This is a genomic window from Bradyrhizobium sp. 164, from assembly GCF_023073715.1.
Taxonomy (GTDB): Bacteria; Pseudomonadota; Alphaproteobacteria; order Rhizobiales; family Xanthobacteraceae; genus Bradyrhizobium.
Map to the genome: position 1 here is coordinate 114945 of NZ_JADPKA010000097.1, position 110409 is coordinate 225353.

The 110409-nt window shown below is 63.9% G+C and carries 108 protein-coding genes, 1 tRNA gene, 7 pseudogenes and 1 riboswitch (2 of these 117 running past the window's edge); of the genes and pseudogenes, 61 read left to right on the forward strand and 55 right to left on the reverse strand.

Annotation, left to right across the window (positions count from 1 at the left end; genetic code table 11):
- A protein-coding gene (locus IVB01_RS30365; protein ID WP_247279241.1) for a GMC family oxidoreductase crosses the window boundary here: on the reverse strand, nt 1-75 show its 5' end (the start). Its footprint begins 1524 nt before the window's first position; the window shows 75 of its 1599 coding nt (coding positions 1-75); the start codon lies at nt 73-75; the stop codon falls past the left edge of the window.
- 198 nt (nt 76-273) lie between these two features.
- On the opposite strand from IVB01_RS30365, the gene IVB01_RS30370 reads away from it, so the two are divergent.
- On the forward strand, nt 274-1062 hold the full coding sequence (locus IVB01_RS30370; protein WP_247279240.1) for a thermonuclease family protein: 789 nt from the start codon (nt 274-276) through the stop codon (nt 1060-1062).
- Between the two features lie 218 nt (nt 1063-1280).
- Here IVB01_RS30370 and cyoD read toward each other — a convergent pair whose 3' ends face one another.
- The 4 genes from cyoD to IVB01_RS30390 are packed head-to-tail and all read right to left on the reverse strand — an operon-like array spanning nt 1281 to nt 5131.
- Complete coding sequence (gene cyoD / locus IVB01_RS30375; RefSeq protein WP_247279239.1) at nt 1281-1670, reverse strand: cytochrome o ubiquinol oxidase subunit IV; 390 nt, start codon at nt 1668-1670, stop codon at nt 1281-1283.
- Nucleotides 1667-2308, reverse strand: coding sequence for a cytochrome (ubi)quinol oxidase subunit III (locus IVB01_RS30380; RefSeq protein ID WP_247279238.1), 642 nt, complete (start codon nt 2306-2308; stop codon nt 1667-1669). The genes cyoD and IVB01_RS30380 overlap by 4 nt, the downstream gene beginning before the upstream one ends.
- Complete coding sequence (gene cyoB, locus IVB01_RS30385) at nt 2308-4308, reverse strand: cytochrome o ubiquinol oxidase subunit I (protein WP_247279237.1); 2001 nt, start codon at nt 4306-4308, stop codon at nt 2308-2310. The genes IVB01_RS30380 and cyoB overlap by 1 nt, the downstream gene beginning before the upstream one ends.
- Entirely contained in the window at nt 4298-5131 is an 834-nt protein-coding gene (locus tag IVB01_RS30390; RefSeq protein ID WP_247279236.1) for a cytochrome ubiquinol oxidase subunit II, read from the reverse strand. Before IVB01_RS30390 ends, cyoB begins: the two co-directional genes overlap by 11 nt.
- A 255-nt stretch (nt 5132-5386) precedes the next feature.
- Between IVB01_RS30390 and IVB01_RS30395 the strand changes: the two genes are divergently transcribed.
- Nucleotides 5387-6187: an SDR family NAD(P)-dependent oxidoreductase gene (locus tag IVB01_RS30395; RefSeq protein WP_247279235.1), complete on the forward strand. Its 801-nt coding sequence runs from the start codon at nt 5387-5389 to the stop codon at nt 6185-6187.
- Between the two features lie 173 nt (nt 6188-6360).
- Here the strand turns inward: IVB01_RS30395 and IVB01_RS30400 are convergent, their stop codons facing one another.
- Nucleotides 6361-7698, reverse strand: a complete 1338-nt coding sequence (locus IVB01_RS30400) for a sorbosone dehydrogenase family protein (protein WP_247495128.1) — start codon at nt 7696-7698, stop codon at nt 6361-6363.
- Nucleotides 7699-7926: 228 nt separating this feature from the next.
- On the opposite strand from IVB01_RS30400, the gene IVB01_RS30405 reads away from it, so the two are divergent.
- On the forward strand, nt 7927-9129 hold the full coding sequence (locus tag IVB01_RS30405) for a urate hydroxylase PuuD (protein ID WP_247279332.1): 1203 nt from the start codon (nt 7927-7929) through the stop codon (nt 9127-9129).
- Between the two features lie 144 nt (nt 9130-9273).
- Nucleotides 9274-10149 (forward strand): VOC family protein, encoded by an 876-nt coding sequence (locus IVB01_RS30410; RefSeq protein ID WP_247449686.1) that lies wholly within the window; start codon nt 9274-9276, stop codon nt 10147-10149.
- 287 nt (nt 10150-10436) lie between these two features.
- Here the strand turns inward: IVB01_RS30410 and IVB01_RS30415 are convergent, their stop codons facing one another.
- On the reverse strand, nt 10437-11471 hold the full coding sequence (locus IVB01_RS30415) for a L,D-transpeptidase family protein (RefSeq protein WP_247279232.1): 1035 nt from the start codon (nt 11469-11471) through the stop codon (nt 10437-10439).
- A gap of 182 nt (nt 11472-11653) precedes the next feature.
- Between IVB01_RS30415 and IVB01_RS30420 the strand changes: the two genes are divergently transcribed.
- Nucleotides 11654-12616: a lytic transglycosylase domain-containing protein gene (locus tag IVB01_RS30420; protein ID WP_247279231.1), complete on the forward strand. Its 963-nt coding sequence runs from the start codon at nt 11654-11656 to the stop codon at nt 12614-12616.
- Nucleotides 12617-12666: 50 nt separating this feature from the next.
- On the opposite strand, the gene IVB01_RS30425 is transcribed toward IVB01_RS30420, so the two are convergent.
- Nucleotides 12667-13788, reverse strand: coding sequence for a DUF1236 domain-containing protein (locus tag IVB01_RS30425; protein WP_247279230.1), 1122 nt, complete (start codon nt 13786-13788; stop codon nt 12667-12669).
- 104 nt (nt 13789-13892) lie between these two features.
- Here IVB01_RS30425 and IVB01_RS30430 point away from each other — a divergent pair, with 104 nt between their 5' ends.
- Nucleotides 13893-14354, forward strand: a complete 462-nt coding sequence (locus tag IVB01_RS30430; protein WP_247279229.1) for an NUDIX domain-containing protein — start codon at nt 13893-13895, stop codon at nt 14352-14354.
- 177 nt (nt 14355-14531) lie between these two features.
- Here the strand turns inward: IVB01_RS30430 and IVB01_RS30435 are convergent, their stop codons facing one another.
- Nucleotides 14532-15506, reverse strand: coding sequence for a tripartite tricarboxylate transporter substrate binding protein (locus tag IVB01_RS30435; protein WP_247279228.1), 975 nt, complete (start codon nt 15504-15506; stop codon nt 14532-14534).
- A 101-nt stretch (nt 15507-15607) separates the two neighbouring features.
- Here IVB01_RS30435 and IVB01_RS30440 point away from each other — a divergent pair, with 101 nt between their 5' ends.
- From IVB01_RS30440 to IVB01_RS30455, 5 genes are all read left to right on the forward strand, one after another.
- A complete protein-coding gene (locus tag IVB01_RS30440) occupies nt 15608-15871 on the forward strand; it encodes a hypothetical protein (RefSeq protein WP_247279227.1) in 264 nt (87 codons plus the stop codon).
- 81 nt (nt 15872-15952) lie between these two features.
- Complete coding sequence (locus IVB01_RS30445; protein WP_247495129.1) at nt 15953-16600, forward strand: hypothetical protein; 648 nt, start codon at nt 15953-15955, stop codon at nt 16598-16600.
- A 29-nt stretch (nt 16601-16629) separates the two neighbouring features.
- Nucleotides 16630-16866 (forward strand): HGGxSTG domain-containing protein, encoded by a 237-nt coding sequence (locus IVB01_RS35565; RefSeq protein ID WP_275974779.1) that lies wholly within the window; start codon nt 16630-16632, stop codon nt 16864-16866.
- 182 nt (nt 16867-17048) lie between these two features.
- Nucleotides 17049-17489, forward strand: a complete 441-nt coding sequence (locus IVB01_RS30450) for a CBS domain-containing protein (protein ID WP_247279225.1) — start codon at nt 17049-17051, stop codon at nt 17487-17489.
- Between the two features lie 130 nt (nt 17490-17619).
- Nucleotides 17620-18000, forward strand: coding sequence for an avidin/streptavidin family protein (locus IVB01_RS30455; RefSeq protein WP_247417398.1), 381 nt, complete (start codon nt 17620-17622; stop codon nt 17998-18000).
- Between the two features lie 166 nt (nt 18001-18166).
- Here IVB01_RS30455 and IVB01_RS30460 read toward each other — a convergent pair whose 3' ends face one another.
- From IVB01_RS30460 to IVB01_RS30470, 3 genes are all read right to left on the reverse strand, one after another.
- A complete protein-coding gene (locus IVB01_RS30460; protein WP_247279223.1) occupies nt 18167-18346 on the reverse strand; it encodes a hypothetical protein in 180 nt (59 codons plus the stop codon).
- A gap of 176 nt (nt 18347-18522) precedes the next feature.
- Entirely contained in the window at nt 18523-18747 is a 225-nt protein-coding gene (locus IVB01_RS30465) for a hypothetical protein (RefSeq protein ID WP_247279222.1), read from the reverse strand.
- Between the two features lie 157 nt (nt 18748-18904).
- A complete protein-coding gene (locus IVB01_RS30470; RefSeq protein ID WP_247279221.1) occupies nt 18905-20335 on the reverse strand; it encodes a TAXI family TRAP transporter solute-binding subunit in 1431 nt (476 codons plus the stop codon).
- 301 nt (nt 20336-20636) lie between these two features.
- Between IVB01_RS30470 and IVB01_RS30475 the strand changes: the two genes are divergently transcribed.
- From IVB01_RS30475 to IVB01_RS30490, 4 genes are all read left to right on the forward strand, one after another.
- Nucleotides 20637-21875 (forward strand): MFS transporter, encoded by a 1239-nt coding sequence (locus tag IVB01_RS30475; protein ID WP_247279220.1) that lies wholly within the window; start codon nt 20637-20639, stop codon nt 21873-21875.
- 32 nt (nt 21876-21907) lie between these two features.
- Entirely contained in the window at nt 21908-23101 is a 1194-nt protein-coding gene (locus IVB01_RS30480) for a M20/M25/M40 family metallo-hydrolase (protein WP_247495130.1), read from the forward strand.
- Nucleotides 23102-23175: 74 nt separating this feature from the next.
- Entirely contained in the window at nt 23176-24264 is a 1089-nt protein-coding gene (locus tag IVB01_RS30485; protein ID WP_247279218.1) for a mandelate racemase/muconate lactonizing enzyme family protein, read from the forward strand.
- A 122-nt stretch (nt 24265-24386) separates the two neighbouring features.
- The gene (locus IVB01_RS30490; RefSeq protein ID WP_247279217.1) at nt 24387-25535 is read left to right on the forward strand and encodes an amidohydrolase; all 1149 of its coding nucleotides are present in this window, start codon (nt 24387-24389) and stop codon (nt 25533-25535) included.
- 12 nt (nt 25536-25547) lie between these two features.
- Here the strand turns inward: IVB01_RS30490 and IVB01_RS30495 are convergent, their stop codons facing one another.
- On the reverse strand, nt 25548-25766 hold the full coding sequence (locus IVB01_RS30495; RefSeq protein WP_247279216.1) for a hypothetical protein: 219 nt from the start codon (nt 25764-25766) through the stop codon (nt 25548-25550).
- A gap of 91 nt (nt 25767-25857) precedes the next feature.
- On the opposite strand from IVB01_RS30495, the gene IVB01_RS30500 reads away from it, so the two are divergent.
- Nucleotides 25858-26580 (forward strand): DUF72 domain-containing protein, encoded by a 723-nt coding sequence (locus tag IVB01_RS30500; protein ID WP_247279215.1) that lies wholly within the window; start codon nt 25858-25860, stop codon nt 26578-26580.
- Nucleotides 26581-26631: 51 nt separating this feature from the next.
- Here IVB01_RS30500 and IVB01_RS30505 read toward each other — a convergent pair whose 3' ends face one another.
- The 3 genes from IVB01_RS30505 to IVB01_RS30515 all read right to left on the reverse strand — a co-directional run bounded on the left by IVB01_RS30505 (nt 26632) and on the right by IVB01_RS30515 (nt 28503).
- On the reverse strand, nt 26632-26811 hold the full coding sequence (locus tag IVB01_RS30505) for a hypothetical protein (protein ID WP_247279214.1): 180 nt from the start codon (nt 26809-26811) through the stop codon (nt 26632-26634).
- Complete coding sequence (locus IVB01_RS30510; RefSeq protein ID WP_247279331.1) at nt 26808-27032, reverse strand: hypothetical protein; 225 nt, start codon at nt 27030-27032, stop codon at nt 26808-26810. Before IVB01_RS30510 ends, IVB01_RS30505 begins: the two co-directional genes overlap by 4 nt.
- 283 nt (nt 27033-27315) lie before the next feature.
- On the reverse strand, nt 27316-28503 hold the full coding sequence (locus IVB01_RS30515) for a CoA transferase (RefSeq protein ID WP_247279213.1): 1188 nt from the start codon (nt 28501-28503) through the stop codon (nt 27316-27318).
- Between the two features lie 245 nt (nt 28504-28748).
- Between IVB01_RS30515 and IVB01_RS30520 the strand changes: the two genes are divergently transcribed.
- From IVB01_RS30520 to rpoH, 3 genes and pseudogenes are all read left to right on the forward strand, one after another.
- Nucleotides 28749-29024 carry a hypothetical protein gene (locus tag IVB01_RS30520; protein WP_247279212.1) on the forward strand — a complete coding sequence of 92 codons (276 nt, stop codon included), beginning with the start codon at nt 28749-28751 and terminating at the stop codon, nt 29022-29024.
- Nucleotides 29025-29270: 246 nt separating this feature from the next.
- Nucleotides 29271-31111 (forward strand): annotated as a pseudogene (ftsH, locus tag IVB01_RS30525) (ATP-dependent zinc metalloprotease FtsH).
- A 719-nt stretch (nt 31112-31830) separates the two neighbouring features.
- Nucleotides 31831-32721: pseudogene (gene rpoH / locus IVB01_RS30530) on the forward strand (RNA polymerase sigma factor RpoH).
- 337 nt (nt 32722-33058) lie between these two features.
- Here the strand turns inward: rpoH and IVB01_RS30535 are convergent.
- The 3 genes from IVB01_RS30535 to groES all read right to left on the reverse strand — a co-directional run bounded on the left by IVB01_RS30535 (nt 33059) and on the right by groES (nt 35453).
- Entirely contained in the window at nt 33059-33394 is a 336-nt protein-coding gene (locus IVB01_RS30535; protein ID WP_247449674.1) for a hypothetical protein, read from the reverse strand.
- Nucleotides 33395-33482: 88 nt separating this feature from the next.
- On the reverse strand, nt 33483-35102 hold the full coding sequence (gene groL / locus IVB01_RS30540; protein ID WP_247279210.1) for a chaperonin GroEL: 1620 nt from the start codon (nt 35100-35102) through the stop codon (nt 33483-33485).
- A gap of 36 nt (nt 35103-35138) precedes the next feature.
- Nucleotides 35139-35453 carry a co-chaperone GroES gene (groES, locus tag IVB01_RS30545; protein ID WP_247279209.1) on the reverse strand — a complete coding sequence of 105 codons (315 nt, stop codon included), beginning with the start codon at nt 35451-35453 and terminating at the stop codon, nt 35139-35141.
- Nucleotides 35454-35729: 276 nt separating this feature from the next.
- Here groES and IVB01_RS30550 point away from each other — a divergent pair, with 276 nt between their 5' ends.
- Nucleotides 35730-36617, forward strand: a complete 888-nt coding sequence (locus IVB01_RS30550; protein WP_247279208.1) for a hypothetical protein — start codon at nt 35730-35732, stop codon at nt 36615-36617.
- Between the two features lie 186 nt (nt 36618-36803).
- Here the strand turns inward: IVB01_RS30550 and IVB01_RS30555 are convergent, their stop codons facing one another.
- Genes IVB01_RS30555 through IVB01_RS30575 form a run of 5 tightly spaced genes read right to left on the reverse strand, consistent with a single transcriptional unit; the run spans nt 36804 to nt 40865 of the window.
- The gene (locus IVB01_RS30555) at nt 36804-37460 is read right to left on the reverse strand and encodes a hypothetical protein (protein WP_247449668.1); all 657 of its coding nucleotides are present in this window, start codon (nt 37458-37460) and stop codon (nt 36804-36806) included.
- 15 nt (nt 37461-37475) lie between these two features.
- Entirely contained in the window at nt 37476-37970 is a 495-nt protein-coding gene (locus IVB01_RS30560; protein WP_247279206.1) for a type II 3-dehydroquinate dehydratase, read from the reverse strand.
- Between the two features lie 27 nt (nt 37971-37997).
- Nucleotides 37998-39278, reverse strand: coding sequence for a TRAP transporter large permease subunit (locus IVB01_RS30565; RefSeq protein ID WP_247279205.1), 1281 nt, complete (start codon nt 39276-39278; stop codon nt 37998-38000).
- 34 nt (nt 39279-39312) lie between these two features.
- Nucleotides 39313-39828, reverse strand: coding sequence for a TRAP transporter small permease (locus IVB01_RS30570; RefSeq protein ID WP_247279204.1), 516 nt, complete (start codon nt 39826-39828; stop codon nt 39313-39315).
- A 20-nt stretch (nt 39829-39848) separates the two neighbouring features.
- Entirely contained in the window at nt 39849-40865 is a 1017-nt protein-coding gene (locus tag IVB01_RS30575) for a TRAP transporter substrate-binding protein (protein WP_247279203.1), read from the reverse strand.
- A gap of 142 nt (nt 40866-41007) precedes the next feature.
- Between IVB01_RS30575 and IVB01_RS30580 the strand changes: the two genes are divergently transcribed.
- Both IVB01_RS30580 and IVB01_RS30585 read left to right on the forward strand, forming a co-directional pair.
- Complete coding sequence (locus IVB01_RS30580; RefSeq protein ID WP_247449665.1) at nt 41008-41676, forward strand: GntR family transcriptional regulator; 669 nt, start codon at nt 41008-41010, stop codon at nt 41674-41676.
- An 11-nt stretch (nt 41677-41687) separates the two neighbouring features.
- Nucleotides 41688-42581, forward strand: a complete 894-nt coding sequence (locus tag IVB01_RS30585) for an SMP-30/gluconolactonase/LRE family protein (protein WP_247279201.1) — start codon at nt 41688-41690, stop codon at nt 42579-42581.
- A gap of 39 nt (nt 42582-42620) precedes the next feature.
- On the opposite strand, the gene IVB01_RS30590 is transcribed toward IVB01_RS30585, so the two are convergent.
- Nucleotides 42621-42695, reverse strand: a tRNA-Gln gene (locus IVB01_RS30590).
- 274 nt (nt 42696-42969) lie between these two features.
- Between IVB01_RS30590 and IVB01_RS30595 the strand changes: the two genes are divergently transcribed.
- The 10 genes from IVB01_RS30595 (at nt 42970) to IVB01_RS30640 (ending at nt 54591) form a co-directional block, all read left to right on the forward strand.
- On the forward strand, nt 42970-44748 hold the full coding sequence (locus IVB01_RS30595) for an acyl-CoA dehydrogenase (protein ID WP_247279200.1): 1779 nt from the start codon (nt 42970-42972) through the stop codon (nt 44746-44748).
- A 163-nt stretch (nt 44749-44911) separates the two neighbouring features.
- Nucleotides 44912-45094 (forward strand): hypothetical protein, encoded by a 183-nt coding sequence (locus tag IVB01_RS30600; protein WP_247279199.1) that lies wholly within the window; start codon nt 44912-44914, stop codon nt 45092-45094.
- A gap of 185 nt (nt 45095-45279) precedes the next feature.
- Complete coding sequence (locus IVB01_RS30605; RefSeq protein WP_247495131.1) at nt 45280-46038, forward strand: enoyl-CoA hydratase-related protein; 759 nt, start codon at nt 45280-45282, stop codon at nt 46036-46038.
- A 267-nt stretch (nt 46039-46305) separates the two neighbouring features.
- Nucleotides 46306-47961, forward strand: a complete 1656-nt coding sequence (locus IVB01_RS30610; protein ID WP_247279197.1) for a bifunctional metallophosphatase/5'-nucleotidase — start codon at nt 46306-46308, stop codon at nt 47959-47961.
- A 136-nt stretch (nt 47962-48097) separates the two neighbouring features.
- Nucleotides 48098-49027: a histone deacetylase family protein gene (locus tag IVB01_RS30615; protein ID WP_247450155.1), complete on the forward strand. Its 930-nt coding sequence runs from the start codon at nt 48098-48100 to the stop codon at nt 49025-49027.
- 73 nt (nt 49028-49100) lie between these two features.
- Nucleotides 49101-49352, forward strand: coding sequence for an exodeoxyribonuclease VII small subunit (locus IVB01_RS30620; RefSeq protein WP_008551229.1), 252 nt, complete (start codon nt 49101-49103; stop codon nt 49350-49352).
- 581 nt (nt 49353-49933) lie between these two features.
- On the forward strand, nt 49934-51862 hold the full coding sequence (dxs, locus tag IVB01_RS30625) for a 1-deoxy-D-xylulose-5-phosphate synthase (protein WP_247279195.1): 1929 nt from the start codon (nt 49934-49936) through the stop codon (nt 51860-51862).
- 171 nt (nt 51863-52033) lie between these two features.
- On the forward strand, nt 52034-52588 hold the full coding sequence (locus tag IVB01_RS30630) for a nucleoside 2-deoxyribosyltransferase (protein WP_247279194.1): 555 nt from the start codon (nt 52034-52036) through the stop codon (nt 52586-52588).
- A gap of 28 nt (nt 52589-52616) precedes the next feature.
- The gene (locus IVB01_RS30635) at nt 52617-53351 is read left to right on the forward strand and encodes a TlyA family RNA methyltransferase (protein ID WP_247450152.1); all 735 of its coding nucleotides are present in this window, start codon (nt 52617-52619) and stop codon (nt 53349-53351) included.
- The gene (locus IVB01_RS30640) at nt 53344-54591 is read left to right on the forward strand and encodes a methyltransferase (protein WP_247279192.1); all 1248 of its coding nucleotides are present in this window, start codon (nt 53344-53346) and stop codon (nt 54589-54591) included. The genes IVB01_RS30635 and IVB01_RS30640 overlap by 8 nt, the downstream gene beginning before the upstream one ends.
- Nucleotides 54592-54685: 94 nt before the next feature.
- Here IVB01_RS30640 and IVB01_RS30645 read toward each other — a convergent pair.
- The 3 genes and pseudogenes from IVB01_RS30645 to IVB01_RS30655 all read right to left on the reverse strand — a co-directional run bounded on the left by IVB01_RS30645 (nt 54686) and on the right by IVB01_RS30655 (nt 57325).
- A pseudogene (locus tag IVB01_RS30645) lies at nt 54686-55284 on the reverse strand (hypothetical protein).
- 370 nt (nt 55285-55654) lie between these two features.
- Nucleotides 55655-56290, reverse strand: coding sequence for a hypothetical protein (locus IVB01_RS30650; protein ID WP_247279191.1), 636 nt, complete (start codon nt 56288-56290; stop codon nt 55655-55657).
- Between the two features lie 171 nt (nt 56291-56461).
- Nucleotides 56462-57325, reverse strand: coding sequence for a DUF1194 domain-containing protein (locus IVB01_RS30655; RefSeq protein WP_247279190.1), 864 nt, complete (start codon nt 57323-57325; stop codon nt 56462-56464).
- A gap of 327 nt (nt 57326-57652) precedes the next feature.
- Nucleotides 57653-57730, forward strand: a riboswitch (Fluoride riboswitch).
- Between the two features lie 115 nt (nt 57731-57845).
- On the opposite strand from IVB01_RS30655, the gene IVB01_RS30660 reads away from it, so the two are divergent.
- From IVB01_RS30660 to clpS, 5 genes are read left to right on the forward strand one after another with little or no spacing between them, the layout of a single operon-like run.
- Nucleotides 57846-59051, forward strand: coding sequence for an MFS transporter (locus IVB01_RS30660; protein WP_247279189.1), 1206 nt, complete (start codon nt 57846-57848; stop codon nt 59049-59051).
- 19 nt (nt 59052-59070) lie between these two features.
- Complete coding sequence (crcB, locus tag IVB01_RS30665) at nt 59071-59460, forward strand: fluoride efflux transporter CrcB (protein ID WP_247495132.1); 390 nt, start codon at nt 59071-59073, stop codon at nt 59458-59460.
- Between the two features lie 6 nt (nt 59461-59466).
- Nucleotides 59467-59895 carry a fluoride efflux transporter CrcB gene (gene crcB, locus IVB01_RS30670; RefSeq protein WP_247279187.1) on the forward strand — a complete coding sequence of 143 codons (429 nt, stop codon included), beginning with the start codon at nt 59467-59469 and terminating at the stop codon, nt 59893-59895.
- A 2-nt stretch (nt 59896-59897) separates the two neighbouring features.
- Complete coding sequence (locus IVB01_RS30675; protein WP_247279186.1) at nt 59898-60239, forward strand: DUF190 domain-containing protein; 342 nt, start codon at nt 59898-59900, stop codon at nt 60237-60239.
- A 43-nt stretch (nt 60240-60282) separates the two neighbouring features.
- Nucleotides 60283-60588 carry an ATP-dependent Clp protease adapter ClpS gene (clpS, locus tag IVB01_RS30680; RefSeq protein ID WP_247279185.1) on the forward strand — a complete coding sequence of 102 codons (306 nt, stop codon included), beginning with the start codon at nt 60283-60285 and terminating at the stop codon, nt 60586-60588.
- 3 nt (nt 60589-60591) lie between these two features.
- Here the strand turns inward: clpS and IVB01_RS30685 are convergent, their stop codons facing one another.
- The 4 genes from IVB01_RS30685 to fabI form a co-directional block, all read right to left on the reverse strand.
- Entirely contained in the window at nt 60592-61782 is a 1191-nt protein-coding gene (locus tag IVB01_RS30685; RefSeq protein WP_247279184.1) for an adenylate/guanylate cyclase domain-containing protein, read from the reverse strand.
- A gap of 112 nt (nt 61783-61894) precedes the next feature.
- Nucleotides 61895-62983, reverse strand: a complete 1089-nt coding sequence (gene aroC, locus IVB01_RS30690) for a chorismate synthase (protein ID WP_247279183.1) — start codon at nt 62981-62983, stop codon at nt 61895-61897.
- Nucleotides 62984-63160: 177 nt separating this feature from the next.
- The gene (locus IVB01_RS30695) at nt 63161-63760 is read right to left on the reverse strand and encodes a histidine phosphatase family protein (RefSeq protein ID WP_247279182.1); all 600 of its coding nucleotides are present in this window, start codon (nt 63758-63760) and stop codon (nt 63161-63163) included.
- Between the two features lie 12 nt (nt 63761-63772).
- A complete protein-coding gene (fabI, locus tag IVB01_RS30700; protein ID WP_247279181.1) occupies nt 63773-64588 on the reverse strand; it encodes an enoyl-ACP reductase FabI in 816 nt (271 codons plus the stop codon).
- Between the two features lie 170 nt (nt 64589-64758).
- Here fabI and IVB01_RS30705 point away from each other — a divergent pair, with 170 nt between their 5' ends.
- Together IVB01_RS30705 and IVB01_RS30710 are read left to right on the forward strand one after the other, a co-directional pair.
- Nucleotides 64759-65247 carry a sigma-70 family RNA polymerase sigma factor gene (locus tag IVB01_RS30705; RefSeq protein ID WP_247279180.1) on the forward strand — a complete coding sequence of 163 codons (489 nt, stop codon included), beginning with the start codon at nt 64759-64761 and terminating at the stop codon, nt 65245-65247.
- 103 nt (nt 65248-65350) lie between these two features.
- On the forward strand, nt 65351-66121 hold the full coding sequence (locus IVB01_RS30710; protein WP_247279179.1) for an anti-sigma factor: 771 nt from the start codon (nt 65351-65353) through the stop codon (nt 66119-66121).
- Between the two features lie 378 nt (nt 66122-66499).
- Here IVB01_RS30710 and IVB01_RS30715 read toward each other — a convergent pair whose 3' ends face one another.
- Together IVB01_RS30715 and IVB01_RS30720 are read right to left on the reverse strand one after the other, a co-directional pair.
- A complete protein-coding gene (locus IVB01_RS30715) occupies nt 66500-67462 on the reverse strand; it encodes a J domain-containing protein (protein WP_247279178.1) in 963 nt (320 codons plus the stop codon).
- Nucleotides 67463-67649: 187 nt separating this feature from the next.
- Entirely contained in the window at nt 67650-68057 is a 408-nt protein-coding gene (locus IVB01_RS30720; RefSeq protein WP_247279177.1) for an RT0821/Lpp0805 family surface protein, read from the reverse strand.
- 113 nt (nt 68058-68170) lie between these two features.
- Here IVB01_RS30720 and pdxH point away from each other — a divergent pair, with 113 nt between their 5' ends.
- On the forward strand, nt 68171-68812 hold the full coding sequence (pdxH, locus tag IVB01_RS30725; RefSeq protein ID WP_247279176.1) for a pyridoxamine 5'-phosphate oxidase: 642 nt from the start codon (nt 68171-68173) through the stop codon (nt 68810-68812).
- 35 nt (nt 68813-68847) lie between these two features.
- Nucleotides 68848-69600, forward strand: coding sequence for an SDR family oxidoreductase (locus tag IVB01_RS30730; protein ID WP_247279175.1), 753 nt, complete (start codon nt 68848-68850; stop codon nt 69598-69600).
- Nucleotides 69601-69696: 96 nt separating this feature from the next.
- On the opposite strand, the gene IVB01_RS30735 is transcribed toward IVB01_RS30730, so the two are convergent.
- Both IVB01_RS30735 and IVB01_RS30740 read right to left on the reverse strand, forming a co-directional pair.
- Complete coding sequence (locus tag IVB01_RS30735; RefSeq protein ID WP_247279174.1) at nt 69697-69915, reverse strand: hypothetical protein; 219 nt, start codon at nt 69913-69915, stop codon at nt 69697-69699.
- 291 nt (nt 69916-70206) lie between these two features.
- Nucleotides 70207-71184: a magnesium transporter CorA family protein gene (locus IVB01_RS30740; RefSeq protein WP_247450140.1), complete on the reverse strand. Its 978-nt coding sequence runs from the start codon at nt 71182-71184 to the stop codon at nt 70207-70209.
- A gap of 341 nt (nt 71185-71525) precedes the next feature.
- Here IVB01_RS30740 and IVB01_RS30745 point away from each other — a divergent pair, with 341 nt between their 5' ends.
- Complete coding sequence (locus IVB01_RS30745) at nt 71526-72212, forward strand: L,D-transpeptidase (protein ID WP_247279172.1); 687 nt, start codon at nt 71526-71528, stop codon at nt 72210-72212.
- Between the two features lie 35 nt (nt 72213-72247).
- On the opposite strand, the gene IVB01_RS30750 is transcribed toward IVB01_RS30745, so the two are convergent.
- Nucleotides 72248-73330, reverse strand: coding sequence for an extensin family protein (locus IVB01_RS30750; RefSeq protein ID WP_247279171.1), 1083 nt, complete (start codon nt 73328-73330; stop codon nt 72248-72250).
- 65 nt (nt 73331-73395) lie between these two features.
- On the opposite strand from IVB01_RS30750, the gene IVB01_RS30755 reads away from it, so the two are divergent.
- The 3 genes from IVB01_RS30755 to IVB01_RS30765 all read left to right on the forward strand — a co-directional run bounded on the left by IVB01_RS30755 (nt 73396) and on the right by IVB01_RS30765 (nt 77353).
- A complete protein-coding gene (locus IVB01_RS30755; RefSeq protein ID WP_247279170.1) occupies nt 73396-75024 on the forward strand; it encodes a fatty-acid--CoA ligase in 1629 nt (542 codons plus the stop codon).
- Nucleotides 75025-75227: 203 nt separating this feature from the next.
- Complete coding sequence (locus IVB01_RS30760; RefSeq protein ID WP_247279169.1) at nt 75228-76082, forward strand: DUF1499 domain-containing protein; 855 nt, start codon at nt 75228-75230, stop codon at nt 76080-76082.
- A gap of 167 nt (nt 76083-76249) precedes the next feature.
- Nucleotides 76250-77353: a hypothetical protein gene (locus IVB01_RS30765; RefSeq protein ID WP_247279168.1), complete on the forward strand. Its 1104-nt coding sequence runs from the start codon at nt 76250-76252 to the stop codon at nt 77351-77353.
- Nucleotides 77354-77982: 629 nt separating this feature from the next.
- On the opposite strand, the pseudogene IVB01_RS30770 reads toward IVB01_RS30765, so the two are convergent.
- From IVB01_RS30770 to IVB01_RS30790, 5 genes and pseudogenes are all read right to left on the reverse strand, one after another.
- Nucleotides 77983-78221 (reverse strand): annotated as a pseudogene (locus IVB01_RS30770) (transposase); the annotation flags it as partial.
- A 100-nt stretch (nt 78222-78321) separates the two neighbouring features.
- Nucleotides 78322-79242 (reverse strand): MBL fold metallo-hydrolase, encoded by a 921-nt coding sequence (locus tag IVB01_RS30775; RefSeq protein WP_247279167.1) that lies wholly within the window; start codon nt 79240-79242, stop codon nt 78322-78324.
- Nucleotides 79243-79426: 184 nt separating this feature from the next.
- Nucleotides 79427-80641 carry an acyl-CoA dehydrogenase gene (locus IVB01_RS30780; RefSeq protein WP_247279166.1) on the reverse strand — a complete coding sequence of 405 codons (1215 nt, stop codon included), beginning with the start codon at nt 80639-80641 and terminating at the stop codon, nt 79427-79429.
- Between the two features lie 189 nt (nt 80642-80830).
- Nucleotides 80831-81907 (reverse strand): 3,4-dihydroxy-2-butanone-4-phosphate synthase, encoded by a 1077-nt coding sequence (ribB, locus tag IVB01_RS30785; RefSeq protein ID WP_024340298.1) that lies wholly within the window; start codon nt 81905-81907, stop codon nt 80831-80833.
- 171 nt (nt 81908-82078) lie between these two features.
- Nucleotides 82079-83809, reverse strand: a complete 1731-nt coding sequence (locus tag IVB01_RS30790) for a cation:proton antiporter (RefSeq protein ID WP_247279165.1) — start codon at nt 83807-83809, stop codon at nt 82079-82081.
- 67 nt (nt 83810-83876) lie between these two features.
- Here IVB01_RS30790 and IVB01_RS30795 point away from each other — a divergent pair, with 67 nt between their 5' ends.
- The 4 genes from IVB01_RS30795 (at nt 83877) to IVB01_RS30810 (ending at nt 86777) form a co-directional block, all read left to right on the forward strand.
- A complete protein-coding gene (locus IVB01_RS30795) occupies nt 83877-84404 on the forward strand; it encodes a DUF3124 domain-containing protein (RefSeq protein ID WP_247279164.1) in 528 nt (175 codons plus the stop codon).
- A gap of 52 nt (nt 84405-84456) precedes the next feature.
- Nucleotides 84457-85689 (forward strand): PLP-dependent aminotransferase family protein, encoded by a 1233-nt coding sequence (locus IVB01_RS30800; protein WP_247279163.1) that lies wholly within the window; start codon nt 84457-84459, stop codon nt 85687-85689.
- A 315-nt stretch (nt 85690-86004) separates the two neighbouring features.
- Complete coding sequence (locus tag IVB01_RS30805; protein WP_247279162.1) at nt 86005-86457, forward strand: hypothetical protein; 453 nt, start codon at nt 86005-86007, stop codon at nt 86455-86457.
- 86 nt (nt 86458-86543) lie between these two features.
- Nucleotides 86544-86777: a hypothetical protein gene (locus IVB01_RS30810; RefSeq protein ID WP_247279161.1), complete on the forward strand. Its 234-nt coding sequence runs from the start codon at nt 86544-86546 to the stop codon at nt 86775-86777.
- A gap of 67 nt (nt 86778-86844) precedes the next feature.
- Here IVB01_RS30810 and IVB01_RS30815 read toward each other — a convergent pair whose 3' ends face one another.
- The 8 genes and pseudogenes from IVB01_RS30815 to IVB01_RS30850 all read right to left on the reverse strand — a co-directional run bounded on the left by IVB01_RS30815 (nt 86845) and on the right by IVB01_RS30850 (nt 94694).
- A complete protein-coding gene (locus IVB01_RS30815) occupies nt 86845-87663 on the reverse strand; it encodes an aldo/keto reductase (RefSeq protein ID WP_247279160.1) in 819 nt (272 codons plus the stop codon).
- A 133-nt stretch (nt 87664-87796) separates the two neighbouring features.
- On the reverse strand, nt 87797-89371 hold the full coding sequence (locus IVB01_RS30820; protein ID WP_247279159.1) for an alkaline phosphatase D family protein: 1575 nt from the start codon (nt 89369-89371) through the stop codon (nt 87797-87799).
- A 190-nt stretch (nt 89372-89561) separates the two neighbouring features.
- Nucleotides 89562-89981: a hypothetical protein gene (locus IVB01_RS30825; RefSeq protein ID WP_247279158.1), complete on the reverse strand. Its 420-nt coding sequence runs from the start codon at nt 89979-89981 to the stop codon at nt 89562-89564.
- Nucleotides 89982-90085: 104 nt separating this feature from the next.
- A complete protein-coding gene (locus IVB01_RS30830) occupies nt 90086-91087 on the reverse strand; it encodes a nitronate monooxygenase family protein (RefSeq protein WP_247279157.1) in 1002 nt (333 codons plus the stop codon).
- A gap of 98 nt (nt 91088-91185) precedes the next feature.
- Nucleotides 91186-92804 (reverse strand): annotated as a pseudogene (locus IVB01_RS30835) (DHA2 family efflux MFS transporter permease subunit).
- Complete coding sequence (locus IVB01_RS30840) at nt 92801-93955, reverse strand: HlyD family secretion protein (protein WP_247279156.1); 1155 nt, start codon at nt 93953-93955, stop codon at nt 92801-92803. The pseudogene IVB01_RS30835 and the gene IVB01_RS30840 overlap by 4 nt, the downstream one beginning before the upstream one ends.
- A gap of 191 nt (nt 93956-94146) precedes the next feature.
- Nucleotides 94147-94305 (reverse strand): hypothetical protein, encoded by a 159-nt coding sequence (locus tag IVB01_RS30845; protein WP_247279155.1) that lies wholly within the window; start codon nt 94303-94305, stop codon nt 94147-94149.
- A 14-nt stretch (nt 94306-94319) separates the two neighbouring features.
- On the reverse strand, nt 94320-94694 hold the full coding sequence (locus IVB01_RS30850) for a PRC-barrel domain-containing protein (protein ID WP_247279330.1): 375 nt from the start codon (nt 94692-94694) through the stop codon (nt 94320-94322).
- Nucleotides 94695-94838: 144 nt separating this feature from the next.
- Here IVB01_RS30850 and IVB01_RS30855 point away from each other — a divergent pair, with 144 nt between their 5' ends.
- The 8 genes and pseudogenes from IVB01_RS30855 to IVB01_RS30890 all read left to right on the forward strand — a co-directional run bounded on the left by IVB01_RS30855 (nt 94839) and on the right by IVB01_RS30890 (nt 100100).
- A complete protein-coding gene (locus tag IVB01_RS30855; protein ID WP_247279154.1) occupies nt 94839-96626 on the forward strand; it encodes a thiamine pyrophosphate-requiring protein in 1788 nt (595 codons plus the stop codon).
- A gap of 8 nt (nt 96627-96634) precedes the next feature.
- Entirely contained in the window at nt 96635-96862 is a 228-nt protein-coding gene (locus tag IVB01_RS30860) for a hypothetical protein (RefSeq protein ID WP_130212842.1), read from the forward strand.
- 85 nt (nt 96863-96947) lie between these two features.
- The gene (locus IVB01_RS30865) at nt 96948-97499 is read left to right on the forward strand and encodes a DUF4142 domain-containing protein (protein WP_247279153.1); all 552 of its coding nucleotides are present in this window, start codon (nt 96948-96950) and stop codon (nt 97497-97499) included.
- 401 nt (nt 97500-97900) lie between these two features.
- Nucleotides 97901-98071: pseudogene (locus IVB01_RS30870) on the forward strand (NAD(P)-dependent oxidoreductase); the annotation flags it as partial.
- Nucleotides 98072-98167: 96 nt separating this feature from the next.
- Nucleotides 98168-98755: a phosphatase PAP2 family protein gene (locus IVB01_RS30875; protein ID WP_247279152.1), complete on the forward strand. Its 588-nt coding sequence runs from the start codon at nt 98168-98170 to the stop codon at nt 98753-98755.
- Nucleotides 98752-99099, forward strand: coding sequence for a DUF3147 family protein (locus IVB01_RS30880; protein ID WP_247279151.1), 348 nt, complete (start codon nt 98752-98754; stop codon nt 99097-99099). The genes IVB01_RS30875 and IVB01_RS30880 overlap by 4 nt, the downstream gene beginning before the upstream one ends.
- Nucleotides 99099-99617 (forward strand): DUF3147 family protein, encoded by a 519-nt coding sequence (locus IVB01_RS30885; protein WP_247279150.1) that lies wholly within the window; start codon nt 99099-99101, stop codon nt 99615-99617. The genes IVB01_RS30880 and IVB01_RS30885 overlap by 1 nt, the downstream gene beginning before the upstream one ends.
- Nucleotides 99618-99851: 234 nt before the next feature.
- Complete coding sequence (locus tag IVB01_RS30890) at nt 99852-100100, forward strand: hypothetical protein (protein ID WP_247279149.1); 249 nt, start codon at nt 99852-99854, stop codon at nt 100098-100100.
- A 135-nt stretch (nt 100101-100235) separates the two neighbouring features.
- Here the strand turns inward: IVB01_RS30890 and IVB01_RS30895 are convergent, their stop codons facing one another.
- From IVB01_RS30895 to IVB01_RS30900, 3 genes are all read right to left on the reverse strand, one after another.
- Entirely contained in the window at nt 100236-100439 is a 204-nt protein-coding gene (locus IVB01_RS30895; RefSeq protein ID WP_247279148.1) for a hypothetical protein, read from the reverse strand.
- A gap of 79 nt (nt 100440-100518) precedes the next feature.
- Nucleotides 100519-100650, reverse strand: coding sequence for a hypothetical protein (locus IVB01_RS35530; RefSeq protein WP_256464595.1), 132 nt, complete (start codon nt 100648-100650; stop codon nt 100519-100521).
- Nucleotides 100651-100768: 118 nt separating this feature from the next.
- Nucleotides 100769-100963: a hypothetical protein gene (locus IVB01_RS30900; protein ID WP_247279147.1), complete on the reverse strand. Its 195-nt coding sequence runs from the start codon at nt 100961-100963 to the stop codon at nt 100769-100771.
- Nucleotides 100964-101056: 93 nt separating this feature from the next.
- Between IVB01_RS30900 and IVB01_RS30905 the strand changes: the two genes are divergently transcribed.
- A complete protein-coding gene (locus IVB01_RS30905) occupies nt 101057-101569 on the forward strand; it encodes a DUF4142 domain-containing protein (protein WP_247279146.1) in 513 nt (170 codons plus the stop codon).
- Nucleotides 101570-101576: 7 nt separating this feature from the next.
- Here the strand turns inward: IVB01_RS30905 and IVB01_RS30910 are convergent, their stop codons facing one another.
- Complete coding sequence (locus tag IVB01_RS30910; protein ID WP_247279145.1) at nt 101577-101870, reverse strand: hypothetical protein; 294 nt, start codon at nt 101868-101870, stop codon at nt 101577-101579.
- Nucleotides 101871-102152: 282 nt separating this feature from the next.
- Here IVB01_RS30910 and IVB01_RS30915 point away from each other — a divergent pair, with 282 nt between their 5' ends.
- Together IVB01_RS30915 and IVB01_RS30920 are read left to right on the forward strand one after the other, a co-directional pair.
- The gene (locus IVB01_RS30915; protein ID WP_247279144.1) at nt 102153-108449 is read left to right on the forward strand and encodes a HAMP domain-containing protein; all 6297 of its coding nucleotides are present in this window, start codon (nt 102153-102155) and stop codon (nt 108447-108449) included.
- A 13-nt stretch (nt 108450-108462) separates the two neighbouring features.
- A complete protein-coding gene (locus tag IVB01_RS30920) occupies nt 108463-109950 on the forward strand; it encodes an HWE histidine kinase domain-containing protein (RefSeq protein ID WP_247279143.1) in 1488 nt (495 codons plus the stop codon).
- Nucleotides 109951-110042: 92 nt separating this feature from the next.
- Here the strand turns inward: IVB01_RS30920 and IVB01_RS30925 are convergent, their stop codons facing one another.
- Nucleotides 110043-110264 (reverse strand): hypothetical protein, encoded by a 222-nt coding sequence (locus IVB01_RS30925; RefSeq protein WP_247279142.1) that lies wholly within the window; start codon nt 110262-110264, stop codon nt 110043-110045.
- 139 nt (nt 110265-110403) lie between these two features.
- Between IVB01_RS30925 and IVB01_RS35810 the strand changes: the two are divergent.
- Nucleotides 110404-110409: pseudogene (locus tag IVB01_RS35810) on the forward strand (hypothetical protein) (it continues 251 nt past the right edge of the window).

Here is a 110409-nt window from a genome sequence, read left to right on the forward strand (position 1 = left end):
CTCGGCCAGCGACCACGCCACCGCCGCGCCGGAAGCGCCGGCGCCGATGATCAGGACGTCCACGGGGTCTTTCATTGCAACCTTTTCCTCCCCTCGCCGCTTTCCGGGCGATTCGGCCCTGCGGTCCGCGAGGCCGGCGAACGATAGGATCAGAGCAACGGCTGAGTAAAGCCGCGAGGCCGGAATGTCGCACTTCGCAGGGCGCAGACCATTGGTCTCGCCACATCCGGATGCTAGGAACAGGGCCGCACGAGCCATCGATAGCGAGATCGTATGTCCTTCCGAAATTTCTTTGCCCCCGCCCGCGCTTTTGCGCTCGCTTCATTTTTCGCCTTGTCCGGACTTCTGGTCTCGCCCGGACCAGCCTCCGCGCTGACTGCCGCCGCGACAGCCCGCGACGGCAACTCCATCCAGGTCGGCGACGTCACCTATCGGCTCGACGGCGTTGATGCGCCCGAGCTTGATCAGGTCTGCATCGACGAGCACGCCGATTCCTGGAGCTGCGGCATCGAGGCCCGCGACCAGCTGACGAAACTGATCGGAAAACGGACGGTGCGCTGCGACGACGTCGGACCGGAAAAGAGTTTTGGCAAGCGGCACCGCGCCATCTGCACGGCCGAGGGCGACAAGGCCAGCTTGAACGAGCAGTTGATCAAGCTCGGCTTTGCCCTCGCGCGCGAGCCGATCAAGGCCAACGTCAAACCGGCGGCCACCGAGGCCAAGACGGCGGCCGCTGGGATCTGGAAGGGCTGCTTTGTTGCACCGCAAGATTTCCGCGCCGGCAAGAGGGATGGCGCGCTTCTCGGCGCCGCGTGCCGCCCAGACCGGGACAAGGAAATCCGCGCCGTGCTGTTCCCGGAGGAGCTGACGATGCCGCCGAGTTGCAGCATCAAGGGCAAGCTCGCGGTGCGCGCACGCGTCACCGGCAATATCGGCATCTATCATTTGCGGGGCTGTCCGAGCTATCCGGCGACGACTAAGCCCGACCGCTGGTTCTGCTCGGAGGACGACGCCCAGGCCGCCGGCTTCCGCAAGGCCTATAATTGCCGTCGGCCGAAGTGAACAATTCCTTCACACATCCGTGAGTAGTAGTCCAAGACCGTATTGATCCGGAATTGAAGTCTATCGGGAGTTGCGTCATTTGTATGCGTACGCAAGCGCCTTGCGCGAGCGTTTCCTTTGGCAGCAATCCGGCTTCGGTCCGATTGCCTTGCTCGGGCGTTTCCTCCCTAGACTTGGGCCGCTTGCCATCCAAGCGGCTCTTTCTTTTTGGGCGGGTCCTAACTCCGCATCTGCATGATGTGGTCCATCGGTGGCATGTTGGCGTTCAGATGCGCCATGATCCAGACCGTTCCTCCGACCACCAGGAAGACGACCAGAAGCCCGAAGGCGAGCGCCAGCACGTTGTTGGTGTTGTCCGGACCTGTGGTGATGTGCAGGAAGAACACGAGATGCACGCCCATCTGTGCGATCGCGAGCACGATCAGCGCAACAGGAATCGACGGCTGCCAGACCAGATCCGTACCGGCGATGAAGAACGACGTCGCCGTGAGCAGCAGGGCCAAGACAAGACCGACGACGTAACCGAGGATGCGGGTGCCGACACTGTGTTGCTCTTCCTCGCCGGGCGCGAGGTCGTGTTTCACCAACCCATGGGTCTGATCACTCATGGCGCGCTCCCGAGCAGGTAGACCACGGAAAACACCGCGACCCAGATGATGTCGAGCGCGTGCCAGAACAGCGCAAAGCACATCATCCGCCGCAATATGTCGGCGCGAAAGCCTTTGGCGAACACCTGGGCCATCATGGTGAGCAGCCACAGCACTCCGGCCGAGACGTGCAGGCCATGACACCCGACCAGCGAGAAGAACGCGGTCAGGAACGCGCTGCGCGATGGGCCATAGCCACGGGCGACGAGGTCGGCGAATTCGCGGAACTCGATGGCGAGGAATATGAGGCCGAGCACACAGGTCACGGCCATGCCAAGGTAGAACCAGAACCGGTTGCGCACGTCGGCGGCAATGCTGGCCATGCCGCAGGTGAAGCTCGACAGCAACAGGCAGACCGTTTCGATCGCGACGTTCTTCGGCTCGAAGATCTCCGAGCCCTTCGGGCCGCCGGCGGTCTGGCCGGCCAGCACCGCATAGGCCGCAAAGAAGCAGGAGAACATCACGATGTCGGAGAGCAGGAAGATCCAGAAGCCGTAGGCGGTCACGATCCGCTTCGGCGCGGGTCCGGGATGCTCGATGATGAGCCCGATGTGATGGGGATCGGCGTGGGCGCGGCCGGCCGTGGCGGTCATCGACATCAGACTGCCCCCGCCATGCTGACGAGGCTGCGCCGCTCCTCGAGATTGGTGCGGTCGATGCGGGCGACCTCATCGGCCGGGATGACGTATTCGTCATGGTCGCGCCAGGCGAACACGACGAAGGTCGCGAAGGCACCCAGGCCGCCCAGGATCACCATCCACCAGATGTGCCAGATCAGCGCAAAGCCCATGATGGTGGCGAAGAACGCGCAGACGAAGCCGGTGGGAGAATTCCGGGGCATCTCGATGTCCTGATATTCCGGCTCTTCGTGCTCGAGCAGTTGCTGCTTGGCATGCGCCTTCATCTCCCAATAGGCGTCCTCGCCGCGCACGTCGGGATGGAAGGCGAAATTGAACACCGGCGGCGGCGACGAGGTCGCCCATTCCAGCGAGCGGCCGTCCCAGGGATCGCCGGTGCGGTCACGCAAGGCCTCGCGGTTGCGGATGCTGACCACGATCTGCACGATCTGGCAGATCACGCCGATCGTCAGCACCGCCATGCCCACCGCCGCCACCAGCATCCAGGGCCGCCAGGCCGCGACATCGTAATGCTGCATGCGCCGCGTCATGCCGAGCATGCCGGCGACATAGAGCGGCATGAAGGTGATGAAGAAGCCGAGGAAGGTGAACCAGAACGCAGCCTTGCCCCAGCGTTCGTCGAGGCGGAAGCCGAACGCCTTCGGAAACCAATATTCGAAGCCGGCGAAGGCGCCGAATAGCACGCCGCCGATAATGACATTGTGGAAGTGCGCCACCAGGAACATGCTGTTGTGAAGCATGAAGTCGGCCGGCGGCACCGCGAGCAGGACGCCCGTCAATCCGCCGACGATGAACGTCACCATGAAGCCGACCGCCCACAGCATCGGCGTCGCAAAACGGATGCGGCCGCCATACATCGTGAACAGCCAATTGTAGATCTTCACCCCCGTCGGCACCGCGATGATCATGCTAGCGATGCCGAAGATGGCGTTGACGTCGGGGCCGGCACCCATCGTGAAGAAATGATGCAACCACACCATGAAGGAGATGACGCAGATCGCCATGGTGGCGAGCACCATCGAGCGATAGCCGAACAGCGCCTTGCCGGAGAAGGTCGAAACCACCTCGGAGAAGATGCCGAAGGCCGGCAGCACCAGGATGTAGACCTCGGGATGCCCCCAAGCCCAGATCAGGTTCATGAACATCATGACGTTGCCGCCGGCCTCGTTGGTGAAGAAGTGGAAGCCGAGGTAACGGTCGAGCAAGAGCATCGCCAGCGTGGCGGTGAGGATCGGGAACGCGGCGACGATGAGGAGGTTCGAGGCCAGCGTGGTCCAGCAGAACATCGGCATGCGCAGATAGTTCATGCCCTTGGTGCGCAGCTTCAGCACGGTGGTGACGAGATTGATGCCGGCGACCAGCGTGCCGACGCCGGAGATCTGGAGTGACCAGGCGTAGTAATCGACGCCGACCCCGGGCGAGTAGGACAGTTCCGACAGCGGCGGAAAGGCGAGCCAACCGGTGCGCGCGAATTCGCCGACCACGAGCGAGATATTGACCAGCAGTGCGCCGGTCGCGGTCAGCCAGAACCCGACCGAATTGAGCGTCGGGAACGCGACATCGCGCACGCCGAGTTGGAGCGGCACGATCAGGTTCATCAGCCCGATCACGAACGGCATTGCCACGAAGAAGATCATGATGGTGCCGTGCGCGGAAAAAATCTGGTTGTAGTGCTCGGGCGGGAGATAGCCTTGCGATTGGTAGGCGACCGCCTGCTGGATTCGCATCATGATGGCGTCGCTGCCGCCGCGCAGCAGCATCACCGAGGCCAGCAGCACATACATGACGCCAATGCGCTTGTGGTCGACGCTGGTGATCCATTCGCTCCAGAGATAGGGCAGATGCCCCCTCACCACGACCCAGGCCAGCACGCCCAGGATGGCGACCAGCACCACCGCGCCGGCGACGAGCGGAATCGGCTGATCGAACGGAATGGCGGACCAATCGAGCTTACCGAGCATCGTGGCCTCCACTGTGCGACCGGCCGGCTTCGGATGCCAGCTCCGGCCCAGGACCCGGCGGAATGTGCTGGGTTGCGATCAGATCGAACAGGCGCGGATCCTCGAGCCGATAAGTCGGCCGGCTCTTCTCGATTCCCTGCTGCATCAGGGTCCTGTAGCTGTCCTCATTCAGCACGGCATCGGTCTTCGCCGTGCCCGCCACCCAATCCGGAAACGCGAGCGGCGAGATCACGTTGACGTCGAACATCATGTCGGGGAAGCCGTCGCCGGAGAAATGCGCCGACAGGCCCTGGAGCCTGCCCTCGTGGTCGGCGCGCAGGTTCAGCTTCGTCACCATGCCGTTCATGGTGTAGATCATGCTGCCGAGCTGCGGGATAAAGAACGTGTTCATCACGCTCGACGACGTCAGCTGGAAGTTCAGCTCGGCGCCGGCTGGTACCGTTAGCGTGTTGACGGTGGCGATGCGCTGATCCGGATAGATGAATAGCCATTTCCAGTCGAGCGAGACGGCCTGGATGCGCACCGGGCTGCCGGTGCCCGGCACGGGTGCCGCGGGATCGAGCTGATGCGAGCCGATCCAGGCGACGCCGCCGAGCAGGATGACAGTGAGCGCAGGGATCGCCCACACCACCATCTCGACGCGCCCGGAATAGACGAAGTCGGGCTGGTAGCGCGCTTTCGGATTGGACGCGCGAAACCAGAACGCGAAGCCGAGTATCGCAACGATGGTCGGCACCACGATCACGAGCATGATGAAGACGGAATCGATCAGGATGGTGCTGTTGGCCGCAGCCACAGGCCCTTGCGGATCGAGCAGATTCATCGGCAAGCCACTGGCGGTTGGGAAGCCCCGGGACAGAGCCTAGCGCGGGAAAGGCTCCGCAACAAACGCTGCGACCTCAGAACGGTTCCTGAACCGCTGGGGTCAGCCATGCGCGGTCGGCCGGCCGCAACATGCAATCGCATGTGATGTCAATGACATGAAAGCGGGAGCGGCGCCCTTCTCTCCGGTCGAGGCGATTGCTAATCTGCACGAAAATATTGGATCAACAGGATCCGGGCCCGGGAGTAAACCGAGATGCGCTTGAAGGACAAGGTTGCGATCGTCGTCGGCGCGGGGCAGAGCCCGGGCGAGGGCATGGGCAACGGCCGCGCCACTGCGCTCACGTTCGCGCGGGAGGGTGCCAAGGTCTTGTGCGTCGATCATCATCTGGACTCGGCGCAGGAGACGGTCGCGATGATCACGGCGAAGCAGGGCACAGCCGCAGCCTTCAAGGCCGACGTGACCAAAGCCGCCGACATCAAGGCGATGGTCGCGGACGCGCAATCGCGCTGGGGCCGGATTGACGTGCTGCACAACAATGTCGGCGTCAGCCTCGCCGGCGGCGATGCAGAATTGCTGCAACTGACCGAAGAAGCGTTCGACCGCGTCGTCGCCATCAATCTGAAGAGCTGCATTCTCGCCGCGAAAGAGGTGATCCCGATCATGCGCACGCAGAGAGGCGGCGCCATCATCAACATCTCCTCGATGGCGGCGATCACGACCTACCCTTACGTCGCCTACAAGGCGACGAAATCGGCGATGATCGCCTTCACCGAACAGCTCGCCTACCAGAATGCCGAATACGGCATCCGCGCCAATGTCATTTTGCCCGGCCTGATGAACACGCCGATGGCCGTCGATACCCGCGCCCGCGAATGGCACAAGACCCGCGCCGAAGTCGAAGCCGAACGCGACAGCAAGGTGCCGCTGCGCAGGAAGATGGGCACCGGATGGGACGTCGCGAATGCCGCGCTGTTCCTGGCTTCAGATGAAGCGAGCTTCATCACCGGCGTGACGCTGCCGGTGGATGGCGGTGCGAGCGTGAGACGGGGGTAGGGTTCTCTTTCTCCTTCTCCCCTTGTGGGAGAAGGTGGCGCGAAGCGCCGGATGAGGGGTTCTCTCCAATCGCCCAACCGTTCGTGAGGATGGAGACCCCTCACCCGTCACGCCGCTTCGCGGCGAGCCACCCTCTCCCACAAGGGAAGAGGGGGCAGCGTCACGCGGCGCGCTCAGCGCGAATACGTCACCCGCCAGATCGTGCCGTTGCCATCCTCCGACACCAGCAGCGATCCGTCCTTCGCCACGGCAACGCCAACCGGCCGTCCCCACACTTCAGTGTCGCTCACGACGAACCCCGTGACGAGATCCTCGTACTCGCCCGTCGGCTTGCCGTCCTTCATGCGGATGCGGATCACCTTGTAGCCGGTGCGCTTCGATCTGTTCCAGGAGCCGTGCTCGGCGGCGAAGGCGTCGCCCTGGTACTCGGGCGGAAACTGCGTGCCCTGATAGAAGGTCATGCCGAGCGAGGCCGAATGCGGCTGGATCAGCACGTCGGGGACGGTCACCTTGTCCTTGAGGTCCGGCCGCGCGCCGGCGTGGCGCGGGTCTTCATTGTTGCCGATATAGAACCAGGGCCAGCCGTAGAAGCCGCCCTCCTTCACGCTGGTCACGTAATCGGGCACGAGATCGTCGCCGAGGCCGTCGCGCTCGTTGGTCGAGCACCAGGGCAGGCCAGTCTGCGGCTGGATCGCAAGACCAACGCAATTGCGGAGGCCCGTGGCGTAGATCTTCCGCTTCTTGCCATCGGGATTGAAGGCCAGCACGGCGGCGCGCTCCGTCTCGCTGGCCCAGGCAGCGCCAAGCGGTTGCGCTTTCGACCACGCCTCCAATCCACCCGGCGGCGTGCCCATGCCCTCGGCGACGTTGCTGAGTGAGCCAACCGACACCAGCATGCGTTTGTTGTCGGGCGTGAACACGATGTCTCGGGTGGAATGTCCGCCGTCATGCGGCAGGCTTGCCACGATCGTTTCCGCCTTGCCGCGTGCCTTGAGATCGCCGGCCTGGTAGGGAAAGCGAACGACGCTGTCGGTGTTGGCGACATAGACCCATTGCGGGTTGTCACCGTCCGGAAAGAAGGCGATGCCGAACGGCTGCCTCAGGCCGCCGGCAAACACCTCGTTGGTCGCGGCCTTGCCGCCATCGCCCGCGCGCAGCACGCGGATGGTGCCGGCCCGTGTCTCCGCGACAAAGACATCCCCATTCGGCGCGACCCGCACGATGCGCGGCGCGCGCAGGCCTTCGGCGAACAGCTCGATCTTGAATCCGGCCGGGACCCGGAGCGCGGCCTCCGGTGGGCGCGGCACCACACGCGACGAGCTCGCAACGGAGCGCGTCGCGCCGGGCCTGACCAGATCCTGTGGCCGGATCAACCTGACCGTGCCGGGCTTGTCGGCCCGCCAATCGCCGTAGGCATCCTTGCCCTGCAGCACCGGCTCACCTTGTGCGCTGGTGGCAGCCGCGACCAGCAATCCCGCGAACATCGCAACGGACCATATTCTGTCTTTCACGTCTTTCTCCCGGCCTGCGCGTCTCAACGTCAACATGCGACGATCCGCAAACGTTCTGCGGCAGGTCATGCGCCTGCCGAATCCGACATCAGTTCATGCCCGCACGATGGGCATCAGCCGCGGCCCATCGTACTGGAAAATGCGGCTGATCGGTGCGACACATTGGTGGGGCGCGATTGCCGGTTGTTCAAAGCTGCGGCATTGGTGTCGCGACTGATCGGGGTGATCATGTGGGGATCCGTCATATCGGAATGGGCGAGCCTGCTGCTGCGCTGGCTGCACGTGGTGGCGGCGATTGCTTGGATCGGCAGTTCCTTCTACTTCATCGCCCTCGACCTCGGTCTCAGGCCCAAGAGCGACCCGCCGGGCGACCTGCCTGACGGCGTGCAGGGCGAAGCCTGGCAGGTCCATGGCGGCGGCTTCTATCGGATCATGAAATATCTGGTCGCACCGAGCCAGATGCCGGACGAGCTGACCTGGTTCAAATGGGAGGCCTACACCACCTGGCTGTCCGGCTTCGCGCTGATGGTGGTGGTGTATTATCTCGAGGCCGATTTGTTCCTGGTCGACAGATCGATCCTCGACCTTACGCCATTCCAGGCGGGCCTGTTCAGCTTCTTCAGCCTCGCGCTGGCGTGGCTGCTTTATGAGGCTGCCTGTCGCACTGGGCTTGCGCGGCGCGAGCTGCCCTTTGCCATCGGCGGCTATCTGTTCCTGGTCGCGCTGACCTACGCCTTCACGCATGTGCTGAGCGGCCGCGGCGCCTTCAACCAGATCGGCGCGATCATCGGCACCATCATGGTCGCCAACGTCTTCGCGCTGATCATCCCGAACCAGAAGAAGATCGTAGCCAGCCTGATCGCGGGACAGGCGCCTGATCCCAGGCTCGGCAAGGCCAGCAAGGAACGCTCGGTCCACAACAACTATCTGACGCTACCCGTGGTCGTGCTGATGATCAGCAACCACTATCCCCTGCTCTACGCCACGCGCTTCAACTGGATCATCGTCGCGATCATCCTGGCACTCGGCCCCGTGATCCGCCACTTCTTCAACGCGCGGCATGCGGGGCGCAAATCGCCGTGGTGGGTGTGGGGCGTGGCAGCGGTTGGCGTGATCGCGATCCTGTTCCTCTCCGCCGCCGGACCGCGCGACGTCAAGACCAGCGCCCTGCCGGCGCAGCCGACGCTCGCCAATGTCGAGGAGATCGTGATGTCCCGCTGTAGCATGTGCCACGCCGCCGAGCCGGTCTGGGCCGGTATCGTCGCCGCACCGAAAGGGATACTGCTCGACGCGCCCGAGCACATCCATCGCAACATCCGGCTGATCGGCCGCGTCGCGGCTTGGTCCAATGCGATGCCGCCGGGCAACATCACCGAGATGACCAGTGAGGAGCGCGCCATCCTCGCCGCTTACATCGAGCAGGCCCGTTGATGCCGCCGCGCATCGACAGCATTTCGCAGAATGAAATTTCCGCATGTTTCGCTGAATTGAAAATGACTTGACCGTCTATCAGGCGTAGACATGACCGGCAGCCGCCGGAGCGGCCCAATTCAGCTCGCAATCGGGGAAAGAACAGTGGCCCTCAAGAACGTCATCGGTATCGACCACGCCGTGGTCATGGTGAAGGACCTCGACAAGGCCGCCGAGAACTATCGGCAGCTCGGCTTCACCGTCTCCCCGCGCGGCACCCACAGCGTCCATATGGGCACGGGCAACTACACCATCATGTTCGATCCCGACTATATGGAGCTGCTCGGCGTGCTCGCTACGACCGAGCTCAATGCCCCGGCGCGCGCTTTCCTCGACAAGCACGGCGAAGGCATCGAGCGCATCGCCTTCACCGCGGTCGATTCGGCCGCAGGTGCCGAAGAGATCCGTGCACGGGGCCTGGAGCCGATCGGCCCGACCGATTTCGAACGGCCCGTGACGCTGCCGAATGGCACGGTCTCGGCGGCAAAATTCCGCACCTTCATGTGGCCGACCGTGGAGGCGCCGGGCGGCGTCCGCATCTTCGCCTGCCAGCACAAGACCCGCGAGACGGTGTGGATTCCTGAATTGATGAAGCATGCCAATGCAGCCAGGCGGATCAAGCAGACGCTGATCGCAACGCCTGAGCCCGCGAAAGAAGCTGCGCACCTCGGCCAACTGATCGACCGCGAGCCGAAGGCAGAGGCGGACGGCGCGGTCACCGTGCCCTCCGGCGGCGATCGCGCCGACTTCGTCTACCTGACGCTGGACCAGCTCGCCAAACGCTATCCCGGCGTGCCGCTCGCGGGCCTCTCCGAGCGCGGCGGCGCGGCGCTGGTGCTCATCAGCGGCGACCTCGCGGCAACCGAGAAGGCGCTCGGTTCGGCAGCCATGCGCAGCGGGGGCGCCATCTGCGTGCCGCCGGCCAAGGCCAACGGCACCCTGCTCGCCTTCGTTGCCGGCCGATCTGAACCAATTCTTTAGCGTTCAGGGTCCAAGCGCATGTTCAAAGAGGGATCGGCGATCGCCTATGACGCGCCGGCCGAGCCGAAGAAGTGGCCGTCGGCGAAAGGGTAGAGGCAGAAGGACCGAGGCCCGCCCTATCTCGTCTACAGCGGCACGCTCGCCGACTGCGTCCGCGAGTTGAGGGGCAAGCCGATCAAGGCCACCTCGCTCTACGACATCATGACGAGGCCGCAACCGGCCTTCCAGACCGTGCTGCGGCCCGGCGACGCCGCCGAGATCGCGATGCGCAAGGATTTTCCCAAAGATCAGTTCGAGGTCCGCCCGCCGGTCGGTCTGCTCCGCTGCTTGGAGGAGGATTCCGTCGGCGCATCGAGGAAGACGACGGGTGTACCGCGCTTCACGTTCTCGCCGAGCACACGAGCGTCCCAATTGGTGAGCCTGATGCAGCCGTGAGACGCGGACTTGCTGACCCTGTCGGGCTCTGCCGTTCCATGAATGCCGTAGCCCTGCGCCGACAAGCCGATCCAGTACGAACCCACCGGATTGTTCGGCCCCGGCTTGATGTCGAACGGCCTTTTGGATTTGACACTCTTGAACTTGTACTCGGGATTGTAGTGATAGGTCGGCTGCTCGTTGGTGCCGGTTACCTTCAACGTCCCCGTTGGCGTCGGGCGGTCCGGACTGCCGATTGACGCCGGATAGAACGCGATGAGACGACCGGTCTCGTCGAACGCCTTCAGTGTTGCGTTCGTCTTGTCGATCTCGACCCGCGCAATCCGCGGAAGCTCCCGTCGCGCCGGAACATTGGCCACGACAATCGTCTCGCCGGCTTTGTCGAAGGCCTTTCTTGGATTGAGCGCCTTCAACAGCTCCTCGCTCATGTGGAATTTTTCCGCGAGCCCTTCGAGCGGACTGGTGTAGCTCAGCGCCTCCAGCGACTTCATGTCATCGAGCTTGGCCGGCAGCTTTTTGAGGAACGGCCCCTTCACATCTGCTTCGGTGATCTTGTAGTCGACGACGACAGGACCTTCGCTCGCCGTGCTCAGCCTCTCCCAGAGCTCCGGTGCTATGCCCGCGTCGGATGCGATCCCGTTCTGCTCGGCGAATGCCTTCAGCGCCTTCTGCGCGTTCTCGCCGAATTTGCCGTCGATCTGGCCGGGAGAGAATTGGGCACGATCGAGCAGGATCTGAAGCTTCAACACCGAAGCGTTGATCTTGTCGGTCGCCGGCTGCTTTTCAGGACGCGCAGCATCGTTCACCGCTGCTGCGTCGAAATTGCCCGCGAATGCCGGGCAGAGCAACCAGAGCGACATCACCGCGCCAAGCATCCATCGCACCATGATCGCTCTTCCCAGCTCGCAACAGCGATCCGCAAAGCCGCGGAGAGTTTCTCATCAGGAACACCGTAGTAGCACCGACGGAACCCATAAGACCGCAGCTTTGCCGCAATCGCGCGGTTAAGAACTCCTTATCGCCGGCGCATCGCTGGCCGCTCACCCCACAGTTCGAGGTTGCCCCAGTAATGCGATTTGTCGTCGCGGCTTGCGCCGCATTTCTAATTCTGATGTGCGATCTCGATCCGTCGGCGTCCCGGCAAACATCAACATTCGACACCACTGTTCTTCAGAACAATCATGCCTTGCCACTTGTTCCGGTGGTCGAGCTCTTCCTTGCCAGCGTGCAGGCCATCGAGCTCGCCAATGCACGCGCGGCCTATGAGGAGAAGAGCGATCCGCCACGCGCGAGCGAAACCGTCGCCGAGGGGCCCGTTTCACCGACAGACCGGTTCTGCCACGCGCTTCGTGAGGCAGCCGAAACCAGCGGCATTCCGGTGCCGTTCTTCGCGCGCCTCATCTGGCAGGAGAGCCGCTTCAAGTCCAACGAGGTTAGCCACGCCGGCGCGCAGGGCGTCGCGCAATTCATGCCCGAGACCGCCGCCGAAGTCGGGCTCGACGATCCGTTCGATCCCATGAAGGCGCTGCCGGCATCGGCAAAATTCCTGCGCAAGCTCCGTGACGATTTCGGCAATCTGGGCCTCGCAGCCGCCGCCTACAACGCAGGCCCCGGCCGCATCCAGAAGTGGCTTGCGAAGGAGAGCGAGCTGCCGCGAGAGACACGCGACTATGTCCGCATCATCACCGGGACCAGGGCCGACGACTGGACCGAGCGCGCGGAAGCGCTTGCGATTCGGATCGACCTGCCGCGCGAAGCGCCGTGCGAAGGCGTCGGCAGCCTCTCGAAAGCCAGGGATGTCGCCTGGGTTCCGGTCAACCTGACGCCTTCGGTCACGACCATCATTCGCAAGGGCGAACAGCTTGCCGCACGGCTGACCGCGAACCGCGCCCGCAAGCGGTTCGCGACCTTGCTCCGGAAGAACACTTCGGCTCACGGCAACGCGCGCAGCATGATTGCAGCACGCGCGGCCGGAAAGAGCGCGAAGACCCGCGCTATCCGTTTCGCGGCGCGCGAACGGACTTCGGGCTGATGCTCTGATTCGGAAGTCGCTCGACAGAGCGACTTCCGATCGGCGGGAGGCTAGTCGATCTCCTCGATCACGCGACGCTCGCGCGGCTCGATGACGTAGGTGCGCGTGTCACGGTGGATGTAGCGATATTCCCGCAGGTCCGGCGCATCGTGATAGACGGTGCTCGGAAATTCTTCCACCTCGACGCTCTCAGGAACGCGGTCGCCGACACGAATCTCGGTGCGTGCCGTGCTGCCGGTGGTCTGCCGTTCGCTCCGTCCTTCGGTGCGGGTCTTCACATGCTTGCGGATCGCTTCACGATCGCGATCTGAGAACTTGCTGGCGCTACGCTCGCGCGTGGTCGTCGTTGTTGCGGTGGACTGCCCCGAATATGGCAGCACCGTCACGATCTTGTAGGTCGCCGGATCGACCACGACGATCTGATCCTTCACCAGCGCGAAGCTGTAGCCGCGATATTGCGGCACGATCTCGACGACGTCAGGCGGCAATGTCGAGAGATGCACGTCGCGCGGCACCACGGTGCCGACATTCAGCGAGAAATTCACACTGGTCAGCGGCCGCACGTTCAGGCGCGAGATCGAGGTACTGATCTTGGTCTCCTGCTGCTTGTTGAGGTTGACGTCGGTCTGAGCGGCCGCCTGTGAATTGGTGCCGGACCGCTCGCCCTGCGCCTGATTGCTGGCTGGCGCATTCGGCGACTGTTGCGCCTGGTTGGCCCCAGATGCCGCGGGCGCCTGCTGAGCCTGATTGGCCGGCGGCGGATTGGACCGATCCTGCGCCTGGTTCGTGTTCGCCGGTGGCGGGTTGGCGCCCTGCTGCGTCGCAGGCTGGTTGCCGGCCGTGTTCGAGCCTGCCGCGCCGCTCTGCGGCCGCGTGGACGTGTCCGCGCTGTTGGCAGCATTTGAGGTGCCGGAACCGGAGTTCGCAGACCCGGAAGGCGGTGCGCTTGTCTGCGCATTCTGCGCCGAGCTTCCTGTCGGCGGTGATTGCTGCGGTTGCGATGTGGTCGACTGCTTGTCAGCCGCGCCCGATGGCGAGGTGGTGGACGGCGCGGTGGAATTTGATTGGGATTGCGGTGTCTGCTCGGACTTCGTGGTCGTGCTTGGCGATTGCGCAAGAGCGGCGCTCGCCAGCACCAGCCCTAAGGCGGTGGTTGCCAACAGGCGGATCATGGTTCACTCCATTTTATCAAATGAACATTGGCTACTAACTTGCGTTAAAACGCTCTGTTCCACTTTTTCCCGAGAGAAGGACAGACCGCCGCCACGGAACTGCGATGCCATCGAAGAGCGCCGGAATCATCGCCTATCGGAAGGGCCGCAGACTCGAGGTTCTCCTCGTTCATCCCGGAGGCCCGTTCTGGCGCAACAAGGATCTCGGTGCATGGTCGATCCCGAAGGGGGAGTATGCGGGCGAAGAAGATGCGGAAATCGCCGCGCGGCGGGAGTTTGCCGAGGAGCTTGGACTCGAGCTGTCCGTGCCGCTGATCGCGCTTGGAGAGGTCAGGCAGCGCGGCGGCAAGCTCGTCACCGCGTTCGCAGCCGAGTTCGACATCGACACGCGCAGCATGCGTAGCAACACGTTCGAGATTGAATGGCCGCCACGCAGCGGCAAACGGCAGACCTTCCCGGAGGTCGACCGTGCCGAATGGTTCGCGCTCGAAGAGGCGAAGGAGAGGATCAACGCAGGACAACGCCCGCTGCTTGATCGGCTGAAGCGACTGGCCAGCGGCGAATAGGCGCGCCGCTCAGACCGGCTTGTCGTCGCTTGCGGGAGAGGGTTGGGGAGAGGGTGTCTCCGCATTGGGAGTCCCCGAGAGGAAAATGCCCTCACCCGGCGCTACGCGCCGACCTTCCCGCAAGCGGAAGCGGTTAAGGGAGGCCCGCAGCGCGATCATGCGCAAACGCAAGCCTCCCTATTCCGCCTTGATGCTCGCGGCCGCCACGACGTCGGCGAGCTCCTTGGTCTCCTTCGCGATCTTGGCGGCGTACTCAGTCGGGCTGAGCACCGAGACCACGCCCTGCGAGCCGAGCTTATCCTCGACCGACGGATCCTTGGCAGCAGTGATGATCTCCCGGTGCAGCGTCTCAAGGATCGGGGCGGGTGTCGCCTTCGGCATGAAGAAGCCGACCCAGAACGAGATGTCGAAGCCGGGATAGCCGGCTTCCGCGACGGTCGGCACATCAGGCAGCGACGGCAGCCGCTCGGCTGAGGACACCGCGAGGGCGCGCAGCTTGCCGGCCTTCACCAGCGGCACCGCGGAGAGCGGATCAAACACCGCCAGCACCTCCTGAGCGAGCAGGCCGACCTCGGACGCCGAACCTCCGCGATAGGGCACATGGATCATCTTGATGCCGGCCTTCTGGCTGAGCAGCTCCATGGCGAGATGGGCGAGGTTGCCGTTGCCGCCCGAGCCGTAGGCGAGCGCGCCGGGCGCGGCCTTCGCGGCGGCGACGAGATCGGCCACCGATTTGATGTTCGCCGTCTTGGGATTCTCGGGATTGACGACGAGCACGAGCGGCGCCGAGACCACGGTGGTGAGCGGCGCGAAGTCTTTCTCCGGATCGTAGCGGATATCCCTGAACAGCGTCTTGTTGAGCGTGATTGTGGACGAATTGCAAGCGAGGATAGTGTAGCCGTCCGCGTCCGCGCGCGCGACGCCTTCGGCCGCGATCATGCCGTTGGCGCCGGCGCGGTTCTCGACCACGAAGGGCTGTCCGAGCTTGTTGCTTAAGCGATCGCCGATGATGCGCGCGACGACGTCGACCGGGCCGCCGGCGCTGAAGCCGACCATGATCTTGACCGGCCGCGCCGGATATTTCTGCGCGAGCGCCTGTGTCGTCACGCACAATCCGGCGACAATCGCCAGCAGGCGAAGCGTTCGTTGCATTCGTTCCCTCCCCAGACCTCATCGCGCCGCTTGTGCATGCTTGTTGGTGCGACGCGCTCGTAGATCATGATGAGCGGCTCCGCCAAAATTCGCAATCACGTTTGCACACCGGCATTCCGCCGCGCGGCACGAGAGAGCAGCTCTGCAACAAAAAATGCGAAAACAACCCCATGCACAGTAGCCGACCGCTGTCGGAACAAGGGCTTGCGCAGGACGAGCGGAGTTTCTGGTATTACGAAATCGAATTGACTCGTCGGGCAAAACACTGGCAGAATATCATCATCGCAGCAGCCGTGAGCGTCCAGGCCGGTCCAGCCCCCGGGCACATCGAGCTGGCTGCGCGTAAGCCCTTCATCGACATCTGAAAATCGCAATCACCGCGCGCCGAGCGCGACCCGCCGTCGCGCGGCAAGCGCTCGCGCCTCTTCCGGCAAGGAACCCAGGACATGACGACATCTCTCAATTGCACCAGCACGGCACCCACCGCGGCAACAACGGATCGCAGCAGAGCCACGCCTCGCATCAAGCTCACCCGACGGCGCTTGACGAACCAACATCCCGACCCGCAAGCTGGCGAGCGGCTGCTGGCCGAGGCGCTCGGTGCCGTCGATCGCGACGCGCTGCATGGCATTCTCAAGCAATTGCTCAAGGCCAGCGTGATCAACCAAAAGCCGGACGAGGCCAATCTCGCCTTCATGATCTCGATGATGAAGAGCATCGGGCCCAGGGATTCCATCGAAACCATGCTGATGGCGCAGATGGTGTCCGTCCACGTCGCGGCGATGCGCTCCGCCTTTCGCCTCGCTCTCACCGAGAATCTTCAGCAGCAGGAAGGCATCACCCGTGCATTGACCCGGTTGGCCCGCACGTTTGCAGCCCAGACCGAGGCGCTCAGCCGCCACCGCAGCAATGGCGAGCGCGCCATCACGGTGCAGAACGTGTCGGTGCAGGACGGCGGCAGCGCTATTGTGGGCAACGTCACCCAGCATGCGAGCGTGATCGTTGCGCAGCCAGGCGCGGCCGAGGCAGAAGCGGTCCCGGCACGCGAGGGCGGACAAGGCGGACTCGGCGTGGAAAACGACGCGAGCGCATGAGCAGCGAACACGTCCGCAACACGGATGCAATGCAGTCGAGCCTGCGCTGCGGCGCACGGACGCGCAGCGGCACCGTCTGTCGTGCGCCGGCAATGCACGGCAAGGTCCGCTGCCGCATGCACGGCGGCGCACGGAGATCCGGCGCGCCGAAGGGAAATCAGAATGCGCGGAAGCATGGAATGTTCACAAAGGATAGCGCCGCCGAGCGACGGCAGGTTCAGGTCTTGCTGGATGAAGCATGGAAGCTTCTGAATGACCTAAAGTAAGTTGCGTGCGCCCGACGTGTCAGATGGTCCGTGGGAGGTCAGTCAGATGCGCTGTCGCTCCCGAGAATCGTGCCATGGGCACGCCATCGCCACGTCATGAATTCGTCGCCTTCGGCGACCTGCTCCGGAGGAACGACCGCCAGCGATTTTTGTTGGCGGCCTATCAGGGATGGAGGTTTCCAATGAGAGTTAGCGACGCAATGACCCACGACGTGCAGCTTTGCACACCCCAAGACACCATCAGGGAGGCCGCCGAGGCGATGGCGGCGCTCAATGTCGGGCTGTTGCCCGTCACCGACGATGACCGCCTGGTCGGAATGATCTCGGATCGCGATATCGCCACGCGAGGTGTCGCGATGGGCTTGGGACCGGATGCGCCGGTCCGTGACGTCATGACGGCAGATGTCAAATATTGCTTCGAGGACCAGGACATCGACGAGGTCACCCGCAACATGGCCGACATCCAGGTGCGGCGGCTGCCCGTGCTCAATCGAGACAAGCGGCTGGTCGGCATCATCTCGCTCGGCGACATCGCCGTGTGCAAGCCGGGCGACGGTGCCGCGAAGGCGCTGCACGGGATTTCACAGGCAGGCGGACAGCACGCGGGCGCGATCTCCGGCTGAAGCACCGTCGCGCCTCCCGAGGCGTTTGAAGGGGCAGCAAGATCAGCCACAGTCAGGCGGCGTCGCGAAGGAACTGGACAGGCTGCCCGGCTGCGCGCCGAACCAAATCGACGAGCGTAGGAGAACCGGCATGGGAACCGAGATCGCCTGGGTCGGCAATTGGCGAAATCAATTCGGCTCCATCTTGCGCATCACTAATGATGCGAACGGCCGCATCGAGGGGAATTTCGAGACCGCGCTCGAAGACAGCGGCTTTTACGGGCAAGCGGTGCCGATCACCGGGTTTCACAAGGGCAATTGCATCGCCTTTGTCGCGGTGGGCTCGTCTGCGACGGGCGATCGGGCCGTCTCCTATACCGGACTGTTGCGTCACGGAAAGATGGAGACCGCCTGGTTCGTGATTACAGACCAAGCGCTGAGCGCCTCCAGCGAGGGCGAGCCGGCGAAGCTGAAACCGGTGAATTGGTGGCGCGCCGTTACAACGAACGTCGATACGTTCGAACGGAGCTAGCGCTCAGCCCCGGATCCGACGATCCTGGTCGACAAACGACCCGAGGGTGCCCCAAACGGTGCGGCCACATGTCCGATCTCGTGCTGAACGATGCACGGCTGCCCCTCGCCGCCTCAAGCCCGATCTCCATACATCGAGCTAAGTCATGCGCTCGCCAGCGGCAGGGCTAGCGCGGCGTGATCTCATTGACGGCAGCAATCTGCAGCCCAGCCCCGTTCAGCGCTTCAGTGATCTGCTTGGCCAGCAGCTTGGCTTCTTCGGCTCCGATTTGGGCGTCAGGATGTCCCTTGAAGAACGCACAAATCGTCGTGGCTATGATGGTATTCACCTGGTGCGGATCAACCATTTGCTGCACGCGAAATTGCGAACGACTTCACCGGATCGGCGGTGCGTCAGCCTGCAGGACCGAGACGGTCATCGCAAGCCAAAGAACGAAAGAATGGCCGCGATCACAACGATTAGCCCTATGAGGTAAATCAGGCCGTTCATCGCAATTCTCCTTTTCGACGGGATGACTCGAATTTATTCGAGAGTCGTGGGCGCGTTCTTGGCATTACACTGCTGAACGGCCAGCTTCTCGAGCTCCACTTCCTTCTCTATGGCCGTTAGAGAGTTGCCGATCTTGTCGACGATCCTGACCAAATCGGTAGCTGAGATGCGAAGCCGCCTGCGTACAGACTTGACCTGCTCTGCGTTCGCAAGATCGAGCGTTGTGCGAATGGGCCGTGGCGGTTTTGAGGACAGCATGAGTAGGTCTCCTGACCGAGGTAAGAGCGACGATGTCTTTTTGGTTCCTATCGTCCGCCGATCGGAAGGCCACTCAAGAGCTGAGTACGGCAAGGCGGCGAATGGCAGCCGTCGCGGGCGCCGCGGAGCCCGCTACGACAGGTTCAGATGGCTGCCGTTATCCGCGCGGCGTAACGCCATGGCCTGTTGCCGCGCCGCGAACGGTTTCGAAGGTAGCCCGTTGCAGCGCGGCTCGCCTCTCGGCAATGGCATTGCTCAAGAGGTCGAGCACCAGCCCGAATGCCGCGAGCTCCTCTTCCTCGATAGCACCGTCATCGTAGCACTCGAGCGTCTCGGCGATGATGGCATCGGCCTCACGCTGCAGGGCAAGTAGTTCCTGGTTGGATTCCGCGGTCCGCGCGCTGGAAACCATGGCCAGGATTCTCTTGCGATGGCTGGTGTTATCGTCCCTTTCGTCGCGGTTCAAATAGCGGCGCAACCAGGCGGCGGCCGAGCCGATTCCGGAGAGAAGCAGGAGCCCGAACCAGAAGTAATCGCCATAGCGGTCGAGGAAGGTGCGTTCGTTGCCATCAATGACGGCCGCCGCTCCCCGATGTACCTGCAGCTCGGGGTCCTTCTCGAGGTCCGGCTTGGTGATGTGTGCCGCACCGGGGACCTGCCTCGCAATCGCCTGACGAACGGCAAAGAGCTGCCGGAAAAACGCGGCGACCGTCGTTTCGGACAAGGTCTTTCTCGCCACGATGAGGTGGCTGACGCTGACCGTCTCAACTTTGTCATCCGGCCAAGCCGGATCCGCATTGAAGACGCTGGGCGGAATCTCCTCGGTTTCATAGCGGGGGTGCTTCAGGGCGATCGCTTCCGATGTCTCGATGGGGAGAAACTTCGGCTCGCCGCGCACCCGCGCCGTTGCGGCCACGGCATCGGATGTGATCTTGCTGTCGAGGGGCCCGACCGCCATGAATGCATCGAGGGTGAGATCGCGTGCTAGTTCCTCGATTTGGTCAGTGCCAAATTGCGCGACCGCGACCTTGTCCGCCTGTACTCCGGACGCGCTCAGGATGACCCGCAGCAACGCGGCGTTCACCGGGGTCCGCCCGATCACGCCGACACGGCGTCCGGCGAGATCGGCGACTTCCTTGATTTTCGGCGAGGGTTTTCTTTTGGAGCTCTTGCCGGCAAGTCCAGACGGCGCCCATAGCACGACGAAATTCTTACGCACGACTGCAACGGTCTGCGCCTCGGCGGGCATTTCCAGATCGCCGCGGCCGACGGCAAGATCTGCCTTGCCTGCCCCAAGCAGGGCGAGAGACTCCACCGCCCCTTCGGTCTTGATCAGAGCCAGCCTGGTCGTTCGGCTTTCGCTGCCGAAGGCATCGGCCATCGCCTGAATTGTTCTGTAGTCGTCGCTGCCGGGCGGTCCGACGGCGATCCGCAGAATGTCCGGCCGTAACGCGTAATAGAGTGCACCCGCCGCAACGCCAAAAACAAGAAATCCAACGGCGAGGACCAACAGTAAGGAATTGCTCCTTCTCCGCTCTCGGCGGGCCGCGTCGCTGGTCGTCTGACTTGGACTCTCGGACGAAGACATTGCCGCTGCCGCCGCAGATCATGGCGCACCTGCCTGGCAGGATACCACGTTTTTCCTGAGTATAACGTCCTGGCGGCCGTCCTGGTTCACAAACCGTCCGAGGCCTGAACGCCTGCCAAGCGCGTCGTCGTGACGGCCGGCGCTCGGCAAGCGCCATGCTGATTGCCGGCTGTCTGCACCTGGTCATTTCGCGCGGTGATCAAGAAGCCACATTCCGGAATGAGGGGGTCCCGCTGCCGCCATTGGCGTCCGCCCGACGATCATGTACGCCGATCCGAAACCTTCCAGGGACGGGACGCTCATGACGACCGCTGCCACGGGAGATGGCACCCGCGCGCTGATCTTCGCGCTGCTCGCGCTCGCCTGCGGGCACATGCTTTCCACGTTGCTGCGCACGATTCCTGCGGTCAGCCTCGACCTGATGGCGGCGGATTTCCATATCGAGCCGCAGGCGCTCGCCAGCCTCACCTCGGTCTATCCTTTCGCCTTTGCCGCGGCGCAGATCCCGGTCGGGGCGGCGATGGACCGCTTCGGTGTGCGCCCCGTTTCGCTCAGCCTGCTCGCGGGAACCGTCATCGGCGCCATCGCGTCGGGGTTTGCGGCCGGACCTGCGAGCTTTGCCGTCGGGCAGGTGCTGCTCGGCGTTGCCACCTCGGGCATGCTGATGTGCCCGATGACGCTGGCGGCCAAGCAATTGTCGGCAAGTCGCTTCGGCCTATGGTCTGGCGCGATCCTCTCGATCGGCAATATCGGCATGCTGCTGTCGTCGAGCCCGCTCGCCTTCGTGGTCGACACTTGGGGCTGGCGCGCAGGGTTCTGGATCTCCGCGGCTGGCGGCGTCGCGGTGGCGCTCGCCGTGTTCGCGCTGGTGCCGCACCAGGCGGCCGAGCACAAGGACGAGTCCTCGCCACTGTCGCAGATGATCGAGGTGCTCCGGCTCGGACTGTCGCGGCCCCTGCGCGGCCTGATCGCACTGGCGCTGGTGTCGCTGGCGACCTCGCTGGTGCTGCGCGGCCTGTGGGGCGGGCCGTGGCTGATGCAGGTCAAGGACCTGTCGCGGGTCGAAGCCGGCAATCAGCTCGGCGCGTTCACGCTGGCGATGATCGCCGGCCCCTTGTGCATCGGTATGATCGACCGCAGGCTGGGCCGCCGCCGCGCGCTTGTGGCAGGCACGCATATGGCCGGGGCGCTGTTATTGGCGCTGATGGCATTGGGGGCACCGCATCACGCGGTTTCCGTGCTGTTCGGCCTTCCGGTGATGCCGCCGCAATACGACTTCGTGCTGTTCGTGCTCATTGGCCTTGCGACCTCTGCGCAGCCGCTGCTGTTCGGCATGTCCCGGCAGCTGGTCGATGCGCAGACAGCGGGCAAGGCGCTCGCAGCCGTGAACCTCGCGTTCTTTCTCGGCGCGGCCTTGATGCAGTCGGTCACCGGTGCGGTGGCGGCGCTCGCCGGGCTGCCGGCGGTGCTGCTGTTCATGGCTGCCATGCTCGCATTCGGCGTGCTGATCTTCTTGGCTTACACCTCGCCAAGCCCATAGGATGACGCGCCCGCTCGCCAAAGGAATCATTCATGCCTGTCGATACCAAAGCCGCCACCGACCGCCTCATGCGCTTCCTCTCTGTCGAGGGCGTAACGGGACAGGAGGCGGCGATCGGGCGTGAGCTCGCGGCCGCGCTGAAGGAGAGCGGCGTGCCGGCGAAGGCGATCCGGCTCGACGATGCCAACACGCGCATTCCCGTGCCGACCGAGACCGGCAACCTCATCGTCGACCTGCCCGGCCGCGGCGCTCTGCACAACCAGCCGCGTATCATGTTCATGACCCACATGGACACCGTGCCGCTCTGCGCCGGCGCCAAGCCGAAGAAATCGGGGCGCAAGATCGTCAACGACGCCAGGACCGCGCTCGGCGGCGACAATCGCTGCGGCTGCGGCGTGCTGGTGACGCTGGCCGCGGAGCTTGCCAGGCAGAAGCCCGATCATCCGCCGATCACGCTGCTGTTCTGCGTGCGCGAGGAGAGCGGGCTCTACGGCGCGCGCCACGTCAAGCTCGACGAGCTCGGCGCGCCGGAGATGGCGTTCAACTATGACGGCGGCTCGGCCTCCAACGTCGTCATCGGCGCGGTCGGCGCCGACCGCTGGACCGTCGAGATCTTCGGCCGCGCCTCCCATGCTGGCGTCGCGCCGGAGCGCGGCATCTCCTCGACGATGATCATGGCGCTCGCGCTTGCCGAGGTGAAGGCCGGCGGCTGGTTCGGCAAGGTGGTGAAGGGCAAGCGGCAAGGCACCAGCAATGTCGGTCCCGTCACCGGCGGCGAGGGCCGCCCCGCCGGCGATGCCACCAATGTGGTCACCGACTACGTGCATGTGCGCGGCGAGAGCCGCAGCCACGACGGAAAATTCTTCAAAGAGATCACCAGGGCCTACAAGGCCGCGTTCGAGAAGGCCGCCAAGAAGGTCACCAACGCGCAAGGCAAGTCCGGTCGCGTCAAATTCAAGGCGGAGACCGACTATTATCCGTTCCGCATGAAGGAGAACCTGCCCGTGGTCAAACGCGCGATCGCGGCGGTGTCCGCGGTCGGGGGAACCCCGAACGTCCGCGCCGCTAATGGCGGCCTGGATGCCAACTGGATGGTCCGCCACGGCATTCCGACGGTGACCTTCGGCGCCGGCCAGAACGAGGCGCACACCATCGACGAGTGGATCAATCTCGACGAATACGACCGCGCCTGTGCGCTGGCCCTGCAGCTCGCGACGATGCGGTGAGCTGCCTTGCACGGTGCGCGCTTGCGGGGGCCCGCACATCGCCCTAGCCTGCGGGAAAAGCGCAGGAAGGAAACATGGCGCGCATTGCAACGACCGAGACCGGACTCTACCGAATCCCGCTGCCCGTTACGCTCTCCGACTCCATGCATGGCGAGATGGCGGCGTTCGAGCTGATCACCTGCCGCATCCGCGATGCTGACGGTGCCGAAGGCGTGGGCTACACTTACACGGTCGGGCGCAATGGCGGGGCGACTGCGGACATCGTCAAGCGCGAAATTGCACCGCTCGTCGAGGGCCGCGAGGCGGAGGACACCGAGGCGATATGGCATCATGTCTGGTGGGCCCTGCATTATGGCGGCCGCGGCGGGCCGGTGGTGCTGGCGCTCTCCGCGCTCGACATCGCGCTGTGGGATCTGAAGGCGCGGCGCGCGAAGCTGCCGCTGTTCCGTCTGCTCGGCGGTTTTGACGCTGCCGTGCCGTGCTATGCCGGCGGCATCGATCTCGATCTTTCGGTCGAGGCGCTGCTCAAGCAGACCGACGGCAATCTCGCCAAGGGATTTCGCGCCATCAAGATGAAGGTCGGCCGGCCCGACCTGAAATCCGACATCGGGCGTGTCTCCGCGATGCGACAGCATCTCGGCGACGGTTTTCCGCTGATGGCGGACGCCAACATGAAATGGACCGTCGAGGAGGCCATCCGCGCCGCCCGCGCGCTTCAGCCCTTCGACCTCACCTGGCTCGAGGAGCCGATCATCCCCGATGACGTCGCAGGCCATGCGCGGATCATGCAGGAGGGCTGTGTGCCGATCGCAGCGGGCGAGAATCTGCGTTCGCTGTGGGAGTTCAAGAACTACATCGCCAATGCCGCGGTGTCCTATCCCGAGCCCGACGTCACCAATTGCGGCGGCGTGAGTGCGTTCATGAAGATCGCGCGGCTGGCGGAGGCCTTCAACCTGCCCGTCACCAGCCACGGCGCGCACGACATCACCGTGCATCTGCTCGCGGCGTGCCCGAACCGCTCCTATCTGGAAGCGCATGGCTTCGGGCTCGACACCTATATCGAGCATCCGCTGGTGCTGAAGGACGGCATGGCACTGGCGCCGGACCGTCCCGGCCACGGCGTCGGTTTTGACTGGAAGGGGCTGGCGAAGCTGGCGGCGTAGAGTGCTCCGTCAAGCCCGGCCATGACGATGCGGCTGCAAGTGAGGCATTCCATGGCGCTTGATGCAGGGCACGGATATTCCGCTATGGTGCCGCCGCCAATCCCCTGCGAAAGACCCCCATCTTGACACCCGAGCTGCACCAGAAATTGACCGCGTGGCGCCGCCATCTGCATGCGCATCCCGAATTGTCCCTGCAGGAGAAGGAGACCTCTGCGTTCGTGCAGGACAGGCTCACCGAGCTCGGCATCTCCTTCGTCTCAGGCTTTGGCGGCCACGGCATCGTCGCGACCTTGATGCGCGGGCATGCGCAGAGGCGCGTCGGCCTGCGCGCCGACATGGATGCGCTGCCGATCACCGAGGACAGCGGCCTGCCCTACGCCTCAAAAACTCCCGGCGTGATGCATGCCTGCGGCCATGACGGGCATACCGCCTCGCTGCTCGGCGCGGCAGCACTGCTCGCCGCCGACACCGATTGGAGCGGCACGGTGGACTTCATCTTCCAGCCGGCCGAAGAAGGCTTTGGCGGCTCGCGCGCGATGGTCGCGGCCGGGCTGTTCGACCGCTTTCCGATGGAGCGGGTGTTCGGCTTTCACAACTGGCCGGGCCTTGCGGCCGGCACCATCGCGGTGCATGACGGCGTCGTCATGGCCTCGGGCGGGCGCATCACCATCACCATCGAGGGCCATGCCGGACATGCCGGCATGCCACATCTGACGCGCGATCCGGTGGTGGCGGCCGGCCACCTGATCGTGGCGCTGCAATCGATCACCTCGCGCAGCGTCGATCCGCTCGACACCGCAGTGCTCTCGCTCTGCACCATCGAAGGCGGCACCGCGCCGAACCAGATCGCCGGACGCGTCGTGGTCCGCGGCACGCTGCGGTACCATCGCGACGCGGTCAAGGATACCATCCTCGACGGGATCGAGCGCACCTGCGCCGGGATTGCGACGAGCTTCGGCGTCACGGTCACGCCAGAGATCATCTGGGGTGTGGGTGTGGTGATCAACACGCCGGCCGAAGCGGAGCTTGCCCGCATCGCCGCGGAGAAGGTGCAGGCTCCCGTGCGGCGCGATCTCGCGCCCAGCATGGCCGGCGAGGACTTTGCATTCTATCTCCAGCAGCGGCCGGGCGCCTTCGTCTGGATCGGCAACGGGGACTTGCGCGATGGCGCGGAGCTGCACGGCCCGCGCTACGATTTCAACGACGCGATCCTCCCCGTCGCATCGGGCTGGATGGCCGAGGTCGCCAAGATGGCGCTGGCGTCGAATTAGGCGCAGGCCTATTCAGGAGATCTCGCGCGGCAGCTTCCAGTCCGGCCGCGGCTCGCAAACCTCTTCCACCCGCTCGACATGATAGCCGGCAGGCAGCAGCCGGCCGCCGCCCTCCTCGTCGGCGACCGGGACGTCGGTCACCAATCCCTCGATCAAGGCGGCCTCCCACACTTCTTTCTCGGTCGGAAAGGGGTCCCCGATCTGCTTGTTGCCTTCGAACAGCGCGTACATCGGTTCAGTCCTGCGTTGATCAAGCTCACGAGCAACGTATCGGCCGCGCGGACGTTCCCTCCGGCAAATGGCAACGGATGGCACGTGAAACATGGCGCGCATTCTGATCGGCACCTCCGGCTGGCACTACGATTCCTGGCGAGGACCGTTCTTTCCCGAAGGCCTGCCGCTGAAGCAGCAGCTTGGCTACTACGCCGGACAGTTCGATACCACCGAGCTGAACGGCGTGTTTTACCGCACGCCGACGCCGGAAGCGGTGAAAGGGTGGCGCGAGCAGACCGGCCGCGATTTCGTCTTCGCCTGGAAGGCGTCGAAATTCATCACGCATTGGAAGCGCCTGTCGGACCGCTCCGTCAACAGCCTCGAGCTGCTGGAGGATCGTATTTCAACGCTGGGCGGCAAGGCGGGGCCGATCCTGTTCCAGCTCCCGCCGCAATTCGAGGCCAACGCGGACCGCCTCGCCGCCTTCTTCAAGCTATTGTCGAGGAAACGGCGCTATAGCTTCGAATTCCGTCATCCGAGCTGGTACCAGCCGCGCATCCTGCGCATGCTGGCCGACGAGAACATCTCGCTGTGCCTGTCGGATCATCACGATGCGCCGGCGCCATGGAAGCGCACGGCGGATTTCGTCTATGTGCGCGGACACGGGCCGAGCGGGCGCTATCACGGGCACTATACCAAGACCATGCTGGCGCAATGGGCGCGGCGTATCAAGTCATGGAAGCGGCAGGGCTGCGACGTCTATGTTTATTTCGACAACGACCAGAAGAGCGCGGCGCCGGCCGATGCCCGGACGTTGAAGCAATTGCTGTAGCGCCCGGCCACACTGCGCTGCACCTGATTGTCGCTACACCAGGGTGGGACCTCATGCCGCCGATCGCTGCGGGACGCCGTCTTGCAGCGTCTCGAGCAGGCGCTGCTCTCGCTCGATCCGGCTCCGATAGAGCTGGCGCTCGCTTTCGGTCTTCGCGCTGGCCAGCAGCAGGCGATAGTGCTGGATCACCTTCTCGCTGCCGCGGATGAGGAGGTTGCGGACGTCGCTCATCGTTCCGCTCCCATCGCGGCGGAAGCCGATTGCATATTCGGGAGCGTGAACGTGGCGGGAAAGACATCGGCGGCGAGCGCCTCGAGCGCGGCCTGCTCTTCGGCGAGCCGTCGGTCGATGAACTGGCGTTCGATATCTGAGAGCTTCGTCTTCAGCAGGCGCCGATATCGCTGGAGGTTGCTTCGGTGCGCACGAATGCGGGCCAGATCCTGGTCAAGCATCATCGTCACTCCTGACGGTCTCTCCACGGTCCTCTTGATTTCGATATATCGAAAGATAGTTCTTCCGGCGTGAAAAATATTCCGGCTTGTTACGGTGTCAAGATGCTCCTTCGCCGCTCCCCGCCTCGTTCCGTTTGTCCGCCGGACGCGAGCGTCCGCGATCGATTATTTTCGCTTCCCCCTTGCAAGACCTTTGCGCCGCTCTAATTCGTTCTTCGCCGCGGGGTGTTCGGAGGGGGGCGTACTCGCAGCCGTTCGGATTGGCTGCGCCTCGTGTCATGGTCTAGATGACGCCATCTCGCCGAAGCGCCGCGATCGCGGCCTCGTCGTAGCCGAGCTCGGTGAGGACGAGATCGGTGTGCTCGCCCAGCGTCGGCGGGCGCGTTGCGATTTCGCCCGGCGTCTTCGACAGCCGCACGGCCGCGCGGGCGGTCGGTGCGGGCTTCGGCAGGCCCGGATAGTCGACGTCCTGCATGAAGCCGGCGGCGCGAATGTGCGGATGGTTCAGCGCCTGTTGCGGGCTGAGGACAGGTCCGGTCGGAATCATGGCCTTGCCCAGGGTGTCGACAGCCTCCTGCGTGGTGCGCTCGGCGCACCAGCGCGCCATCCGCTCGCTGATGACAGGGCCGTTGTTGCCGCGGCTGATGTCGTCGGCAAAGCGCGGGTCGTTCAGCCACAGCTCCTCCTCGCCCATCAGCCTCGCCCAGCGCTTGAACAGCGGCTGACCCGTGACCTGGCACAGCACCCAACCGTCCTTGGTGCGGTAGATGTCGGCCGGCGCCGCGGTCTGGCCGAGGTTGCCGGTCGGCACGCGATTGACGTTGATGACGGCCTGCTCGATCAAGGTGGCATTGGTGAAGGACAAAGCGGTTGCGAGCAGCGCGCCCTCGACGATCTGCCCGCGCCCGGATTTGCCGCGCTCGATCAGCGCGGCAAGCGTTCCGAACGCGCAGTGCAGCGCCGTGCCGAAATCGACCCAATTCACCGCGGCCCGATACGGCGGATCGCCTGCGCCGGTCATGTACACCGCCCCCGACATCACCTGCCCCACGCCATCGAAGCCGACCCGGTCGGACCAGGGCCCCGGCCCGCCGAACGCGGTCGCCGTGGTCAGAATGATGTCGGGCTTGATCGTCTGCAACGACGCGTAGTCGAGCTTCATCGCGCGCAGGGTCTGCGGCGGCAGATTGGCGACGACAACGTCCGCGGTGGCAATCAGGCGGCGCATCACCTCCTGCCCCTCCTCCTTCATCGGATCGAGCGTAATGCATTTCTTGTTGCGGTTGACCTGGAGAAACAGCGCGCCTTCGCCATCGTCGCCGACCGGTGCCACGAAGCGATCCTCGCTGCCGTCGCGCTTTTCCACCCGAATGACCTCGGCGCCGAATTCGGCCAGCAATGTCGCGCAATAGGGCCCCGCGATATAGCGCCCGAAATCGAGCACGCGGACGCCTTCCAGAACTCCTCCCATCGATCGCTTCCCCCCTGATGTTTGCGCTCCAAATTACAGGGGCTGGCGGCCACGGCAAGGGAGGCCGGGCACGTTCGCCAGTGCGACCAAACGTCGGATCCGCAAAGGAGCCGAAGCACGAGACTTGAACTCGCCGCGGCCATTCCTAAGTTTTGATGCTGCCGGGCCGCGTGTTCGGCAAAACGGAACTCATGCAGAGGATTGGGAAGCCCGCGCTTCGCGGGCGCGTATTCGAGGGAAGTCACATGAGAAAGCTTGCTCTTGCAATCGCCGCGGCAGCAACGCTCCTCATCGGAACGGTTGCGCCGGCTTCGGCCCACTGGCGAGGCCACCATCACTGGGGTGGTCCAGGCATCGGTCCCGCCGTCGCGCTCGGCCTGTTCACCGGAGCATTGGCCGCCGCGACTGCACCGCCGGTCTACTATGAGCCGGTCTATGGTCCGCCGGTCTATTATGGACCCCGATACTATCGGACCGTCCGCTATTATCCAGCGGCATATCCCTATTGGTATCCCTGGTGAGCTGAGATAAGGCCCGGCCTGCAACCGGGCCTTATCGCTATCTTGCGTCGCCATCGCCTGAACGCACCCCTGCGGATGCGAGTACCTCTCACTGAGGGCGCAGTTGGTCTGCCAGGAACAGATGGCGGCGGGAAAAGTTCTGTCGGTACGATGCAGGTCCGGATGCGTACCGGGCCCAAACGAGCGCGCTAAAAAACGCGCCTCGAGGCTACCCGGCTGCGCAACGATATCGGACCTGGCTTTCGCATGAACAAGAATGTCCGCTTCAATCTTGGGTATGCTGTCGCCGCAATCTTCGCGGTCTTCTTGATCCAGCACCTGATCTCCGCGGCCCACCAGATAGCCGTGATCCCCTTTAGCGAATACCAGCAGCTCTTGCGTCAGGGGAAAGTCGATAGCGTGGGCATCTCCGACCGCACCCTGCAGGGCACGCTGAAGGAGCCGCTGCCGGGCGGCCAGAAGCAATTCGTCACCACGCGTGTCGACCAGGACGTTGCGCAGGAGCTGGAGAAATACAACGTCCGTTTCACCGGGCAGATCGAGAGCACGTTCCTGCGCGACCTTTTGTCGTGGGTCATGCCCGTGCTCCTGTTCTTCGGCCTGTGGTGGTACATCGGCCGCCGCATGGCGGAAGGCGGCGGGATCGGCGGCGGATTGATGGCCATCGGCAAGAGCAAGGCCAAGGTCTATGTCGAGTCCAATACCGGCGTCACCTTTGCCGACGTCGCCGGGGTCGACGAAGCCAAGGACGAGCTTCGCGAGGTCGTCGATTTCCTGAAGAACCCGACCGATTATGGCCGCCTCGGCGGCCGCATGCCGAAAGGCGTGCTTCTGGTCGGCCCGCCGGGCACAGGCAAGACCCTGCTGGCCAAGGCCGTCGCCGGCGAGGCCAGAGTGCCGTTCTTCTCGATCTCGGGTTCGGAGTTCGTCGAGATGTTCGTCGGCGTCGGCGCCGCACGCGTGCGGGACCTGTTCCAGCAGGCGCATGAAAAGGCGCCGGCCATCATCTTCATCGACGAGCTCGATGCGCTTGGCCGGGCCCGTGGCATCGGCCCTTTCGCCGGCGGCCACGATGAGAAGGAGCAAACGCTCAACCAGCTGCTCGTCGAGCTCGACGGCTTCGATTCGCGCTCCGGGCTCGTCATCCTCGCCGCCACCAACCGGCCCGAAATCCTCGATCCCGCCTTGCTCCGCGCCGGACGCTTCGACCGGCAGGTGCTGGTCGACCGGCCCGACAAAAAGGGCCGCATAGAGATCCTCAAGGTGCACATGAAGAAAGTGCGCCTGGCGGCAGGCGTCGATGCGGACGCCGTTGCCGCGCTCACCCCGGGTTTCACGGGTGCGGACCTCGCCAATCTCGTCAATGAAGCCGCGCTGCTGGCGACGCGCCGCGCGGCTGACGCGGTGAGCATGAGCGACTTCAACAATGCGGTCGAGCGCATGGTCGCGGGCCTCGAAAAGCGCAATCGCCTGCTCAACGCCAAGGAGCGCGAGATCGTCGCCTACCACGAGATGGGGCACGCCCTCGTCGCGCTCTCCCTGCCGGGCACGGATCCCGTGCACAAGGTCTCGATCATCCCGCGCGGTGTGGGCGCGCTCGGCTACACCATTCAGCGACCGATCGAAGACCGCTTCCTGATGACCAAGGAGGAGCTGGAGAACAAGATGGCGGTGCTGCTCGGCGGCCGCGCCGCGGAGCTGATCGTGTTCGGACACCTGTCCACCGGTGCGGCCGACGATCTGCGGCGCGTAACCGACATCGCCCGCAGCATGGTGACGCGTTACGGCATGTCCGAGAGACTGGGCAGCGTCGCCTATGAACGCGATCCCGGCAACTTCCTTGCCGGCGCCGACCGTCCCTATCCGGTTCGCGAGCGCGACTATGCGGAAGAAACTGCGGCCGCAGTCGACCGCGAGGTGAAAGCCATTGTCGATCAGGTCTTCCAGCGCACCCAGGCATCCTGAACACGCGGCGGCCGATCCTGGACCGCGCCGCGAAGAAGCTTTTGGAACGGGAGACACTGGAGCAGAGCGATATCGATGCGCTGATCCACGAAATGCCCAAGGAGGGGCTGCGTGCGATTTGAGCTTCATGACGCAAGACAGCTTTAAGTAGGCCGCTTCCGCCTGACCTCCGTTGAGAGTTCGATCATCTTCCTATTTGGCGGCGAGCCGTTTGAGAGGAGCGGCGAAGGCGAGCCTCCGCTCTTCGGCGCCTCGACCTCTATGCCGGGCTCGGCATGCCTGGCGTGCCATTCGATCAAGAGGTGGCCGGCCACCAAGATCACGCCGGCGCAGAACAGCGCAAGAGCCGCGCTGACAAGATCACGATAATCATCCATCCCACTAACCAGACATGCGCACCAGGCGAAGGGGGCCGACCAACCTGCCGGGCACGCGAATGGCATTCGAAGAACTCCACCGCGCGCGTGGACCAAATTGGAACGAAGGCTTCAGGTTTCAAGAGGCTGTCTGCATCGGAGAAAGGGGCGGGCCTCTCCTTGCCAATTTCAGCATCCAACATTCAAGTCGGAACCTTCCGCCGATTTTCAAATTCTAAATGCGTCCACCGGCCTGAGAGCGTCTGGGTGCCAAGTTCGGGCTCAGCGAGTGAGGCTGGTGGTGATTCTGACCATCTTGCTCGATTGAGGATTTGGACATGAAACCTGCCTGCGCTACGACCGCGCGGCCCGCCAAAATCGCCGCGCTCCCAGCTGTGCCGCTTTCGGCGCTTCTTCGCCACTCCCACATTGATCAGCAGCGCGCCCCCGATCGGCGCGAACGATGTTCGTGAGGGGGGTGCGCGATGTTAGTTGCCTCATCACTTCCCGCGATCCATTCCGAAGGCGGGCTATCCCGCTACCTGAAGGAGATCCATCGATTTCCGCTGCTCGAGCCGTCGGAAGAAGCCGAATATGCCCGGCGCTTGCGCGATTGCGGCGATCGTGACGCGGCCTATCGGCTGGTGACGAGCCACCTGCGGCTGGCGGCCAAGATTGCGCTCCAGCATCGCCGCTACGGCCTGGCAATCGCCGACCTCATCTCGGAGGCTAACGTCGGACTGATGCTCGCCGTCAAGCGGTTCGATCCGGAGAAAGGCTTCCGGCTTGCGACTTATGCCTCCTAGTGGATCAGGGCATCAGTGCAGGAATTCATCCTGAGATCATGGTCGCTGGTCAAGCTGGGCACCACCGCGGCGCAGAAGAAGCTTTTCTTCAATCTCCGCAAGCTGAAGCGCAGGCTTGGCGTGGCCGAGGATGGCGATCTGCGCGCCGATCAGCTCAGATATATCGCCGATAGTCTCGAGGTGAAGGAGGATGACGTGGTCGAGATGAATGGCAGGCTGCGCGGCGACATCTCGCTCAACGTGCCGCTCAGCGTCGAGACAGAAGGCGATGAATGGCAGGATCGTCTCGTGGATCCCTCCCCCGATCCTGAAAGTCTGCTGCTGGAAGCCGCCGATCGTGAACGAAAGAAAGCTGCCCTCACGGACGCCATTGCTGCGCTGTCGCCACGGGAGCGCAGCATCATCGAAGCACGATATTTGGACGAGCCGCACAAGACATTGGACTCGCTCGCCGGCAAGTTCGGCATCTCGCGCGAGCGAATCCGCCAAATCGAGCAGCGCGCGTTGCAACGGATCAAGGCGAAGGTCTGCGCGGGCCTGGCCGATCCGAACCTCGCGACAATACATTAGATGAGCGCGAAACGGATGCTGATCGGCCAAGGCCGATCAGCATCCTCTGCAGATGTCGGGGACGATACGTTCGGCCGAAAAGTCAGCGCTTCTGCGCCCATTCTGGCGCACTTTTTCAGCATTGCTGCGAGACGTTGCAACGGAACTGGTAGCGAGCTGCCGGGCGGGCTCGGCCGAAATCCGCGCCTCTGCGCGCGGAGAGTCCGCCTCTTTGGCCTGAAGCGCATTGACCATCCCCAACAAGGCAATGGCAGCGATAACGCCTCTCATCTCTGATCATCCTCCTTTCGGTTCGCGGCCTCGTTACGTCCGGAGCGGCCGGCCGGCCGCTCCGCTGTCAGCTCATGGCAGGCTGTGGTCGGACCCGATCCGACGGCGCGAGATCGAGCCGGATACCTGATGGCCCCAGGACCGGCGACAGCAACGTATCCACCTTCATGGTTGCACTGGCCCGCTCCCAATTCTGCCAGGGCATCGTGTCCAGGTATGGGATCGGCGGCAACGCGAGCTGTTCGAAACTGTCTGCCGCGTTCCTGATAGAACCGGGACTTTCGGCGCCGTAGGCCGCAAAGGGCACGAGGGAAAGGCCGGCACCAACGGCCAACGCGGCGAGGTGCCGCAACATTATTCGGGCGTTCTCCGCGCGAGCGGAGAACGTACGATCCTTGATCATCTCATCCTCCTATCGTTCGAAAACAGATGCAATTGATCGTGACAGCTCATGGAGAACGAGCCCGGCCGCTGGGCCGGGCTCGCTCGTCTCAGAAGTCCATCGCGGGAGCGCTTGCCGCTTCCGTCTTCTTCGGCTTGTCGGCCACCAGCGCTTCGGTCGTGATGAGCAGCGAAGCAACCGAGGCCGCGTCCTGCAAGGCCGTGCGCACCACCTTGGCAGGATCGATCACGCCGGCCTGCACCATGTCCTGGTACTCGCCGCTCGCCGCGTTGAAGCCCCAAGTGTAGGTCTGGTTCTCGAGGAGCTTGCCGACGACGACGGAGCCGTCCTCGCCTGCATTCTGCACGATCTGTCGAGCCGGCACCTGGATTGCGCGGCGCACGATGTCCACGCCGGCCTTCTGGTCGGCATTGGCGGTCTTGACGCCCTCGAGCGCCTTGAGGGAGCGCAGCAGTGCCACGCCGCCGCCAGGCAGGATGCCCTCCTCGACCGCAGCCCGGGTCGCATGCAGCGCGTCGTCGACGCGGTCCTTGCGTTCCTTCACCTCGACCTCGGTCGCGCCGCCGACCCGGATCACCGCGACGCCACCGGCGAGCTTGGCCAGCCGCTCCTGGAGCTTCTCGCGGTCGTAATCCGAGGTGGTTTCCTCGATCTGGGTTCTGATCTGCTGGCTTCTCGCCTCGATGTCCTTCTTGGCGCCGGCCCCGTCGACGATCGTGGTGTTCTCCTTGTCAATGACGACCTTCTTGGCGCGGCCCAGCATCTTCACCGAGACGTTCTCGAGCTTGATGCCGAGATCTTCGGAGATCACGGTGCCGCCGGTGAGGATCGCGATGTCCTCCAGCATTGCCTTGCGGCGGTCGCCGAAGCCCGGCGCCTTGACGGCGGCAACCTTCAGGCCGCCACGCAGACGGTTGACGACCAATGTCGCCAGCGCCTCGCCCTCGACCTCCTCTGCGATGATCAGCAGCGGCTTGCCCGATTGCACGACCTGTTCGAGCAGCGGCAGCATCGTCTGCAGGCCCGACAGCTTCTTCTCGTGGATCAGCACATAGGGGTCTTCGAGCTCGACCCGCATCTTCTCCGGATTGGTGACAAAGTAGGGGGAGACGTAGCCGCGATCGAACTGCGTGCCCTCGACCACCTCGAGCTCGGTGTGGAGGCTCTTGGCTTCTTCGACCGTGATCACGCCCTCATTGCCGACCTTCTGCATGGCCTCGGCCAGGAAGCGCCCGATCTCGGTATCGCCATTGGCGGAAATGGTGCCGACCTGGGCAATCTCGTCGTTCGAGGTAACCTTCTTGGCGTGCGATTTGAGGTCGGTCACGATGGCGTCCACGGCAAGGTCGATGCCGCGCTTGAGATCCATCGGGTTCATCCCGGCGGCGACTGCCTTGGCACCCTCCTTGACGATGGCCTGCGCCAGCACGGTCGCCGTCGTGGTGCCGTCTCCGGCAAGATCATTGGTCTTTGACGCGACCTCGCGCACCATCTGTGCGCCCATATTCTCGAACTTGTCCTCCAGTTCGATCTCTTTGGCGACGGTGACGCCATCCTTGGTGATGCGCGGCGCGCCGAACGATTTTTCGATGACGACGTTGCGTCCCTTTGGACCGAGCGTGACCTTCACCGCATTCGCCAGTGTGTCGACGCCCCGCAGCATGCGCTCGCGGGCCTCGGTCGCGAACTTCACGTCCTTGGCAGCCATTTTTGCAAACTCCTTTCCGTTCGATGACTGTCAGTGTTACGCCGCCTTCTTCAGCGTGCCGGCCTGCTCGACCACGCCGAGAAGATCGCTTTCCTTCATGATCAAGAGCTCCTCGCCGTCGATCTTGACCTCGGTGCCCGACCACTTGCCGAACAGCACCCGGTCACCGACCTTGACGTCGAGCGGCACGAGCTGGCCTTGCTCGTTACGCGCCCCCGGCCCAGCGGCGATGATCTCGCCCTGCTGCGGCTTCTCCTTGGCGGTGTCGGGAATGATGATGCCGCCGGCGGTCTTCTCCTCGGCATCGATTCGGCGCACGAGCACACGGTCGTGCAACGGGCGGAAATGCATGCACATCCTCCTTGCTAGGTTCAGCGATGTCCAAAATCCGGGTCCGGAACCGGCCCCCGGGCGGCAAACGACCTAGGAACAAGTCGATCTTTGTTCAAGGGGGCTGCGCGAAAATTTTCCCCTCACACGCCGGCCCCTGCTCGCGCGGTGCGACTTGCAGGGACTGGCGATCCCAGCAAGGCTGGCGGTGGACATGATGCCCCTGCGCGAACAATTTCGACCGGCGGAGAAGTTTGCTTTAATATGAACTCCGTGCCCCAGCCAGTGCCCCCATCCATGCCGCAGCCATTCGATCGCTCCAAGGAAGATCTCGGCAACGCGATCCATTTCGAGCACGTCAACATCCAGGTCCCCGATCAGCGCCTCGCCACCCTGTTCTACGTGGCAGGACTCGGGCTGACCCGCGATCCCTATCTGATGGTGTCCGACACCAATATGTGGATCAACGCCGGACGGAGCCAGTTTCATTTGCCGAGCGGCAGGCCGCAGGTGCTGCGCGGCCATGTCGGGCTGGTCATCGCCGGCCGCGAGGCACTGCTCGCGCGGCTGGCTTCGGTCGCCAAAAAGCTCGATGGCACCGCGTTCACCTTCGCCGAGCGCAACGACCATGTCGAGGCGGTTTGTCCATGGGGCAACCGCTTGCGCTGCTACGAGCCCGACGCCGCGCGCTTCGGGCGCATCGCGCTCGGGATTCCCTATGTCGAGTTCAACGTGCCGGCGGGATCGGCAACCGGCATCTGCGCGTTCTATCCTGAAGTCATGGGCATGCCCGCCGACTTGCGAAACGGCGGCGGCAAGGTGGCCGCGGTGAAGACGGGCCGCGACCAGCACCTGTTGTTCCGCGAGACCGATCGGCCGCAGCCGGACTATGACGGCCACCATGTGCAGATCTACATCACCGACTTCTCCGGCCCCTATCGCAAGCTCCTGGCGCGCGACCTGATTTCCCGCGAGGACAATCAATACCAGTACCGGTTTTGCGACATCGTCGACCTCGATAGCGGCAAGCACCTCTTCACTGTCGAGCACGAGGTGCGCAGCGCGACCCACCCGATGTTCATGCGGCCGATGGTCAATCGCAACCCGGCGCTGACCAACCGGAACTATGCGTACGGGCATGACGAGGCGGCCTGGGCGATGGGGCCGGATCAGTATGAGGGATAGGCTAAGCCTGCCGCATCATTGCCCACGGCGTAGAGCCTGCGCAGCGGCGTACCGTTGCGCGCAAGGACACAATCACGCCGCTGCGCGCGCCTATCGCCAACTCTCCTGAAGGAGACACTACGCGCGCGTCATCGCTATCCATCCTGGTGTCAGGCCCGTCGGGTTGCGAACGCCCGCTCGACCGCATCAGTTGAAATCCGCGATACGCGCATCGAGGGCGAAAATGCCTTGGTAAATTTCCGGATCCCCAAGGCGGCCACCGACATCAGGCGCCAGTTCGGCGGCCTTGTGCCAAGCGGCTTGGAGCGCCGTCTCGTCGAGAGCCTCGACCATCAGCAGGCCGGCAAACAGGCCTTCGCTCGTCCGCATGCCTTTTTCGACCGTCGGAACTGACGTGCGATCCTGATCCGTCGCACCGATCTGAACGGCGACCACGCCGTCGCAACCGGCAATGGCATTGGCAAACCCTGCCGGATCGTCCAGAGGCCGGTCGATCCGCAGCACTATCGCGGTGGCGCCCTCGCCGCGCCCGGCGCGAACTGTCACATTGCCCCCGCCGCGAACGAAATTGCCCAGCCGGGGCATGATGCGCTGCGACCAGAGCGTCGGTGAATTGAGGCGCGCCAGATAGGCCGGGCCGTCCAGGACGTCAGGCGTTTCGAGCTCGTACAAGATGAAGAAGCGGTTCATATCGGCGCGCAACGCGCGGAAGACACGGCAGGCGAGAAAGCCCCGCGTCGTCACACGTTCCATCGTGTGCTCGCGGGTGAGCCAATGCCGATAGTCTGTCAGGTCCTCAGACGCGATATCGCTCCAGATTGCCAGAAATCCCGCACCGCGCATCCGCTCCTCCCTGCTCTACGCCTTGCTCCTCGGCTTCAAGCCGTGCAATGCAGCCGGAACGCCATCGGGCAATCGTCCGAGCCGCTGAACGGCCGCCAGAATGGCGGCGATATAGCCGTAAGGACCAAGCCCGCAGATCACGGCCGTCGAGGCGCTGGACGTGATCGAATGCCGGTGCAGCTCATCGCGGGCGTGAATGTTGGAGATGTGCACTTCGATCGTGGGGCCATCGAAGATCTTCAAGGCATCGATCAAAGCAATCGAAGTGAACGAGAACGCCGCCGGGTTCATGATGATCGCATCCGCGTTGCCACGAGCCGATTGGATCAGGCCGACGAGCTCACCTTCGATATTCGATTGATGAAACGACAGCGAGACGTCAAGAAGCTTGGCGAGTTCCAGGCAGCTTGCCTCTATTTCGCCAAGGGTCGTTGAGCCATAGATGTGTGGCTCCCTGATGCCGAGGAAATTGAGATTGGGGCCGTTCAGGATCATGATCCGCGTGGCCATGGGGCCGCTCCTTTCGACAGGACGTGACTAGCCACCGAACCATTTTGCCGGCTCCGTGACCAATTGGGGGAAAAGCACCATCAGAAGCAACACGGCGAGTTGCGCGATCAGGAAGGGCCAGACGCCCTTGATGACGTCCTCCATGCTGATCCGCGAGACGCCGCAGACGACGTTCAGCACGACGCCCACTGGCGGCGTTATCAGGCCGATCGCATTGTTGATGATGAACAGCACGCCAAAATAGACTGGATCGATCCCGGCCTGCTTGACGATGGGCATGAGGATCGGCGTCAGGATCAGGATAGTCGGCGCCATATCGAGCGCGGTGCCGACGATGACGACGAGGATCATGATCGCGAGCATCAAGAGCGTCGGGCTGCCCATGAACGGGCGCACGAGATCGACGACCTGGGTCGCGATCTCGGCTACCGTGATGAGCCAGGACGAGACCAGCGCTGCGGCGACCAGAAACATCACGATGCTTGTGCTGAGCGCCGCCGAGACCATCACCTCGTAGAGTTGCGAGAGCTTCAGCTCCCGGTAGATGCAGGTGGCGACGAACAACGCATAGACGGCCACCACGACTGCCGCTTCGGTCGGCGTGAAGATGCCGAAACGCAGACCGACGACGATGATGACCGGCAGCATCAGCGCCCAAAATCCGTCGGTCACCGCTTTCGCTATCTCACGCAAGGACTTGCGGGGCGGGCTTTCGATGTTCTCGTCACGGGCGACCCACCACCACGCAACACAAAGGCCGAGGCCGAGCAGCAGCCCGGGCACGATGCCGGCGAGAAACAGCTTCGAGATCGAGACGCCGCCGGCGACACCGAACAAGACGAAGCCGATGCTCGGTGGGATGACAGGTGCGATGATCCCTCCCGCCGCGACCAGCCCGGCCGCGTACATCTTCTTGTGGCCTGCCGCGACCATCATTGGGACCAGCAGGGCGGCCAGCGCCGCAGCATCCGCCGCCGCCGATCCGGACAGCGAGGCGAGCGCGCAGGATGCCAGGATCGCGACATAGCCGAGCCCGCCCCGCACGTGGCCGACGACCGCGAACGCGATGTCCACGATTCGCCTGGCAAGCCCGCCCTTGTTCATGATTTCGCCGGCAAGCATGAAGAACGGTACCGCCATCAGCGGGAAACTGTCAGCGCCGTTGATGATGTTCTGCGCGACGATCTGGGAGTCGAATATGTCGAGGAAGTGCATCAAGGCGATGCCGCAGACGATCAGGGCAAACGCGATCGGCATGCCCAGCGCCATGGCGCCGAGGAGCGAGACTGTGAAGACGACAATCGTCATGGTGCAATCCGGCCGAGAACAGGGCTTGCGGAGCTCAGCTGTGCCCGTCGCTTTCCTTCACAGCAATAAGGTCCTCGCCGCTCGCCGCGCCGATGACGACCTGGAAGAGGTCGTAAGCGAGGATGGCGGCCGCCGAGACGCCGAAGACGAGCCCGGATGAGTAGAAGAAAAGCCCGACCGAGATACCCGACGCCGGCGCGGTGTCGCCGAAGGTCAGAACGGCTTGCTTCCAGCTTCCGAGCGTCAGCAGCCAATCGGCATAGAGCATCAGGAGGTAGCTGACCACGAAGCAGAGCATCCTGCCTCGCGGCGGCAGCGCACGCACGAGCGTATCGACGCCGAGATGTGCGTGCTGGCGCAGTGCAACGATGGCCCCGAGAAAGGTCAGCCAGACCAGGAGCCAGCGCGACAGCTCCTCGGATACCGCGATACCCGAATTGAAGATGTAGCGCAGCACCACGTTGCTGAACACGAGCACCACCATCGCAGCAAGGCAAACGGCGACCGCCGCCTTCAACACGTCGCAATAAGCGTTGAGGATCTTTGCCATTCGCCTTATCTACCGTCCCGTCACTTGATGGTGCTGCGAATGCGCGCGAGCTCGGCGTTGAAGAGCTTCACCTTGTCGGGATCGTATTCGCTGGAGAACTTCTCGATGACGGGCTTCACCGCCTCCTGCATCCGCGCATATTCCGCCGGCGCGATCTCGTTGAACTGCATGCCCTTGGCCTTCAGCTCGCCGAGCGCCCGATCGGCGGCGAGTTTGGTCTGCTCGCGCTGATACTGGACCGTCTCCGCGTAGGTGTCGCGGAACATCTTCTGCTCCTCGGGCGACAGCTTGTCCCAGAACTTCTTGCTCACGATGATGATGTTCTGGGTGAAGGTGTGGTTGGTCGCCGAGACGTATTTCTGCACCTCGTAGAATTTGTTGGACAGGATGACGCTGTAGGGATTTTCCTGGCCGTCGACCGTCTTGTTCTCGAGGGCGGTGTAGAGCTCGCCGAACGCCATCGGCACCGGGTTGGCCTTGAAGGCCTTGAAGGTCTCCAAATAGACCGGGTTCGGAATCACACGCAGCTTCAGGCCGGCGAGATCTTCGAGCTTCGCCACCGGCCCTCTGCTGTTGGTGACGTTGCGGAAGCCCAGGCCCCAATAGCCGAGCGCGATCAGGTCCTTCCCTGGCAGGAGGTCCATCATCGTCTTGCCGAACGGTCCATCGGCAAGCGCGGTCGCCTGGTCGAAGTTGGCGACGCTGAAGGGGAAATCGAACAGGCCAAGATCCTTGACGACGCTGGCGAGCGAGGTGGTCGACGCCGAGAAGATTTCCTGGGTGCCGCCCCGGACCGCCGATTGCTGCTGCAATTCGTTTCCGAGTTGGGACGCGGCAAATTCGCGGATCTTCAGCTTGCCCCCGCTCTTGGCGGCCAGGACCTCGGCAAATTTCTGCACGCTGAGGCTGACGGGGTGGTCGGTGTTGTTGAGGTGCCCCCAGCGGATCGTCCGCTCCTGCACCTGCGCAGCCGCAGGTAGCACGGCGAGAACTGCCCCCACCGCGATGACGGCCCAGCCCAGCATTTTCCTCTGCATGCCCACCTCCCTCGATCACGCCGCGGTCTGAGGCCGCGCCTTTTGGCGAGCATAAACATAGGGTATTATCGGAGTCAAAGGAGGAAATCGTTTTCATCATATGAATTTTAGATTATCATATACTACGACGGGAGACCAGACGATGCCCTTGATTGACAAAGAGGAATCGGCGATCGGCGAGGACTGCTATCGCAGAATCCGAGCTGACATCGTTTTCGGACGGCTCAAGCCAGCCCATCGGCTCAGGCTCGAAGCGTTGCGCGAGAGCTATGGCGTGAGCGTCAGCACGCTGCGCGAGATCCTGAGCCGGCTGGCGGCGGAAGGCTTCGTGGCCGCAGAAGGCAAGCGCGGCTTCGAAGTTGCCGGGGTGTCCGCCGATAATCTGCGCGAGCTCGCCGGCTTGCGGCTGCTGCTGGAGTCGCACGCCATGGCGGTCTCTTTCGCCAGCGCCGACGTCGAATGGGAGGGGCGCGTCGTCTCGGCCCATCACAAGCTCGCCTCGACGGAGCGGCTGATGGACTCGGGGATCGGCGAGCCGGAGCAATGGAAGCGCTATGATGGCGAGTTTCACCAGGCGCTGATCTCGAATTGCGGGTCGCGCCTGCTGATGGAAACGCATAGCCTCGTCTTCGACAAATACTTCCGCTACCAGATGGTGGCTTTCCGCTATCGTGGCGCCGAGCCGGCCGAGCAGCACAGGGCACTGCTCGAATGCGCGCTGAGGCGCGACGCCGAGACGGCGCAGAAGGTGCTCTGCGCGCATGTCAACAACTGCGTTGCCGATGCGCTCGCCAACAGCTCGCTGCGCTGAAGGAGTGCGCGGTGACGGCGAGGATCATCGCTGCCGACAAGGTTCAAACCGCAGTGCCGGCAGGCGACGTGCTGGGCGAGACGCCCTTGTGGTGCAGCCGCTTAAACAAGCTGTGGTGGATCGATATCGACCGCCGGCTTCATCAATCGTTCGATCCGTCGACTGGCGCTCACCGGACAACTCGCCACGATTGCCGGTTTCTCGGAAGCCAGGCGCTGGTGTCGGACGGCTCACACATCCTCGCGCAGGATCTGGGGCTGTTTCGCTACGATGCTGCAAGCCGGGAATCGAGCCGCTTCTGCGAAATCGAGACGGGGCGCGACAATCGGCTCAACGACGGACGGGTCGATGCGCGGGGCCGCCTGTGGATCGGGACGATGGACAATGATCTGCACCGGCCGAACGGCTCGCTTTATCGCGTCGACGGCAGTACAGCCACGCCGATGTTCGCGGAGGTCATCGTCAGCAACGGAATTGCGTTTTCGCCCGACAATCGCACGCTCTACTTCACCGATACGCGGCGATACTGCACCTGGCAGTTCGACTTCGACCTCGATGATGGCGTGATCGGCAACAGAAGACTGTTCGCAGACTATACCGCCTCGAAAGAGCGACCGGACGGCGCCTGCGTCGACGTCGATGGCGGGGTCTGGACCGCGTTCTTCTCCGGCGGCCGGATCGTGCGCTATCGGCCGGACGGCCGGATCGACACGATCATTCCCCTCCCCGTGACCAATCCGACATGCGTCTGCTTCGGCGGCCGTGACCTGACGACCATGTTCGTCACCACCGCAAGAAAATTCCTCGATCCCATGCAATTGGACCGAGAGTCCGAAGCCGGCCATCTGCTCGCCATTCACGGCATCGCGCAGGGACTTGCCGAACACCGGTTCGCCGCTGGTTGATTCAGCGCAGCGGGGCAGGATCGAATCAAGCGGAGCTTCTGGCTGGGGCGGGAGGGATCGAACCTCCGAATGGCGGAATCAAAATCCGCTGCCTTACCGCTTGGCTACGCCCCAACTGGCGACCGGGGGCGGGCGGAAGAACTGGCTACCGCAGATTCCCTCGGGTCGCAGCCGGTCTATAGGGAGCGGGGCGGCATTTCAACCGCCTGGAGGGGCAAAATACCGCGGCCTGGGAAGACCGGCCGAAGGATCCGCGTCTCGCTCTACTCTATTATGAGGCCCGACAACCGCCGGGCCCCCCCGCCGGCCAGCGCCATCCGTTCCCGCCATTGAGACCGCCCCCGTTTCATGGGAATACGGCACCAATATTTGTCCACGGGAGTGAGCCATGACCTACCGCGCGCCGATCTCTGACATGCTGCTGTCGCTCAACCACGGCGCGGGGCTCAAGGCCGCCGTGGCGGCCGGCCATTACGGCGATTTCGACGCCGACATTGTCGCGGCCGTGCTGGAGGAAGCGGGGAAGTTCGCGTCCGACGTGCTGGCGCCGCTCAACCGCGTCGGCGACGAGCACGGCATCAAGCTGAGCGACGGCAAGGTCACGACCGCGCCGGGCTGGCCGGATGCCTACAAGCGTTGGACCGAGGGCGGCTGGAACGCCGTCTCGGGGCCGGAAGGCTTTGGCGGCCAGGGCCTGCCACTCGCGATCAACGCCGCCTGCACCGAGATCTGGAGCGCAGCCAATGTCGCCTTCGGGCTCTGCCCGCTGCTGACGGCCTCCGCGATCGAGGCGCTGGAGGCACATGGCAGCGACGAGCTGAAAAAGATCTATCTTGAGAAGCTCGTCTCCGGCGTATGGACCGGCACGATGCAGCTCACCGAGCCGCAGGCCGGCTCCGACGTCGGCGCGCTGCGCACCCGCGCCGAGCGGCAGGCCGACGGCACCTATCGCATCAAAGGGACGAAGATCTTCATCACCTATGGCGAGCACGACATGACCGACAACATCGTGCATTTCGTGCTGGCGCGCCTGCCTGACGCGCCCGCCGGCACCAAGGGGATCTCGCTGTTCCTCGTGCCGAAGTTCATGGTCAACGAAGATGGCTCACTGGGGCAGCGCAACGACATCTATGCGAGCGGCGTCGAGCACAAGCTCGGCATCCATGCTTCGCCGACCTGCACCATGACCATGGGCGATCACGGCGGGGCGGTCGGTTTCCTGATCGGCGAAGAGAACCAGGGCATGCGCTGCATGTTCACGATGATGAACCAGGCCCGCCTCGGCGTCGGCCTGGAGGGCGTCGGGGTCGCCGATCGCGCCTACCAGCAGGCGCTGTCCTACGCCCAGGAGCGCAAGCAGGGCCGCGCCGTCGGCAGCAAGGGCGACGGCGCGGATGCGATCTTCGTCCATCCCGACGTCAAGCGCATGCTGATGCGGATGCGGGCGCAGACCGCCGCGGCGCGCACCATCTGCTATGCGACCGCCGTCGCGATCGACGTTTCCATCCGCGCCAAGGACGCGAAGGTGCGGGCCGATGCGGCCGCACGCGCGGCGCTGCTGACGCCGATCGCCAAGGGTTATTCCACCGACATCGGCAACGAGGTCGCCTATCTCGGCGTGCAGGTCCATGGCGGCATGGGCTTCATCGAGGAGACCGGCGCGGCGCAGCATTATCGCGATGCCCGCATCACCGCGATCTACGAAGGCACCAACGGCATCCAGGCGATCGACCTCGTCACGCGCAAGCTCGCGGCCAATGGCGGCGCGTCGGTATGGGCGCTGCTCGACGAGCTCTCGGCCACCGTCAGCCAGGTCGAGGCTTCCAACGATCCCGCCTTCGGCACCACGGCCACCAAGCTGCGCGAGGCGCTGGACGCGCTGACGCGCACCAGCAAATGGCTTTTGGAGCGGGTTGCCTCCGCACCGAACGAGGCGCTCGCGGGAGCTACGCCTTATTTGCAGCAGTTCGGCGCCACGCTCGGCGGCTGCATGCTGGCCTCCGAAGCGCTCGCCGCCAAGGCCGACGGCATCACGGACGCCGCACGCTACGTCTCGCTCGCCCGCTTCTTCGCCGAGAACATCACCGTGCAGGCGCCTTCGCTCGAGCGCACGGTGACGGAGAGCGCGGAATCGGTTGCGGCGGCGGATGCGGTGCTGCTGGGATAAGGCGGCGGCTGCCTGCCCCACAACCAATGTGTCCCGGCCTCCGTCGGGACGGCACCGCGTTTTTGACGAGGACCTTCCCTTAGTTCGCGAGTGGCTCGGTGCGGCCGCATCGTCACCGGACGGATGTCCCGCCGATGCCAGCGAGGTCCCGGCGGGCCGACCGATGAACGTCACGACCACCCGCAACACCAGCCCCATTATCGCGAGCGTGGCGGTCAGCATCGCGGAACGGAAGCCGATGCTGCCGGTCAGCGACAGCCGCTGCGGCAATCATCGATCGAGCAATCAGTCAAAGGAAACGGCACCAGGCGCGATCATGCCCCACAACCAGCAGTTTTTCAAGTGAACCATTGTAGCCCAATGTTGCAACGCGCGACAGCGCGTGACGATGCGGCCGGCGGCCTGTGCTGACGACACAAGATCGGGATCGAAAAGCTTGAGCAGCGCATTGGCACGCCTGCAAGATGATGTAGGCTGACCTTTCGTGAGACACGCCAAAGGCAAGCGCCGTGGCGACCGCAGGGGGCTCTCATGCCGAATGGCAATATCGTCGTCACCGAAGAGCGTGGAACGCGCGTGATCACCCTGCGTCGTCCGAGCAAGAAGAACGCGATCACGCAGGACATGTATCAGGAGATGAGCCGCGCGATCGACACCGCGCAGAACAACCCTGATATCCGCTGCATGATCATCACCGGTGGCTCCGGCGTGTTCACTGCCGGCGACGACATCGAGGATTTCCTGAAGGCCGACGCCTCGCACCCCGAAATGCTGTCGAACGGGGCCAAGTTTCTCTATTCGCTCGCCCTCAATGCCAAGCCGATCATCGCGGCCGTGGATGGCGTCTCGATCGGCATGGGCACCGTGATGCTGTTCCACTGCGACTATGTGCTCGCCTCGAACGCTGCGACCTTCTCCGCGCCCTACATCCATCTCGGGCTCGTTCCGGTCGGCGCGGCCAGCCTGCTGGTGCCGAACACGATGGGCTACCAGCGCGCCTTCGCGATGCTGGTGATGGGACGGACTTTTTCCGCCGCGGAGGCGCATGCCGCAGGCTTCGTCAACACCGTGGTCTCGCCCGGACACACCGAGGTCGAGGCGCGCAAGGTGGCGCGCGAGATCTGCCGGCTGCCGGCCGAGGCGGTCGCGACCTCGCGCAGACTGCTGCGCGCCCTGCCGGAGGAGTTGACCCGCCGCATCGACCAGGAAGCCCATTTGTTCGGCGAGCGGCTCAAGTCGGAAGAGGCGATTGCTGCGTTCAACGCGTTTGCGAATAGGAAGAAGCGGTAGGGCGAGCACTCGGCTGTCACCCTCCCCTGGTGGGGGAGGGTCGCTCGCGCGAAGCGCGAGCGGGGTGGGGTGAGCCGCACGAAGACTCTCGCCGGGATACGAACCTTGCCAGCACCTGCTCACAGGATGGTCTGTCGCCCCGCCCCGGTTCGCATTTCATGCGAACCGACCCGCCCCCTCAAGGGGCGGGCGGGAGCGTGCGGCACGCGCGGTGCTTCAACAAAAGAGTTTCGTGAAATCTTTGCGCGGACCGACTAATCTTGTTCCATGCGATATCGATCCATCCTTGCTGCCCTCGCTCTCGCCAGCACCCTCCCCGCCTCAGCCGAGACCGCAGCCCCGGTCGAGCTGCGCATCCTCGCGATCAACGATTTCCACGGCAATCTGCGGCCTTCGCCAGGGGGCATTCGCATCAATGATCCCGAGGACAAGGCCAGGAAGGTGATGGTGGCGGCCGGCGGCGCCGAATACATGGCGACGCTGGTGAGGCAGCTGCGCGATGGACACAGGAACACGATCTTCGTCGCCGCAGGCGATCTGATCGGCGCGAGCCCGTTCCTGTCGGCGATGTTTCACGACGAGCCTTCAATCGAGTCGCTCTCGAAGATGGGTCTTGCGATTAGTTCGATCGGCAATCACGAATTCGACGAGGGCAAGGCCGAGCTCTTGCGGATGCAGAACGGCGGCTGCCATCCGGTCGACGGCTGCCAGGGGCCGCATCCCTTCACGGGCGCCAAATTCCACTATCTCGCGGCCTCGACCATCGAGACCGCGACCGGCAACAGCGTGCTGCCGCCGTACGAGATCAGGGAGTTCGACGGCGTTCCCGTCGGCTTCATCGGACTGACGCTGAAGGGCACCGCCGGCATCGTCTCGCCCGCCGGCATCGCCGGTCTCGAATTTCGCGACGAAGCCGAGACAGTCAATGCGCTCGTGCCGCAATTGAAGGGGCGTGGGGTGGAAGCGATCGTCGTGCTGATCCACGAAGGCGGCGAGCCCACCGGCGACTACAACGAATGTCCCGGCATCTCGGGTCCGATCGTCGACATCGTGAAGAAATTCGACCGGGCCGTCGACATCGTCGTCAGCGGCCACACCCACCGCGCCTATGTCTGCGATATCGATGGACGCCTCGTCACCAGCGGCGACAAATACGGCACGCTGGTCACCGCGATCGACGTCAAGCTCGATCCCGCAAGCCGCGACATCGTCAGCGCCAGGGCCGAGAACGTCATCGTCGCCAATGCCTCGCTTGCGAAAGATCCGGACCAGACCGCGCTGATCGAGGCGTACGACAAGCTGTCGGCGCCGATCGCCAACCGGCCGGCCGGATCGGTGACGCAGACGCTGTCGCGCATTCCGAACGAGGCCGGCGAAAGCGCGCTCGGCGACGTCATTGCCGATGCGCAATTGCTTGCAACCCGCGATGCCAAGGAGGGCGGCGCCGTGATCGCGCTCACCAATCCCGGCGGCATCCGCACCGACATCGTTCCCAAGGAGAACGGCGCGATCACATTCGGCGATGTCTTCGCCAGCCAGCCGTTTCGCAACCGCCTCGTCACCATGACGCTCACGGGCCGCCAGCTCAAGGACTTGCTCGAGCAGCAATGGTCGGACCCGAAGCGGCCACGGATCCTCCAAGTGTCGAACGGGTTCAGCTATGCCTGGGATGCGGCGAAGCCATTCGGCGAGCGCGTGATCGCCGACAGGATGAGTCTCGGCGGCAGGCCGATCGAAGCTGGAAGCGGCTACCGCGTCACCCTCAATGATTACCTCGCCGTCGGCGGCGACGGCTTTACCGTCGCCAAACAGGGTACCGCGCCACAATATGGCGGTTACGACGCGGACGCGCTGTTCGCGTTCTTCCGAGCGCATGGGCCGATTGGACCGCTGCCGCCTACCCGCATCCTGCGCGTGAATTGATCCGGATCGAACGGGCGGGCCCGGGACGGCCCTTTGCCATTGCCGCCCAAACGCCTAGATTTGGGTTTTGCATTTGCGTTTTGGCGCCGGATGCGCCAAGCGACGGCAAGAGCCCGCATCCCATGAGGCCGACCTGATGAGCACGCTTCTCCTCTCCCACAAGGCCTGCCTCGACCACGTCACTCCGCCGGGACATCCTGAAAGGCCGGATCGCCTGCGCGCGGTGGAGGAAGCGCTGTCGCACGAGCGTTTCCAGTTTCTGGTGCGCGACCAGGCTCCGGAGGGCGATCTCGATCTGGTCACGCTGTGCCACAACGAGCATTACGTCACCGAGTTGCGCCACATCGCGCCGACCAGCGGCCAGGTCTACATCGACGGCGACACCTCGATGTCGCCGGGCACCTGGGAAGCGGTGATGCGCGGCGTCGGCGGCGCGGTCGCGGCAACCGAAGCGGTGATGACGGGCCAGCATCGCAACGCCTTCGTCGCGGTGCGCCCGCCCGGACATCACGCCGAGATCGGCAAGCCGATGGGCTTCTGCTTCTTCGACAATGTCGCTATCGCGGCGCGCCATGCGCAGCGCAAATACGGCATCGAGCGCGCGGCGATCGTCGATTTCGACGTGCATCACGGCAACGGCACGCAGGACATCTTCTGGTCGGACCCGACCGTGATGTACTGCTCGACGCACCAGATGCCGCTGTTCCCGGGTACCGGCGCCAAGAGCGAGCGCGGCGACCACGACACCATCGTCAATGCGCCGCTCGCGTCGGAGGACGGCGGGCCGGAATTCCGTTCCGCGTTCGAGCATCTGATCCTGCCGCAGCTCGAAAAATTCAGCCCCAAGCTGCTCGTCATCTCAGCAGGTTTCGACGCGCATTACCGCGACCCGCTCGCCTCGCTGAACCTACGCGCCGAGGACTTTGCCTGGGTGACCCGCAAGCTGATGGACCTCGCCGACAAGACCGCAGGAGGCCGCATTGTTTCGGTGCTCGAGGGCGGCTATGACCTGCAAGGACTGAAAGAATCTGTTACGGCGCATGTCGGCGCCCTGATGGGCGCGTGACGCACCCGCCACATTAAGCCCGCAAAATTCTGCTTTTTCTCATGTGAAGCGAACCGGGCAATCGGAAACGGATATGGCCGAAAATACCCAAATCGACGTCTCCAGGCTCACCTTCGAGCGCGCGATCGAGGAACTCGAAACGATCGTGAAGCGGCTCGAAGACGGCAAGGTGCCGCTCGAGGAATCCGTGACGATCTATGAGCGCGGCGAGGCCCTGAAGCGCCGCTGCGAGGATCTACTGCGGCAGGCCGAGGCGCGGGTCGACAAGATCACCACCGATGCCAGCGGCCAGGCCACCGGCACCGCGCCGCTCGACGTCCAGTAAGCTAAAGGCCTCCCCTCGGTTTCTGACCGCTGTAATAGGGCAGGTTTGGAGCGTAGCTGCACCTTTCGTGATCGCACCCTCGCCGTCCATGAACGTGGGCTCCAGCCGGTGCGGCCGGTACCGGAATCCGGGTCCTGAGAGACCAAAAAAGACCCGATTCTGGCCAAAAAAGCCCGCGAAGGATCCGGCAGGCCCGGAACCCTGCGTCACGGGCCGCAGTTAACCACTCCGGCCCGCCGGTTGCACCTGCATACCCCCAATCGGCCCAGCGGGTTGGCTTTGGCCCAAGGTTTGGTGTAAAGCTGCGCGGAGTGTGGCTTTTTGTAAGCCTTGCGTGGGCATCGATTACCGACGACAAGGGCTTCAAACTGCTAAAGAATTGGCTGGGACGGGCGAAGCCGATCTAAGTGACAGGGATCACAGAGACTGAACCGGAGCGCACTTAAGCTTACCTAAGCTGAAGACGGGGCCTTGCCCCATGCAGGTGGCTCCGACGGTTTGAGGACTCGCGCTGCGCCGATATTGAGCAAACCCATCGCGCACCGGAATGACCTTCCGGCGCTGACAAATTGGAAATCGCCGTGAACGCATACAGTAAAACGCCGCTTCTCGACACCATCCGGACGCCGGAAGACCTGCGCAAGCTGAAGATCGAGCAGGTTCGCCAGGTCGCCGACGAGCTGCGGCAGGAGACGATCGATGCCGTCTCGGTGACCGGGGGTCACTTCGGCGCGGGTCTCGGCGTCGTCGAACTCACGACCGCGATCCATTACGTCTTCGACACGCCGCGCGACCGGCTGATCTGGGACGTCGGCCATCAGGCCTATCCGCACAAGATCCTCACCGGCCGGCGCGACCGCATCCGCACGCTGCGCACCGGCGGCGGCCTGTCCGGCTTCACCAAGCGCAGCGAGAGCGATTACGATCCGTTCGGCGCGGCGCATTCCTCGACCTCGATCTCGGCCGGCCTCGGCATGGCCGTGGCGCGCGATCTCTCCGGCGGCAAGAACAACGTGATCGCCGTGATCGGTGACGGCGCGATGTCGGCGGGCATGGCCTACGAGGCCATGAACAATGCCGGTGCGATGAACTCGCGCCTGATCGTCATCCTCAACGACAACGACATGTCGATCGCGCCGCCGGTCGGCGCCATGAGCGCCTATCTGTCGCGCCTCTACTCCGGCAAGACCTATCGCACGCTGCGCGATGCGGCCAAGCAGATCAACAAGCGCCTGCCCAAGATCATTGCCAACCGCGCCAACCGTGTCGAGGAGTACTCCCGCGGCTTCATGATGGATGGCGGCACGCTGTTCGAGGAGCTCGGCTTCTATTACGTCGGTCCGATCGACGGTCACAATCTCGATCACCTTCTGCCCGTGCTGAAGAACGTGCGCGACATGGAGGAAGGACCGATCCTGGTCCACGTCGTGACGCAGAAGGGCAAGGGCTATGGCCCGGCGGAAGCGTCCGCCGACAAGTACCACGCCGTCGTCAAGTTCGACGTCGCGACCGGCACGCAGGCCAAAGCCAAGCCGAACGCGCCGGCCTACCAGAACGTGTTCGGCCAGAGCCTCGTCAAGGAAGCGCAGAAGGACGACAAGATTGTCGCCATCACGGCGGCCATGCCGTCGGGCACTGGCGTCGACATCTTCAACAAGGCGTTCCCCGACCGCACCTTCGACGTCGGCATCGCCGAGCAGCATGCGGTGACGTTCGCCGCCGGTCTTGCGACCGAAGGCTACAAGCCGTTCTGCGCGATCTACTCGACCTTCCTCCAGCGCGGCTACGACCAGATCGTGCATGACGTCGCAATCCAGAGCCTGCCCGTCCGCTTCGCCATCGACCGCGCAGGCCTGGTCGGCGCCGACGGCGCGACGCATGCCGGCTCGTTCGACAACGCCTATCTCGGCTGCCTGCCGAACATGGTGATCATGGCGGCGGCGGACGAGGCCGAGCTCGTGCATATGGTGGCGACGCAGGTCGCGATCGACGACCGTCCGAGCTCGCTGCGCTATCCGCGCGGCGAAGGCCGCGGCATCGAGATGCCCGAAGTCGGCATCCCGCTCGAAATCGGCAAGGGCCGCATGATCCGCCAGGGCAGCAAGATCGCCCTGCTCTCGTTCGGCACGCGCCTCGCCGAATGCGAGAAGGCGGCCGACGAGCTCGCAGCCCACGGCCTGTCGACCTCGATTGCGGATGCGCGCTTCATGAAGCCGCTCGACACCGAGCTGGTGCTCAAGCTCGCCCGCGACCATGAGATCCTGATCACGATCGAAGAAGGCTCGATCGGCGGCTTCGGCTCGCATGTCGCCCAGTTCCTGACCGATCAGGGCGTGCTGGACACCGGCATGGTCAAGTTCCGCTCGATGGTGCTGCCCGACGTGTTCCTGGATCACGATACGCCCGCCGCGATGTACGCCCGCGCCGGTCTCGACGCCAAGGGCATCGTCGCCAAGGTGTTCGAAGCGCTCGGCAAGGACGTCAAGGCCGAGACGGTCAAGCTGGCTTGATGCTCACCTCTCCCGCTTGCGGGAGAGGTGACGCGTCGGGTGAGGGCTCTTTCCTCTCGGGGGTTCTCGATCGAAGACATCCTCTCCCCAACCCTCCCCGCAAGCGGGGGAGGGAGCAGAGCACGCCCCGCGGCTCGGGTCTCGATCCACGATTTTCGGGCTTTATCTCCCATGAAAATCTATCTTGCAGGCCCCGACGTATTCCTGCCGGACGCGATCGAGATCGGCCGCCGCAAGATCGATATCTGCACGGCTCACGGTCTCACCGGCCTCTATCCGCTCGACAACGCGATCGACCTCACCGCGCCCGACGCTTCGCGGCAGATCTTTTGTGGCAACGAGGCGATGATGAACGAGGCCGACGCCATCATCGCCAATCTCACGCCGTTCCGCGGCGCAGGCGCCGATCCCGGCACCGTCTACGAGCTCGGCTACATGGCCGGGCGGCGTAAACTCTGCCTCGCCTATTCCAATGACGGCGCCGCCTATGCCGACCGCGTCGGCCGTTTCATGGACGTTACCTCCGAGGACGGACGGCTGGTCGATGCGCAGGGACTGACGGTCGAGGATTTCGGCCTCGTCGACAACCTCATGATGATCCATGCGCTGGAGCGGCATGGCTGCCCGCTGGTGACGCCGGCCGAGATGCCGATCGATGTCTGGCACGATCTCGCCGCTTTCGAGGCTTGCGTCCGGATGGCGGCTGCGCGATTGATCGCTACATAAGCAGCTCAGTCGTGCCCATGAGAGCGTAATGTCCACTCCCCGCAAGCGCGCGGACGTATTGCTGGTCGAGCGCGGCTTGTTCGAAAGCCGGGCGCGGGCGCGCGCGGCGATCGAGGCCGGGCTGGTCACGGCCGACGACAAGCAGGTGACCAAACCATCGGAGACGATCGCCGAGGACGCGGTGATCCAGGCCGAGCCGGCCCACCCCTATGTTTCCCGCGGCGGCGTCAAGCTCGCCGGCGCGCTGGAGCATTACCCGATTGAAATCGAGGACCATGTCTGCCTCGATGTCGGCGCCTCCACCGGCGGCTTCACCGAGGTGCTGCTGGCGAACGGGGCAAGCCTGGTGTTCGCCATCGACGTCGGCACCAGCCAGTTGCATCCCTCGCTGCGCGATCATCCAAAGATCGTGTCGATGGAGGAGACCGACATTCGGTCCTACGAAGGCAAGCGCCTGCCGGCGCGGCCCGATATCGTCGTCGTCGACGTCAGCTTCATTTCGCTCAAGGCGGTGCTGCCGGTGGCGCTGTCGCTGGCAGCGGCGCCCATGAGCCTGCTGGCGCTGATCAAGCCCCAATTCGAGGCCGACCGGAAGCACAACAAGAAAGGCATCATCCGCGACACCGCCGTGCACCGGGAGATCTGTGACGACATCGCAGCGTTTGCGGCCTCGCTCGGCTGCATCGACATCGAGGTGTTTCCGTCATCGATCACGGGCGGTGACGGCAACATCGAATTCTTCCTGGGCGCGCGGCGTGGTTGAGCGCCTGACAATCGATCATGTCGGCCATCGCGGCGACGGCGTCTCGCTGGCGACGGGCGAAGCGATCTATGTGCCCTATACGCTTCGAGGCGAGACCGTCGAGGTCGATCATGCCGCAGGCCATCATCCCGATCGCCGCAAGCTGCTCGCGGTGGACGTCGCAAGCCCCGAGCGCATCGAGCCGTTCTGTCCGCATTTCGGCGTCTGCGGCGGTTGCGCCATCCAGCATTGGGCGGCTGAGCCCTATCGCGCCTGGAAGCGCGGCATCGTGGTCGAGACGTTGGCGCAGGCCGGCGTGGATTGCGAAGTGACGCCGCTGGTCGATGCGCACGGCGCCGGCCGCAGACGCATCACGCTGCACGGCCGGTTCGGCACGCATGACATCCTCAAGGTCGGCTTCTCCGCGACGAGCTCGCACGACGTCATTCCGATCCATCGCTGCCCCATCCTCGATCCCGCGCTCGCCGGCGCGCTCGATGCCGCCTGGGCGCTCGCCGAGCCGCTGACGTCCAAGGTGCCCGTGACGAAACCGCTCGACATCCAGGTCACCGCCACGGCCAACGGCCTCGACGTCGACGTGCGCGGCTCCGGCCCGCTGCCGACGCCGCTGGTCACGGCGCTGTCGCGCGTCGCCGATCAGCACCGCTTGGCACGACTGACCCGGCATGGCGAGCTGGTGCTGCAACGCCTGCCGCCCACGGTGAAGATGGGCCGCGCGGAGGTGACGCTGCCGCCGGGCTCGTTCCTGCAGGCGACGGTGGTGGGCGAAGAGACGCTGGCCGCGCTCGTCGCCGAGCGCGTCGGCAAGGCCAAGGAGGTTCTCGACCTCTTCTGCGGCGTCGGGCCGTTCGCGTTGAGGCTGGCCGAGAAGGCGCGCGTCACCGCCTATGACAGCGACGCCGGCGCGATCGCCGCGCTCGCGAAAGCGGCGCGCACGCCCGGCCTGAAGCCAATCAAAGCCCAGCCACGCGACCTGTTCCGCCGCGCCCTAGTACCGCAGGAGCTGCGCGACTTCGACGCGGTGGTGTTCGATCCACCGCGCCAGGGCGCGCAGGCCCAGGCGCTGAAGCTCGCCGCAAGCAAGGTGCCCATCGTGATCGCCGTGTCCTGCAACGTCGCGACCTTTGCCCGCGATGCGCGACTGCTGATCGACGGCGGCTACCGGCTGGACGCGGTGGTGCCGGTCGACCAATTCCGGCACACGCCGCATGTGGAGCTGGTTGCGCGGTTTACGCGCTAAAGCGCAATGAGAGCAGGATAAATCGCCGCGCTTTAGGTCTTGTTTTGAGCATGATCTTTTCGGAAAACCGCTGCGCACTTTTCCGGATCATGCTCTAGCGCCGCAGGCCGCCCAATGCGGGCGACTCGCCGGGGAGCATCGAGGAGTTGATGTCGCTGTCCATGCGTCCCGATTGCTGCTGGCTGAAACCGGCGCCGAACGACAGGCTGAGATTGGGGGTCGGCTTGAACTCGACACCCGCGAACGCACCATAACCGGGTGCGGCGTTGGAGGTGAGCGGCGCCAGCGAGCTGCCGATGCCGTTGCCGTACTTCAAGGTGTCGAAACCGGCGAAGAACGTGACAGGCAAACCACCTGCCGCTTTGGTGGCGTAGCCGAACTGCGTGCTGTCATAGGACAGCGCGCTGAAATTGCCGGCCGAGCCGGCCTGGTTGAGCCGCTCAAACCAAAATTGCCGCGCTCGCTGCCAACAAAGAAACCATTCGCATAGCTGGTGCGCCACCCCGCATCGCCGGCATTGAAGCTTGAGAAGCCGCCGTAAGTATCGGAGCTCTGGCCGGCACCTCCACTGAGGCCGAAAGGCCCGCCGGGGATCCAATATCTCAGCGGCGCAACTTGCGCATGAGCCGGTGCGCCGGTCAGGCAGAGCACTGCGAGAGTTGCAAGTGCACATGAAGCTGCGAGGTTGAACATTCAGATGACCGTCAAGAGTTTTGCAAATTATACTCGTCGAACATGACCAATGCCAGCGGAGCGATCCGGCCGACGTCACGGCGCGGGGCTCCCGGAGAGTTGCACCTGATGTTCCCCGATCCCTTGCTCACCCCGCCTGACACCCATTCTTGCGGAGGTACCGGGCGTTCAGGCCGTGGTGCTCGGCGGCTCACGCGCGTGGGGTAACGTGCATCCCTCCTCCGACTACGACGTCGGGCTATGCCGAGCTCGCGGCCGCACGTACGCACGTAACGAGCGGACCCACGTCGCGGGATGCCTCTACAGGATGAGGCGCAAGGGGGCTTGAGGACGTTCGTGGAGCGGCCACCGAAATGGTGAGAGGCAGCTTTCAGGCGGTCTTGTCGACCGAAGACGAGGAGTCCGCCGGCGGATATTTCGTCACCGGCACCATGAAAGATTTTGTGCCGACCTGATAGATGACCTTGCCATTCTGTCCGTCGTCGGTTGCGATCTGCGCCTGCCCGAACATGATGACGTTCTTGTAGACGGTGCCGGTGCCCTGGCGGGTGACGCCGTCGGTGGTGACGCTGACCTGGGCTTCTTTGCCGTTGACCGAGAGCACCTTGAAGCTCGCGCTCTTGCCGTTATCGCTGGAATAGCCGCCCCAGCTTCCCATGAGGCGGCTGTCGGAAGCCGGCGGTTCCTGCTTCTCGAGATTGGCGGTCTGCTTGCCAGCGCCGCCCGCCGAGAACAACAGCACCATGCTCTTACCGTCCTTGGTGCCCACCGTGACCCCGCCAAAGGTGATCAGCGAGCCATTGACCTCGGCAAAGCCCCGCTCGGTTTGCCCGTTATGGGTGTACTCGACCTGCGCCCGGGCACCGCGGATGTTCACGACCTTGAAGCCGACGGGCTGGTTGTTGCCGACCCAATTGCCCTTCCATTCACCGAGCAACTTGCTCTGGTGAAAGACTCGCTCATTGGCGGGCGAAATCTGGCTGCTGCTCGACGTGACGATGGCCATAGTCTGCTCGGTGGACGGGTTCGACGAACCCGCTCTCGATCGCGCCCGACAGCAGGGTCAAAACAGCAATCGGGAACGAACTGAAACAATCGGATTAGGGCCATGTGCCGGTTAACGAGCGGTTAAATTCGACCGTCGGGTGGGATGAGGCGAAAGGTCCCAATCGCGCTATTAGCGGCCCCAGCGGTCCGACCAGATCTTCTCGCCGATCATGCAATTGACGCGCGGCTCCTTGTCCGCAACCCGCATCACGGGGCGCTCCGGCCTGCGGCCGGCGACCTCCATCAGCAGCTTGGTGCGGATCGCTTCCTTGAACTTGTCGCGGTCCTTGATCGTGATGACGAAAGAGCCGGGACCGCCGATGACGCAGTCCTCGTAGTAGAAATCGAGATTGTCGATATCCATGGTCGAATAGGACGGCTCCTTGACCATGATCGGCAGACCGTTGATGACGATGCCCTTCTCCAGCGCGGCATCGCGCGCCACCGTGACCGGGCCGCCATTGTTGTTGGGGCCGTCGCCGGAAATGTCGATCACGCGACGCAAGCCCCGGTAGGGATCCTCGTCGAACAGCGGCATCGCGAATGTGATCGCGCCGGAGATCGAGGTGCGCGAGGCGCGCCGGATCGGCGTCTTCATGATCTCGGCGGCGACCGCATCCGCGGTCTCGGGGCCGTCGACCAGCCGCCAGGGGATGATGATCTTCTGGTCGCTGGAAGCGGCCCACTCGAAATAGGTCACGGCGATGCGGCCGTTCGGACCGAGCTTCAGTGCCTGGAGGAATTCCTTCGACTGGATTGCCTGCGCGTAGCCTTCGCGCTGGATCGCGAGCTCGTCCATGTCCATGGAGTAGGACACGTCGACGGCGAGGATCAGTTCGACGTCGACCGCCTGCGCATCCTTGTCGGCAACCGGCCGCTGCGCCTGGTTCTCGGGCAGCTCGAATTTTGGTCCTGGCGCCGCGATGCCCGCGACGTCCCCTCCGGCAAGCACGCCGGCCACCAGTACAGCCCCGATCGAGAACAGCAAGCGCATCGCACCAGTCTCCCGTCGTATGACGCGATGGTGACATGCAATCGCCTTGCCGCAAAGTGCGAAGATCGCTTGCGCTTCACATTCGAGTTAGGATCGGCCCAACGCAAAGCTGCCGCGCTGTTGCCGCGCTCGCGCCGCCGGAACACCAGCGATCACATACGCACCGTCACTCCGGGGCGCCTCGCAGAGCCGAGCCCGGAATGTCGAGATTCCGGGGTCTCGCTCGCGAGCCTTGGTTCGCGATCCTTGGAATGACAGGTGTAATGATGTGGTGTGTAGGGACACTTCCCGCCCACTTGTCCGGCGCAATTTCCATGCTAGGCTGGACGCACAGATGGGGATGGAGTCCCCCGACAACCGCCCGGCGGTCGATGATCGTAGTGGGCTGATGACTCCTGCTTGAGGTGGGGCAATCTTTAGGCCTCCGCCTTTGGTGGGAGCATGGACCAACCCGCCGATGGCGGGTTTTTTGTTGCCTGGTGACGAAGGCCAGCAAGCCAGGGCAGGAGAAGGCGAAGACGTGACGACGACGACACCGAATGCTGAGCGCGCCTCACTGCCCAGGGGAATCTGGGTGCTCGGCTTCGTCTCGATGCTAATGGACATCTCCTCCGAGATGATCCATGCGCTGCTGCCGGTCTATCTCGTCACCGTGCTCGGCGCCTCCACGCTCACGGTCGGTTTCATCGAGGGCATTGCCGAGGCGACCGCCTCGATCACGAAAATCTTCTCCGGCGCCCTGTCGGACTGGCTTGGTCGACGCAAGCTGCTCGCCGCGCTCGGCTACGGGCTAGCCGCCTTCACCAAGCCGCTGTTTCCGCTCGCGTCGAGCGTCGGGTGGCTGGTGGCGGCGCGCTTCATCGATCGCGTCGGCAAGGGCATTCGCGGCGCGCCGCGCGATGCCCTGATCGCCGACATCGCTCCTAACGGGCTGCGCGGCGCGAGCTTTGGCCTGCGACAATCGCTCGACACGATCGGTGCCTTCGTCGGGCCGCTCGCGGCCATCGGCCTGATGTGGTGGACGGCGGATAATTTTACGATCGTGTTCTGGGTTGCGGTGCTGCCGGCCTTCCTGTCCTTTGGACTGATCGCACTTGCCGTGCACGAGCCGGCGGATCCGAGCCGGGAGCCTGCGAAGAACCCGCTCAATCTTGCCGCGATGCGGCAGCTCGGATCCGTCTACTGGCGCGTCGTCGCGGTCGGCATCGTCTTCACGCTCGCGCGCTTCAGCGAGGCCTTCCTGATCCTGCGCGCACAGAACATCGGGCTCAATGCGATGTGGGTGCCGGCGGTGCTGGTGCTGATGAACGTCGCTTATGCGCTTTCGGCCTATCCGGCCGGCGTGCTGTCGGACCGGATCAACCGGACCGGCCTGCTCGCGCTCGGCCTGGTCTTCCTTGCCGGCGCCGACCTCGCGCTGGCACTGCTCCCGAGCCTTGCAGGCCTCGCGCTCGGCGTCGTGCTGTGGGGGCTGCATATGGGATTGACGCAAGGTCTGCTCTCGGCCCTGGTCGCCGACGCCGCGCCGCCGAGCCTGCGCGGCACCGCGTTCGGCTATTTCAACCTGTTCACGGGTCTGGCACTGCTGGCCGCGAGCGTGATCGCCGGCGCGTTGTGGGATGCCTATGGTCCGGCAGGCACGTTTCTGGCAGGGCTCGGCTTTGCGCTGATCTCGCTCATAGGACTGCTTGCCGTCGGCAACGGTCTGGCAGCGGAGCAGAAATGATGACGGGGAGCTTTTCGTCGTGCTGAGTGGAGCGCTTGCGATCATGATCGGGAGCGTGCTCGGCGGCTGCGCGCGCTATTTCGTGTCCGGCGCGATCGCGCGGCGGCTGGACGAGACGTTTCCGTGGGGTACCATGACGATCAACGTCACCGGCGCCTTCCTGATCGGCATTTTTGGCGCGCTCGCGGCCCATCCCGGCTCGGTGTTCGCCACGCCCAACCCTTGGCTGTTCGCGGTGACCGGCTTTCTCGGCTGCTACACCACAGTGTCCTCGTTCAGCCTGCAAACCCTGACGCTGGCGCGGTGCGGCGAGCCAATGCACGCACTCGGCAATGTCGTGTTCTCGGTCGGGCTGTGCCTCGCCGCCGTTAGTTGCGGCTTTCTCCTTGCGGACAGTCTTGGAGGATAGCAGCACATGACCGTCCCCTCCTCCGCCGATCGCTGGCGTAGCGCGATACTCTACGCCTGGGTTGCCGCCGGCAGCATCGTCGGCGGGCTGACCCGCTATCTCGTCGGTCTCGCGCTCGACACCGGGCCGGGCTTTCCCTTCGCCACGCTGTTCATCAACGCGACGGGATCGCTGATCATCGGCTTCTACGCGACGCTGACCGGCCCCGACGGCCGCGTGCTGGCGCGCCCAGAGCACCGACAGTTCGTCATGACCGGGTTCTGCGGCGGCTACACCACGTTCTCCACCTTCAGCCTGGAGACCTTCCGCCTGCTCCACGGCGGCATGAAGTACACGGCACTTGCCTATGTCACGGCGTCCGTCGTCTGCTGGCTGGTGTCGGCATGGCTCGGGCATATGATGGCGAGCCGCACCAACCGCTTGACAAGGAGCTGACCATGCAAGTCCCCGCTCAGGCAGTTTCGCTCCGGATCTTCATCGGCGAGAGCGACCATTTCGACGGCAAGCCGCTCTATGAAGCAATCGTGATGACGGCGCGCGAGCGGCACCTCGCCGGCGCCACCGTGCTGCGCGGTCCGATGGGCTTCGGCAGGTCGAGCCGGCTGCACACGTCGAAGATCCTGCGACTTTCCGAAGACCTGCCGCTGCTGATCGAGATCGTCGACAGCGAGGACAACATCAACGCATTCCTGCCCATCCTCGATGGCATGATGTCGAGCGGCCTGATCACCTTGGAGAAGGTGCAGGTCCTGCAATATGGTGCGAAGGTCGCGAGCTGATCGCTCCAGCAGGAACCCGAGCCCGCCGTGTCCGGGAGGCGGAATGAACGACACCGTTACCACACCGAAAACCAGGACGAAGACCAAGGTCGAGCGACCACGGCTGCACAAGGTCATCCTGATCAACGATGACTACACGCCGCGCGAATTCGTCACGATGGTGCTCAAGGCCGAATTCCGCATGACCGAGGATCAGGCCTACAAGGTGATGATCACCGCGCACAAGCTGGGCGCCTGCGTCGTCGCCGTGTTCACCAAGGACGTCGCCGAGACCAAGGCCACGCGCGCCACCGACGCCGGCCGCGCCAAGGGCTATCCGCTGCTGTTCACGACCGAGCCGGAGGAATAAGGCTCAGCTCACCAGCGCATGCGTTTCTTCCGCCAGCCCGTACACGCGCTGCGCCTTTGAAAATCCTGCGATTGGAAATTCTCCGAGCTCGTGCCAGTCGTGGTGGCAGACATTGGCAAAACCCTCCGAGGCGACGACAGTCCGCCCCAGCCGGCCCGTGATCTTCTCCAGCCGGGCCGCGAGATTGACGGCGGGGCCAATGCAGGTGAAGTCCAGCCGGTTGCCCCCGCCGATATTGCCGTAGAGGATGTTGCCGACGTGCAGCGCGACGCCGAAACGGAAGCGCTCGACGGCGTCGCCGACCGGAAACGCGAGCGACTCCACGCTGGCGCGCGCTTCGCGCGCGGCCTCCAGCACGCGCGCGCAGACATGGGCAGCATCGCCGACATATTCATCGATCGGAAACACCGCGAGCAGGCCGTCGCCCATGAATTTCAGCACCTCGCCGCCATGGCCCCGGATCGCGGTGACCTGGCAGTCGAAATAATGGTTGAGGATCGCGACCACCGTCTCGGCCGGCAGCCGGTCCGACAGCGCGGTGAAGCCGCGCAGGTCCGAGAGCCAGATCACCGCCTGCATGATGTCGGTGTGGCCACGGCGGATCTGGCCCCCGAGAATGCGCGCGCCGGCGCGGTTGCCGACATAGGTATCGAGCAGCATCTCGGCGGTGCGGCGCAGGCTGATGATCTCGCTGACGCGCGCCAGCGGCGCTATGATGGTTCGGATCGCCGCGATGTCGTCGTCGCTGAAGCCGCCGGGATGCTGCGTGACCCAGCTCGTCGCGTGGATGGAGCCATCGAGAAACGGCACCGGCACCGCGATGTAGTCGGTCGCGCCTTCGGCACGCATGTCGTCGAGGAACGGAAATCGCTTGCTGTCGGGATCGCTCGCGCGTCCCCTGACCTCCAGCCCCTGCTCGAAGACGATGCGGAGCGGGCTGCGGGCGAATTCGGGCGTGTCCAGAATATCGAAATCGACGCTGCCGATTTCGACCTCCTCGCCCTGCCGCCATATGAAGTTGCGACCGAAGATTTCCGGATGCAACGTGCGGATGAAGATACCGAAGCGCCACAGCGGCAGGCCGGCCGCGACCAGACGTTCGCAGAAATCGGCGATCATCTCGGCCGGCTCTTGCGACGACCAAGCGCCGTCGATCAGCCAGTTGGTAATGCGCTGGAGCTCGGAGCTGTTCATGTCCGCATTTGCGGACGAAGTTGTGGGCCCGTCAAGCTGCGCGGAGAGCTAGTGCTGCGACACCAACGCCGGCGGCGGCGTTCACCTCTACCCGTCGGGGAGAGGTAAAAAACTAGCGTCCCACCTGCCCGCGATCGCGCAAAAAGTGATCGGCCAGCACGCAGGCCATCATGGCCTCGCCGACGGGAACGGCACGGATGCCGACGCAGGGGTCATGGCGGCCCTTCGTGAAGATCTCGGTATCAGCGCCCTTGCGATCGACCGTGAGACGCGGCTGGAGGATCGACGAGGTCGGCTTCACTGCGAAGCGCACCACCACCGGCTGTCCGGTGGAGATGCCGCCCAGAACGCCGCCGGCATGGTTGGAGAGAAAGCGCGTGCCGTCGTTGCCGGTGCGCATCTCGTCGGCGTTCTCCTCGCCGGTCAATTCGGCCGCGCCAAAGCCGGCGCCGATCTCGACACCCTTCACGGCGTTGATGGTCATCATCGCGGCCGCCAAATCGGAGTCGAGCTTGGCATAGATGGGCGCGCCAAGGCCCGCCGGCACGCCTTCGGCGACAACCTCGATCACCGCGCCGATCGAGGAGCCGCTCTTGCGGATGCCGTCAAGATAGGTCTCGAAGAAGGCGGCCTTGTCCTTGTCGGGACAGAAGAACGGATTTTTCCCGATCTCGTCCCAGTCCCATTTGGTGCGGTCGATCTTGTGCGGGCCCATCTGCACCAGCGCGCCGCGTACCCTGACGTCGGGCAGCACTTTTCGTGCGATCGCACCGGCGGCAACGCGCGTCGCGGTCTCGCGCGCCGAGGAGCGCCCGCCGCCGCGATAGTCGCGCAGGCCGTACTTCGCCTCATAGGTGAAGTCGGCATGACCGGGTCGAAACTTGTCCTTGATCTCGGAATAGTCCTTCGAGCGCTGGTCGGTGTTCTCGATCAGGAGCCCGATCGGGGTGCCCGTCGTCACCTGCACGCCGGTCTCCGGATGCGCCATCACGCCGGACAGGATTTTCACCTGGTCCGGCTCCTGGCGCTGGGTGGTGAAGCGCGACTGGCCCGGCCGGCGGCGGTCGAGGTCGCTCTGGATGTCGCTCTCGCTGAGCGGGATCATGGGAGGACAGCCGTCGACCACGCAGCCGATCGCCACCCCGTGGCTCTCGCCGAAGGTGGTGACACGGAACATGTGGCCGAATGTGTTGAAGGACATGCTTGGCTGTCGCCTGTGCTTAGTTTTTATATAAACGTTGTATGTCAACGTCGTAGCCCCGAGGGCCACGGCATTCAACCCTAGTTCCGTCATTCCGGGGCGATGCAGAGCATCGAACCCGGAATCTCGAGATTCCGGGTTCGCCCTTCGGGCGCCCCGGAATGACGAAAATCTCGCCTAACTGAACTTCTCCAGCCGGCCGTCGCGGAACACGTAGACGGCGCCCTGCTGGATATAGAGGTCGGCAGCGCTGGCGGGGGTCTCGATGCCCAAAGCCACCATCAGGGCCCGGCAGGTGCCGCCATGGGCGACCGCGACGGTATCGACCAGAAGCGACTCGTACCAATCGAGGACGCGCAGCTGTACGGCCGCATAGGTCTCGCCGCCAGCGGGCGCGACCGTCCATTTGTCGGCGAGGCGCCTTGCATAGACATCAGGATCGGAGGCCTCGCTTTCGGCCAATGTCAGCCCCTCCCACGTGCCATAGCCGATCTCCCGCAGGCGGTCGTCGAGCGAGTAATCGGCAAGCGGCAATTCAAGCTTGCGGCGGACCAGTTCCATGGTCTGGCGCGCACGTCCCAGCGGGCTCGAGACATAGGGCAGCGCCGCCTTGTCCTTGCCGTCGCGCCTGAACAGACCGGCCAGAACGTCAGCCGCGTGCGCGGCCTGGCTGCGGCCACGTGCGTTCAGCGGGATGTCCTGAGTGCCCTGAAGCCGCCCGAGCGCGTTCCACTCGGTCTCGCCGTGGCGCAGAAAGTAGATCGTAGGCACGGGCATTGCCGCTGAAAGTTAGTCCTTGCCACCCAGCGAGATATCAGGCGCGTCCGGGCGCTTCATGCCGAGCACGTGATAGCCGGAGTCGACGTGGTGAACCTCGCCGGTCACGCCGCGCGACAAGTCGGAGAGGAAATACAGCGCGCTGCCACCGACGTCTTCGGTCGAAACGTTGCGCCGCATCGGCGCGTTGTACTCGTTCCACTTCAGGATATAGCGGAAATCGCCGATGCCGGACGCGGCGAGCGTCTTGATGGGACCTGCCGAGATCGCGTTGACGCGGATGTTCTTCTCGCCGAGATCGGCGGCGAGATAGCGCACGCTGGCTTCCAGCGCGGCCTTGGCCACGCCCATGACGTTGTAATGCGGCATCCATTTCTCGGCACCGTAATAGCTGAGCGTGATGAGCGAGCCGCCGTCCGTCATCAGCTTCTCGGCGCGCTGCGCCACCGCGGTGAACGAGTAGCAGGAGATCAGCATCGACTTCGAAAAATTCTCCTGCGTGGTGTCGATATAGCGGCCGTCGAGCTGCTCGCCATAGGCGATCGCGTGCACCAGGAAGTCGATCTTGCCCCATTTCTCCTTCAGCACCGCGAAGGCGGCGTCGATGGTGGCAGCGTCGGTGACGTCGCAATGGCCGAGCACGAGACCGCCGACCTCCGCGGCGAGCGGCTCGACGCGCTTCTTCAGCGCATCGCCCTGATAGGTGAAGGCGAGCTCGGCACCGGCCGCGCGGCATGCCTTGGCGATGCCCCAGGCGATCGAGCGGTTGTTGGCAACGCCGAGGATCACGCCCCGTTTGCCCTGCATCAGACCTGAATTCTGCGCCATTTCTCAACGTCCCATCGAGCGGGTTAAGGTCTGGAGGTACACCAGCCCTCCTTCGCGGTACAGTCCTAATACACGGCGTTTACGCTGTTTCGAGCGCCGGAATAGCCGTTTCATTCGGGTGTTATGATCGTTGAGGCGCTCGCGCCGGACACCGGGACGTGAAAACCGCAATGAATGCGTTTCGCCAGAGCGTGGAAGCCATGATCCCGGCGTTGCGCCGCTATGCCCGCGCGCTCACGCGCGATGGGGATGCGGCCGACGATCTGGTGCAGGATACGTTGGTGCGCGCGCTGCGCTCCGAGCGCTTGTTCCTCGGAGGCGACGTCAGGAGCTGGCTCTACACGATCCTGACCAACCTCAACAAGAACCGGCGGCGCTCACTGGCGAGGCGTCCGCAATTGATGCCGCTGACGGAAAACAACCCGGACGCCAGCGGGACCGAGGCCGAAGGGCGCGATATCGAGAAGGCGCTGGCCACCCTCGTCGAGGAGCAGCGTTCGGTGCTGCTGCTGGTGATGCTGGAGGGCATGAGCTATCGCGAGGTCGCCGACATCCAGGGCGTGCCGATCGGCACCGTGATGTCGCGCCTGGCGCGCGCCCGCGCCCACGTCAAAGCCTCGCTGAGCGGCGAGCGCCCGGCGCTCAGGCGGGTGAAATGATGGCAGAGTTGATGCATCGCGTGTTGTCCGCCCACATGCCGATGGAGCGAGCGACTTTGAGCCACGAAGAACATTTTGGGCCCCAGAGCCAGAGACAACCGATATGAACGATCGCAAGATCCCGGTGACCGAAGACGAGCTGCACGCCTATGTCGACGGCGAGCTGCCGGCCGAACGTCGCGCCGATGTCGAGGCCTGGCTTGCCGCCAACCCTGACGAGGCCGAGCGCGTGCAGTCGTGGCGCGCCATGGCCGAGATGCTGCACGCCCGCTACGATTCCGTCGCCCACGAGCCGGTGCCGGCACGGCTGGAGCTTGAGCGGCTGGAGCGCCGCCCCCGGCAATGGCTCTATGGCGCCGCCGCGGCTGTGCTGGTTGCCTTCGTTGCCGGGGGCACGGCCGGGTGGGTGGCGCATGGCGCCGCCAACGCGCCCTCGACTTTCCAGAGCTTCACGGCCGACGCGCTCGACGCCCACCGCCTCTACGTCGTCGAGGTCCGCCACCCTGTCGAGGTCGGCGGCAACGAGCGTGACCACCTCCAGGCTTGGCTGACACGGCGCTGCGGCTGGACTGTGTTCGCTCCGAACCTGGAGGCGAGCGGGCTGAAGCTCGTCGGCGGCCGGCTCTTGCCGGGCCCGAACGGTCCGGCGTCGTTCCTGATGTATGAAGGCGCCTCGGGCGAGCGGTACACGATCTACGCCGCCAAGACCGAGAACGGCGCGACGCAGATGCGCTATGCCAAGACGGATAAGGACGGTGCGCTGTTCTGGGCCGAACGTGGGGTTGGCTACGTCGTCAGCGGCGGTACCGACCGTGACCGGCTGACCAAGGTGGCCCAGGCCGTGTACGACCAAGCCGAGAAGAACGGCAGGTAGACAACCCGAGCAAACGGGTGCCTCGATTCCGTCATTGAAAATTTGGAATCACGACATCGGCGCGTCTCATTATCGCACCGGATGATCACGCGAAAATGCGCAGCGTTCGATCCGCCGATCGACGCGGGCGGCCTCGATTGGGGTTTTTGGTACCGCGCTGGTCCCCCTCTCGAGGCCGCACCTTTTTGTCGGCTGCCCCGCCGGACAGCTGACACGTCTCAAACATCTGCGTCGAAGCGCGACTACGCTTCAGGCGTCTGTTGAGCATCATCCTTTCGGGAAGAGAATGCTCCGATCGTCGAGGCGGGCTCGGATAGCGCCCTGTCGTTCGCGCATGACCTTTTCAGAAAACCGCTGCGCAGTTTTCCGGATCATGCGTTAGCCGAGTCCGCTCCGTGGATTGTAGGGGTGTTGGTCTCGCCACTTTTCCATCAATGCTTCAAGCTCAGCGTCGTTCCCGTCCGGTAGCATAATCCTGATTGTCACCAAGAGATCCCCGGTTCCACCCGCCTTCGGCAGTCCTTTGCCCTTGAGGCGGAAGGTCCGGCCGCTGGAGGTGTTTTTCGGCACAGAGAGCTCCACGGCGTTGCCGAGCGTGGGCACGCGGACCTTGGCGCCGAGCACCGCCTCGTACAGCGTGACCGGCAGATCGATGCGCAAGTCGGCGCCTTCGACCTTGAAGTAGGGGTGGGGCGCGATGTTGATGGTGATTAGGAGATCGCCGGGCGGATGGCCTTGCGCGCTTTCGCCCTGCCCCCGCAGCCGGATCTGCTGGCCTTCGGTGACGCCAGCCGGAATCTTGACATTAAGCTCCTTGCCCGTGGGCAGCCGGACGCGCTTCTCGCCGCCCTTGACCGCCTCTTCCAGCGAGACGGACATGGCAACGTTCACGTCGAGATCGAGCCCGATCCCGCCGGTGTCGAAGTCGAACTGGGCGGCCCCAGCCCCAGGGCGCGCGCCACGCATCCCGCCGCCGAACATGCTGTTGAGGATATCCTCGAACGCACCGCCGCCCGGGGCGCCACCCGCACCGCCGCTCCGGAATGTATAGCTCTCGAAACCGCCGGGCCCTGCGCGGCCGCGCGGCCCGCCGCCACCCGGAAAGCCCTGGAAGCGCGGCTTGCCCTCGGCGTCGATCTCGCCGCGGTCGAACTGCTTGCGCTTGTCCTCGTCGCCCAGAATCTCGTTGGCCGAATTGATCTCGGCGAAGCGCTCGGCAGCCTTCGGGTCACCCTTGTTGCTGTCGGGATGATGCTTCTTGGCAAGCTTGCGATAGGCGCTCTTGATGGCGGCAGCGTTGGCGCTCCGCGGCACCCCCAAGACCTCATAGGGGTCGCGCATCCGTCACGTCTCCTTCAAGAAATCGAATTGTTCAAAGGGCTCCCTGCCCCATCTGGCAGTCATGTGGGGAGAGAGTGGCATTTTTGCAACTAGGGGCGTGTGCCGACCCTAGATGATTCGAGCATGATCTTAGCGGAAGACCGGTTCCCACATTTCGCGAGCGCGGCCCTTCGGGTCCCGATCATGCTCAGCTCCGCCACGGCTTTAGCGTATGAATCTCCCAACGGCCACGGCTGCTTTGGCAGCCGGCGCCCTGGAGCCAGCTTTCGGTATTGCCGTTGACATAGCTCGCCAGAAAGTCGCGGCACTTGCGGCCGTCTTCGGCGGCATAGGATTGCGCGATCGGGGTGACCGAGCCGCGCGCGCCGGTCTCCGGGTTCTCCCAGTGCTGGCTCGAATCCTTGTCGCCCTTGCTGAGGACGTCCGAGGCGGCGTTGCGGGCGAAGGCGAGATCAGTCTCGGTCGGCGGGGCGTCCTTCGCTGGCCGCGCGATCGATCCAGTCAGGTCGCTGTCGTCCGCCTTGGCATAGGCGCTGCTGTCGTTGCGCGAAAAGCTGCAGCCGCCGGCACCAAGCCCGATCAGAAGCAGCGTCATGACGAAGCCAGACGGTCGGATCGTCGATAGGCCAACGCGTCGCCATGCCCTATATAGGGCGGTAGCGGACAACAGCGCGTTTTGGGCCGCGGGACGCAACTCGGACTCCAGACATGACCGACACGACCTCGATGAAACACCAGACACCCTTAACATCCGGTGATTTCACCACCGCCGACGAGCCATTTGCGTTGTTCGAGGCCTGGCTGAACGAGGCGATCAAGAGCGAGCCGAACGATCCGAACGCGATGGCGCTCGCGACCGTGGACGCGGACGGGCTTCCGGATGTGCGCATGGTGTTGATGAAGGGCTTCGATACCGAGGGTTTCGTCTTCTACAGCCACATCGCAAGCCAGAAGGGCCGCGAACTCGCCGCAAATCCTAAGGCAGCGTTACTTTTCCACTGGAAGTCGCTGCGCCGTCAGGTCCGCATCCGCGGCAACGTGACGCCGGTGACCGACGCCGAGGCCGATGCCTATTTCGCCACCCGCCCCAAGCAGGCGCAGATCGGCGCCTGGGCGAGCAAGCAGTCCGAGCCGCTGGAGAGCCGCTTCGCGTTCGAACAGGCCATCGCAAAAGTCGCGGCCAAATACGTCATCGGCGAGGTGCCGCGGCCGCCGGGCTGGAGCGGCTGGCGCATCGCGCCGATGCGGATCGAGTTTTGGCACGACCGCCCATTCCGCCTGCACGACCGCATCGAATTTCGCCGTGACGCAGCCGGCCGACCGTGGTCCAAGATGCGGATGTATCCTTGAGCCTTGTCTTCAGCTTTCCGACCTGAAAGATGTCCATGCCGCATTCATCCAATGTGCCGCGTCGTACGCTGCTCCTGACCGGAGCCAGCCGCGGCATCGGTCACGCCACCGTGATCCGGTTCTCCTCGGCCGGCTGGCGCGTCATCACCTGCTCACGGCATCCTTTCCCGGAAGACTGCCCGTGGGACGCAGGCCCCGAGGACCACATCCAAGTCGACCTCGGCGATCCCGAGGATACCGCGCGCGCGATCACCGAGATCCGGCGCCGGCTCGAGGACGGCACGCTGCATGCGCTGGTCAACAACGCCGCGATCTCGCCGAAGGGCCCGGGTGGCGCGCGGCTCGGCTCGGTCGACACCGACCTCGATACCTGGACGCACGTCTTCAACGTCAACTTTTTCGCGCCGATCATGATGGCGCGTGGACTGATCGAAGAGCTGAAGGCGGCAAAGGGATCAGTCGTCAACGTCACCTCGATCGCGGGCTCGCGCGTCCATCCTTTCGCCGGCGCCGCCTACGCGACGTCCAAGGCCGCGCTCGCGTCTCTGACGCGCGAGATGGCTTCCGACTTCGGCCGCATCGGCGTGCGCGTCAACGCGATCGCGCCGGGTGAGATCGACACCTCGATTCTGTCACCCGGCACCGAGAAGATCGTCGAGCAGCAGATCCCGATGCACCGGCTCGGCACGCCTGACGAGGTTGCCAAGATCATCTACGTGCTGTGCACGGAGACCAGTTCCTACGTCAACGGCGCCGAGATCCACATCAACGGCGGCCAGCACGTGTGATTGCTTTTGCCAATGATTGGGCTGTTAGCTGCTTAGGGAAGCAAGGCGATCCAGACAACGCCGCCGCAAGACCTGGATCGCCCTTCCTTCCGTTCCTCAATCGAGTCGAATCCGACGCGACCTCTCGCGCGGCCGCGGAGCGGCCGCGTTGAATGCTGTCGAGCAGTCGTCGTCGTTCTCGCCGTCGAGCAGCGGAGCACCACAGTGCCGGCACATGCGTGCCGACAACGACGGCGCCTTGCCGCTCGTCACGACCTGTCGATAGTTCGCCAGATCGATGACGTTGCGGGGCGTCGTTATGTGTTTTTCAACCATGGCTGTTCCTCGCGGCTAACACGCTGCTTATCGCAGACAAGTTTCGCGCAAACGTTCAGCCCACCGCTCAAATTTTACCGGAGGAATTGGGGCACAGAGCACAGGTCACCGCACCGCCTCAATCCCGCTCTATTCTGCGACACGATCGACCATGTCTGTGCGACTGGCGTAAGGTCTCAGTAGGGATCTTTGCTTGAGCATGATCTCCGCGCAAACGCGTTCGCGTTTGTCGCGAGGGAAAACCGCCGCACAGTTTGCGCTAACGCGGCCCTCCGGGTCCGGATCATGCTCCTACAGCCACTTCTTCCACTTGAAGATCCAGTACGGGACGATCGCCGCGATCAACATCATCACCAGCGCCATCGGATAGCCGTGGACCCATTCGAGTTCCGGCATGATCTTGAAATTCATGCCGTAGATCGAGGCGATCAGCGTCGGCGGCATCAGGACGACGGCCATGACCGAGAACAGCTTGATGATGTTGTTCTGCTCGAGATTGACGACGCCGAGCATGGCGTCGAGCACGAAAGTGATCTTGTTGGAGAGATAGGATGCGTGATCGGTCAGCGAGGCCACGTCGCGCTGCATGGTCTTGAGCTGCTCGCGCATGTCCTTCGACCATTTCACGCCTTCGACCACTGCGGACAAGAAGGTCACGACGCGGCCGATCGACACCAGGCTCTCGCGAACCTTCGAGGTCAGATCGCCCTTGCGGCCGATCGAGATCAGGATCTGGGAATATCGCTTGGCCTGGCCGTGGCGCTCGCTCTCGGGCTCGAAGATGTCGTGCGAGACCTGGTCGATCTCGGCGCCGCAGCGCTCCAGAATGTCGGCGCAGCGGTCGATCACCGCGTCCAGGAGTTCCATCAGCACCATCTCGCCGGTGATCGCCGGCGTGCAGGAGCGGGCGAGCTTGGCCTCGACCAGGGCGAACGGCTTCGGCAAGTCATAGCGCACCGTCACCAAGCGGTGGTCGCCGAGGATGAAGGTCACTGCCGTGGTCCGGGGCATGTCGGTATCGGAGTGGCACATCAGCGTCGCGGTCATGTAGCGCGCGCCGTTCTCGATATAGAGCCGGCTGGAGATCTCGATCTCCTGCATGTCTTCGCGGGTCGGGATCGCGATGCCCGCCAGCCGCTCCACCGCCTTGTCCTCGGCCGCACTCGGGTTGACGAGGTCGATCCAGACCGCGCTCTCCGGCAGCGCAGTGAGATCCTCGATGACGGCCTTCTTGAGGGAGGCCTCGGAGGGAACAAACACCGAAAACATGACAACTCCAGAGAACCTGCGACAGAATGACAGCCACGCCCTTAGCGCGATTCTGACAAGTTCACGATGACAGTCGGATTAACGGAGCGTTGGTATGTGGGGCGGGGCCGTGGCTCAACTGTGGCACGGAATCGACAGTCCCGGCGGCCTTTGCCGCAAAACTCACACAGCACCGTAAAACTTGCGGCAGAAAAGCCACAGCTTGGCTCTTGCAGCGCGGGATAAGGGCTTCTGTGCTGGAATTGTGGCAGATTTCAACCATAATGGGATTAGCGGAGTCGAGGAATTTGGGCGCCAAGCTCAGGCCTTCCGCACGGTATTGTTTTGATTGGAACCAAACCATGTCGTCGCTGAAAGTAAAATTTGGGATTTTGGCCGTTGGCCTGATGCTGTCGGGCTGCATGCAGGCCACGCATTTCGAGGCGACGGACACCAAGGCCTTCAAACCGAAGGACAAGGAACTCCTCGCCAAGGTCAAATACGAGAACACCCCGGTTGCAGAGCCGTTCCGCCGCGCCATTGTCGAGTATCACCGTAAGGAATCGCCGGGCTCGATCGTGGTCGATTCCGACAATCACTACCTCTACTACGTGCTGGAGGGCGGCAAGGCGATCCGCTACGGCATCACCGTCGGTGAAGAGGCCATGGCTTGGTCGGGCATCGCCAAGGTCGGCAGCATGACCGAGTGGCCGGCCTGGCATCCGACCCCGGGCGAGATTTCGCGCCTGGGCGTGCCGACCTATGTCGCGCCGGGTCCGGACAATCCGATGGGCTCCCGCGCCATGTATCTCTATTCGGGCGGCAAGGACACGCTGTTCCGCATCCACGGCACCAACCAGCCGGAATATATCGGCGCCTCGATTTCATCGGGCTGCATCCGCCTGACCAATGAGGACGCGATCGATCTCTACAACCGCGTCAAGGTCGGCACCATCGTCGTGGTCCTCGAGCCGAAGCATGGCGACTCGCCGTATAATTCGCGGCTGGCGCTCGGCAGCAGCCAAACTGGCCAGGCTGGCAGCTACTGATCGGCTTCGATCTCTGACATTCAAAAGCGCCGGTTTCACCGGCGTTTTTTTGTTGCCGGCTTGTGCGAGCGGGCTTTGTTGCCAGCAGCCGTCGGTTTGTCCGCGGGCGCACCGGGTTTCTCCGCCCCGTCGCCCGCGTCCTCGTTCGCTTCGGGCTTGGCCGCGACCTCGCGCGGCGGCGCCTCCTCGGGACGTTCCGCCGGCAGCAGCGGGGCGACTTGCGGCAAGGGATCCCAGACGTTCCACTGGCAGATCCGATAGTCATTGCGCCGCTGCGCCAAATCGAGATGGATGTGGTCCTCGTGGTACCAGTCCGAGCCCGGGCCGAGCACGGTGGAAAAGCGCGCGCATACGGACTGCAGCACGCGCTCGCGCACCTCGCGCGACATGGTCCGGTCGGTGAGGCCGATCGACTGCCCGTTGGCGAGCTTGATCGCGCGGACGTCGAGCGCATTGGCCTTGCCGTGCTCGGACAGCATCGCGCCGACGACGCGGTTACGGCCGCGGCACTCGAAGCTGTCGAAATTGTCGAGGTCGCTGATGGCAGAGCCGAGGCTCGCGGCCAGTGGCGCCATGTCCTTGCGCACCCAATCGGCCACTGCCGACGCCATGGTGCAACGGAGGATCGCCGCCGGCTTGACCGCCACCTTGCGCTTGTCCGGCAGCACGATGGCTTCCAACCGCACCAGATCCTCGCCGCCGCAGGCGCCGGGGCCGCGGATATCCGGAATGGAGGGCGCGACCGCGATCTCCTCGGTCAGCGCTAGCCGGCAGGCCGAGGCCTGCTTCTCGGGCGGCGGCGCAGCTTCGGCCGGCTTGTCGGCGCTTGGCTTGTCGGCAGAGGCCTTGTCTTCCGGCTCCGACGCCCCCTCGTCGGCTGCCTTCGGGGCCTCCTCAGGGCGGCGTCGCGGCAATGGAATCTTGGCGGGACGAGCGGCTGCGCGCGGCCGTGGCGTACCAAGGCCGAAGATATCCAGCGGCGCAGGATATTTCCGCGCCTCTGCCCTCTCGGCGAGCACAAGCGACAGCCCGATCGCAGCGGTAACCATTGCTGCGCCGGCGGACATATAGCCGCGACAAGACCATTTGCGGCGAAAGTCCGGCAGGCTAAAACTCATGACAATTCTTTGGCCCAACGCTGAGAGCGATAACGCGCCCAGCGACTTCTCGGAGGAACGTCAGAATGCTCGGTTTGATGCAAGATTGGCCCCTGCTCTGCCACCGGATCATCGAACACGCTGCCAGGATTCATGGCAAGCAAGAGGTGGTGACGCGCTCGGTCGAAGGACCGATCCATCGCACCAACTACGCCCAAATCCACAAGCGCGCGCTCAAGGTCTCGCAGATGCTGGAGCGCGACGGCATCAAGCTCGGTGACCGCGTCGCCACGATCGCCTGGAACACCTGGCGCCATCTCGAGGTGTGGTACGGCATCATGGGAATCGGCGCCATCTGCCATACCGTCAATCCTCGCCTTTTCCCCGAGCAGATCGCCTGGATCATCAACCATGCGCAGGACCGCATCGTGGTGACCGACATCACCTTCGTTCCGATCCTGGAGAAGATCGCCGACAAACTTCCCAGCGTGGAACGCTACGTCGTGCTCACCGACAACGCGCATATGCCGGAAACCACGCTGAAGAATGTGGTCGCCTACGAGGACTGGATTGCGCAGGCCGACGGCAAATTCAAATGGAAGGACTTTGACGAGAACACGGCAGCCGCGATGTGCTACACGTCGGGCACGACGGGCGACCCGAAGGGTGTGCTGTATTCGCATCGCTCCAACGTGCTGCACGCGCTGATGGCCAACAATGTCGACGCGCTCGGCACCAGCGCGTCCGAGACGATGCTGCCGGTGGTGCCGCTGTTCCACGCCAACAGCTGGGGCATCGCCTTCTCCGCGCCCTCGCAGGGCACCAAGCTGGTGATGCCCGGCGCCAAGCTCGACGGTGCCTCCGTCTACGAGCTGCTCTCGACCGAGAAGGTGACGCACACGGCGGGCGTGCCCACTGTGTGGCTGATGCTGCTCCAGCACATGAGCGCCAACAACCTGAAGCTGCCGGACCTGAAGACGGTGATCTGCGGCGGCTCGGCGATGCCGCGCTCGATGATCAAGGCCTTCCTCGACATGGGCTCGAACGTCCGCCACGCCTGGGGCATGACCGAGATGAGCCCGATCGGCAGCGTCGCGGCGCTGAAGCCGCCCTTCCAGAACGCGACCGGCGAGGCGCGGCTCGACGTGCTCCAAATGCAGGGCTACGCGCCATTTGGGGTGCAGATGAAGATCACCGACGATGCCGGCAGGGAACTGCCCTGGGACGGCAAGACCTTCGGCCGCCTGAAGGTCGCCGGCCCGGCCGTTGCCAAGGCCTATTACCGGGTCGACGCCAACATCCTCGACGAGGACGGCTTCTTCGACACCGGCGACGTCTCGACCATCGACGAGGACGGCTACATGCGCATCACCGACCGCTCTAAGGACGTGATCAAGTCCGGCGGCGAATGGATCTCCTCGATCGAGCTCGAAAACCTCGCGGTCGGCCATCCGGCCGTGGCCGAAGCCGCAGTGATCGGCGTGTTCCACCCGAAATGGGACGAGCGGCCGCTCCTGATCGTGCAGCTCAAGCACGGCCAGCAGGCCACGCGCGAGGACATCCTGAAGTTCATGGACGGCAAGATCGCCAAATGGTGGATGCCCGACGACGTCGCCTTCGTCGACGGCATCCCGCATACCGCGACGGGCAAGATCCTCAAGACGGCGTTGCGCGACCAATTCAAGGATTACCGCTTCCCGAACGCGGCGGCGTAGGACATCACGCGCGTCGGTCCGGGCGGCTCAAGGAGCCGACCCGGAATCTGGAGATTCCGGGTTCGATGCTCCGCATCGCCCCGGAATGACGGGCCGTAACAGTCCGGTCTCCCTTGAATTTGCCCCCGGGCCATGGTCTCAACGGCGCATCGTCGCGCCAGATCCGGCCGGCATCGCCTTAAAACCCCGGCAGAGCTCACCCGATGGCCCGCAGGTTTTCAGCTCCCTATCAGTCGGAGCCCGTGTCCAGCCTCGCAAGCTGGGCGCGTAATCTGGCCGTGTTCGCGGTGGTGGCGGTGGTGGTCTCGATCATCATCGTCCGCTTCGACTTCCTGGAGATGAAGCCCGCGCTGATGGCCTTCTTCGGCGGGCTCGCGATCGCCGTCCTCTCGATCCTGTTCGGGCTCGCCGGCTTTGCCGCGATCTGGCAGAACGGCTCGCGCGGCATGGCGCGCATCCTGCTCGCTTTCCTGATCGACGGCGCGATCCTCGCCTATCCGGCCTATCTCGGCCTGCAATACCGCAAGCTGCCGGCGATCCACGACATCACCACCAACCCAATCGACCCGCCGCGCTTCGACGCGCTGGCGCCCGTACGCACCGGCGATGGCACCAACACCGCGGTCTATGCCGGTCTCTATTCGGCCGAGCAGCAGCGCCAGTTTTATCCCGATATCGAGCCGATCGAGCTGGAGATCCCGGTGGACCGCGCCTATGCGATCGCGCGTCAGCTCGTCAATAAGCGCAAATGGCTCGTCATCGACGAGCGCGCGCCGCAGCCGCCGCGCCGTATCGGCCGCATCGAGGCAGTCGCGCGCACGCCGATCATGGGGTTCCGCGAGGACGTCTCGATACGGGTCGTGCCTGATGGCGATGATTCGCGTGTCGATATCCGCTCCGCCTCGCGTTATTTCGAGAGCGACCTTGGCAGTAACGCTGCCCGCGTCAAGAAATTCATTGATGATCTCAACACCGCCGCCGATGCCGATGCGCTCAAGCCGGTGAAGAAGGCCCCGGTCGCGCCGCCAAAGACGCCGGCGAAGACGGTGAAGAAGTGACGCGCTAGCGTTATCCCGGCGCGCCGGAAAGCGACGAACCCGGGATCTTGAGATGGCGATTTACATAATTGACATCACAGACCCTACAGTTAGTTCGCTCTAACTCACGATTTACATTGCGATGGGGCCATTCCACGGGTAGAAGGACCCACGGAACAGGTCGAATCATGAGCGACAAGCCCGGCGAGCCCGGCCCCAACATCTACGAGACGATGGCAGAGCGGAGAGCGCGGCTCTTGGCCGAGGCCGCTGCCGTGGAACGGGACATGGAAGACCTCGCCCGGATCGCGGCGAAATACAACTTGGCGGTATCAGGACTGCACCTTCCCTCACCGAGTATTGGGGCTCCTGCCTTGGGGGTTCTCACTTCGACCCCCGCGACACCGGATGGCCCGGCAACAATGTTGGCCCTAATCGATCTGTATAAGTCGCACCCCGACTCTCCCTACAAAAATCTCACCCATGCGTCGCGCAAGCACTATGACGCGCTGCTCAGCATGATCACTAGGGATCATGGGGATGAGCGTTTGGCTGGCATTCAGCAGGTGCACTTCATCGACTGGCACACGGATTGGAGCAAGGGCGGCACTCTTGCCATTGCTCACGCTAAGATCGGCATGGTTCGCAACCTGTTTGGCTTCGGCACAGAGGTGCTTAAGGACAGCAACTGCGAACGCCTGTTTGGCATCTTATGCAAACTGAAATACAAGCCGCCCCCGGCCCGTACTGAGCGCCTGACGGAGCAGCAGGCCCACGACATCCGGGCTATGGCGCGAAAGATGGGCCGACCGTCGATTGCACTTGCACAGGCCTTTCAGTCCAGCTCCCGCCTTCTGCAGAAGGACATAATTGGGGAATGGGTGCCCGTCTCAGAACCGGGCATGTCCGACATCACGTCGGGCGCGCTGAAATGGATGCGCGGTATTCGCTGGAATGAAATCGACGAGAACTTGGTGCTGCATCATTCAAGCCCGAGTTGGCTGGGCGACGCCGAGATCAATCTTCTCGATTTCCCGATGATCGTTGATGAGCTTCGAATCCAGTTTGGCCTCGACGCAAGCAAACCCGCTCGCAATAAGCTGCCGAGTGTTGGAGCGATTGTGCGCTCGGAATGGGACGGGCTGCCGTGGACGCCGGTTGAGTTTCGTCGGTGGTGGCGAAAGGTCGCGAATGCTTGTGGCGTGCCGCCCACGGTCAAGAATATGGATGGCCGCACCCGCGCCAAGGACGGCGACGACTCCGAAGAAAAGGAGCGGCGACATGCAAGATAGAAACGGCGGGCCTAAGCCCGCCGCATGAGATGGACAGTGGTGTAAGAAACACGGCTTGGTTTTCGTAGGGCCCCCTCTTCAAAGTAGGCCGCCAAGTTGATGCCGGTATCAAATCCGGTCTGTCCTCCACACCCTCTTGCTTTGGGCCGTGTGCACCGTTGCAGGGGGCAGCCACCGCGAGGGTGGCAGGATGGGTTGCGAAGCCCGTTCAGCAACTAACCTCAGGGGGAGCCACGGAGAACCCTGAGGGACTTAAAGGAGGTGGGAGCAATGCAACCACCATAGAGTAGGCGCGGCGCGGTACTGGTCTCACCCCGGTATCGCGTCGCGCCCGTTCTACTAAATCATTGGCGGACATGCAAGAATCCCGTTTTCGTTATGCGGTTGAGTTAAGGCGAATGAGCAAACGAACCGATACGACACATTCGAGGCAGAAGCTCAGCAACGCTTCGAAGTTGCACTTCGCGGCGCGCTCAAAAGCCCTCCTAAGTCATTGAAAGAAAAACAAAAAAGTGCAGAAAACCAAGAAGACAAAGACTAAGAAGGCCCGCTAGGCTTTCGTTTGGCAGCGCGCTTGCGCAGTAGGCGACGGTCAGCGCGCGTCCGATCCGGCTCAATGAGATTGACTTCAGACGCTTGCCAGCCGCGCCCTTGACGGCAAGGTCTGCACGTTCTCCGTCCTCAACGCCGATTGCCGAGCGGTTGGAGTAGCGGAAGTCGAACCTCCGCCAGATAGCGGTGCAGGTGCTTGATAGACGCCCTTCATGCGCGCTTGAAGATGCTGTAGTAGCCCTCAACCGTGTTGGTCGAGATGATCTTGTCGGCCTCCCTGCGCACATTCGTCCTTACTGTGGATGACGGTCGAATGGTCGAGGCCATCGGCTTCGGCAAAGTACTTGCAGGTGTAGTGCTCGTGGCGCGAAATGCCGGGGTCGATGCTGCGCATCGTCCCGGTTGACGAGGCCAGTCTAGCTCGCCATCCGGTACGTGCCGCCGATCACGGGATCGCCGTCCGTCGCAACCACGCCCCGCGCGACCAGGTCCTCCAGGTGCGCCAGCACGGAGTAGCCGGCGGCGGTCGTCAGCCTGGGGTCGATCCCGATATAGATCGCACGCACCATGGTCGGGATGTCGGTCTCGCCCTTGGCGAGGCGATGCAGGATCGAGGCCTCGCGCGCCTTGCGATGACGGATCAGGAAGCGCACGAAGCGCGGGCCGTCCGGAATCTCCGGGCCGTGGCCGGAGAAGTAGAGATCCTCCTCGCGGGACGCGAGACGGTCCAGCGAGTCCATATAGTCGATCATCGAGCCGTCGGGCGGCGCCACGATCGATGTCGACCATCCCATGACGTGATCGCCGACGAAGTTGAATTTCCGCTCGGGCCAGGCAAAGGCGAGATGGTTTGCGGTGTGGCCGGGCGTCGCCACCGCCTCGAGCCGCCAACCGGCGCCTTCGACGACGTCGCCATGGGCGATCCTGACATCAGGCGTGAAATCGCGATCGGCGCCAGATTCCGGAGTGTGCTTCTCGCTCTCGAAGCGCGGGCGCGAGGCACGGTGCGGGCCTTCGGCATAAACGGGCGCGCTCGTTACCTGCTTGATCCGCGCGGTGTTCGGCGAGTGATCGCGGTGGGTGTGGGTGACGAAGATATGGCTCACCGTCTCGCCGCGCACGGCCTCCAGCAGCGCCGCAGCATGTGCCTCGTCGTCCGGGCCGGGGTCGATGATGGCGACGTTGCCCTTGCCCACGATGTAGCTGACGGTGCCGGTGAAGGTGAACGGGCTCGGATTGTTACAGAGCACGCGCCGCACCCCGGGGCGGACCTCCTCGACGATTCCGGGCGTCAGCGGAAAGTTGCGGTTGAACGGGACGTCGTCATTGTCGGACATGGGACTTCCTGTGCACTGCCGAACCCTCGCCGTCATAACCCCGCGAAGGTGGGGTATCCAGTACGCCGCGGCGTCTGTGGCGAAAGGCGCGGTCTCTGGAATACTGGTTTGCCCGCCCCAGTGCGCAACTGCGCACAAGGCGGGCGATGACAGCTGAGCAAGATAATAGCCACGGAAGACGTGGCTAGAAAAACGCCTGAATGCCCGTGATCGCGCGGCCGAGGATCAGGGCGTGGACGTCGTGGGTACCCTCGTAGGTGTTGACCGTCTCGAGGTTCTGGACGTGGCGCATCACGTGGTACTCGATCGAGATGCCGTTGCCGCCGTGCATGTCGCGGGCGGTGCGGGCGATGTCGAGCGCCTTGCCGCAATTGTTGCGCTTCATGATCGAGATCATCTCGGGCGCGAACTTGCCCTCGTCCATCAGGCGGCCGACGCGAAGCGAGCCCTGAAGGCCGAGCGCGATCTCGGTCTCCATGTCGGCGAGCTTCTTCTGCACCAGCTGGGTCGCGGCAAGCGGCTTGCCGAACTGCTTGCGGTCGAGCGTGTACTGGCGGGCGCGGTGCATGCAGTCTTCGGCGGCGCCTAGCGCACCCCAGGAGATGCCGTAACGGGCGCGGTTGAGACAGCCGAACGGGCCCTTCAGGCCGGAGACGTTGGGCAGCAGCGCGTCCTCGGGAACCACGACCCCGTCCATCACGACCTCGCCGGTAATTGAGGCGCGAAGCGACAGCTTGCCGCCGATCTTCGGCGCGGAGAGGCCCTTCATGCCCTTCTCCAGCACGAAGCCGCGGATCTGGTTGTCGTGCGCCGCCGACTTGGCCCACACCACGAATACATCGGCGATCGGCGCGTTCGAGATCCACATCTTGCTGCCGGTGAGGCGATAGCCGTCCGAAACCTTCTCGGCACGGGTCTTCATGCCGGCGGGGTCGGAGCCGGCGTCGGGCTCGGTCAGGCCGAAGCAGCCGACCCACTCGCCGCTGGCGAGCTTCGGCAGGTATTTCTTGCGCTGGTTCTCGTCGCCATAGGCGTAGATCGGGTACATCACCAGCGAGGACTGCACCGAGTTCATCGAGCGATAGCCGGAATCGACCCGCTCGATCTCGCGCGCGACGAGGCCATAGGCGACGTAGCTCGCATTGGCGCAGCCATATTCCTCCGGCAGGGTGATGCCGATCAGGCCGAGTTCACCCATTTCGTTGAAGATCTCGCGGTCCGTCTTCTCTTCGAGATAGGCCTCGGAGACGCGTGGCAGCAGCTTGTCCTGAGCATAGGCGCGCGCGGTGTCGCGCACCATGCGCTCGTCTTCGGTGAGTTGCTCGTCGAGCAGGAACGGATCGTCCCACTGGAAAGAAGCCGCAGCCGGCTTGTCCTTGGCCTGAGGGCGCGCGCTCATGAAACGTCCTTTCGATTCTGGTTCCGTCATAAATTGCCGGACAAATTAAAGCGCCGCGGCAACAAGTGCAATTGCATCCTGGTTTCGATCGATGCGAGGCGAAGCGTCGTACCCGGAATCTCCTCGCTTCTACGACATCGAGATTCGGGATCTGGCGCTTTCAGCGCAATCCCGGAATGACACTGCGTGTCAGCTTTCGAGCTGCTCGTTGGCGACGATCTCGATGCCGAAGCCCGACAGGCCTTTGTAGTCGTGCACCGAGGACGTGAGGTGCCGGATCGAAGTGACGCCGAGATCGCGCAGGATCTGCGCGCCGACGCCGACCTCACGCCACTGGCGGTTGCGGTCGGCTTCCGTGGACGACTCGTCCGGCAGCGGCGCGACGGGCACACCGGCTGCGCCGTCGCGCAGGTAAACCAGCACGCCACGGCCGGATTTCTTGAAATGCTCGAGCACTGCCGCCATGCGCTTATGCCCCGTGAAAGTGTCCTTGACGATGTTCGGCTTGTGGAAGCGCGTCAGCACGTTCTTGCCGTCGCCAACGCCATTGTAGACGAAGGCGACGTGGGCGATGGAATCGAACGGCGAGCGGTAGGCATAGCCCTGCAAGGGTCCGATCGGGCTCTCGGTGACGAAGGTCGAGACCCGCTCGATCAGCTTCTCGCGCGCCTGGCGGTAGGCGATCATATCCGCGATGGTGACGTGCTTGAGCTTGTGCTCGGCGGCGAAGCGGGCGACTTGCTCACCCTTCATCACGCTGCCGTCGTCGTTCATGAGCTCGCTGATGACACCCACCGGCGGCAGGCCGGAGAGCTTGCAGAGGTCAACCGCGGCTTCAGTGTGGCCGGAGCGCAGCAGCACGCCGCCGTCCTTGGCAATCAGCGGGAAGATGTGGCCAGGCCGGGCGAAGTCGTTAGCGCCGACATTGGGATTGGCCAGCGCGCGACAGCACGAGGCACGTTCCTCGGCCGAGATGCCGGTGCCGCCATCGGGCTTGTAGTCGATCGAGACCGTGAACGCGGTGGTGTGCGCCGAATCGTTGTGGGCGACCATCGGATCGAGCCGCAGACGGCGCGCGTCCTCGGTGGTCACGGGCGCGCAGACGATGCCGGAGGTGTGGCGGATGATGAACGCCATCTTCTCGGCGGTGCAGAGCGAGGCGGCGACGATCAGATCGCCCTCGCCCTCGCGATCCTCATCATCGGTGACGACGACGAGCTCGCCTCGGGCAAAGGCCTGCAAGACTTCTTGAACGCTGTCGGGCATTTCCCAATCTCTATCGGTTATGGCCGGGAGGCTTAGCCGGACTTGGCCCGGGGCGCTAGTCTCCCCAGCGCAACCACATATGCCGGGCGGCAGGCCTGCCAGGGTAATTCAGGCTTGCAGCGAAGATATCAAGGATATAGGCCGCGAGCGCCGGAGAGGAAGGCCGGCCGGTCAGGGCAGCACTTCGCGCCGCTCGCCGAGCCGTTGATCGAGCTCGGCGCGCTTGTCGGCCAGAAGGCCGGCCTGGGCGGCTTCGATCACCGTGAACAGCTCGTGGGCGTCGCTGAGCCGGGTCACCGTGACATAGCTGGCGCCGGCCTCGTAGAGCTCGCCGACGTCAGCCAGGAGGTCGGCCGTGGCCACGATCAGGGCGGTGGGGTTGAGCGCGCGGACGTGGCGGACCAGCTTCTCGTTGGTGGCGCCTTTCAGCAGCGAATCCGGCACACTGAGGATGATGATCTCCGACTTGCCGATGCCGGCATGAAGGAGCGTGTCGACATTGCTGATGTCGCCATAGATCACGTGCAGCCCCCGCGAGAGCAGGGTCTGGTACACATTCGGGTTGAAATCGACCACCGTGATCTGCTCCAGCAGCACCGGAGCCTGCCGCTCGATCTCGGCTAGCAGCGCGCTCGCCGCACGAAAAAAGCCGAGAATGACGATGCGGCGGGCCTCGCCGTGCCCGCCCTCATGGGCCTCCTCGGCATGGCCACTGCCATGATCGAGGTCGCGCAGGCCAATCCGCTTCAGGGGCCCGATCATCCAGCGGGTGATCTCGTCACTGCGCGTCATCACGAAGGTCGAGAGCACGGCCAGAACCACGAAGGCAAAGGAGGCCGCGTTCGCCGTCTCGGCTGCGATGTGGTGGTCGGCGATGCCGGTCTGGATCACCACCAGCGAGAACTCGGAGATCTGGGCGAGGTTGAGGGCCGGCAACAGGCTGGCGCGCAGCCCCTGTTTCATCAGATAAAGCGGGGTAAAGGTGGTGACGAGCCGGCTCACCACGGTAAACGCCGCGATCATCAAAGCGAGCCCGATCACGGAGAGGCCGGGCACGGGGATGGTCATACCGAGTGCGACGAAGAACAGGGTGATGAAGAAGTCGCGAAGCGTGGTGACCTTGGCCGTGACGTCGAGCGCATAGGGAAAGGTCGAAAGCGAGACGCCGGCGATCAGGGCGCCCATCTCGCGCGACAGCGACAGCCGCTCCGCCATCTCGGCGACAAGAAAGCACCAGGCCAGCGCGCCGAGCAGGATCAGCTCGGGCCGCCGGGCGATCTGGTGAAACAGGCGCGGCAGCACATAGCGGCTGACCAACAGCGCGGCAGCGACCAGCACCGCGACGCGGCCGATCGAGAGCAGGATGACGCTGACTTGCAGATTAGCCAGGCTCGGCTGCACCGCCAGGAACAGGATGGCGAAGATATCCTGGAGCACCAGCACGCCGAGGGTGATGCGGCCCGGCAGCGTGTCGAGCTCGCGCTTCTCGTAGAGCACCTTGACGATGATGACGGTGCTCGACAACGCGCAAGCGACGCAGAGATAGACCGCATCGAAATGCCCGCCGCCGAGGGACAAGCCAATGCCGACGAAGAACAGAACCCCGAGCAGGCAGCCCCCGAGCAGCTGGCCGCCTGCCGCGAACAGGATCACCTTTCCCGCCCGCACGATCTTCTTCAGGTCGATCTCCAGCCCGATCATGAACAGCATGAAGATCAGGCCGAGCTCCGAGATGACGCTGATCGATTCCTGCGATTTGACCCAGCCGGCGCCGAATGGACCTATGCAGAAGCCGGCGATAAGGTAGGCCAGGATCAGGGGCTGCCGGGAGAAATGGGCGAGCAGGCCCAGCATCCAGGCAAACAGAATACAGAGAGTGATGTCGCGAATGAGCTCGTGCATGCCAAATTGGTCCGTTTTGCCGCACCCTAGAGATGGGTCGCGGTGCGGCAAGCGAGCAATTCGTCACATGCGCGAAGGGCTCTTCGCAGCAATGCTGCTATGCCCCCTCGCCTATGCCGTGCCCGCCGCCGCGCAATCGAAAATCAGTATCGAACAAAGCTTTGCCGATTCGCTCACCGCGCTGCCGAAGGACGAACTCGCCGTATCCGGCGGGTTCTACGTGCCCGCCTATTCCAGCGTCGCGATGAGCCAGGGCAAGCTGCGTGTCGACTTCTCGGTGACGCTGAGCGTGCACAACGCCTCCGAGACCCAGCCGCTGGTGGTCAAACGCATCGCCTATTTCGACACCGCAGGCAAGCAGGTCGAGAGCTATCTGAAGGCGCCGGTCGCCTTGAGACCGCTCGCCACCGTCTCGATCTTCATTCCGACCGACGACGTACGCGGCGGGACCGGAGCCAATTTTCTCGTCGACTGGGCCGCAACAAGCGAGATCGCCGAGCCCGTGGTCGAAGCCTTGATGGTTGGCGGCGTCGCCAATGCGCATTACGCTTTCATCAGCCAGGGACGTCCGACCCGGACGGCCGGCAAGAAGTAAGACAGGCCGGTGCAACGCCGGCCGCCCAACAAGAACAAGACGAGGAACGCCCATGACGTCCAGCTTCGACTTCGCACCCCTGTTTCCCGCGGGGCTGCCTGCCCCCTCCGCGCGCTGGACGGGCCTTGCCAAATACAGCTTCGTCGGCGGCAACAACGACTCCGAACAGGTGCCGCTCGAGGGCCTGATCGAGGCGACAAACCTGGCACTACAGCGCGAGGGCCGCTCGCTCGCCACCTATGGGCTGGCGCATGGACCTCAGGGGTATTTGCCCTTGCGCGAATTCCTGGTGACAAAGCTCAAGCGCGATGCCGGCATCACCTGCACGGTCGACGACCTCCTGATCGTCTCCGGCTCGCTTCAGGCGCTCGATCTCGTCAACGCCACGCTGCTAGCGCGCGGCGACACCGTCATTTTCGAGCAGGAGAGCTATCAGGGCTCGCTGACCCGCCTGGCGCGGCTCGGCGTGAACGTGGTGGGCATCCCCCTCGACAAGGACGGCATGCGCATGGACGTGCTGGCCTCCACGCTCGCCGATCTGAAGAGCCGCGGCATCCGGCCGAAATACATCTACACGATTCCGACCGTGCAGAACCCGACCGGCAGTATCATGCCGGAGAGCCGACGCGCCGAGCTGCTGCGCCTGTCATCCGAATACGGCGTGCCGATCTTCGAAGACGATTGCTATGCCGACCTCGTCTGGTCCGGGCAGCGGCCGCCGGCGATCCATGCCATGAGCCGAAACGGCGGCGTGATCCATATCGGCTCGTTCTCGAAATCGATCGCGCCGGCGCTGCGCGTCGGCTTCGTCGTAGCGCCCTGGGATGTGATGTCGCGGATGCTGGCGCTGAAGACCGATGCCGGCTCGGGCGCGCTGGAGCAGATGGTGCTCGCGACCTATTGCAAGCCGCATTTCGCGAGCCATGTGCCGGCACTGACGAAAGCGTTGCGCACCAAGCTCGATACGTTGATGGAGGCCCTCAACGAGCAGTTCGGGACGGCGGCCGAGTTCGAGGAGCCCAAGGGCGGCATCTTCCTCTGGGTGAAACTGCCCGACCAGGTCGATACGCTCAAACTGTATCAAGCCGCGCTTGCCGCCGGCGTCTCGATCAATCCGGGGCCGGAATGGTCGACCAACAAGAACCATTCCAGCTCGCGACTGAGGCTCTGCTTTGCGAGCCCCACGCATCAGCAGATCCGTGAGGGCGTCGCCGTACTGGCCGAGGTTTGCCGCAAGGAATTTGGCGTACCGGCCCGCAGTGCCAACGTCGAGAAGAGGGCCTGATACCGAGCCACCTGGGGCTGGCTGCCGCGGATGCGGAGGCTAGCCGCAGCAAGAGGCAGCAAGAGGAAGACCGAGACGCTGCCCTTACCGGCCTCGATCTGGGCGACGTAGCGCTCGAAAATCCCTTCGCCCCGCAAGATTGACGACTTGATTCAGCATTGGTCTATCCACGTTCGCCTTCGGAAAGTGCATGCTACCCGGAAACGGCCGGCCTCATTGACCCGGATCCGATTCGCGCGCGATCGGCAGCCAGCGTGGGCGGCCGTGAGGGATGCTCTTCTTTGGAATTCTACGAGGCGGAGGGCTTGCCAGGACATGACGCGTTGCTTGAGCCGCTGGATCGCGGCTGCGCTGCCGTGGGTCGCACTCGTGTCCGCGGCGCGTGCCGAGACGCTTGCGGTAAGGGTCGAACAATGGGGCCTGCTCGGCTCTTGGGCCGTCGACTGCGCGGCTCGGCCCGACCGCGACAAGGGCGCGCTATTGACTTACGAGATCAGGAAGGACGGCCGGGTGATGTACCGGCGCAACTTCGGCGAAGCCAAGGACGAGAGCGAGGTCGTCTCCGCCACGGTCGATGCCGAAGGCCTGCTCGGTGTGATGATGTTCTTCCCCTCGCTCCATCAGACGCGCGAATTCGGACTCCTCTTGCAGAAGGATGGCAGCCTGCGCGCGACCTACAATCGCAGCGAGCGCGGCGAGTACACGATCAGAGACGGCAAATACGTCGCGACCGGCGCGCCAACACCGGCACAGCAACGCTGCGATTAACAGGCGTTCAGAATTCTCCCGCCGTTCCTCCGGAACGTTCGCGTGCATGCACGGTTTAGATGTGCATTCGATTGGAGGAGGACATCATGAAGAAGCTTGGTTATGTGGTTGCAGCTCTCGGCGCGATCGTGATCGCAGCGCCGACGCTGGCGAGCGCCGAGACGGTGGTGATCAAGCGCGGTCATCATCATCACGGCCCGTACGCTGCCCACGCCGAATACGGCATGCATCGTGACCATGGCTGGCATCGCGGCTGGCACCATCGCGGCGACAAGGTCGTCGTCATCAAGCGCAGTCATCGCCACCATCACTGGGACTAAAGCGCAACGCAGCATGGAGATGGCCCCTGGCGGGGCCATTTTCTGCGCGTTCGAAAGCACTCCAGGGCTAATCCCACGCCGGCGCGAAGCCGGGATTGACGCAGCGCCTGTCCTTCGGCAGTGCGGCGATCTTGTCGCGGTCGGCATCATCGAGCGTGATCTTCAGGGCATCGAGATTGGCCTGCTGGCTCTCGCGCCGCGACGCCTTCGGGATCGCCACGACGCCGTCTTGATCGAGCAACCATTTCAGCGCCACTTGAGCCGCGGTCGCGTTGTGCTTAACGCCGATCTCGCTCAGCACCGGATCCATTGCGAAGCGCCCCTGCGCCAGCGGGCAATAGGCGACCAGCGGGATGCTCCTGGCATTGAGATAGGTCAGCACCTTCGATTGATCGAGCATGGCGTGATATTCGACCTGGTTGCAGGCGATTGGCGCCTTGATGTCCTCGACGGCAATCTTGAGCAGCGCGGTGGTAAAGTTCGCAACGCCGATCGCCCGCGTCCGCCCCTCCTCCTTGAGCTTCATCAGGGTCTCGAACACCGCGCCCCAATTGGCGAATTTCGACGGCCAGTGCACGAGATAGAGGTCGACATGGTCGAGCCTGAGCTTCTTCAGGCTGGCGTCGAAAGCGCGACGGATCGCCTCCGGTACCAGATTCTCGTGCCAGACTTTTGTGGTGACGTGCAGTTCGCCGCGCGGCAGGCGGGAAGCGGCGATGGCCGAACCGATCGACTCCTCATTGGCGTACATCTCGGCGGTGTCGATGTGGCGATAGCCAATCGACAGCGCGCTCTCGACCGCGGCGCGGCAGGCATCGCCCTGCATGCGGAAGGTGCCGAGGCCGAGCTTGGGCATGCTGATGCCCTGTGTCTGCAGATGGTGCATGAAACAGACTCCTGACGTAGTTCATCGCGCCAGACGCGCGGTGACAGACTCTTCGCTGATGGAAAGGAAGTGGCGGGAGTAGCGACCATAGCGCGGGAGACGCCGGGCGGCCAATCAAGATCGAGTTAATGGCCTACGAATGCTGCGCCACGACGGCCGGTCGTGGCTGCTGCTGCGGCTGGATATCGACTGACCAGAGATCGCGATTCTCGACGTCCTTCAAGGTCACTCTCATCACACCGCTGCGGCCGTCGATGTCGACCCGGCCGAAGAACTGCAAGCCGAAGCACGGCGCCAGATTCTCGCCCTGCGCAGCGCTACAGCCGTGCTGGTACATTGCGACCGGACCAAAGGTGTCATCGAGTTCGCCCGGGCCCCAGGTGCCGGCATGCAGCGGGCCGGAGACGAACTCCCAGAACGGATCGAAGTCCTGGAATTGCGCCTTGTTAGGATCGTAGTAGTGCGCGGCGGTGTAGTGCATATCGGCAGTGAGCCAGACGATGTTGCGGATTCCGGCGCGCTTGATGAACGCCAGCAGATTGGCGATCTCGTGCTCACGCCGGTCGGGCGGCCCACTGCCGAGCGCAACGGCGTCCAGGCTGATCAGGCCGATCGGCAAATCGGCCGCAATCACCTTCCAGATCGCGCGTGAGGCAGCGAGCTCGCGCTTCAACCAGGCGAGCTGCTCGGTGCCGAGGATCCAGCCGCGATGGTCGCTTCCCTTATTCCAGGTGCCATCGCGATAACTCCGCATGTCGATCATGAAAACGTCGAGCAGCGGGCCGTAAGCGATCTTGCGACAGACCCGACCCTGCCGCGCGCCAACGTCGCGGATCGGCATGAAATCGAAGAACGCGCGGCGGGCGCGCGCGACCAAGAGCGGCGTGCCGTCGTGCTCGTAACCGGCGGCGTCGTAGCTGCCGGTCGGCGACCAGTCGTTGGTGACCTCGTGATCGTCCCACTGCGCGAACATCGGCACCTCGGCATGGAAGGCGCGAAAGTGTTCGTCGAGGTGGTTGTATTTGTAATTGCCGCGGAACTGCGCCAGCGTGTGCGCGACCTCGGATTTTTCCTCGGTGACGATGTTGCGCCAAATTTCGCCGTTCGGCAGGTTTTGTTCGGCAGGAATGGTGCAGTCCGCATAGATGTGGTCGCCGGAGTGGATGAAGAAATCCGGGCGGTTGTCGAGCATGGTGCGATAGCTGCGATATCCGCCACGCGAGACGTCGATGCCCCAGCCCTGCCCCGCGGTGTCGCCGGACCACAGGAACGAGATCGACTGGCCCGCGGCCGGCGCGGTGCGAAAATGGCCGACGCGGCTTTCGCCGGCAATCCCGGTCGCGATGTCGTCGAAGCGGACGCGATAGAAGATGTCCTGCCCGGGAGGCAGATCCTTCAGCAGCAGTTTTGAGGTGAAATCGGCCTCGGGCAGCGCATCGCCGGAGGCCAACGCGACGATCGCCTTGAAGCTCTCGAGGGTCGAGCACTCCACCTGCATCCGCGCCGCTCGGTCGGCGCGCGCCCAGATCACGGCGGAGCCGCCAGAGACATCGCCGGACTGGATGCCGCTCGTGATCTGCGGACGGTCGGCAGCGCGACTGAGATGCGGCTTTGCGAGCGTCCCAAGCGAGGCGACGGCGAGACTGGAGGTTGAATGGACCAAAAATTGCCGCCGGGTCCAGGCCCGCGCGGCGCGGAGCGTTGCCATTCAGGAAACCTTCGTCGAATCGCAACGAAAGGTGCCTGCGCTCCTTGACTCTATCCTGACGGTTTCTTGACTTCGCGCCTACGATTTTGCGACGCGCGCATGACGGTTTCGACTGGCAAGCGTAACCACGGTGCAGATGCGCTTCCTCGCCCGCTTGCGGAGGCGAGGTGAAGAGGCAGCAGCGCTGCGGCTAACGCTTCCAGTTGCAGATGCCGCCGGAGCGGCACGGCCAGGTCTGGATGCGCGTGTCCCTTGCCTGCGCGTCCAGCGGATTGCCGTGGCGATGTGAGAGTTTGGTGCGCGCCGTACCGCGCGGCTGGGCGCTCCGGGCATGCCCGACCTTGGGCTCGGCCACGTGCACGCGTTCGGCGGCAACCTTCTTCGGCACGTCCATCGGCTCGGCGCGCGCCTGCGCCTCGTTGCCGCCGCGTGCCTCCAAAGCGACCGGCGCGAACTGCGTCTCCGGGCCAAGCCGCTTCGGCGACAGTACGGCCTTGGACAGATCGAGACCCAGATATTCGTCAGGCTTGTAGCCGTCAGCATGCGCGAGGTCCGCCCCTGCGAGCACGAGCGCCACGGCAATTGCAAAGGGAACGCTTTTCAGGACCACGAGCACCTCCTGAAATTGATGAAGGGGTAATTTAGCCCTATTTAGGAGGCGCCACGCGCAATTCCAGCGGCCAATTGCCGCCGTGGTTAAGAAGTTTGGCGGAGTCAGGCGACTTTTCGCGTCGTCTCCGTCCCATCCAGGAACCCCATCAGGCGGCTGCGGATGATGGTTTCCGCCTCACTCATGATGCGGTCGACGAGCTCCTTGCAGGAGGGAATGTCGTGGATGAGGCCTGCGACCATGCCGCAGCTCCAGGCGCCCGCGTCCATCTGACCATCCAGCATGATCCTGGGATAGACACCCGCGACCTGGTCGTGAATGTCGTCGATGGTGAGCTTGGTGCCCTTCTCGCGCTCGATCTCGAGCAGGCGATCGACATTGGCGTTCTTCAGGACGCGCTCGGTATTGCGCAGCGCCCGCATGATCAGGCGGGTGTCGAGTTCGGTGGCGGCGACCAGCGCGTTCTTGACGTTCTGATGCACCGGCGCTTCCTTGGTGGCGATGAAGCGCGTGCCCATGTTCATGCCGGCTGCGCCGAGTGATAACGCCGCGACCAGGCTGCGCCCGTCGGCCATGCCGCCAGAGGCGACGAAGGGAATCTTCAACTCTTCCGCCGCGCGCGGCAGCAGGATCATGTTGGGAATGTCGTCCTCGCCGGGATGGCCGCCGCATTCAAAGCCGTCGACGCTGACGGCGTCGCAGCCGATCCGCTCCGCCTTCAGGGAGTGGCGCACCGAGGTGCATTTGTGGATGACCTTGATGCCGGCCGCCTTCAGCGCCGGCATGTATGCTTCCGGGCTGCGGCCCGCGGTCTCCACTGCTTTGATGCCACCTTCGACGATGGCCGCGATGTATTCCGGATAAGGCGGCGCCGAGAAGGTCGGCAGGAAGGTGAGATTCACACCGAACGGCTTGTCCGTCATGTCGCGGCAGCGCGCGATCTCCTTGGCCAGCAGCTCGGGCGTCTTCTGCGTGAGCCCGGTGATGATGCCGAGCCCGCCGGCATTGGAGACGGCGGCGGCCAGCTCGGCAAAGCCGACGAAATGCATGCCGCCCTGGATGATCGGGTGCTCGATGCCGAACAGTTCGGTGATCGCGGTCTTCACGTCAGTTTCCTCCCAGGGCTTTGCTTGATGTCAGGTTCAGTCTAGCCGCAGTCTCGTGCCGCGGTCACCCTTTCTCTCTGAACGGGGCGGAGAGCCCGTCAGTGCCCCCGCGCCGGCGCGCGCAAATCGATCCTGCGGAGCACGGCTGCGGTGGGGATCATCAGCAGGGCGACAATGGCAAGCGTCCAGAACACGTCGATATAGGCGAGGAGGTCGATCTGCTGCTGCAAGGTTTTGCCGACCCATGCGACCGCCTGCGACGCGGCATCGCTTGCATTGGAGCCCTGCGCTTGGAAGTAACGCGTCATGGCGTCGATGGTCTGCTGGTAGCCGAGATCGGACGGCGCGGCATGCTCGATCAGGCGGCTCTGGTGGAATTGCTGGCGCTGCGCCAGAATGGTCTGCGCCAGCGCGACACCCATGGAGCCGCCGATATTGCGGGCGACATTGATCAGCGCCGAGGCCTGGTTGGTCCTGTCCGGCGGGATGCCGTCATAGGAGGCGGTCGTCACCGGCAGGAACAGGAAGGGGAGACCGAGCGCAAGGAAGATGCGCGACAGCGCAGCGTAGCCGTAGGTGATGTCGCCGGTCAGCCCGGTGAGATGCCACATCGAGAACGCGACGATGGCGGCACCACACATGATGAGATATTTCGGCTGCACGATGCCGACGAGGCGGCCGACCACCGGCATCAGCACCAGCGTCGCGACGCCACCGGGCGACAACGCGAGACCGGCCAGCATCGCGGTGTAGTTCAGCTCGGTCTGGAGCAGCTGCGGCAGGAGCTGCGTCGTCGAGATCAGCACCGCGCCGGTGCCGAGCATGACGAGGAAGCAGGCGGCGAACTGACGCCGGCCAAGCAGGCGAAGGTCGACGATGGGCTGCTCCCGCGTCAGCTCCCAGGGAATGAGCGAGAGCAGCGAGACAGTCGCGAGCACCGCGAAGACGACGATCATGTTCGATCCGAACCAGTCATTGCGTTGGCCTTCGTCGAGCACGAATTCGAGCGAGCCGAGCCCGATCGCGACGAGGGCGAAACCGACATAGTCGACACGCAGACCCTTGCTGAGCAGCTTCTCCCTCTCCTCCTCTGCGCCCGACGGCTCTTTGACCAGCGTGCCGACCAGGAACAACGACAGCAATCCCATGGGAACGTTGATCAGGAACACCCAGTGCCAAGTATACGTATCGGTAATCCAGCCGCCGAGCGTCGGCCCGATCACTGGCGCGACCACGACGGCGACGCCGTAGATGGCAAAGGCCTGACCACGCTTATGCGGTGGGAAGGAATCGGCGAGGATCGCCTGCTCGCTGGTCGCCATGCCGCCGCCACCAAGGCCTTGCAAGATCCGGAACAGTACAGCGATTGCAAATTCCAGGCGAAGCCGCACAGGAGCGACGCGATCGAGAACGTCGCGACGCACATCATGTAGAAGCGCTTGCGGCCGATCACGGTCGACAGCCAGCCCGAGATCGACAGCACGATGGCGTTGGCGACGAGATAGCTGGTGATGACGTAGGTGCTCTCGTCGATGCCGACCGCGAGCCCGCCGGCAATGTGGCGCAATGCGACGTTGGCGATGGTGGTGTCGAGCACCTCCATGAAGGTCGCGATCGAGACCACGAAGGCGATCAGATAGGGATTGTGCCCGCCCGCCGCCGACCGCTCCGGCGACCAACCGCCGGCGGCCGCGCCGCCTTGCGCGACGTCCGTCATCGCACCCTGGTCCAGGGCACGACCGACATGCCCGGTCCGACCGGCAGATCGGGCGGCCAGTTGTCGACCACGATCTTTACCGGCACACGCTGCACCACCTTGACGTAGTTGCCGGTGGCATTCTCCGCCGGCAGCAGGCTGAACGCGGTGCCCGAACCCGGTTGCACCGAATCGACGTGGCCGGTCAGCTTGCGGCCGGGATAGGCATCGATGCGTATCTCTACCGGCTGGCCCGGCCGCATGTCGTTGAGCTGGGTCTCTTTATAGTTGGCCACGATCCACACCTGGTCGGGCACGAACATCATCAGGCTCTGCCCGGCGGTGACGAATGTGCCCTTCGCGCCGGAGAGCTTGACGACGCGACCGGACTGCGCCGCAACGACGCTGGTATATTGCAGGTTCAGCTTGGCCTGATCGAGCTGCGCCTGCGATTGCCCGAGCTGCGCCTTGGCGCCTTCGAGCTGCGCTTGTAGCGATTTGATGCTCAGTTGCGCGGCCGTCACCGCGGTCTTGGCGCGCTCGGTGTTGGCCTGCTGCGCCTGAAGGTCGGAACGGGTCTGTTGCTGGCGCTGCACGGTTCCGGCTCCCTTTTCGGCCAGATCCTGGGCGCGCGCGAATTCTTCCTGCGAGAACTGGAGTTGCGCCTGAGCCTGTTCGAGCTGCGCCTGGGCCTGCTTGATCTGCTCCTGCTGGGAGTCGATTTGCGCCCCGACATTGGCGATGTTCGCTTTGGCCGCCGCGACCTGCGCATTGGTTTGATCGATGGCGATGCGATAGTCGCGCTCGTCGAGCTTGGCGAGAAGGTCGCCGGCATTGACGTGCTGGTTGTCTGTGACCGGGATGTCGGTCACGTAACCGCCGACCTTCGAAGCCACCGAAAAACTGCGCGAGGCGACGAAAGCGTCGTCGGTGGACTCGTAATGGCGGACCTCAAGCCAGCAGAGCAGACCGCCGACGAGCGCCGCGATCAGCACGATGGCGCCGACAGTTGCTAACAGCCAATGCTGGCGAAGCCTCGGGCGCAACGGCGGCGCCGGTTCGCCCGACTGCTCTTTGACGTCGCGGGATCGATCAGGATTCGTTCTCGGAGCTTCTTTCGTCCGCTGCGGCTGCTCCGCGGACGGCCGACGCTCCCGGGTTTGAGCATCCACGCTGACCACCTTTTGTCGGGACTACCGGCCGCAAGCCAATTGAGCCAAGCTTGCGCGCCGGCAGCCCAACCGCAGCGCCGAAGCATGGTTCCGACTTGCTGGAGCACCGCTGTCATTCGTGAATGCGGTGCTCAGAAAAAGCGCAGCACCGCCGCGCTGCGCTTCTCGATCGCTCTTACGGAAAGTGGACGTTAGTGCGTCTTGGTCTCGTGCCATTTCTCGAGGTCGGGCTTTACTTTGTCCGATCCCTGCTCTTTTTCCGGATTGCCCTTCCAAGGCTTGTCCGTCTGCCTGTGCGAACCCCAGTCGTTCTGAGTCCGGGGATCATCGGTCGGCCGTTCCTTACTCATCGCATCGTCCTTTGTTACGCGAAGGGGACGCCGTAATAGGCATTGATACCGCGTACGGCAGCGTCATCACCCCAGTTCCACTCAGCCTTCTCACCATATTTCGGAGCGCCTTCCAGATCCTTCGCGGTAATCGCGGTAACATAGCCGCCAAGCTCGGTGTCGTATTTCAGGGACTGCCAGGGCAACGGGTAATGATCATTGCCGAGGCCGAGAAATCCGCCGAAGCCAAGCACTGCGTAAGAGACCTTGCCGCTGATCTTGTCGATCATGACGCGTTCGATTGAACCGATCCGGTTTCGATCGGCCCCATAGACCGATGTTCCTTCGACCTTGTCGCTTCCGATCAGCCGGCCCATCTCGTTTTGGTCCAGTTCACCCTGATTCAGCATCGTAATTCTCCACTCAGCCATTTGTGAATCAACGGCGCGAGGTCAGCGATCGTTCCGACGCGGTTCCGCAAGAGCCAAGGAACATCGCCGAAAACAACAGGTTCTCTGAGTCTAACCAGGTCCGAACCGAGAGAGCCGCCCCTAATGTCTCAGACCGTCTCAGACTTCATCGTTCAGCGCCTGCATCAATGGGGCGTGCGTCACATCTTCGGTTACCCCGGAGACGGCATTAACGGCGTGTTCGGCGCCATGAACCGGGCTGAAGGCAGGATCGGCTTCGTGCAGGCGCGGCACGAGGAGATGGCGGCATTCATGGCGACCGCCTACGCGAAATTCTCGGGCCAGCTCGGCGTCTGTATCGCGACCTCGGGGCCCGGCGCTTCGCACCTCGTCACTGGCCTCTACGATGCACTGCTGGATCACCAGCCGGTGCTCGCCATCGTCGGCCAGCAGGCGCGCAATGCGCTGGGTGGGAGCTACCAGCAGGAACTTGACCTGGTGTCGATGTTCAAGGACGTCGCCGGCGCCTATGTCGCACAAGCCTCTTCGCCCGCGCAGGTCCGGCACTTGATCGATCGCGGCGTGCGGATCGCCCTGGCGAGACGAGTCCCGACCGCGATCATCCTGCCAAACGACATCCAGGAGGAGCCTTACGAGGACCCGCCCCGTGCGCACGGCACGTTGCATTCCGGCATCGGCTACAGCGCGCCCAGCATCACGCCGCGTGACGCTGATCTCGACCGCGCGGCGGACATCCTCAATGCCGGCAATAAGGTTGCGATGCTCGTCGGGGCCGGCGCGCTTGGCGCCACCGATGAAGTCATCGCGGTCGCCGACCGGCTATCGGCCGGCTGCGCCAAGGCGCTGCTCGGCAAGGCCGCACTCCCCGACGACCTGCCATGGGTCACCGGCTCGATCGGCCTGCTCGGCACCGAGCCCAGCTACAACATGATGATGGAATGCGACACGCTGCTGATGATAGGCTCCGCCTTTCCTTACGCCGAATTCCTGCCCAAGGAAGGTGCGGCGCGCGGCGTGCAGATCGATATCGATGCGAGCATGATGTCGATCCGCTTTCCGATGGAGGTCGGTCTCGTCGGCGATGCCGCCGACACATTGCGCGCGTTGCTGCCGCGGCTCGCGCCAAAGAGCGACGGCGCCTGGCGCAAGGCCATCGAGCAGGATGTCGCGACATGGTGGAAAACGCTGGACGACCGCGCGCATCAGCCCGCCGCGCCCGTCAATCCGCAGCTCGTTGCCTGGGAATTGTCTCCGCGCCTGCCCGACCGCGCCATCATCACCAGCGATTCCGGCTCCTGTGCCAACTGGTTTGCGCGCGACCTGAAGATGCGCCGCGGCATGACCGCCTCGCTTTCCGGCGGCCTCGCCTCGATGGGTGCTGCGGTGCCTTACGCGCTCGCCGCCAAATATGCCCATCCGGACCGACCTGTGATCGCATTGGTCGGCGACGGCGCCATGCAGATGAACAACATGGCCGAGTTGATCACGGCCGCGAAATACTGGCGGTCTTGGCGAGATCCGCACTTCATCGTCTGCGTCTTCAATAACGAAGACCTCAACCAGGTCACTTGGGAGCAGCGCATCATCAACGGCGATCCCAAGTTCGAAGCCTCGCAGCGCATTCCTGACGTCTCCTATTCACGCTTCGCTGAGCTGATCGGCCTGCGCGGCATCTTCGTCGACTGTCCCCAGCTGCTCGGCTCGGCCTGGGAGCAGGCGCTGGCGAGCGATATGCCTGTCGTCCTGGAAGTGAAAACCGATCCCGAGGTGCCGCCGCTGCCGCCGCACATCACCTTGCAGCAGGCGAAGAATTTCTCGCTCACCCTGATGAAGGGCGATCCGAACGAAAGCGGAATGATCAAGGGAGCTGCGCGGCAGGTGTTGGAATCGATTCTGCCCGGAAAGCAATGAGGTGAACCATGAGTGACTTCCGCGATATTCAGCACGGCGTCAACGACCCGGTCGACGGCGTCGACGTGAAGTGGCATTTCAACGACAACCGGACACCGCATGAGCGGGCACAGCGTCATGCCGACGTGCGCGCCGACGCCACCGCCGCGCCGGCCGAGCCGTTTCTGCCCGAGCGGCTTCGGCGCAAGCCGACCGACCCCATCAACCCGCGCACCGGGCGTAATCCCACGGACTAGTCGTTAGGAACCTCGGCCCTCGCGGCGTGTTGATCGGCGCAACACGGCGCGGCAGGTGGCCGCGCGACAATTGGAGAGACGGACCATGAAACGAACCATCGTCGCCATTGCTTGCGTGCTTCTCGCAGGTCCCGCATTGGCCCAATCGCTGGGCGAGAAGACCGGCGTCAATTCGGCACTCGGCGTCGCGCCGGCAACCGCCGACTTCGTCAAGGAGGTCGCCATCAGCGACATGTTCGAGATCGAGTCGGGCAAGCTCGCTGAGCAGAAGGGCAATGCGCAGGAGAAATCGTTCGCCCAGCAGATGGTGACCGATCACACCAAGACCAGCAGCGAACTGAAGGGACTGGTCGGCAACGGCAAGGTCCAGGCGACGCTGCCGACGGCGCTCGACAGTTCGCACCAAAGCAAGCTCGACAAGCTCAAGAGCGCGACCGGCAAGGACTTCAGTTCCGACTACAATTCCTACCAGGTCAGCGCCCATGAGGACGCCGTCTCCCTGTTCGAGCGGTATGCTAAGGGCGGCGATAATGCCGCGTTGAAGGATTGGGCCGGCAAGACGCTGCCGGCGCTCAAGCACCATCTCGACATGGCCAAGGAGCTCGGTAAGGCGCCGAGCGTCGGTCAGTCCAAGTAGGCAGCGGCCGAGGACGGCGGCTCCGCCGGCGTCCTCCTCGTCTGAGCCACGATGCCATTCTCCGCACCTTGGGTCGCAAATGCGGAGATCCTCAGGGCGCAGCAAGACAACACTTCGATATCGCGCCGGCACATTGCCACGCCGCGAGCGGAACGCTCGCGGCGGCTTCGCTGGCTTCCGCAACGGCGGAAGGACGTACGTCCACAGCAACGGCGGAAGGACGTACGTCCACAGCTGAGCACGACTTGATCAATCCCGTCAGCCGCTATCCGAAGCCGCCGTTCAAGAAGCACTCGCAGCCCTGCCCGGCCCTGCCGGCAACATGGAGCCGCGGCCGGATCATGGCGAGACCAGCTACTAAGGCTCCGGCCGGCTCGCCCGCCACACGTCGCGCCGGAGCGATCTGGATGCCGCTCCAGGTGTCCGGCGGCGCCATCATGGAGAAGCTGGAAAAGTTCGGCGGCACGACATCCCTCGGTCGTCCCGGTCAGCCGGGCGAGCTAGCCTCGATCTACGTGCAGCTTGCCGCGGCAGACGCAAGCTATGCGACAGGCGATGTCTACGGCGCCGCGAGGGGGCTCGGGACAGCCCTCGCAACGGCGCCCGCTGGAACCTTCATTGTCATACAGAATTTACAAAACAGTCATGAAGGATAGCTCGCCAGACCGATGGCCCTCGTAGAAGTAAAACCCACTCGGATCGATCAGGCGCTCGCACACGAGATTGCGGACAACACCAATTCGGGCATCGAGCAAACCGCGCAGACTTTGACGTGGGCTGCGGACGAGCACGTGATGCTTGCGCTCGCCGCGGCTGGATGGCTCTACGCGCAGCTTCGACGGCCCGAGGCGCGATCTGCTGCAAATCACGTATTGGCAGTTTCCGTGGCCACTGCAGTGCTCCCGCACCTGCTAAAGTCCGTGTTCGATCAGACAAGACCCGATCGCCTGACGCTGCGCGGCCATTTGCACGGTATCCCTATCTCCGGAAAGCCACGTGATGCGTTTCCGTCCGGCCACGCTCTGCACATGGGCGCGCTCGCCTCGGCGGCTGGGCTGCTGGCCCCCGCTCCCCGCCGGCTGGTGCGCTCCCTTGCCGTGGCGCTGTCGTTGACGCGCGTCGCGGTGCTTGCACATTGGGCCAGCGACGTGGTGGCGGGGTTCACCCTCGGAATCGTCGTCGAGCGACTGTTCAGGCCATTTACGTTCGGAAAATCGCAGCGGCAGCGGCATCAAGCCTCGCGAGTAGGGCCATGACGGAATATCTCCTGCGCTTCGTCGCGGGCGGCCTCATCGTCTCCGCCTTCGCGATCTTCGGAGACATGCTCAAGCCGAAGAGCTTTGCCGGGCTTCTCGGCGCGGCGCCGTCGGTCGCACTCGCGACGCTTGGCATCGCGGTCGTTCAGCACGGCCCGCAATATGCCGCGGCCGAGAGCTGGACGATGATCTACGGCGCTGTCGCCCTCGGCTGCTACAGCCTCGCCGTCTGCCACCTGCTGATGAGATTTCGTCTCGCGGCGCTGCCGGCCACCATCCTCGCATTTTTGGTTTGGCTCGTGGTCGCCTTCGGCCTGCTCGCGGGTTTCGGAGGCGCCGCCTGATGCTGGTCAAGCTGTCATCATCCGCGCTGAAGCAGACGCATTGGTACGAATACGTGGTGCGCTTCGTGCTGGGCGGCCTCGCGACGGTAGCGGCAGGCCTCATCGGCAGCCATTTTGGCCTCGCGATCGGCGGACTGTTTCTCGCGCTTCCCGCCATCTTCTGTGCCAGCGCGACGCTGATCGAACGCCATGAGCGCCGCGCCAAGGAAAAAGCCGGATTCAGCGGGCGAAGACGCGGGCAGCAGGCCGCAGCGTTGGACGCTGCGGGCGCCGGCCTCGGAAGTATCGGCCTCGCAGCGTTCGCAGCGGCTTTCTACGCCGTGGTGTCGGCAAGCATCACCGGGGCATTCGCGGCCGCCATCCTAGCCTGGGTAATGGTGGCCGTGTCAGCATGGTGGTTGAGGCGGAAGCTGCGCACCACCTCAAATCGCCCGCAGCCCGAGCGCGGGCACGATCAACGAGCGGCTGGAGCTTCTTGCCGTAGCATCAGGAAACGGGGTGCTCACGTCCTTAAATAACCTCTGGGGGCTCGGACGCACCGGCTTCTGTGCTTCTGTCTCTACAGAAAGCTCGCGGGACAACCTGACTTCGTCCGTCAGGAAATGCGCCAGCGCACAACTGGTCTCAATATCAAATTATTGATTTTGCTGATGTTTATAGCTTCAGGGATGATTTTTCTGACTCTTATGGAACTCCTACTTAGTTCGTCCATTGAGTAAACTACTCAACTTGCTCAATTTGCATGATCGACCATGAACGACCTTCGCGCCGAACGCCTTCAGGTCATGCTCTCGCCGGAAGAGTTGACCGCTGTTGACGATTTCCGGTTCAAACATCGCATGCCGACCCGAGCGGCAGCGGTCCGCGAACTCCTCAAGTTCGGGCTGGCCGCAGCGGATGTCGATCCGGCAGCCGGCGTGAAGTCGAGCAATTTCGGCGTATTCGGCCGCGGACCCGGCGGACATGTTCAGGGCGAGCCGGACGGCGAGACTAACCCATAGGACGGTCCACAAAACAAACGACCCCGGCACGGGGGTGCCAGGGCCGTCCTTGGAGATTGCTTCCGGCGCACCGGGGGCATGACAACCGGAAGCAATCCGTCGACTCTTCCCGCGGAGATTCGTTCCTCCCGAGAACTAGCCTGTTGCATCTCCTGAATCGTCAGGCATCGCGCCGGCGCCCGGTGTTTTGCCATTGTCGTTCAGCTTGGGATCGCGTGTCGCTTCCCGCGACGGTGAGCCTTTGGGATCGCTCTTGTGCACGGATTGCGCACGCTGCTTGTCACGCGGCTGCTCCTCCGCCCGCTTGTCCTTGACGATTCCGTGGTCGGAATGGGCCATGATCTGCTCTCGCCTCTCTTGATGTTTCGCAGCGGTTACGCGCGGGCACGTCGATTGTTCCGGGCGGGAGCCCCCGACGCTAACTGCGCGCCGAGTGGACCGCAGCCGATGCATTTTCCAGATGCACCTGCCGCACGGTCGTGACCGTCGCGAAGGCGACCGAAACGCCAAAAGCGAGAATCAGTGAAAGAAGAACCAGACGTGGAGCCATTGCGAAACCTCCTTCTGGAATCGAAAAGCAACGCGATCGACTACTCACGGATGATCCTGGATTGGTCTCTTGCATTCCGTGCGCGGTCTCACACGCGGCTTCACCAGGACGAGAGCGTCTACCTATCCAGCTTTTGAGGGATATGGACCCTCACGGGCGGGATTTCTCCATCGAGCCAATCCTGCTCCCTCGCAAGTGCAGTCCAGGCATCCGCCATGCGCGAATAGCGCTTATAAGCGGGTTGCCCTTCCGCGCGCTCGGCGAGCTGAAGACAATTGTCGGCGTTGTCCCTGAAAATGTCAGACTGTTTCATACCGAAGACGTGGGGGCGGAACTCTCGGGTCGCAATGCCCTTACCGGATCGTAACGTTCGGGGAACTTCGCACGTCATCCGTCATTGATATCGATGCGAGTTCTCGTCGCGATAGTCCTGGTGTGCGTCAGCACCGCAGCGCCTGCCGATAGCACTGGCGAGCGACAGCTTGGTGAGCCCACGCCGAGCGCAATCGACGTCATCAGCGGCCTCTACGCCTTCAGCCGCTTCCAGCAGGGTCTGCTTGAGAGCACCGACCTGAAGGGCAACACGGAGGTCAAGAACCTTGCCGCGCTACGCGCCGAAGAAGCGGCCAAGCGCGACAAGGCGCTGAAACAGATCCAAGAGACCATCGGTGCGGAGCCGCGCGTCAGCAAGACCGCCTCGGCGAGCGCGAGCCTCGTCGAACCCGAAACTTCGGACGGACCAACTTACGTCCGAAGCTTTTATGCCTCGCAGATTCCCGAATATGAAGCGGCCATCAACCTGCTCGAACGCTATCTGAAGGCGCCCGACAATCCTGCGCTTGCAGCGCTGGCGCGCGAGCAGCTCCCGACGCTGCGTGCGCAGGTCAAGGCGGCCGAGCGCACTATGGCGGACAAGTAGCCGTCTTTTATTTGTCGTTCGGATGATGTTGCTGACTCTCCGGCCGCACAGTCCGGTTGCTCTCCGGCATCCTGTCCCGGCCCGCATCGCCATTGTCATCCCTGCCGCCCGAGGTGGACGTGCCGCTCCCGCTCGGGTTGGATCGGGTCGCCGTCCCCGTGGTCGGCGTATCCGCCTGAGGCGTGGCCGAGCTGGCGGCGGGATCGCCCGTCACGGCCCCTCGGCCGCTGGGCGCCCCGCCCTGGGCGAAGGCCGATCCGGCAAGCAACATGACGACCACCACGGCCAATCCAGCTTTCATCTGCGCTCTCCCTATCTTTGCGGGCTAACCGCAGGGGTGCCGCTCCGTTCCGAAAGGCGTGGTGCGCGAGGCGCTAATCCATGGTGTCCGCCGAGGGCCGAATTCTCGGAATTTTCGTGGAACCGATCCGACTGTTCGCAGTTAATGCTATTGGGCTGAGCAAAGCAGGTTCCATTTTCGGTGCGCCGCAACCTTGGCGCTTGATTTCGAATTTGGCTGACGCTCTATTTTGACCAAACGCGTCTTGCCATAGATTCGGCCGGCGCCTGCGGGGGAATCAGTATGAGCGACCTCGATCCCGGAACTGCATCACGCTCCGGTCGTCGCGTCCCAAAGCCAAAGACCAACGGTACGTCGGATCCGGATTCCCGGGCGGAATTGCTGCTCGCTTTGCAGGCAATGCGCAGCGGCGATTTCTCCGTGCGGATGAGCGGCGATTATCTCGGCATCGACGGTAAGATCGCCGACACCTTTAACGAAATCATCGCCGCCAATCAGCGCATGGCGCAGCAGCTCGAGCTGGTCGGCCAGGTGGTCGGCCGCGAGGGCAAGACCCGCCAGCGCGTGAAATTCGGCCTCGCATCTGGCTCTTGGGCCGACATGGAAGGGTCCGTCAACACGCTGATCGATGACCTGTTGTGGCCGACCCGTGAGGTGACGCGTGCAGTCGCGGCGGTGGCGCAAGGCGATCTGCTCCAGACCGTCAAGCTCGACGTCGACGGCCGCCCCCTGCGCGGCGAGTTCTTGCAGTCGGCGACCATCGTTAACACCATGATCAAGCAGCTCGGCGTGTTCACCTCCGAGGTGACGCGCGTGGCGCGCGAGGTCGGCACCGAAGGCAAGCTCGGCGGCCAGGCTCAGGTGCCCGAGGTGACCGGCGTCTGGAAGGACCTCACCGAGAGCGTCAACTCGATGGCGAACAACCTGACCAACCAGGTTCGCAACATCGCCGAGGTGACGATCGCGGTCGCCAATGGCGACCTGTCGAAGAAGATCACCGTCGACGTCCGCGGCGAAATCCTCCAGCTCAAGGAAGCCATCAACACGATGGTGGATCAGCTCCGCTCCTTCGCCTCCGAAGTGACGCGCGTGGCGCGCGAGGTCGGCACCGACGGCAAGCTCGGCGGCCAGGCGATCGTGCCCGGCGTCGCCGGCACCTGGAAGGACCTCACCGATAGCGTCAACGCGATGTGCGGTAATCTGACCGCCCAGGTGCGCAACATCGCCAACGTGACGACTGCCGTGGCGCGCGGCGACCTGTCGCGCAAGATCACCGTGGATGTGCGCGGCGAGATCCTGGAGCTGAAAGACACCATCAACACCATGGTGGACCAGCTCAATTCGTTCGCCTCCGAAGTGACACGCGTCGCACGCGAGGTCGGTACCGAAGGCAAGCTCGGCGGCCAGGCCCAGGTGCCCGGCGTCGCCGGCACCTGGAAGGACCTCACCGACAACGTCAACTTCATGGCGTCGAACCTGACCGCACAGGTCCGCAACATCGCCGATGTCGCCACCGCGATCGCGAGCGGCGATCTGTCGAAGAAGATCACCGTCAACGTCTCGGGCGAGATCCTTCAGCTGAAGGAGACGCTCAACACGATGGTCGATCAGCTCAACGCCTTCGCCGGCGAAGTGACGCGCGTCGCCCGCGAGGTCGGCACCGAAGGGCGGCTCGGCGGTCAGGCCAACGTGCTCGGCGTCGCCGGCACCTGGAAGGACCTGACCGAGAGCGTCAACTCGATGGCCTCGAACCTGACTGCGCAGGTCCGCAACATCGCGGAGGTGACAACGGCGGTCGCCGGCGGCGACCTGTCGAAGAAGATCACCGTGGACGTGCGCGGCGAGATCCTGGAGCTGAAGGACACCATCAACACCATGGTGGACCAGCTCAACGCCTTCGCCGGTGAGGTGACGCGCGTGGCGCGCGAGGTCGGCACCGAAGGCAAGCTCGGCGGCCAGGCCGTCGTGCGCGGCGTCGGCGGCACCTGGAAAGACCTCACCGATAGCGTCAATTCGATGGCCTCGAACCTGACCGGACAGGTCCGCAACATCGCCGAAGTCGCGACCGCGGTGGCGAAGGGCGATTTGTCGAAGAAGATCACCGTGAACGTATCGGGCGAAATCCTTCAGCTGAAGGAAACGCTCAACACCATGGTGGACCAGCTCAACGCCTTCGCCGGCGAAGTGACGCGCGTCGCCCGCGAGGTCGGCACCGACGGCAAGCTCGGCGGCCAGGCCGGCGTGCCCGGCGTCGCCGGCACCTGGAAGGATCTGACCGATTCCGTGAACTCGATGGCGGGCAATTTGACCGCCCAGGTGCGCAACATCGCCGAAGTCGCGACCGCGATCGCCGGCGGCGATCTCTCGCGCAAGATCACCGTGGACGTGCGCGGCGAGATCCTACAGCTCAAGGACACCCTGAACACGATGGTCGACCAGCTCAACCGCTTCGCGGGCGAGGTGACGCGCGTGGCGCGCGAGGTCGGCACCGAAGGCCGCCTGGGTGGTCAAGCCAACGTGCCCGGCGTCGCCGGCACCTGGAAGGACCTCACCGACAGCGTGAACTCGATGGCGGGCAACCTCACGGCCCAGGTCCGCAACATCGCCGAAGTCACCACCGCCGTGGCGCGAGGCGACTTGTCGCGCAAGATCACGGTGGACGTGAAGGGCGAAATCCTCGAGCTGAAGAACACCATCAATACCATGGTGGACCAGCTCAATGGCTTTGCGGGCGAGGTCACGCGCGTGGCGCGCGAGGTCGGCACCGAAGGCAAGCTCGGCGGTCAGGCCGAAGTGCCCGGCGTCGCCGGCACCTGGAAGGACCTCACCGACAACGTCAACTTCATGGCCTCCAACCTGACGGCCCAGGTCCGCAACATCGCCGAGGTCGCGACCGCGATCGCCGGCGGCGACCTCTCGAAGAAGATCACGGTGGATGTGCGCGGCGAAATCCTTCTCTTGAAGGACACGCTGAATACCATGGTCGAGCAGCTCCGCTCCTTCGCCGCCGAAGTCACGCGCGTGGCGCGCGAGGTCGGCACCGAAGGCCGGCTCGGCGGTCAGGCCGTCGTGCCCGGCGTCGGCGGCACCTGGAAGGACCTCACCGACAACGTCAACCTGCTCGCCGCGAACCTCACCACGCAAGTCCGCAACATCGCCGAAGTCACCACGGCGGTCGCGCGCGGCGACCTCTCGCGCAAGATCACGGTCGACGTGAAGGGCGAAATCCTCGAGCTGAAGAACACCATCAACACCATGGTGGACCAGCTCAATGCCTTCGCCGGCGAAGTCACGCGCGTGGCGCGCGAGGTCGGCACCGAAGGCAAGCTCGGCGGACAGGCGCAGGTGCCCGGCGTCGCCGGCACCTGGAAGGATCTCACCGACACGGTGAACTTCATGGCGGCAAACCTGACCGAACAGGTCCGCGGCATCGTCAAGGTCGTCACAGCCGTCGCCAACGGCGATCTGAAGCAGAACCTCACCGTGAAATCGAAGGGCGAGGTCGCGGCGCTCGCCGACACCATCAACAACATGACCGAGACGCTTGCTACCTTCGCCGATCAGGTGACGTCGGTGGCGCGCGAGGTCGGCGTCGAGGGCCGCCTCGGCGGCCAGGCCAACGTGCCCGGCGCCGCCGGCACTTGGAAGGACCTGACCGGCAACGTCAACCTGCTCGCGGCCAACCTGACCTCACAGGTGCGCGCGATCGCGGAAGTCGCGACTGCCGTGACCAAAGGCGACCTGACGCGCTCGATCCAGGTCGACGCCCGCGGCGAAGTCGCTGAGCTGAAAGACAACATCAACACGATGATCACGAATCTCCGTCTGACGACGGACGTGAACACCGAGCAGGACTGGCTGAAGACCAACCTCGCGAAATTCACCAACATGCTCCAGGGCCAGCGTGACCTCACCACCGTCGGCCGGCTGCTGCTCACCGAATTGTCGCCACTGGTGAACGCCCATACCGGCGTGATCTACCAGGTCGAGAACGAGAACGATCCGCAGCTCCTGCTGCTCGCTTCTTACGCCAGCGACGGCATCTATCCCTATCAGCGCGTGCTTCAGTTCGGCGAAGGCCTGATCGGCCAGTGCGCCCTCGACAAGCGGCCGCGCGTGGTCGCCGACATTCCGCCTGACGTGGTGCCGATCAACTCGGCGCTGCTTCGTGTCGCGCCGAAGAACCTGGTGGTGCTGCCGGTGCTGTTCGAGAGCCAGGTCAAGGCCGTGATCGAACTTGCTTCGCTGACATCGTTCACGACATCGCAGATGACGTTCCTGGAGCAGCTCACCGACTCCATCGGCATCGTGCTCAACTCGATCGAGGCGACGATGCAGACCGAAGGCCTGCTCAAGCAGTCGCAGCAGCTCGCCGGCGAGCTGCAGACGCAGCAGCGCGAATTGCAGCAAACCAACGACCAGCTCGAACAGAAGGCGCAGCAGCTCGCCGAGCGCAACGTCGAGGTCGAGCGCAAGAACCAGGAGATCGAGCAGGCCCGCCGCGCGCTGGAGGAAAAGGCGACCGAGCTCGCGCTAACTTCGAAGTACAAGTCCGAATTCCTGGCCAATATGAGCCACGAGCTGCGCACGCCGCTGAACTCGATCCTGATCCTCGGACAGCAGCTCACCGACAATCCGGACGGCAACCTCTCGGCCAAGCAGGTCGAATTCGCCCGCACCATCCACGGCGCCGGCACCGACCTGCTCAATCTCATCAGCGACATTCTCGATCTGTCCAAAATCGAGTCCGGCACGGTCACGGTCGACGCCGAGGAAATCCTGACCGCGAATCTGCTCGAGACCGTGGGCCGGCCGTTCCGGCACGAGGCGGAAAACCGCAATCTGTCGTTCAAGATCGACATCGATCCGAACCTGCCCCGCAGCATCGTCACCGACTCCAAGCGCCTGCAACAGGTGCTGAAGAACCTGCTCTCCAATGCCTTCAAGTTCACCGCCGAAGGCGAGGTGCGCCTGAAGGTCGCCAGCGCGGTCGGCGGCTGGGGGACGGATCATCCGGTACTGAACTCCGCACCAGCCGTGATCGCGTTCGAGGTGTCCGATACCGGCATCGGCATTCCCCTGGAGAAGCAGAAACTGATCTTCGAAGCGTTCCAACAAGCTGACGCCGGCACCAGCCGCAAATATGGCGGCACGGGCCTCGGGCTTGCGATCAGCCGCGAGCTCGCAAGCCTACTGGGCGGCGAAATCCACCTGCGCAGTTCGCCGGGCAAGGGCTCGTCCTTCACGATTTATCTGCCGTTGAAATATTCCGGCCCGACGCTCGCACCGCGTGCTGCGCCCGCGCCACAGCAACACACCCAGCCGCCGGCGCTACAGCCGGCCGCGCCTGACCAGCAGCGCGTCATCGAGCAGCTTCCCGACGACCGCCTCAACATCGAGCCGGGCGACACCATCCTCCTGATTGTGGAGGACGATCCGCACTATGCGCGCGTGCTGGTCGATCTCGCCCGCGACAAGGGCTTCAAGGTCCTGGTTGCGGCCCGCGGTGCCGAAGCGCTGGAGCTCGCCAAACAGTACCAGCCGACGGCCGTCTCCCTCGACGTGTTCCTGCCCGACGTGCTGGGCTGGACGGTGCTGAGCCAGCTCAAGCACAATCCGCTGACCCGCCACATTCCCGTCCAGATCATCACGCTCGACGAGGACCGCCAGCACGCGCTGGCGCGGGGGGCCTTCTCCTTCGTCAACAAGCCGACGACGACGGAAGGCGTCTCCGCCGCGCTGACGCAGATCAAGGAATATGCGCGGCCGCGGCGCAAGCGACTCCTGATCGTCGAGGACAACGAGGCCGAACAACTCTCGATCCGCGAGCTGCTGCACCACGACGACATCGAGATCGTGGTTACCGACACCGGTGCCGGCGCGCTCTCGACGCTGCGCGAGCAGCCTTGCGATTGCGTGGTGCTCGACCTGCGGCTGCCGGACATGAGCGGCTTCGAGGTGCTCGACGAGATCCGCAATGACGAGGCGCTGTCGAACATTCCGGTCGTGGTGTTCACCGGCCGCGAGCTCTCGGCGGAGGAGGATGCAGAACTCCACACCATGGCGCGCAGCATCGTGGTCAAGGGCGTGGAATCGCCGGAGCGCCTGCTCGACGAGACCGCGCTGTTCCTGCACCGTGTCATCACGGAACTACCGGTCGAGAAGCAGCGCATGCTGGAGAAGCTGAACAGTTCCGACGAGGACCTGATCGGCAAGACGGCCCTGCTCGTCGACGACGATGCCCGTAACATCTTCGCGCTGTCGAGCGTGTTGGAACGGCGCGGCATGAAGGTGTTGACGGCCACGACCGGCAGCGAGGCGGTCGCGCTGGTCGAATCCAATCCGGAAATCGCCATCGTGCTGATGGACATCATGATGCCGCAGATGGATGGCTATCAGACCATGGGTGTGATCCGCGAGAACCCGGCCTTCGCGCGATTGCCGATCATCGCGCTGACCGCCAAAGCGATGAAGGGTGATCGTGAGAAATGCCTGGAGGCCGGCGCGTCCGACTATCTCGCCAAACCCGTCAACACCGATCAATTGCTGCTTGCGATCCGCATGTGGCTGCACCGCTGAGTTGGATCCGCGAATGGACCACGAAAAGGTCAACATCCTGCTCGTCGACGACCAGCCGGCCAAGCTGCTCGCCTATGAGGTGATCCTGAAGGATCTCGGCGAGAACCTCGTGATCGCCTCGTCCGGCCGCGAGGCGCTGGAGGTTCTGCTCAAGACCGAGATCGCGGTCATCCTAGTCGACGTCTGCATGCCCGAGCTCGACGGCTTCGAGCTCGCCGCGATGATCCGCGAGCATCCGCGCTTCCAGAAGACCGCGATGATCTTCATCTCTGCCATTCAGGTGAGCGACATCGACCGGCTGCGGGGCTACGAGATGGGCGCCGTCGACTACGTTCCGGTGCCTGTCGTGCCGGAGGTGCTGCGCGCCAAGATCAAGGTGTTCGCCGAACTCTATCGCAAGACCCGCGAGCTCGAACGACTGAATCAGGAGCTCGAGGACCGCGTCCGCGCGCGCACCGCCGAGCTGGAGAATTCCACCGCCAAGCTTCGCGAGAGCGAGCAGCGGCGCAGCATGGCAATCGCCGCCGGCAAGATGGGCTCTTGGGATTGGGACTGGATCACCGGCGACTGGATGTGGGACGAGGGACAATATCGCATCTTTGGGGTCAGCCCGGAGAGCTTCGAGGTCAACCCGGCCAACGTTCAGGCGCTGTTGCATCCCGATGACGTCGATCAGTTGCGCAAGGCAATCGCCGAGTTCAACAGCGGCACGCGCTCCTATGAAACGGAGTTCCGCATTGTGCGGCCCGATGGCGAGGTACGCTGGTGCGTCGGCACGGCGGCCGCAACGGTAGACCATAGCAGCCGCGTGGTGCGGGTGAGCGGCGTTACGGTGGACATCACCGAACGCAAGCGCGCCGAAGAGCAGCAGAACCTTCTCGCGCGGGAAGTCGATCATCGCGCCAAGAATGCGCTGGCATTGGCGCAATCGATCGTGCGCCTCACCCGTGCCGACGAGGTCAAGGCCTATGTCAATGCCGTCGAGGGACGCATCAACGCGCTCGCGCGCGTGCACACCATCCTGTCGCTGTCGAGCTGGCAGGGAGCCGAGCTCTCCAAGCTGATCGACGAGGAGCTGGCACCCTATTCGCCGAGTGGCCAGATCAGGTTGGCGGGCCCCGAGGTTCAATTGCTGCCGACGACTGCCCAGACACTGGCGCTCGCTCTGCACGAGCTTTTCACCAACTCGGCAAAATATGGCGCGCTTTCGACACGATCCGGGCGGCTCATGATCGGGTGGCAGGTCGAAGACGAACTCCTCACGCTGACCTGGGAGGAATCCGGCGGCCCGCTCGTCAGGACGCCGAAATCCCGAGGCTTCGGAACGCGAAGCCTGCTCGCGAGCGTCGAGTCCCAGCTCGGCGGACGGGCGAAATTCGATTGGCGCGCTGAGGGGCTGTTGTGCCGCCTCGAGGTACCGTTGACACGCAAGCCGGCCACGATAGCACCCAGCAAATTTGATGCCGCCGCCGCGGCCGAGTTGCAGCGCGCATCCGGTTAGAGCGTTTTCCAGCCAAGCGGTAACCGGTTCGCGTCAAGAAAGCGCGTCAAGCCAAGAATCGAGAGCTTCCGTTTCAATCGGAAGGGAGAGCTTTAGCCGGACGCCGTGTTCGTCATGCGCTGCTCCGTCCTTGGGTCGCGCGCGATGCGTCCTTCGAGCCAAGCTTCCGTTCGAGCGAGATCACGCAACGCCTTCGCGTAGCGCCGGGCCGCGCTTCGCTCCGCGCCGCGCGGGAGCTTGCGCGCCTTGCGCAAGATGTCTGCGGCCGCGTTGCGATAGGCCAGCGAGCGGTACAGAAAGACTACCTTGCCCATATCAAATGTCCCGTGTTGATGGCCTCATGTTCGCAAGCCGGGCATGAACGTCGGATGAAGCTGGCGATGAAAATTCCTTCATCCAGATGGAACTAATGACTATCGCGCGCGTTTGGGTGCCAGATCGGGACATGGTTCCATGCGC

Excerpts from the sequence above, each read along its gene's own strand:
- IVB01_RS30865 (WP_247279153.1), top strand. The coding sequence starts at position 96,948 with ATGAAACGAACCATCGTCGCCATTGCTTGCGTGCTTCTCGCAGGTCCC.
- IVB01_RS30885 (WP_247279150.1), top strand. The coding sequence starts at position 99,099 with ATGCTGGTCAAGCTGTCATCATCCGCGCTGAAGCAGACGCATTGGTAC.
- IVB01_RS30655 (WP_247279190.1), bottom strand. The coding sequence starts at position 57,325 with ATGCGCTTGCTGTTCTCGATCGGGGCTGTACTGGTGGCCGGCGTGCTT.
- IVB01_RS30750 (WP_247279171.1), bottom strand. The coding sequence starts at position 73,330 with ATGAGTTTTAGCCTGCCGGACTTTCGCCGCAAATGGTCTTGTCGCGGC.
- IVB01_RS30745 (WP_247279172.1), top strand. The coding sequence starts at position 71,526 with ATGTCGTCGCTGAAAGTAAAATTTGGGATTTTGGCCGTTGGCCTGATG.
- IVB01_RS30845 (WP_247279155.1), bottom strand. The coding sequence starts at position 94,305 with ATGAGTAAGGAACGGCCGACCGATGATCCCCGGACTCAGAACGACTGG.
- IVB01_RS30455 (WP_247417398.1), top strand. The coding sequence starts at position 17,620 with ATGGGAACCGAGATCGCCTGGGTCGGCAATTGGCGAAATCAATTCGGC.
- IVB01_RS30435 (WP_247279228.1), bottom strand. The coding sequence starts at position 15,506 with ATGCAACGAACGCTTCGCCTGCTGGCGATTGTCGCCGGATTGTGCGTG.
- groES (WP_247279209.1), bottom strand. The coding sequence starts at position 35,453 with ATGCATTTCCGCCCGTTGCACGACCGTGTGCTCGTGCGCCGAATCGAT.
- IVB01_RS30510 (WP_247279331.1), bottom strand. The coding sequence starts at position 27,032 with ATGCTTGACCAGGATCTGGCCCGCATTCGTGCGCACCGAAGCAACCTC.
- IVB01_RS30615 (WP_247450155.1), top strand. The coding sequence starts at position 48,098 with ATGAGCACGCTTCTCCTCTCCCACAAGGCCTGCCTCGACCACGTCACT.
- IVB01_RS30860 (WP_130212842.1), top strand. The coding sequence starts at position 96,635 with ATGAGTGACTTCCGCGATATTCAGCACGGCGTCAACGACCCGGTCGAC.
- IVB01_RS30815 (WP_247279160.1), bottom strand. The coding sequence starts at position 87,663 with ATGCACCATCTGCAGACACAGGGCATCAGCATGCCCAAGCTCGGCCTC.
- IVB01_RS30600 (WP_247279199.1), top strand. The coding sequence starts at position 44,912 with ATGAACGTCACGACCACCCGCAACACCAGCCCCATTATCGCGAGCGTG.
- IVB01_RS30370 (WP_247279240.1), top strand. The coding sequence starts at position 274 with ATGTCCTTCCGAAATTTCTTTGCCCCCGCCCGCGCTTTTGCGCTCGCT.
- cyoB (WP_247279237.1), bottom strand. The coding sequence starts at position 4,308 with ATGCTCGGTAAGCTCGATTGGTCCGCCATTCCGTTCGATCAGCCGATT.
- IVB01_RS30450 (WP_247279225.1), top strand. The coding sequence starts at position 17,049 with ATGAGAGTTAGCGACGCAATGACCCACGACGTGCAGCTTTGCACACCC.
- IVB01_RS30685 (WP_247279184.1), bottom strand. The coding sequence starts at position 61,782 with ATGAACAGCTCCGAGCTCCAGCGCATTACCAACTGGCTGATCGACGGC.
- IVB01_RS30535 (WP_247449674.1), bottom strand. The coding sequence starts at position 33,394 with ATGATCAAGGATCGTACGTTCTCCGCTCGCGCGGAGAACGCCCGAATA.
- IVB01_RS30790 (WP_247279165.1), bottom strand. The coding sequence starts at position 83,809 with ATGCACGAGCTCATTCGCGACATCACTCTCTGTATTCTGTTTGCCTGG.
- IVB01_RS30775 (WP_247279167.1), bottom strand. The coding sequence starts at position 79,242 with ATGTCCGACAATGACGACGTCCCGTTCAACCGCAACTTTCCGCTGACG.
- IVB01_RS30855 (WP_247279154.1), top strand. The coding sequence starts at position 94,839 with ATGTCTCAGACCGTCTCAGACTTCATCGTTCAGCGCCTGCATCAATGG.
- IVB01_RS30720 (WP_247279177.1), bottom strand. The coding sequence starts at position 68,057 with ATGACGCTGCTTCTGATCGGGCTTGGTGCCGGCGGCTGCAGCTTTTCG.
- IVB01_RS30695 (WP_247279182.1), bottom strand. The coding sequence starts at position 63,760 with ATGCCCGTGCCTACGATCTACTTTCTGCGCCACGGCGAGACCGAGTGG.
- IVB01_RS30795 (WP_247279164.1), top strand. The coding sequence starts at position 83,877 with ATGCGCGAAGGGCTCTTCGCAGCAATGCTGCTATGCCCCCTCGCCTAT.
- IVB01_RS30920 (WP_247279143.1), top strand. The coding sequence starts at position 108,463 with ATGGACCACGAAAAGGTCAACATCCTGCTCGTCGACGACCAGCCGGCC.
- IVB01_RS30760 (WP_247279169.1), top strand. The coding sequence starts at position 75,228 with ATGGCCCGCAGGTTTTCAGCTCCCTATCAGTCGGAGCCCGTGTCCAGC.
- IVB01_RS30735 (WP_247279174.1), bottom strand. The coding sequence starts at position 69,915 with ATGGTTGAAAAACACATAACGACGCCCCGCAACGTCATCGATCTGGCG.
- IVB01_RS30730 (WP_247279175.1), top strand. The coding sequence starts at position 68,848 with ATGCCGCATTCATCCAATGTGCCGCGTCGTACGCTGCTCCTGACCGGA.
- IVB01_RS30565 (WP_247279205.1), bottom strand. The coding sequence starts at position 39,278 with ATGACGATTGTCGTCTTCACAGTCTCGCTCCTCGGCGCCATGGCGCTG.
- fabI (WP_247279181.1), bottom strand. The coding sequence starts at position 64,588 with ATGGCGCAGAATTCAGGTCTGATGCAGGGCAAACGGGGCGTGATCCTC.
- IVB01_RS30610 (WP_247279197.1), top strand. The coding sequence starts at position 46,306 with ATGCGATATCGATCCATCCTTGCTGCCCTCGCTCTCGCCAGCACCCTC.
- IVB01_RS30575 (WP_247279203.1), bottom strand. The coding sequence starts at position 40,865 with ATGCAGAGGAAAATGCTGGGCTGGGCCGTCATCGCGGTGGGGGCAGTT.
- clpS (WP_247279185.1), top strand. The coding sequence starts at position 60,283 with ATGAACGACACCGTTACCACACCGAAAACCAGGACGAAGACCAAGGTC.
- IVB01_RS30780 (WP_247279166.1), bottom strand. The coding sequence starts at position 80,641 with ATGAGCGCGCGCCCTCAGGCCAAGGACAAGCCGGCTGCGGCTTCTTTC.
- IVB01_RS30755 (WP_247279170.1), top strand. The coding sequence starts at position 73,396 with ATGCTCGGTTTGATGCAAGATTGGCCCCTGCTCTGCCACCGGATCATC.
- IVB01_RS30850 (WP_247279330.1), bottom strand. The coding sequence starts at position 94,694 with ATGCTGAATCAGGGTGAACTGGACCAAAACGAGATGGGCCGGCTGATC.
- IVB01_RS30380 (WP_247279238.1), bottom strand. The coding sequence starts at position 2,308 with ATGTCGATGACCGCCACGGCCGGCCGCGCCCACGCCGATCCCCATCAC.
- IVB01_RS30890 (WP_247279149.1), top strand. The coding sequence starts at position 99,852 with ATGAACGACCTTCGCGCCGAACGCCTTCAGGTCATGCTCTCGCCGGAA.
- groL (WP_247279210.1), bottom strand. The coding sequence starts at position 35,102 with ATGGCTGCCAAGGACGTGAAGTTCGCGACCGAGGCCCGCGAGCGCATG.
- IVB01_RS30445 (WP_247495129.1), top strand. The coding sequence starts at position 15,953 with ATGACGACATCTCTCAATTGCACCAGCACGGCACCCACCGCGGCAACA.
- IVB01_RS30465 (WP_247279222.1), bottom strand. The coding sequence starts at position 18,747 with ATGCTGTCCTCAAAACCGCCACGGCCCATTCGCACAACGCTCGATCTT.
- IVB01_RS30620 (WP_008551229.1), top strand. The coding sequence starts at position 49,101 with ATGGCCGAAAATACCCAAATCGACGTCTCCAGGCTCACCTTCGAGCGC.
- IVB01_RS30915 (WP_247279144.1), top strand. The coding sequence starts at position 102,153 with ATGAGCGACCTCGATCCCGGAACTGCATCACGCTCCGGTCGTCGCGTC.
- IVB01_RS30495 (WP_247279216.1), bottom strand. The coding sequence starts at position 25,766 with ATGTACGCGCTGTTCGAAGGCAACAAGCAGATCGGGGACCCCTTTCCG.
- IVB01_RS30520 (WP_247279212.1), top strand. The coding sequence starts at position 28,749 with ATGAGAAAGCTTGCTCTTGCAATCGCCGCGGCAGCAACGCTCCTCATC.
- IVB01_RS30485 (WP_247279218.1), top strand. The coding sequence starts at position 23,176 with ATGGCGCGCATTGCAACGACCGAGACCGGACTCTACCGAATCCCGCTG.
- cyoD (WP_247279239.1), bottom strand. The coding sequence starts at position 1,670 with ATGAGTGATCAGACCCATGGGTTGGTGAAACACGACCTCGCGCCCGGC.
- IVB01_RS30555 (WP_247449668.1), bottom strand. The coding sequence starts at position 37,460 with ATGCGCGGTGCGGGATTTCTGGCAATCTGGAGCGATATCGCGTCTGAG.
- IVB01_RS30740 (WP_247450140.1), bottom strand. The coding sequence starts at position 71,184 with ATGTTTTCGGTGTTTGTTCCCTCCGAGGCCTCCCTCAAGAAGGCCGTC.
- pdxH (WP_247279176.1), top strand. The coding sequence starts at position 68,171 with ATGACCGACACGACCTCGATGAAACACCAGACACCCTTAACATCCGGT.
- IVB01_RS30470 (WP_247279221.1), bottom strand. The coding sequence starts at position 20,335 with ATGTCTTCGTCCGAGAGTCCAAGTCAGACGACCAGCGACGCGGCCCGC.
- IVB01_RS30630 (WP_247279194.1), top strand. The coding sequence starts at position 52,034 with ATGAAAATCTATCTTGCAGGCCCCGACGTATTCCTGCCGGACGCGATC.
- IVB01_RS30910 (WP_247279145.1), bottom strand. The coding sequence starts at position 101,870 with ATGAAAGCTGGATTGGCCGTGGTGGTCGTCATGTTGCTTGCCGGATCG.
- IVB01_RS30580 (WP_247449665.1), top strand. The coding sequence starts at position 41,008 with ATGCCCTTGATTGACAAAGAGGAATCGGCGATCGGCGAGGACTGCTAT.
- IVB01_RS30880 (WP_247279151.1), top strand. The coding sequence starts at position 98,752 with ATGACGGAATATCTCCTGCGCTTCGTCGCGGGCGGCCTCATCGTCTCC.
- IVB01_RS30810 (WP_247279161.1), top strand. The coding sequence starts at position 86,544 with ATGAAGAAGCTTGGTTATGTGGTTGCAGCTCTCGGCGCGATCGTGATC.
- IVB01_RS30395 (WP_247279235.1), top strand. The coding sequence starts at position 5,387 with ATGCGCTTGAAGGACAAGGTTGCGATCGTCGTCGGCGCGGGGCAGAGC.
- IVB01_RS30430 (WP_247279229.1), top strand. The coding sequence starts at position 13,893 with ATGCCATCGAAGAGCGCCGGAATCATCGCCTATCGGAAGGGCCGCAGA.
- IVB01_RS30475 (WP_247279220.1), top strand. The coding sequence starts at position 20,637 with ATGACGACCGCTGCCACGGGAGATGGCACCCGCGCGCTGATCTTCGCG.
- IVB01_RS30550 (WP_247279208.1), top strand. The coding sequence starts at position 35,730 with ATGCCGCAGCCATTCGATCGCTCCAAGGAAGATCTCGGCAACGCGATC.
- IVB01_RS30505 (WP_247279214.1), bottom strand. The coding sequence starts at position 26,811 with ATGAGCGACGTCCGCAACCTCCTCATCCGCGGCAGCGAGAAGGTGATC.
- IVB01_RS30515 (WP_247279213.1), bottom strand. The coding sequence starts at position 28,503 with ATGGGAGGAGTTCTGGAAGGCGTCCGCGTGCTCGATTTCGGGCGCTAT.
- IVB01_RS30425 (WP_247279230.1), bottom strand. The coding sequence starts at position 13,788 with ATGATCCGCCTGTTGGCAACCACCGCCTTAGGGCTGGTGCTGGCGAGC.
- aroC (WP_247279183.1), bottom strand. The coding sequence starts at position 62,983 with ATGTCCTTCAACACATTCGGCCACATGTTCCGTGTCACCACCTTCGGC.
- IVB01_RS30635 (WP_247450152.1), top strand. The coding sequence starts at position 52,617 with ATGTCCACTCCCCGCAAGCGCGCGGACGTATTGCTGGTCGAGCGCGGC.
- IVB01_RS35565 (WP_275974779.1), top strand. The coding sequence starts at position 16,630 with ATGCAGTCGAGCCTGCGCTGCGGCGCACGGACGCGCAGCGGCACCGTC.
- IVB01_RS30765 (WP_247279168.1), top strand. The coding sequence starts at position 76,250 with ATGAGCGACAAGCCCGGCGAGCCCGGCCCCAACATCTACGAGACGATG.
- IVB01_RS30420 (WP_247279231.1), top strand. The coding sequence starts at position 11,654 with ATGCGATTTGTCGTCGCGGCTTGCGCCGCATTTCTAATTCTGATGTGC.
- IVB01_RS30820 (WP_247279159.1), bottom strand. The coding sequence starts at position 89,371 with ATGGCAACGCTCCGCGCCGCGCGGGCCTGGACCCGGCGGCAATTTTTG.
- IVB01_RS30905 (WP_247279146.1), top strand. The coding sequence starts at position 101,057 with ATGCGAGTTCTCGTCGCGATAGTCCTGGTGTGCGTCAGCACCGCAGCG.
- IVB01_RS30675 (WP_247279186.1), top strand. The coding sequence starts at position 59,898 with ATGCAAGTCCCCGCTCAGGCAGTTTCGCTCCGGATCTTCATCGGCGAG.
- IVB01_RS30415 (WP_247279232.1), bottom strand. The coding sequence starts at position 11,471 with ATGGTGCGATGGATGCTTGGCGCGGTGATGTCGCTCTGGTTGCTCTGC.
- IVB01_RS30875 (WP_247279152.1), top strand. The coding sequence starts at position 98,168 with ATGGCCCTCGTAGAAGTAAAACCCACTCGGATCGATCAGGCGCTCGCA.
- crcB (WP_247279187.1), top strand. The coding sequence starts at position 59,467 with ATGACCGTCCCCTCCTCCGCCGATCGCTGGCGTAGCGCGATACTCTAC.
- IVB01_RS30605 (WP_247495131.1), top strand. The coding sequence starts at position 45,280 with ATGCCGAATGGCAATATCGTCGTCACCGAAGAGCGTGGAACGCGCGTG.
- IVB01_RS30595 (WP_247279200.1), top strand. The coding sequence starts at position 42,970 with ATGACCTACCGCGCGCCGATCTCTGACATGCTGCTGTCGCTCAACCAC.
- IVB01_RS30500 (WP_247279215.1), top strand. The coding sequence starts at position 25,858 with ATGGCGCGCATTCTGATCGGCACCTCCGGCTGGCACTACGATTCCTGG.
- IVB01_RS30405 (WP_247279332.1), top strand. The coding sequence starts at position 7,927 with ATGTGGGGATCCGTCATATCGGAATGGGCGAGCCTGCTGCTGCGCTGG.
- IVB01_RS30480 (WP_247495130.1), top strand. The coding sequence starts at position 21,908 with ATGCCTGTCGATACCAAAGCCGCCACCGACCGCCTCATGCGCTTCCTC.
- IVB01_RS30560 (WP_247279206.1), bottom strand. The coding sequence starts at position 37,970 with ATGGCCACGCGGATCATGATCCTGAACGGCCCCAATCTCAATTTCCTC.
- IVB01_RS30460 (WP_247279223.1), bottom strand. The coding sequence starts at position 18,346 with ATGGTTGATCCGCACCAGGTGAATACCATCATAGCCACGACGATTTGT.
- IVB01_RS30805 (WP_247279162.1), top strand. The coding sequence starts at position 86,005 with ATGACGCGTTGCTTGAGCCGCTGGATCGCGGCTGCGCTGCCGTGGGTC.
- IVB01_RS35530 (WP_256464595.1), bottom strand. The coding sequence starts at position 100,650 with ATGGCTCCACGTCTGGTTCTTCTTTCACTGATTCTCGCTTTTGGCGTT.
- ribB (WP_024340298.1), bottom strand. The coding sequence starts at position 81,907 with ATGCCCGACAGCGTTCAAGAAGTCTTGCAGGCCTTTGCCCGAGGCGAG.
- IVB01_RS30900 (WP_247279147.1), bottom strand. The coding sequence starts at position 100,963 with ATGAAACAGTCTGACATTTTCAGGGACAACGCCGACAATTGTCTTCAG.
- IVB01_RS30710 (WP_247279179.1), top strand. The coding sequence starts at position 65,351 with ATGAACGATCGCAAGATCCCGGTGACCGAAGACGAGCTGCACGCCTAT.
- IVB01_RS30390 (WP_247279236.1), bottom strand. The coding sequence starts at position 5,131 with ATGAATCTGCTCGATCCGCAAGGGCCTGTGGCTGCGGCCAACAGCACC.
- IVB01_RS30570 (WP_247279204.1), bottom strand. The coding sequence starts at position 39,828 with ATGGCAAAGATCCTCAACGCTTATTGCGACGTGTTGAAGGCGGCGGTC.
- IVB01_RS30925 (WP_247279142.1), bottom strand. The coding sequence starts at position 110,264 with ATGGGCAAGGTAGTCTTTCTGTACCGCTCGCTGGCCTATCGCAACGCG.
- IVB01_RS30715 (WP_247279178.1), bottom strand. The coding sequence starts at position 67,462 with ATGCGCGACCCCTATGAGGTCTTGGGGGTGCCGCGGAGCGCCAACGCT.
- IVB01_RS30650 (WP_247279191.1), bottom strand. The coding sequence starts at position 56,290 with ATGGCCATCGTCACGTCGAGCAGCAGCCAGATTTCGCCCGCCAATGAG.
- IVB01_RS30800 (WP_247279163.1), top strand. The coding sequence starts at position 84,457 with ATGACGTCCAGCTTCGACTTCGCACCCCTGTTTCCCGCGGGGCTGCCT.
- IVB01_RS30895 (WP_247279148.1), bottom strand. The coding sequence starts at position 100,439 with ATGGCCCATTCCGACCACGGAATCGTCAAGGACAAGCGGGCGGAGGAG.
- IVB01_RS30705 (WP_247279180.1), top strand. The coding sequence starts at position 64,759 with ATGAATGCGTTTCGCCAGAGCGTGGAAGCCATGATCCCGGCGTTGCGC.